The sequence below is a fragment of the Shewanella sp. 492 genome (assembly GCF_059338445.1).
The window spans coordinates 3,402,620-3,517,962 of record NZ_CM181702.1 but is presented as its reverse complement, the minus strand read 5'-3'; the positions used below and the strand labels follow the sequence as shown (position 1 = coordinate 3,517,962).

General features: G+C 48.0%; 107 protein-coding genes and 1 pseudogene (1 of these 108 cut by a window edge). 58 read left to right on the top strand and 50 right to left on the bottom strand.

Annotated features, from left to right (window positions below):
* Both purD and purH read right to left on the bottom strand, forming a co-directional pair.
* A protein-coding gene (gene purD, locus AC5YBX_RS15505) for a phosphoribosylamine--glycine ligase (RefSeq protein ID WP_494520770.1) crosses the window boundary here: on the bottom strand, positions 1-1,022 show its 5' portion. It extends 271 nt beyond the left edge of the window; 1,022 of the gene's 1,293 nt are visible here — the first part of the coding sequence; it begins with the start codon at positions 1,020-1,022; the stop codon falls past the left edge of the window.
* 188 nt (positions 1,023-1,210) lie between these two features.
* Positions 1,211-2,800 carry a bifunctional phosphoribosylaminoimidazolecarboxamide formyltransferase/IMP cyclohydrolase gene (gene purH / locus AC5YBX_RS15500; protein WP_494520771.1) on the bottom strand — a complete coding sequence of 530 codons (1,590 nt, stop codon included), beginning with the start codon at positions 2,798-2,800 and terminating at the stop codon, positions 1,211-1,213.
* 299 nt (positions 2,801-3,099) lie between these two features.
* Here purH and zntR point away from each other — a divergent pair, with 299 nt between their 5' ends.
* Positions 3,100-3,579 carry a Zn(2+)-responsive transcriptional regulator gene (zntR, locus tag AC5YBX_RS15495; protein ID WP_475515017.1) on the top strand — a complete coding sequence of 160 codons (480 nt, stop codon included), beginning with the start codon at positions 3,100-3,102 and terminating at the stop codon, positions 3,577-3,579.
* 2 nt (positions 3,580-3,581) lie between these two features.
* Positions 3,582-4,937 (top strand): SO_0444 family Cu/Zn efflux transporter, encoded by a 1,356-nt coding sequence (locus AC5YBX_RS15490; protein WP_494523992.1) that lies wholly within the window; start codon positions 3,582-3,584, stop codon positions 4,935-4,937.
* A gap of 98 nt (positions 4,938-5,035) precedes the next feature.
* Here the strand turns inward: AC5YBX_RS15490 and AC5YBX_RS15485 are convergent, their stop codons facing one another.
* Positions 5,036-6,073: a DUF4382 domain-containing protein gene (locus AC5YBX_RS15485; RefSeq protein ID WP_475515015.1), complete on the bottom strand. Its 1,038-nt coding sequence runs from the start codon at positions 6,071-6,073 to the stop codon at positions 5,036-5,038.
* A 317-nt stretch (positions 6,074-6,390) separates the two neighbouring features.
* Positions 6,391-7,116, bottom strand: a complete 726-nt coding sequence (locus tag AC5YBX_RS15480) for a YebC/PmpR family DNA-binding transcriptional regulator (protein ID WP_494520773.1) — start codon at positions 7,114-7,116, stop codon at positions 6,391-6,393.
* 300 nt (positions 7,117-7,416) lie between these two features.
* On the opposite strand from AC5YBX_RS15480, the gene AC5YBX_RS15475 reads away from it, so the two are divergent.
* Positions 7,417-7,866, top strand: a complete 450-nt coding sequence (locus tag AC5YBX_RS15475; RefSeq protein WP_494524836.1) for a GNAT family N-acetyltransferase — start codon at positions 7,417-7,419, stop codon at positions 7,864-7,866.
* Between the two features lie 102 nt (positions 7,867-7,968).
* Here AC5YBX_RS15475 and AC5YBX_RS15470 read toward each other — a convergent pair whose 3' ends face one another.
* Positions 7,969-8,214 carry a hypothetical protein gene (locus AC5YBX_RS15470; RefSeq protein WP_110457033.1) on the bottom strand — a complete coding sequence of 82 codons (246 nt, stop codon included), beginning with the start codon at positions 8,212-8,214 and terminating at the stop codon, positions 7,969-7,971.
* Between the two features lie 222 nt (positions 8,215-8,436).
* On the opposite strand from AC5YBX_RS15470, the gene AC5YBX_RS15465 reads away from it, so the two are divergent.
* Positions 8,437-9,315 (top strand): radical SAM protein, encoded by an 879-nt coding sequence (locus AC5YBX_RS15465; protein WP_494523991.1) that lies wholly within the window; start codon positions 8,437-8,439, stop codon positions 9,313-9,315.
* Positions 9,316-9,353: 38 nt separating this feature from the next.
* Here AC5YBX_RS15465 and AC5YBX_RS15460 read toward each other — a convergent pair whose 3' ends face one another.
* On the bottom strand, positions 9,354-10,187 hold the full coding sequence (locus AC5YBX_RS15460; protein ID WP_494523990.1) for a mechanosensitive ion channel family protein: 834 nt from the start codon (positions 10,185-10,187) through the stop codon (positions 9,354-9,356).
* A 205-nt stretch (positions 10,188-10,392) separates the two neighbouring features.
* Between AC5YBX_RS15460 and AC5YBX_RS15455 the strand changes: the two genes are divergently transcribed.
* Positions 10,393-10,851, top strand: coding sequence for a hypothetical protein (locus AC5YBX_RS15455; RefSeq protein ID WP_494520776.1), 459 nt, complete (start codon positions 10,393-10,395; stop codon positions 10,849-10,851).
* Here AC5YBX_RS15455 and AC5YBX_RS15450 read toward each other — a convergent pair.
* Complete coding sequence (locus AC5YBX_RS15450) at positions 10,831-11,019, bottom strand: hypothetical protein (RefSeq protein WP_494523989.1); 189 nt, start codon at positions 11,017-11,019, stop codon at positions 10,831-10,833. The two genes, AC5YBX_RS15455 and AC5YBX_RS15450, sit on opposite strands and share 21 nt — an antisense overlap.
* A gap of 121 nt (positions 11,020-11,140) precedes the next feature.
* Between AC5YBX_RS15450 and AC5YBX_RS15445 the strand changes: the two genes are divergently transcribed.
* Both AC5YBX_RS15445 and udp read left to right on the top strand, forming a co-directional pair.
* Complete coding sequence (locus AC5YBX_RS15445) at positions 11,141-12,316, top strand: type III PLP-dependent enzyme (protein ID WP_494520778.1); 1,176 nt, start codon at positions 11,141-11,143, stop codon at positions 12,314-12,316.
* A gap of 554 nt (positions 12,317-12,870) precedes the next feature.
* Positions 12,871-13,629 carry a uridine phosphorylase gene (gene udp / locus AC5YBX_RS15440; RefSeq protein WP_475515006.1) on the top strand — a complete coding sequence of 253 codons (759 nt, stop codon included), beginning with the start codon at positions 12,871-12,873 and terminating at the stop codon, positions 13,627-13,629.
* 162 nt (positions 13,630-13,791) lie between these two features.
* Here the strand turns inward: udp and AC5YBX_RS15435 are convergent, their stop codons facing one another.
* Positions 13,792-14,544 carry an outer membrane protein OmpK gene (locus AC5YBX_RS15435; RefSeq protein ID WP_475515005.1) on the bottom strand — a complete coding sequence of 251 codons (753 nt, stop codon included), beginning with the start codon at positions 14,542-14,544 and terminating at the stop codon, positions 13,792-13,794.
* A 282-nt stretch (positions 14,545-14,826) separates the two neighbouring features.
* Here AC5YBX_RS15435 and AC5YBX_RS15430 point away from each other — a divergent pair, with 282 nt between their 5' ends.
* The 6 genes from AC5YBX_RS15430 (at position 14,827) to AC5YBX_RS15405 (ending at position 21,317) form a co-directional block, all read left to right on the top strand.
* Positions 14,827-15,282 (top strand): NfeD family protein, encoded by a 456-nt coding sequence (locus AC5YBX_RS15430; RefSeq protein WP_494520779.1) that lies wholly within the window; start codon positions 14,827-14,829, stop codon positions 15,280-15,282.
* A gap of 31 nt (positions 15,283-15,313) precedes the next feature.
* A complete protein-coding gene (locus AC5YBX_RS15425; protein WP_110457040.1) occupies positions 15,314-16,240 on the top strand; it encodes an SPFH domain-containing protein in 927 nt (308 codons plus the stop codon).
* Entirely contained in the window at positions 16,237-17,172 is a 936-nt protein-coding gene (locus tag AC5YBX_RS15420) for an SPFH domain-containing protein (protein ID WP_110457041.1), read from the top strand. Before AC5YBX_RS15425 ends, AC5YBX_RS15420 begins: the two co-directional genes overlap by 4 nt.
* A gap of 138 nt (positions 17,173-17,310) precedes the next feature.
* A complete protein-coding gene (uvrD, locus tag AC5YBX_RS15415) occupies positions 17,311-19,512 on the top strand; it encodes a DNA helicase II (protein ID WP_494520780.1) in 2,202 nt (733 codons plus the stop codon).
* A gap of 105 nt (positions 19,513-19,617) precedes the next feature.
* The gene (ubiA, locus tag AC5YBX_RS15410; RefSeq protein WP_494520781.1) at positions 19,618-20,478 is read left to right on the top strand and encodes a 4-hydroxybenzoate octaprenyltransferase; all 861 of its coding nucleotides are present in this window, start codon (positions 19,618-19,620) and stop codon (positions 20,476-20,478) included.
* Positions 20,479-20,762: 284 nt separating this feature from the next.
* Positions 20,763-21,317 carry a hypothetical protein gene (locus AC5YBX_RS15405; RefSeq protein ID WP_494523988.1) on the top strand — a complete coding sequence of 185 codons (555 nt, stop codon included), beginning with the start codon at positions 20,763-20,765 and terminating at the stop codon, positions 21,315-21,317.
* A 119-nt stretch (positions 21,318-21,436) separates the two neighbouring features.
* Here the strand turns inward: AC5YBX_RS15405 and hemB are convergent, their stop codons facing one another.
* The 12 genes from hemB to AC5YBX_RS15345 form a co-directional block, all read right to left on the bottom strand.
* The gene (gene hemB, locus AC5YBX_RS15400; protein WP_494520783.1) at positions 21,437-22,453 is read right to left on the bottom strand and encodes a porphobilinogen synthase; all 1,017 of its coding nucleotides are present in this window, start codon (positions 22,451-22,453) and stop codon (positions 21,437-21,439) included.
* Positions 22,454-22,547: 94 nt separating this feature from the next.
* The gene (locus tag AC5YBX_RS15395) at positions 22,548-24,419 is read right to left on the bottom strand and encodes a sensor domain-containing diguanylate cyclase (protein ID WP_494523987.1); all 1,872 of its coding nucleotides are present in this window, start codon (positions 24,417-24,419) and stop codon (positions 22,548-22,550) included.
* On the bottom strand, positions 24,406-25,215 hold the full coding sequence (locus AC5YBX_RS15390; protein WP_494523986.1) for a TatD family hydrolase: 810 nt from the start codon (positions 25,213-25,215) through the stop codon (positions 24,406-24,408). The genes AC5YBX_RS15395 and AC5YBX_RS15390 overlap by 14 nt, the downstream gene beginning before the upstream one ends.
* Positions 25,215-25,751 (bottom strand): hypothetical protein, encoded by a 537-nt coding sequence (locus tag AC5YBX_RS15385; protein WP_494523985.1) that lies wholly within the window; start codon positions 25,749-25,751, stop codon positions 25,215-25,217. Before AC5YBX_RS15385 ends, AC5YBX_RS15390 begins: the two co-directional genes overlap by 1 nt.
* Positions 25,752-25,862: 111 nt before the next feature.
* Positions 25,863-26,612: a twin-arginine translocase subunit TatC gene (gene tatC / locus AC5YBX_RS15380; protein WP_494520787.1), complete on the bottom strand. Its 750-nt coding sequence runs from the start codon at positions 26,610-26,612 to the stop codon at positions 25,863-25,865.
* Between the two features lie 3 nt (positions 26,613-26,615).
* Positions 26,616-27,014 carry a Sec-independent protein translocase protein TatB gene (tatB, locus tag AC5YBX_RS15375; protein WP_494520788.1) on the bottom strand — a complete coding sequence of 133 codons (399 nt, stop codon included), beginning with the start codon at positions 27,012-27,014 and terminating at the stop codon, positions 26,616-26,618.
* A gap of 6 nt (positions 27,015-27,020) precedes the next feature.
* Positions 27,021-27,254, bottom strand: coding sequence for a Sec-independent protein translocase subunit TatA (tatA, locus tag AC5YBX_RS15370; protein ID WP_494520789.1), 234 nt, complete (start codon positions 27,252-27,254; stop codon positions 27,021-27,023).
* Positions 27,255-27,326: 72 nt separating this feature from the next.
* A complete protein-coding gene (gene ubiB / locus AC5YBX_RS15365) occupies positions 27,327-28,976 on the bottom strand; it encodes a ubiquinone biosynthesis regulatory protein kinase UbiB (RefSeq protein ID WP_494520790.1) in 1,650 nt (549 codons plus the stop codon).
* Positions 28,973-29,596: a ubiquinone biosynthesis accessory factor UbiJ gene (locus AC5YBX_RS15360; protein ID WP_494520791.1), complete on the bottom strand. Its 624-nt coding sequence runs from the start codon at positions 29,594-29,596 to the stop codon at positions 28,973-28,975. Before AC5YBX_RS15360 ends, ubiB begins: the two co-directional genes overlap by 4 nt.
* 35 nt (positions 29,597-29,631) lie before the next feature.
* Complete coding sequence (gene ubiE, locus AC5YBX_RS15355) at positions 29,632-30,387, bottom strand: bifunctional demethylmenaquinone methyltransferase/2-methoxy-6-polyprenyl-1,4-benzoquinol methylase UbiE (protein ID WP_494523984.1); 756 nt, start codon at positions 30,385-30,387, stop codon at positions 29,632-29,634.
* Positions 30,388-30,590: 203 nt separating this feature from the next.
* Entirely contained in the window at positions 30,591-31,634 is a 1,044-nt protein-coding gene (locus AC5YBX_RS15350) for a formimidoylglutamase (protein WP_475514989.1), read from the bottom strand.
* 175 nt (positions 31,635-31,809) lie between these two features.
* Positions 31,810-32,427 (bottom strand): response regulator transcription factor, encoded by a 618-nt coding sequence (locus tag AC5YBX_RS15345; protein WP_494523983.1) that lies wholly within the window; start codon positions 32,425-32,427, stop codon positions 31,810-31,812.
* 169 nt (positions 32,428-32,596) lie between these two features.
* Between AC5YBX_RS15345 and AC5YBX_RS15340 the strand changes: the two genes are divergently transcribed.
* From AC5YBX_RS15340 to nrfD, 4 genes are all read left to right on the top strand, one after another.
* Positions 32,597-34,408, top strand: coding sequence for a sensor histidine kinase (locus AC5YBX_RS15340; protein ID WP_494523982.1), 1,812 nt, complete (start codon positions 32,597-32,599; stop codon positions 34,406-34,408).
* 338 nt (positions 34,409-34,746) lie between these two features.
* Complete coding sequence (gene phsA / locus AC5YBX_RS15335) at positions 34,747-37,023, top strand: thiosulfate reductase PhsA (protein WP_494523981.1); 2,277 nt, start codon at positions 34,747-34,749, stop codon at positions 37,021-37,023.
* A gap of 12 nt (positions 37,024-37,035) precedes the next feature.
* Positions 37,036-37,608, top strand: a complete 573-nt coding sequence (locus tag AC5YBX_RS15330) for a 4Fe-4S dicluster domain-containing protein (protein ID WP_110457057.1) — start codon at positions 37,036-37,038, stop codon at positions 37,606-37,608.
* Positions 37,605-38,552: an NrfD/PsrC family molybdoenzyme membrane anchor subunit gene (nrfD, locus tag AC5YBX_RS15325; RefSeq protein WP_475514985.1), complete on the top strand. Its 948-nt coding sequence runs from the start codon at positions 37,605-37,607 to the stop codon at positions 38,550-38,552. Before AC5YBX_RS15330 ends, nrfD begins: the two co-directional genes overlap by 4 nt.
* A gap of 210 nt (positions 38,553-38,762) precedes the next feature.
* Here nrfD and rraA read toward each other — a convergent pair whose 3' ends face one another.
* Positions 38,763-39,248, bottom strand: a complete 486-nt coding sequence (gene rraA / locus AC5YBX_RS15320; RefSeq protein ID WP_110457059.1) for a ribonuclease E activity regulator RraA — start codon at positions 39,246-39,248, stop codon at positions 38,763-38,765.
* A gap of 335 nt (positions 39,249-39,583) precedes the next feature.
* Here rraA and AC5YBX_RS15315 point away from each other — a divergent pair, with 335 nt between their 5' ends.
* Both AC5YBX_RS15315 and AC5YBX_RS15310 read left to right on the top strand, forming a co-directional pair.
* On the top strand, positions 39,584-39,838 hold the full coding sequence (locus AC5YBX_RS15315; protein WP_494523980.1) for a YgjV family protein: 255 nt from the start codon (positions 39,584-39,586) through the stop codon (positions 39,836-39,838).
* A gap of 366 nt (positions 39,839-40,204) precedes the next feature.
* Positions 40,205-43,387, top strand: a complete 3,183-nt coding sequence (locus AC5YBX_RS15310) for an HD domain-containing phosphohydrolase (RefSeq protein WP_494523979.1) — start codon at positions 40,205-40,207, stop codon at positions 43,385-43,387.
* A gap of 32 nt (positions 43,388-43,419) precedes the next feature.
* Here AC5YBX_RS15310 and accC read toward each other — a convergent pair whose 3' ends face one another.
* The 5 genes from accC to nikR form a co-directional block, all read right to left on the bottom strand.
* On the bottom strand, positions 43,420-44,802 hold the full coding sequence (gene accC, locus AC5YBX_RS15305) for an acetyl-CoA carboxylase biotin carboxylase subunit (RefSeq protein ID WP_494523978.1): 1,383 nt from the start codon (positions 44,800-44,802) through the stop codon (positions 43,420-43,422).
* Positions 44,803-44,810: 8 nt separating this feature from the next.
* Positions 44,811-45,254 carry an acetyl-CoA carboxylase biotin carboxyl carrier protein gene (gene accB / locus AC5YBX_RS15300; RefSeq protein ID WP_494523977.1) on the bottom strand — a complete coding sequence of 148 codons (444 nt, stop codon included), beginning with the start codon at positions 45,252-45,254 and terminating at the stop codon, positions 44,811-44,813.
* Positions 45,255-45,272: 18 nt separating this feature from the next.
* Positions 45,273-45,719: a type II 3-dehydroquinate dehydratase gene (gene aroQ, locus AC5YBX_RS15295; protein ID WP_475514979.1), complete on the bottom strand. Its 447-nt coding sequence runs from the start codon at positions 45,717-45,719 to the stop codon at positions 45,273-45,275.
* 358 nt (positions 45,720-46,077) lie between these two features.
* Positions 46,078-47,994 carry a TonB-dependent receptor plug domain-containing protein gene (locus AC5YBX_RS15290; protein ID WP_494523976.1) on the bottom strand — a complete coding sequence of 639 codons (1,917 nt, stop codon included), beginning with the start codon at positions 47,992-47,994 and terminating at the stop codon, positions 46,078-46,080.
* Positions 47,995-48,373: 379 nt separating this feature from the next.
* A complete protein-coding gene (nikR, locus tag AC5YBX_RS15285) occupies positions 48,374-48,784 on the bottom strand; it encodes a nickel-responsive transcriptional regulator NikR (protein WP_475514977.1) in 411 nt (136 codons plus the stop codon).
* A 182-nt stretch (positions 48,785-48,966) separates the two neighbouring features.
* On the opposite strand from nikR, the gene AC5YBX_RS15280 reads away from it, so the two are divergent.
* The 5 genes from AC5YBX_RS15280 to AC5YBX_RS15260 are packed head-to-tail and all read left to right on the top strand — an operon-like array spanning position 48,967 to position 53,589.
* Positions 48,967-50,517, top strand: a complete 1,551-nt coding sequence (locus AC5YBX_RS15280) for an ABC transporter substrate-binding protein (RefSeq protein WP_494523975.1) — start codon at positions 48,967-48,969, stop codon at positions 50,515-50,517.
* Positions 50,505-51,494, top strand: coding sequence for an ABC transporter permease (locus AC5YBX_RS15275; RefSeq protein ID WP_475514975.1), 990 nt, complete (start codon positions 50,505-50,507; stop codon positions 51,492-51,494). Before AC5YBX_RS15280 ends, AC5YBX_RS15275 begins: the two co-directional genes overlap by 13 nt.
* Positions 51,487-52,317 (top strand): ABC transporter permease, encoded by an 831-nt coding sequence (locus tag AC5YBX_RS15270; RefSeq protein ID WP_494523974.1) that lies wholly within the window; start codon positions 51,487-51,489, stop codon positions 52,315-52,317. Before AC5YBX_RS15275 ends, AC5YBX_RS15270 begins: the two co-directional genes overlap by 8 nt.
* Positions 52,311-53,021 (top strand): ATP-binding cassette domain-containing protein, encoded by a 711-nt coding sequence (locus AC5YBX_RS15265; protein WP_494523973.1) that lies wholly within the window; start codon positions 52,311-52,313, stop codon positions 53,019-53,021. The genes AC5YBX_RS15270 and AC5YBX_RS15265 overlap by 7 nt, the downstream gene beginning before the upstream one ends.
* On the top strand, positions 53,005-53,589 hold the full coding sequence (locus tag AC5YBX_RS15260) for an ATP-binding cassette domain-containing protein (protein ID WP_475514972.1): 585 nt from the start codon (positions 53,005-53,007) through the stop codon (positions 53,587-53,589). Before AC5YBX_RS15265 ends, AC5YBX_RS15260 begins: the two co-directional genes overlap by 17 nt.
* A 25-nt stretch (positions 53,590-53,614) precedes the next feature.
* Here the strand turns inward: AC5YBX_RS15260 and arfB are convergent, their stop codons facing one another.
* A complete protein-coding gene (gene arfB / locus AC5YBX_RS15255; protein WP_494523972.1) occupies positions 53,615-54,031 on the bottom strand; it encodes an alternative ribosome rescue aminoacyl-tRNA hydrolase ArfB in 417 nt (138 codons plus the stop codon).
* Positions 54,032-54,134: 103 nt separating this feature from the next.
* On the opposite strand from arfB, the gene AC5YBX_RS15250 reads away from it, so the two are divergent.
* The 6 genes from AC5YBX_RS15250 (at position 54,135) to AC5YBX_RS15225 (ending at position 61,419) form a co-directional block, all read left to right on the top strand.
* Positions 54,135-54,512, top strand: coding sequence for a SpoIIAA family protein (locus tag AC5YBX_RS15250; RefSeq protein ID WP_110457071.1), 378 nt, complete (start codon positions 54,135-54,137; stop codon positions 54,510-54,512).
* A gap of 77 nt (positions 54,513-54,589) precedes the next feature.
* Positions 54,590-54,775: a DUF3012 domain-containing protein gene (locus tag AC5YBX_RS15245; RefSeq protein ID WP_475514970.1), complete on the top strand. Its 186-nt coding sequence runs from the start codon at positions 54,590-54,592 to the stop codon at positions 54,773-54,775.
* Positions 54,776-54,965: 190 nt separating this feature from the next.
* The gene (locus tag AC5YBX_RS15240) at positions 54,966-55,361 is read left to right on the top strand and encodes a hypothetical protein (protein WP_494521573.1); all 396 of its coding nucleotides are present in this window, start codon (positions 54,966-54,968) and stop codon (positions 55,359-55,361) included.
* Between the two features lie 218 nt (positions 55,362-55,579).
* Positions 55,580-56,884, top strand: a complete 1,305-nt coding sequence (locus AC5YBX_RS15235; protein ID WP_494523971.1) for a TolC family protein — start codon at positions 55,580-55,582, stop codon at positions 56,882-56,884.
* A 17-nt stretch (positions 56,885-56,901) separates the two neighbouring features.
* Positions 56,902-58,161: an efflux RND transporter periplasmic adaptor subunit gene (locus AC5YBX_RS15230; RefSeq protein WP_494523970.1), complete on the top strand. Its 1,260-nt coding sequence runs from the start codon at positions 56,902-56,904 to the stop codon at positions 58,159-58,161.
* 12 nt (positions 58,162-58,173) lie between these two features.
* A complete protein-coding gene (locus AC5YBX_RS15225) occupies positions 58,174-61,419 on the top strand; it encodes an efflux RND transporter permease subunit (RefSeq protein WP_494523969.1) in 3,246 nt (1,081 codons plus the stop codon).
* 93 nt (positions 61,420-61,512) lie between these two features.
* Here AC5YBX_RS15225 and AC5YBX_RS15220 read toward each other — a convergent pair whose 3' ends face one another.
* The gene (locus tag AC5YBX_RS15220; RefSeq protein ID WP_494523968.1) at positions 61,513-63,519 is read right to left on the bottom strand and encodes an amidohydrolase; all 2,007 of its coding nucleotides are present in this window, start codon (positions 63,517-63,519) and stop codon (positions 61,513-61,515) included.
* A 138-nt stretch (positions 63,520-63,657) separates the two neighbouring features.
* On the opposite strand from AC5YBX_RS15220, the gene AC5YBX_RS15215 reads away from it, so the two are divergent.
* The gene (locus tag AC5YBX_RS15215) at positions 63,658-64,290 is read left to right on the top strand and encodes a TetR/AcrR family transcriptional regulator (RefSeq protein WP_494523967.1); all 633 of its coding nucleotides are present in this window, start codon (positions 63,658-63,660) and stop codon (positions 64,288-64,290) included.
* A gap of 97 nt (positions 64,291-64,387) precedes the next feature.
* Here AC5YBX_RS15215 and AC5YBX_RS15210 read toward each other — a convergent pair whose 3' ends face one another.
* The 3 genes from AC5YBX_RS15210 to AC5YBX_RS15200 form a co-directional block, all read right to left on the bottom strand.
* Complete coding sequence (locus AC5YBX_RS15210; protein ID WP_494523966.1) at positions 64,388-65,320, bottom strand: LysR family transcriptional regulator; 933 nt, start codon at positions 65,318-65,320, stop codon at positions 64,388-64,390.
* A gap of 181 nt (positions 65,321-65,501) precedes the next feature.
* Entirely contained in the window at positions 65,502-66,701 is a 1,200-nt protein-coding gene (locus AC5YBX_RS15205; RefSeq protein ID WP_494520809.1) for a hypothetical protein, read from the bottom strand.
* 42 nt (positions 66,702-66,743) lie between these two features.
* Positions 66,744-67,769, bottom strand: coding sequence for an FAD:protein FMN transferase (locus AC5YBX_RS15200; protein WP_494520810.1), 1,026 nt, complete (start codon positions 67,767-67,769; stop codon positions 66,744-66,746).
* A gap of 727 nt (positions 67,770-68,496) precedes the next feature.
* On the opposite strand from AC5YBX_RS15200, the gene AC5YBX_RS15195 reads away from it, so the two are divergent.
* On the top strand, positions 68,497-69,618 hold the full coding sequence (locus AC5YBX_RS15195; RefSeq protein ID WP_096035922.1) for an ISAs1 family transposase: 1,122 nt from the start codon (positions 68,497-68,499) through the stop codon (positions 69,616-69,618).
* 320 nt (positions 69,619-69,938) lie between these two features.
* The gene (locus AC5YBX_RS15190; protein ID WP_475514966.1) at positions 69,939-70,856 is read left to right on the top strand and encodes an aspartyl protease family protein; all 918 of its coding nucleotides are present in this window, start codon (positions 69,939-69,941) and stop codon (positions 70,854-70,856) included.
* Positions 70,857-70,975: 119 nt separating this feature from the next.
* Here the strand turns inward: AC5YBX_RS15190 and AC5YBX_RS15185 are convergent, their stop codons facing one another.
* Positions 70,976-71,437, bottom strand: coding sequence for a NanQ anomerase/TabA/YiaL family protein (locus tag AC5YBX_RS15185; RefSeq protein ID WP_494520811.1), 462 nt, complete (start codon positions 71,435-71,437; stop codon positions 70,976-70,978).
* 51 nt (positions 71,438-71,488) lie between these two features.
* Positions 71,489-72,649, bottom strand: a complete 1,161-nt coding sequence (locus AC5YBX_RS15180; protein WP_494523965.1) for a DUF3080 family protein — start codon at positions 72,647-72,649, stop codon at positions 71,489-71,491.
* A 244-nt stretch (positions 72,650-72,893) separates the two neighbouring features.
* Here AC5YBX_RS15180 and AC5YBX_RS15175 point away from each other — a divergent pair, with 244 nt between their 5' ends.
* From AC5YBX_RS15175 to AC5YBX_RS15165, 3 genes are all read left to right on the top strand, one after another.
* Positions 72,894-73,949: a patatin-like phospholipase family protein gene (locus AC5YBX_RS15175; RefSeq protein WP_494524835.1), complete on the top strand. Its 1,056-nt coding sequence runs from the start codon at positions 72,894-72,896 to the stop codon at positions 73,947-73,949.
* 220 nt (positions 73,950-74,169) lie between these two features.
* A complete protein-coding gene (locus AC5YBX_RS15170) occupies positions 74,170-74,754 on the top strand; it encodes an LON peptidase substrate-binding domain-containing protein (protein ID WP_494523964.1) in 585 nt (194 codons plus the stop codon).
* Positions 74,755-74,832: 78 nt separating this feature from the next.
* Complete coding sequence (locus tag AC5YBX_RS15165) at positions 74,833-75,762, top strand: pseudouridine synthase (RefSeq protein WP_494523963.1); 930 nt, start codon at positions 74,833-74,835, stop codon at positions 75,760-75,762.
* Between the two features lie 42 nt (positions 75,763-75,804).
* Here the strand turns inward: AC5YBX_RS15165 and AC5YBX_RS15160 are convergent, their stop codons facing one another.
* On the bottom strand, positions 75,805-77,685 hold the full coding sequence (locus AC5YBX_RS15160) for an alkaline phosphatase D family protein (protein ID WP_494523962.1): 1,881 nt from the start codon (positions 77,683-77,685) through the stop codon (positions 75,805-75,807).
* Between the two features lie 85 nt (positions 77,686-77,770).
* Positions 77,771-78,454: an MliC family protein gene (locus AC5YBX_RS15155; RefSeq protein ID WP_494523961.1), complete on the bottom strand. Its 684-nt coding sequence runs from the start codon at positions 78,452-78,454 to the stop codon at positions 77,771-77,773.
* Between the two features lie 187 nt (positions 78,455-78,641).
* Between AC5YBX_RS15155 and yegS the strand changes: the two genes are divergently transcribed.
* The 3 genes from yegS to AC5YBX_RS15140 all read left to right on the top strand — a co-directional run bounded on the left by yegS (position 78,642) and on the right by AC5YBX_RS15140 (position 81,521).
* Positions 78,642-79,550, top strand: a complete 909-nt coding sequence (gene yegS / locus AC5YBX_RS15150) for a lipid kinase YegS (RefSeq protein ID WP_494523960.1) — start codon at positions 78,642-78,644, stop codon at positions 79,548-79,550.
* Positions 79,551-79,746: 196 nt separating this feature from the next.
* The gene (locus AC5YBX_RS15145; protein ID WP_475514958.1) at positions 79,747-80,994 is read left to right on the top strand and encodes a sensor histidine kinase; all 1,248 of its coding nucleotides are present in this window, start codon (positions 79,747-79,749) and stop codon (positions 80,992-80,994) included.
* Positions 80,991-81,521, top strand: a complete 531-nt coding sequence (locus tag AC5YBX_RS15140; protein WP_475514957.1) for a response regulator transcription factor — start codon at positions 80,991-80,993, stop codon at positions 81,519-81,521. The genes AC5YBX_RS15145 and AC5YBX_RS15140 overlap by 4 nt, the downstream gene beginning before the upstream one ends.
* A 188-nt stretch (positions 81,522-81,709) precedes the next feature.
* Here the strand turns inward: AC5YBX_RS15140 and AC5YBX_RS15135 are convergent, their stop codons facing one another.
* Positions 81,710-83,764 (bottom strand): TonB-dependent receptor, encoded by a 2,055-nt coding sequence (locus AC5YBX_RS15135; RefSeq protein WP_475514956.1) that lies wholly within the window; start codon positions 83,762-83,764, stop codon positions 81,710-81,712.
* Between the two features lie 545 nt (positions 83,765-84,309).
* Here AC5YBX_RS15135 and AC5YBX_RS15130 point away from each other — a divergent pair.
* Positions 84,310-84,459, top strand: a complete 150-nt coding sequence (locus AC5YBX_RS15130) for a hypothetical protein (RefSeq protein WP_475514955.1) — start codon at positions 84,310-84,312, stop codon at positions 84,457-84,459.
* A 170-nt stretch (positions 84,460-84,629) separates the two neighbouring features.
* On the opposite strand, the gene AC5YBX_RS15125 is transcribed toward AC5YBX_RS15130, so the two are convergent.
* Positions 84,630-84,839, bottom strand: a complete 210-nt coding sequence (locus AC5YBX_RS15125) for a TOBE domain-containing protein (RefSeq protein ID WP_475514954.1) — start codon at positions 84,837-84,839, stop codon at positions 84,630-84,632.
* A gap of 95 nt (positions 84,840-84,934) precedes the next feature.
* Positions 84,935-85,828: a DMT family transporter gene (locus AC5YBX_RS15120; RefSeq protein ID WP_494524834.1), complete on the bottom strand. Its 894-nt coding sequence runs from the start codon at positions 85,826-85,828 to the stop codon at positions 84,935-84,937.
* Between the two features lie 203 nt (positions 85,829-86,031).
* Here AC5YBX_RS15120 and AC5YBX_RS15115 point away from each other — a divergent pair, with 203 nt between their 5' ends.
* From AC5YBX_RS15115 to AC5YBX_RS15105, 3 genes are all read left to right on the top strand, one after another.
* On the top strand, positions 86,032-86,532 hold the full coding sequence (locus AC5YBX_RS15115) for a MarR family winged helix-turn-helix transcriptional regulator (RefSeq protein WP_475514953.1): 501 nt from the start codon (positions 86,032-86,034) through the stop codon (positions 86,530-86,532).
* Between the two features lie 235 nt (positions 86,533-86,767).
* Positions 86,768-88,207 (top strand): MBL fold metallo-hydrolase RNA specificity domain-containing protein, encoded by a 1,440-nt coding sequence (locus AC5YBX_RS15110; RefSeq protein WP_494523959.1) that lies wholly within the window; start codon positions 86,768-86,770, stop codon positions 88,205-88,207.
* Positions 88,208-88,339: 132 nt separating this feature from the next.
* Positions 88,340-88,633, top strand: coding sequence for a hypothetical protein (locus tag AC5YBX_RS15105; RefSeq protein WP_494520829.1), 294 nt, complete (start codon positions 88,340-88,342; stop codon positions 88,631-88,633).
* 97 nt (positions 88,634-88,730) lie between these two features.
* Here AC5YBX_RS15105 and AC5YBX_RS15100 read toward each other — a convergent pair whose 3' ends face one another.
* From AC5YBX_RS15100 to AC5YBX_RS15075, 6 genes and pseudogenes are all read right to left on the bottom strand, one after another.
* Positions 88,731-89,078, bottom strand: a complete 348-nt coding sequence (locus AC5YBX_RS15100) for a hypothetical protein (RefSeq protein WP_475514950.1) — start codon at positions 89,076-89,078, stop codon at positions 88,731-88,733.
* A gap of 46 nt (positions 89,079-89,124) precedes the next feature.
* Positions 89,125-89,460, bottom strand: a complete 336-nt coding sequence (locus AC5YBX_RS15095) for a hypothetical protein (protein ID WP_494520830.1) — start codon at positions 89,458-89,460, stop codon at positions 89,125-89,127.
* A 134-nt stretch (positions 89,461-89,594) separates the two neighbouring features.
* Complete coding sequence (locus AC5YBX_RS15090; protein ID WP_475514948.1) at positions 89,595-90,002, bottom strand: c-type cytochrome domain-containing protein; 408 nt, start codon at positions 90,000-90,002, stop codon at positions 89,595-89,597.
* Positions 90,003-90,173: 171 nt separating this feature from the next.
* Positions 90,174-90,395: pseudogene (locus AC5YBX_RS15085) on the bottom strand (efflux RND transporter permease subunit); the annotation flags it as partial.
* A gap of 244 nt (positions 90,396-90,639) precedes the next feature.
* The gene (locus AC5YBX_RS15080; RefSeq protein WP_494520831.1) at positions 90,640-91,299 is read right to left on the bottom strand and encodes a Qnr family pentapeptide repeat protein; all 660 of its coding nucleotides are present in this window, start codon (positions 91,297-91,299) and stop codon (positions 90,640-90,642) included.
* Between the two features lie 31 nt (positions 91,300-91,330).
* The gene (locus AC5YBX_RS15075) at positions 91,331-92,698 is read right to left on the bottom strand and encodes an MATE family efflux transporter (RefSeq protein ID WP_494520832.1); all 1,368 of its coding nucleotides are present in this window, start codon (positions 92,696-92,698) and stop codon (positions 91,331-91,333) included.
* Positions 92,699-92,923: 225 nt separating this feature from the next.
* Between AC5YBX_RS15075 and AC5YBX_RS15070 the strand changes: the two genes are divergently transcribed.
* From AC5YBX_RS15070 to AC5YBX_RS15060, 3 genes are all read left to right on the top strand, one after another.
* Positions 92,924-93,214 carry a co-chaperone GroES gene (locus AC5YBX_RS15070; protein ID WP_110457094.1) on the top strand — a complete coding sequence of 97 codons (291 nt, stop codon included), beginning with the start codon at positions 92,924-92,926 and terminating at the stop codon, positions 93,212-93,214.
* 56 nt (positions 93,215-93,270) lie between these two features.
* Positions 93,271-94,908, top strand: a complete 1,638-nt coding sequence (gene groL, locus AC5YBX_RS15065; protein WP_494523958.1) for a chaperonin GroEL — start codon at positions 93,271-93,273, stop codon at positions 94,906-94,908.
* A gap of 483 nt (positions 94,909-95,391) precedes the next feature.
* Positions 95,392-95,904 (top strand): Sbal_3080 family lipoprotein, encoded by a 513-nt coding sequence (locus AC5YBX_RS15060; protein WP_494520834.1) that lies wholly within the window; start codon positions 95,392-95,394, stop codon positions 95,902-95,904.
* A gap of 86 nt (positions 95,905-95,990) precedes the next feature.
* On the opposite strand, the gene AC5YBX_RS15055 is transcribed toward AC5YBX_RS15060, so the two are convergent.
* Positions 95,991-96,569 carry an excalibur calcium-binding domain-containing protein gene (locus AC5YBX_RS15055; RefSeq protein ID WP_494520835.1) on the bottom strand — a complete coding sequence of 193 codons (579 nt, stop codon included), beginning with the start codon at positions 96,567-96,569 and terminating at the stop codon, positions 95,991-95,993.
* Between the two features lie 617 nt (positions 96,570-97,186).
* Between AC5YBX_RS15055 and AC5YBX_RS15050 the strand changes: the two genes are divergently transcribed.
* The 5 genes from AC5YBX_RS15050 (at position 97,187) to AC5YBX_RS15030 (ending at position 104,570) form a co-directional block, all read left to right on the top strand.
* On the top strand, positions 97,187-98,806 hold the full coding sequence (locus AC5YBX_RS15050) for a BCCT family transporter (RefSeq protein ID WP_494523957.1): 1,620 nt from the start codon (positions 97,187-97,189) through the stop codon (positions 98,804-98,806).
* A gap of 182 nt (positions 98,807-98,988) precedes the next feature.
* Complete coding sequence (locus AC5YBX_RS15045; RefSeq protein WP_494523956.1) at positions 98,989-99,393, top strand: hypothetical protein; 405 nt, start codon at positions 98,989-98,991, stop codon at positions 99,391-99,393.
* Positions 99,394-99,634: 241 nt separating this feature from the next.
* Positions 99,635-100,978, top strand: a complete 1,344-nt coding sequence (gene gdhA / locus AC5YBX_RS15040) for an NADP-specific glutamate dehydrogenase (RefSeq protein ID WP_494520838.1) — start codon at positions 99,635-99,637, stop codon at positions 100,976-100,978.
* Positions 100,979-101,159: 181 nt separating this feature from the next.
* The gene (locus tag AC5YBX_RS15035; RefSeq protein ID WP_494520839.1) at positions 101,160-102,248 is read left to right on the top strand and encodes a linear amide C-N hydrolase; all 1,089 of its coding nucleotides are present in this window, start codon (positions 101,160-101,162) and stop codon (positions 102,246-102,248) included.
* Between the two features lie 294 nt (positions 102,249-102,542).
* Complete coding sequence (locus AC5YBX_RS15030) at positions 102,543-104,570, top strand: S9 family peptidase (RefSeq protein WP_494523955.1); 2,028 nt, start codon at positions 102,543-102,545, stop codon at positions 104,568-104,570.
* Positions 104,571-104,705: 135 nt separating this feature from the next.
* On the opposite strand, the gene AC5YBX_RS15025 is transcribed toward AC5YBX_RS15030, so the two are convergent.
* The gene (locus tag AC5YBX_RS15025) at positions 104,706-104,957 is read right to left on the bottom strand and encodes a DUF2999 family protein (RefSeq protein ID WP_494520841.1); all 252 of its coding nucleotides are present in this window, start codon (positions 104,955-104,957) and stop codon (positions 104,706-104,708) included.
* A gap of 171 nt (positions 104,958-105,128) precedes the next feature.
* Here AC5YBX_RS15025 and AC5YBX_RS15020 point away from each other — a divergent pair, with 171 nt between their 5' ends.
* The gene (locus AC5YBX_RS15020) at positions 105,129-105,569 is read left to right on the top strand and encodes a hypothetical protein (protein WP_494520842.1); all 441 of its coding nucleotides are present in this window, start codon (positions 105,129-105,131) and stop codon (positions 105,567-105,569) included.
* Positions 105,570-105,634: 65 nt separating this feature from the next.
* Here AC5YBX_RS15020 and AC5YBX_RS15015 read toward each other — a convergent pair whose 3' ends face one another.
* The 4 genes from AC5YBX_RS15015 to serA all read right to left on the bottom strand — a co-directional run bounded on the left by AC5YBX_RS15015 (position 105,635) and on the right by serA (position 109,960).
* A complete protein-coding gene (locus AC5YBX_RS15015) occupies positions 105,635-106,372 on the bottom strand; it encodes a sulfite exporter TauE/SafE family protein (RefSeq protein WP_494520843.1) in 738 nt (245 codons plus the stop codon).
* Between the two features lie 149 nt (positions 106,373-106,521).
* Positions 106,522-107,355: a substrate-binding periplasmic protein gene (locus tag AC5YBX_RS15010; protein WP_494523954.1), complete on the bottom strand. Its 834-nt coding sequence runs from the start codon at positions 107,353-107,355 to the stop codon at positions 106,522-106,524.
* A gap of 254 nt (positions 107,356-107,609) precedes the next feature.
* Positions 107,610-108,578 (bottom strand): tRNA-modifying protein YgfZ, encoded by a 969-nt coding sequence (gene ygfZ, locus AC5YBX_RS15005; protein WP_494523953.1) that lies wholly within the window; start codon positions 108,576-108,578, stop codon positions 107,610-107,612.
* A gap of 152 nt (positions 108,579-108,730) precedes the next feature.
* Positions 108,731-109,960 carry a phosphoglycerate dehydrogenase gene (gene serA, locus AC5YBX_RS15000; RefSeq protein WP_475514929.1) on the bottom strand — a complete coding sequence of 410 codons (1,230 nt, stop codon included), beginning with the start codon at positions 109,958-109,960 and terminating at the stop codon, positions 108,731-108,733.
* Between the two features lie 166 nt (positions 109,961-110,126).
* Here serA and AC5YBX_RS14995 point away from each other — a divergent pair, with 166 nt between their 5' ends.
* The 6 genes from AC5YBX_RS14995 (at position 110,127) to AC5YBX_RS14970 (ending at position 115,002) form a co-directional block, all read left to right on the top strand.
* Complete coding sequence (locus AC5YBX_RS14995; RefSeq protein ID WP_494523952.1) at positions 110,127-110,735, top strand: DUF2238 domain-containing protein; 609 nt, start codon at positions 110,127-110,129, stop codon at positions 110,733-110,735.
* Between the two features lie 150 nt (positions 110,736-110,885).
* Positions 110,886-111,548 carry a helix-turn-helix transcriptional regulator gene (locus tag AC5YBX_RS14990; protein ID WP_494520847.1) on the top strand — a complete coding sequence of 221 codons (663 nt, stop codon included), beginning with the start codon at positions 110,886-110,888 and terminating at the stop codon, positions 111,546-111,548.
* A gap of 395 nt (positions 111,549-111,943) precedes the next feature.
* Entirely contained in the window at positions 111,944-113,170 is a 1,227-nt protein-coding gene (locus AC5YBX_RS14985; RefSeq protein ID WP_494520848.1) for a NupC/NupG family nucleoside CNT transporter, read from the top strand.
* A 54-nt stretch (positions 113,171-113,224) separates the two neighbouring features.
* Positions 113,225-113,935 carry a purine-nucleoside phosphorylase gene (gene deoD / locus AC5YBX_RS14980; RefSeq protein ID WP_494520849.1) on the top strand — a complete coding sequence of 237 codons (711 nt, stop codon included), beginning with the start codon at positions 113,225-113,227 and terminating at the stop codon, positions 113,933-113,935.
* 232 nt (positions 113,936-114,167) lie between these two features.
* On the top strand, positions 114,168-114,605 hold the full coding sequence (locus tag AC5YBX_RS14975; protein ID WP_494520850.1) for a PaaI family thioesterase: 438 nt from the start codon (positions 114,168-114,170) through the stop codon (positions 114,603-114,605).
* A gap of 148 nt (positions 114,606-114,753) precedes the next feature.
* On the top strand, positions 114,754-115,002 hold the full coding sequence (locus AC5YBX_RS14970; protein ID WP_494520851.1) for a YgjV family protein: 249 nt from the start codon (positions 114,754-114,756) through the stop codon (positions 115,000-115,002).
* Positions 115,003-115,343 lie beyond the last annotated feature (341 nt).

Here is a 115,343-nt window from a genome sequence, read left to right as displayed (position 1 = left end):
GCCATGACTACGCCAACGGCGGCGCGCGCATCAAACTCGGCAGTCACTTGGTTTAGTTCACCACGGGTAGCGGCTAAGCAAAGCTCAACTAAATCTGATTTAAGGCGCATCATGATAGGTTGAGTTTCTGGATCGCCAAAACGGCAGTTGTATTCAAGCACCTTAGCGCTGCCATCGGGTGAGATCATTAGGCCTGCATAAAGGAAACCTGTGTAGACATTGCCTTCAGCGGCCATGCCATCGACGGTTGGACGGATAACATTAGCGATGGTCCAGTCGTGCACCGCTTGGGTCACCACCGGCGCGGGAGAATAGGCACCCATACCGCCAGTGTTCGGGCCATAATCGCCATTGTCACGGGCCTTATGATCTTGGCTGGTGGCCATAGCCAGAATGTTTTGCCCATCGACCATCACGATAAAGCTGGCTTCTTCCCCCTTTAAAAACTCTTCGATAACGACACGTGAGCCTGCTTCACCAAACATATTGCCTGCGAGCATATCTTCAATGGCGGCATCGGCTTCGTTTTGGTCTTGGGCGATAATCACCCCTTTACCTGCCGCTAAACCATCGGCCTTGATGACGATTGGGTAGCCAGTATTGGCGGTGACGTTAGCCACATACGCTTTGGCGGGTTCAATCTCGGTAAAGTTGGCATAGGCCGCAGTTGGAATGTTGTGGCGGGCTAAGAAATCTTTCGTGAAGGCTTTAGAGGATTCGAGCTGCGCTGCGCCTTTCGTGGGGCCAAAAATCGCTAAACCCGCTTCGTTAAAGGCATCGACAACCCCCAAAGACAAGGGGACTTCTGGGCCAACGATGGTGAGCTCAATGTTATTGGACTGAGCAAACTCGACTAGTGCGCTAATCTCTTCAACGTTAATGGCGACGTTTTCTAGTTTAGGCTCTAAAGCCGTGCCTGCGTTACCTGGTGCAACGAAGACGGTGTCAACGTGTGCTGATTGAGCGGCTTTCCACGCTAATGCATGTTCACGTCCGCCGCCACCAATAATCAATACTTTCATGTCTTTACCTTTTATAGCTGCGCCATTTCCTCTCTCTGTATCAAGCATGCCTGTGTATGGGTATATCCTTACCTATAACAGTGCGCCTGCTTGCTTTGACCTAGAGAAAATGGCTTGCGCTAAACGTTAAAAATGAATGTGGTTAATCCGCGAATTAAGTCGTTTTTAACTTAATTCGCGCCAACAAATTAATGACGGAAGTGACGCATACCTGTAAACACCATCGCCATGCCGTGCTCATCGGCAGCGTTGATGATCTCTTCATCACGAATCGACCCGCCTGGCTGGATGATACAGCTGATCCCTGCGGCTGCTGCGGCATCAATACCATCGCGGAAGGGGAAAAACGCATCCGATGCCATGACAGAGCCTACCACTTCGAGGTTTTCGTCGGCGGCTTTAATACCCGCCACTTTAGCGCTGTAGACGCGGCTCATTTGGCCGGCGCCTACACCAATGGTCATGCTGTTTTTGGCATAGACAATGGCGTTCGATTTAACAAACTTAGCCACTTTCCAGCAGAACATCAGATCTTTCATTTCCGCTTCGGTCGGCTGACGCTTCGAAACAACCTTAACATCGGCTTGGCTCACCATGCCTTGGTCACGGTCTTGCAGCAGCAAACCACCGTTGACACGCTTGTAGTCTAGGCTGGTGGTCTTAGTGTTCCACTGGCCGCACTCTAGCAGGCGCACATTGGCTTTAGCGGCAACCACCTCACGTGCGGCTTGGCTCACGCTTGGGGCGATGATCACTTCCACAAACTGACGTTCAACAATCGCGCTCGCGGTGGCGGCGTCGAGCTCGCCATTAAAGGCGATAATGCCACCAAAGGCTGAGGTTGGGTCGGTTTGATACGCGCGGTTATAAGCATCGAGCAGATCGCTACCAATCGCCACGCCGCATGGGTTAGCGTGCTTAACGATAACGCAGGCGGGTTCGTCAAACTCTTTAACGCACTCAAGAGCCGCGTCGGTGTCGGCGATATTGTTGTAGGACAGCGCCTTACCTTGTAGCTGTACTGCGCTAGCGACTGAAGCTTCGTCGATATTCAGATCCACATAGAACGCCGCGCTCTGATGGCTGTTCTCGCCATAGCGAAGATCTTGTTTCTTCACCAGTTGGGTGTTGTAAGTGCGCGGGAACTTAGAATCAGCGTGGCACTCATCGGTGCTGTGGGCTGGCACCATAGTACCGAAGTAGTTGGCAATCATGCCGTCATAGGCCGCGGTGTGCTCAAATGCGGCGATGGCTAAATCGAAACGGGTTTCAAGCGTGGTGCTACCGTTATTGACTTGCATCTCGGCAATCACGCGGTCGTAGTCGCACGCGTTGACAACAATCGTGGTGTCTTTGTGGTTTTTAGCGGTCGAGCGCACCATGGTGGGGCCGCCAATATCGATATTTTCTACCGCATCGGCTAGGGTGCAGCCTTCTTGGGCAACGGTATTGGCAAAGGGGTAGAGGTTAACGGCAACTAAGTCGATGGGCTTGATGGCATTTTGTTCCATGACCAGCTCATCGATACCACGGCGTGCTAAGATGCCGCCGTGCACTTTGGGGTGCAAGGTTTTTACGCGCCCGTCCATGATCTCTGCATGACCTGTGTAGTCAGAGACTTCAATGACAGGCACACCGTTGTCTGCAAGTAGGGCAGCGGTGCCGCCAGTAGAGAGCAGCTCAACACCTTGAGCATGCAAGGCTTTGGCAAACTCGAGGATTCCGGTTTTATCAGAAACGCTTAACAGCGCGCGACGAATAGGTCTGGCATTATTCATTTTGGGTACAGGGTCCAGTAGTTATTTTTAAGGATCTTTCGGAAAACAATACAAGGCTTTAGTTAGTGCCTTGCTCTGCTTTCCAAAAGTCCCTCAATCTATTGTTACTGTCCATCGCGGCGCGCGTATTTTATCGTAAAATGGTGTGCCATGCTGTTTTTTTCTGCACGATTTCACAATACGCGTAAGCGAACAAGCATCTTGATTGTAAATACGCATAATAACCCTTGACCTTAGATTTAACTCTAAGGTTTATACTCAGGGGTATTGACTATGATCCCAAGCGATTTGGATGAAGCATGTATCGAATAGGTGAACTAGCAAAGCAGTGTGAGGTGAAGGCCGACACCCTGCGGTTTTATGAAAAACATGGTTTGTTATCGCCTTCGATGCGAACCGAAGCGGGTTATCGCATGTACACCGAACAAGACGCTGAGCGGTTACGTTTTATCTTGCGGGCCAAAGCGGTGGGGTTCACGCTGGCGGAAATCGCTGAGCTGTTGTCGATTGACTTGGATAAGTCCAATTGGGCGTGCGCCGATGTCAAAGGGATGGTGGATATCAAGTTAGCTCAGGTGAGCGCAAAAATCGCCGAGCTTAATCATTTTCAGGTGTCGCTTAAGCGCTTGTCCGATGCCTGTTGTGGCGGCCCTGAAAGTGCCGAACATTGTTCAATATTAGAAGCGCTAGAATCAAACTCTGCTGAAGTAAAGCCTGAAAACCATACTCATCAGCATCAAGATAACCCAAATAAAGCAAGCTGTAAGCGTAAGGGCTAGTTATGTTATTAAGTCATTTTATCGATCTGTTTTTAGAGTCAGCCCCTTGGTTGCTACTGGGATTAGTGTTGGCGGGTATGTTAAAGATGTTTGTGCCCATGGCGTGGATGCAACAGCAGCTCGGTGGCCATGGCTTTAAAACCACCGTTAAGGCGGCGGTGCTGGGCGCGCCTTTACCCTTATGTTCTTGTGGCGTGATCCCTGCCGCAGTAGGGCTGCGTCGCTCTGGCGCGTCAAAAGCGGCGACCACCTCATTTTTAGTCTCGACCCCAGAAACGGGTATCGATTCTGTCAGCGTATCTTATGTCTTGCTTGGGCCATTTATGGCGATTGTCAGACCGATTGCCGCTATTGCCAGCGCCATTGTGGCAGGCTTGTTAGTTGGCCGCGATGATGACCAAGTAGCGCCTGCAACCTCAGTGTCAGACAAGGACGCGGCAACCGCGAGCTGCTGTAGCAGTAATAAAGCCGAGGTCGTGGTGGCGTCTTGTTGCAGTAGCAAAGCCGCAACGCCCGTAAAAAGTGGCGGTGGTGCTAGCCAAGGGGATAAGTCGCTCGTCATGCGCCCATTAGGTGAAAGTAGGCGCATGATGGCAATGTCGCCTCAAGGCACGACGCAAGTGGCTCGCCTTAAGCCAGTCGCTGCCAGCGCCAGCTGTTGTCGTGATAAGGCTACCGTTAAAGTCGAGTCTGCATCGAGCTGTTGCAGCACGGCAAACAAAGCCCCTGAAGCTGACAGTTGCTGCGAATCGACCCAAGATATGGCCAGTGACCTAAAAGGCACCTCGGTGATCGCCAGAATGGGCAAAGGGCTGCATTATGCCGCAACCGACTTAGTGCGTGATACCACCATCTGGCTGCTGGTTGGCTTGTTCTTTGCGGCCTTGGTACAAACTTATGTCCCTGGCGATTTTATGGCGAAATGGGGTGATGGCCTGCTTGCCATGCTGGTGATGGTACTGATCTCTGTGCCTATGTATATCTGCGCTACGGCATCGACGCCGATTGCTGCAGGACTATTACTTGCCGGGGTGTCACCCGGCGCGGTATTGGTGTTTATGCTCGCAGGCCCTGCGACGAATATCGCCACCTTGGGCGTGGTCACTAAAGAGCTGGGTAAGCGCGCCTTGTATGGTTATTTGGGCGGCGTACTCGGTGTCGCCTTAGTCTCTGGGGTGATAGTAAATTATCTTGTCGATACCTTTGGCTTTGAGGTGATGCCGCAAGTGGGTGAGCAGCACAGCCTGTTGCCAGCGCCTATTGTCTATACCTCTGGCGTTGTGCTAGCAATCTTAATGTTGAAGGTGTTGCTGGAAAAGTTGCCTAAAAATTGGTGGCGCCGTGATTGTTGCTCATAGAACTTAATTTAAAGCTTCACCTGAATCTTACTCGCAGGAGATAATTAAAAAGGCACTCAATGAGTGCCTTTTTTGTGGGGTAAAGCTGAGCGCTTAAATTAGTTGGCTGGGACAAAATCCATAGGGATATTGCGTTCGGTTACCGCAGCCTTGGTAACGCTGACATTCTGTTCATCGGCATGAATTACGAAAGGAGCTTGTGGGTCGTCTGCGTCGTTGCTTGATTCTGGATCATCATGTTGGGCTAAACAGGTGTAACCCAAGCTGTAAGTGTCTGCAGCGACAAAGCCAAACTCATATTGGTAACCGATAAGCGTTTCGGTGTCATCCAGTATTGGTTGCACTCGTGAGGAGGCAATTGGTGCCACTTGAGGTGGCGTGATATCGGCATCTGGGCGGAAATCGACCATGTCAGTCAGTGCAGTTTCTGCTGGGTATAGATAGACTGCTTGGCTAAACTCTGAGCCCCCAGCATCGGTTTCACATGCTGTCACAGTATCGAGACTAATTTGACCGCTAATGGCGCCCACCTCGGCATTATTAACCAGTTGCACCGAGGTAGGTTTGAGTGTCCAGTATGCCTTATTGCCATGAGGAGCTTGTATGCCTTTAGCTAAGTTAAACTCGGCAACAAACAGATTATTACCGGCGGCGATAGTAAAAGCCTTATTAAAAAACAGTCGGCCAGTATCGGGGTCATCGGCACCTACGCCACCGCAACTACCATTACTATTGGTGACTAGCCCTGCGTCAGTCCCGTCCATGGTTTTCACGTAGGAGCTATTGGTATCGGCGACTTGACTGTTTTTCATGTAAATACACATTTGGTATTCACCGACGGGAACCGATTGGCCACTGACTAATGTGGCCATCTCTTGGCCTTGAACGGTAAGTAAGTCGACCATTTTGAGGTCGCCGTTATCTGATACATCAAACGACAGTGACTGCCCATTACCTTTGAGCACGACCTGTTTAAAGGCGATATTGACAATTTGGGCATCGGCAGGATTATCCGATACCCCTAGACTGAAGCTGCCTGACAGGGGTGCATCAGGGGTGTCATTGCTATCGCTGCCGCCACAAGCGGTGAGGACGCTGGTCAGTGCGATGGCCATTAACGATGTAGAATACTTCATAGATCACCTGTTCATCATGTGTAGAGTGAGTGTAAAAGAGTTAATTCACGCCGCTAGGCGAAGTGAACGACGTATATAGATACATTATAGACACACTTCGTTGTCAGTCTTAAGTCTGAGACATTAACAATAGGGAGATATGAACCAGAATTAATTTAGTTAGGGGTAATATGGATAGATTATTTACCCATTAAGAGTGATGAGTCTTTGCTGAAAACAGCTTGTGGGTTAACTACTGTAGGTGGTGAAAAAATCAAGCGGCTTTGAATTGAGTTGCTCAAATTAAAGCCGCCGTCGCTATTTAATCAATCAACCAGTTAGTTTGCAAATTCCGCATTGTGGTAGACGTTTTGCACGTCGTCACAATCTTCTAGCGCCGCTAGAAACTTCTCGAATTGCGCGATCACTTCAGGATCGGTCACCTCGGTCATGGTTTGCGGCACGAAAGTGATCTCTTCCACTTCAAATTCGATATCGGGTAGTGCTTCGTTTAAGGCGGTTTTGGCCTTGAAAAATTCGGTATGCGGAGCAAAAACACTGACCATGCCGTCTTCGACTTCAATATCGCTCACATCCACATCTGCCATCATCAGCAGCTCTAAAATGGCTTCTTCATCGTCACCTTTAAAGACAAATACCGCTTGGTGATCAAACATATGACCAACCGTGCCAGGGCCGCCTAACTTGGCGTCATTTTTAACAAAGGCTTGTCTCACCTCGGTGAAGGTACGTTTGCCGTTATCGGTTAAACAGTCGACGATGACCATGGCACCACCCGGGCCGAAGCCTTCATAGCGAGCTGTTTCATAGTCCTCACCTCCGCCGCCACGGGCTTTTTCGATGGCACGATCTATCACGTGAGCCGGAACCTGATCTTTTTTAGCCTTAGCGATCATTTGACGCAGTGCTAAGTTGCCATCTGGATCGAAACCACCATTTTTTGCGCAAACATAGAGCTCTTTGCCGTAGCGAGAGTAGAGTCTAGTTTTTTGCCCAGCCGTTTTGGCCATAGATTCTTTGCGATTTTGGTATGCTCTTCCCATCTTGATCTATCTCTTTAAGCTAAAAAAATTGGCCCAATGTTAGCAGTTTTATTGGCATTTTTGCAGACTTGGATAATGAATTTATCAAAACAGCGCTAAGTATCACTATTGCTAGGTTGTTTGCTCTTGGCGGCATGATGAATGGTGGCTGGGGGTTGGCGATGATAACCCCCCTAAAAAAACCAAGTTGAGCCTTAGTAACGACTATCTTCGAGTCGATGACGCGATAAATATGATTGCTCCATTAGGTTGATAATGGGTAGACTGTCTAATCATTTAATCAAGTGGTTGGAGTCAGTGGTGCAGTGGCAAGATTATGGGTTTTCACAGCTCAATGTTACGCAGTTATATGAGCTAATTAAGCTCAGGGTCGATGTGTTTGTGGTAGAGCAGCATTGCCCTTATCCCGAGCTCGATGGCAAAGACACTCTGGCCCAGACTCGCCATCTGTTAGGGGTTGATGAACATGGTGCGCTGGTGGCTTATGCCCGTATTTTAGCGCCGGGCGTGAGTTATGCCGATAGCAGTATTGGTCGAGTGGTGGTCGCAAGTAGCGCGCGTGGAGCCGGGCTTGCAGAGCCACTAATGCACAGGGCGATAGCCATTGCTCAAGCGCAATGGCCACAGACCAATATCCAAATCGGTGCGCAGCAGTATCTGTGTGGTTTTTATCAACGCATGGGCTTCACCCCTGTCTCGGATGTGTATCTCGAAGACGGTATACCCCATATCGATATGCTATTAAGCTAAGCCGCCAGCATAATGGCCAGCCATAAAAAAGGAGCACCTTGATGGTGCTCCTTTTTTTGAGATAAACGCCACAGGCGCTAAAGGCATATTGAATAATAAGCCTTAGTCTCGAAGTCGGATCCTTGGATTGTCGTCAACTTCACCGCGGCTATCTATGGTCGATAGTTGGTGCTGCTGCGCGATAATCGCTAACGGACCCGAAGGCAAATGGCGAACAAACAACAGTCGATAACCAAACCGAAGCAGGTTATAAAGGGCCATTTTTTGCTCTGCGCTCATAGAGTTCCAATGCTCATCATGATGCAGGCTAGTCCTTCGCCTGTCTTGCAGTTGTTGTGCTATTTGCATGTTATTATCTTTACGTATGAAGGCTGATGCAGCCAATTAATTCATCCAGTGCAGCCCCTTCTGATGGCGGTTGTCACTATCGACCAATGGGTCGATTTGAGCAGTCTAAAGTGAATTGGTTGTGTAAAAATTGCACGAGATCAAAGTCGGTGCAAGATCATGCGACTAGATTGAGTAATTATGAAATTGCTCACGTTTTATCCCGTTTTTTGAGGCCGTAAGATGCTCCATTATATCGAACCAGTGTTTCGACCACCGTCAGAGTGGAAATCATTAATTTTACAAGTGACCAATGGCTGTAGTTGGAACCGGTGCAGTTTTTGCGACATGTATACTGCACCGCAAAAGCAGTTTAAGGCGCAAAAACTCGAGCTGATTGAAGCTGATATCCTTAAAGTAAAGCAAAGTGGTGTCGCGGTATCACGGGTTTTTCTTGCCGATGGTGATGCAATGGCACTGCCCTTTAAACGTTTAGAGGCGATCTGTTTGTTGATCCGTGAACACTTACCTCAAGTCACTAGGATAAGCAGTTATTGTCTGCCGCGTAACCTTACTAATAAGACCGATGAGCAACTCGCTCGGCTTAAGTCGTTGGGGTTGAGCCTATTGTATGTGGGCTGTGAAAGTGGCGATGACCAAGTGTTAGCGCATATTGAAAAAGGCGAAACCTTCGAATCATCACTGATGGCATTGAGCAAAATACGTCGCGCCGGTATGAAATCGTCAGTCATGATATTAAATGGTTTGGGCGGGGTGACGCTTTCTCAACAGCATGCGGTTAACTCGGCTAAATTGATGAATGTGGCGCAGCCAGACTATTTGTCCACCTTAGTGGTGACCTTACCTTTGGGGACGCAGAGAATGGACAGTCGATTTGACGGGCATTTTGAGCTGCCCGATCAGTTGGGGCTACTGCGTGAAATGCATACCTTGTTGAGCCATCTTGAGTTAGACAAAACCATTTTTCGCTCTGATCATGCCTCAAACTATTTGGTGCTCAAAGGGGTATTAGGCAAAGATAAAGCCATGTTACTCGCTCTGGTCGAACAGGCATTACAGGGGATGATCCCTCTGCGGCATGAATGGCAGCGAGGCCTGTAAGGCCAACTCTTGGCGTACAGGCAATGCTAGTTTTTGGGTTACTTTTCTATATGGATCTCGCGTATCGGGCAGGGTATTTCAATACCCGCCTGCTGCAGAGCATGAATTAAAGCCAGATTTACTTGGTATTTCTTTTGGTGGTAATGGGCAGTTGGAACCCAATAACGCACACCGATCTCTAGCCCTATGCTATTAAAACCATTGATGCCAATTTGTGGTGCAGCCTGCTGGCTAACATGTTCGCTGCGCTCTAACACCTGACGTATGATGGCAATGACTTGGTCTACGTCACTGTTGTAGTTAATATTAAAGTGGTTATTAACCAATTTGTTTTCAAACGAGTTATGCAGTATTTCGCCGACAATATGTTTGTTGGGAATACTGATCACCTCACCCTCTTCATTGGTCAGCAGGGTTAAGCCAAGATGGATACTCTTGACGACACCACTGACCCCTTTAATTTCAATCGTATTGCCGACCACAAAAGGGCGAGTCACAATAATCGTGACGCCAGCCGCGTAGTTGGCGAGCATGCCTTGCAAGGCTAGCCCTGCGCCTAAGGATGCCGCGCCGATGGCCGCGACCATGGGGGTGATACTGATCCCTAGCTTGCCCAGCGCAATGATCCCCACCATCACTACTATGATGATCCGCACTAAGTTAGAGACAAAGTTGCTGAGGGTGATATCGATATGATGTTTTTCAAATTGCTTAGCAACTAAGTTAGACACCTTGTTAGCCACCCACAGTCCAAGCAGAAAGACCAGCAGTGCGCCAACGAGCTGAAAACTGTATTTCACCAAAAATTCGGTCAACATGTTGTAGACATTTTGCAGCTGAGCAAGCTCCTGCTCTAAACCATTCTCATTCATAAAGTTGTTCCTGACACTGAGGCAACGAATTGTCGTTAAGGTTACTTAATTTTCAAGAGTTTGATAATCACTATCTGCTTAAATCACTCAATCGGCTTAATGCGTGATTGAGCTCAAGCTATGGGCATCATTTTCTAAGTTGGGGATTGGGTTAAGTTATAGTTCAACGAGGACAAATTGATAAATAGTTTAATTAAGGAGTGATATGAAAGCGTTGCTATTAGCGTTAACCTTGCTGGCATCGATGAGTGCCCAAGCGGTGACTCTTGTGGTGGGAGACAACCTTAAGGCGGTGGAGCTACAAGATCAGCACGAGCAAACCTTGGTGGTAGATCAAAGCACTCGCATCGTGCTGTTTAGCCGAGGCATGAAGGGGGGTGACATCATTAAGGCGGCGCTAGAGTCGCTACCACAGGCGGAGCAACCAGAAGGCTTAGTTTATGTCGCCGATATTAGTGGCATGCCATCACTTATCGCCAAGTTTGTCGCCATACCACAAATGCAGGAGCTGCCTTTTCAAATCGCCTTAGACCGAGAGGGGCAAGTCACGCAGCAATGGCTGGGTAATAAAGACACTGCCACGGTTATGCATCTGCAACAGCTCAAGATTGTTGCCATGACTCAGGTGGATACGCCTGAAGCGCTAGTGGCTGCGATAAAATAGTTCATCACATCTTGCCTCGGTTATCTTGATGTTGCGCGCAGCGTTGGATAAGACTAACGCTGCGCCGCTCATATCGCCATCATGGCCTGTTTGGCGCTGCTGCTCGTTTGCCCATGGCGTTATTAGCCTGAGTTTTATCTCCTCATTTATTACCATCTCTTGCTGCATAAAAAGTTATCTTTTTGGCATTAAAACTCATTGCTATTACGGGTAAAATAGCGTTTACTGCGGATGATTTTTAATCAGATTAACTCACACTATTTTATGCTGCTATGGAGATACTGGCGCCATGAGCCAATTTCAATCTATTGATGTTAATGATTATTATGACTCTGAGACATTTGAGCGTATTAAATCGTTTGCCCAAGATAAGCCCACACCATTTGTGGTCATTGATACTCAGATTGTTGCCAAGCAATATCAGGCGATGGTGGATAACTTTCCCTACGCCAGTATTTACTATGCCGTTAAGGCCAATCCCGCGCCGCAAGTGTTAACCCTGCTGCGTGACCAAGGAGCCAATTTTGATATTGCCTCAATTTACGAGCTCGATATGGTCACTGAGCTTGGTGTGGGCTGCGATAGAGTCAGCTATGGCAATACCATCAAGAAGCGCGCCGATGTGCGGGCGTTTTTTGCTCGTGGTGTACGTATGTTTGCCTCAGACTCAGAAGCCGATCTACGGATGTTAGCCGAAGAGGCGCCGGGGGCGCGCGTTTATGTGCGAATTTTAACTGAGGGCACTCATACCGCCGACTGGCCTTTATCACGTAAATTTGGTTGTCAAAATGAGATGGCCTATGATCTGCTCGTGCTGGCTAAGGCATTGGGGCTTGACCCCTACGGGATCTCGTTTCATGTGGGGTCGCAGCAACGTGACATTGGCGCATGGGATTCGGCGATTGGTAAAGTCAAAAGCATCTTCGATCGCCTCAGTGAGGAGCACGGTATTATCCTCAAGATGATTAATCTTGGTGGTGGCTTCCCGGCTAACTATATCGATAAGACCAATCCGTTGGAAACTTATGCCGAGCAGATAACCCACTTTCTGCAGGAAGATTTTGGCAATAACTTGCCTGAAATCATCTTAGAGCCCGGCCGCTCTCTGTTGTCTAATGCAGGGGTATTAGTGTCGGAGGTGGTGTTGATCAGTAAGAAGTCGCATACCGCATTAGAGCGTTGGGTCTTTACCGATGTTGGCAAATTTTCTGGCTTGATTGAAACCATGGATGAGGCGATAAAATTTCCTATCTATTGTGAGCGTCAGGGCGAACTGGATAAGTGTGTGATTGCAGGGCCAACCTGTGACAGTGCCGATATCATGTATGAGCATTACCATTATGGCTTGTCCAGTGATTTAGCCATTGGCGATCGTCTCTATTGGCTCAGCGCTGGCGCCTATACTACCACCTATTCGGCGGTGTGTTTTAACGGTTTCCCCCCGCTAAAAGACTATTATTTATAGGTGTTGCGATTGATAATCCCTCAATGTTAGCGATACAGAAACAGTGGCGAGCCTTACGTGTTAATGCTCGCCAAACCATTAGCAACTAAGGCATTGATTGGCCTAATCAGTAAACCGTCACGGTTCTTTAGCGTCCTTGGTAGTGTATGCTGAATCAATCACTTTGCCTTGTTATGTACAAGCCACTGCCTCCTACCGTTAGCCACTGCTCCCCATCTTATTACCGCAAGCGGCACTATCATCCTTGACTGATATTTATCGGTACTGTTTTTTATTGGTACATTTTTTATTTTAAATTAATAGCTTAGTTGTTGTATTTGTCGTTTTTCAACCCATTCAATCACTGGTGGTTAAATCTGCAAGAATGCTGGAAAGGTGGCTGCCAACTGCTATATTTGCTGTTGCTCCAAGGTAAGTTGTTTGGTAAATCGCTTACAGCAAAACATCTACTGCTGGCAAGCAAAGTGTGATCAAGTTAACCTTACTGGCTTGCATACTAGGTTAAAGTCCGATTTAGCAGAATTTTATAATCAAAACTGAAAGAGGTTTTCATAATGTCAGATGTATTTCATTTAGGCCTGACCAAAGAGATGTTGCAAGGTGCAACACTTGCCATCGTCCCGGGCGATCCTGAGCGTGTTAAGCGAATTGCTGAGCTAATGGACCAACCTACATTTCTTGCTAGCCACCGTGAATATACCAGTTATCTCGCTTATATCGATGGTAAGCCAGTCGTTATTTGTTCAACGGGTATTGGTGGCCCATCAACCTCTATTGCGGTAGAAGAGTTGGCGCAACTCGGCGTTGATACCTTCCTACGTGTAGGTACTACTGGTGCTATCCAGTCCCATGTTAATGTTGGTGATGTGATTGTTACCCAAGCTTCGGTTCGTCTTGACGGCGCGAGCTTACACTTTGCCCCCATGGAGTTTCCTGCGGTAGCCGATTTCGAATGCACTACTGCGTTGGTTGCAGCTACGCGTGAAGCGGGCATCGAGCCACACATAGGTATAACGGCTTCTTCCGATACTTTCTATCCAGGTCAAGAGCGTTATGACACTGTCAGTGGCCGCGTTACCAGTCGTTTTGCGGGCTCAATGAAAGAGTGGCAAGCGATGGGCGTACTCAACTATGAGATGGAGTCGGCGACATTATTTACCATGTGCGCCAGCCAAGGGTGGCGAGCAGGCTGTATTGCGGGTGTTATTGTTAACCGCACTCAGCAAGAGATCCCTGATGAAATCACTATGAAGAGGACTGAAACCAGTGCAGTGTCGATTGTGGTTGCTACAGCGAAGAAGTTGTTGGCATAACGTCTGATATTAGCTGTGGCGTGATAGCTGGCATGCATTTTTACTAGCGATTCATGGTTTCACAGGTATATAAAAGGCGCTGAGTAGCGCCTTTTTGCTATGTACTGTTTGGTCAGCTCGTTAGCGGTAGGTTAACCGCACAAGGCTTACCTCATCTTAGGCTTAGAAGTGATATTTGGCGATCACTGAATAGGTATTTTGATCTACGCCTTTAACGCCATATTTATTTTGCCAGTAGTCATACTCAACACCGACAAATAGTTGGTTTTTCTTGTGTTCGCCGAAGATCGCGGCGCCAAGGTCGTATTTAACCTGTGGGTTAAAGTGGAAGTTCTCTTCATAACCTTGGTTATCGGCAGAAAAGACCCAATCGATATAACCGTCGAATACGATGTTGCTGTTACCTACTGGGAAATCCATTCTAAAGGTGGGAGTCACTTGCCAACCATCGCTTAGGTTACCGCTGCTGATCGCGTCACGACGGTAGGTGTTAATGTTGAAATAACTAAAGTAAGGCACATTAAGGTCCATACCGATACCATACAAGAAACTGGTAACTGGGCCTTTACCTTCTTCAAGCATAAATGCCCAAGATAGATCGGTTATTGGACCAAAGCCAATTGCTTGACCGCTGATCTTACTTGCACTTAAACGTGTTGAAATTTCACCATACGTGGTGTCGTCTTCAGACAGGTTTGAGCCGTGAAAGTAGGTGATATCTTGGAATGCAAACCAATCACCATAGATCCAAGCGCCTGCGGTTTCGACAGTCACGGTTGTTTGTTTGTCCGATGCAGCAAGATCATAGTCATTACCGTGCAATGCCGTTACACTCAGATCCCACCACTGTACTAGCTCATCAGCCATAGCGGGTTGTGCTACTAAGAGAGCAAGGGCAAGCCAATTCTTTTTCATCAATCTTCACCTTATTTTGAGTTTTTATTCGGACGTAATTTAAAACAGTCGTTATATTATTTGAGTTGTGGTGGTTAGGTTAAATGGTCACAACCCCACAGCGGCGGCAAGTATAAATGATTTATCGATGCGGCCAAAACACTAAACAATGCGCAAGGCTAATAATTATGGACTCTGTGGTTAAGGCCACGATTTACAGACCGGATGCGTGACATAATATGTCGCGCGCGGTGATAAGAGCTGTTATAGTCAATATTTAATGCGCTTATTTCAGGGGGAAATATGGTGTTGTCAAATCCGATAATGGTATGGCTAATGATTGGCATAGTGCTGATGTTAGCTGAGATTGTATTGCCCGGTGGCATTGTTATTTTACTGGGGGCAGCCTGTGTAGTGGTGGCCGGAGCGTTAGCCATTGGCTGGGTAGAAGGGCTAGTGCAAGCGCTGACCTTGTGGTTTATTGCCTCCATGGTGTTGCTGTTAGGCTTTCGCCACGTCACACAAAAGTTGGTCGGCGGTGATTCACATATTGATAATACCGATGAGGAGATGGATTTATATAATCAAACCGCGGTAGTTAAAACGGTGATTGGCCCGGCACAGAACCGCGGGAGAGTTGTATTTCAGGGGAGTGAATGGCCAGCGCTAGGCGATGGTAGCGAGATCCCTGTCGGCGCAAAAGTGAGAGTGATATGTCGTGATAATATCGCCTTGGTAGTTGAACCAATATCAGAATAATAGCGATACGCTATGTAAAAGGATGGAATCTATGTTTGTATTTACCTTAGTGGTGTTATTTGTTTTTTTTATTTTATACAAATTACTGTTGATCGTGCCGATGCGTGAAGTCAATGTGATTGAACGTTTGGGCAAATTTAGGGTGGTGTTGCAACCCGGCTTTCATTTTCTAATTCCTTTCTTCGATCGAGTCGCATACAAGCATGACACCCGCGAACAAGTGCTCGATGTACCACCGCAAAGCTGTATTTCAAAAGATAATACCCAGCTAGAAGTCGATGGGCTGGTGTATCTCAAGGTGATGGACGGGAAACTGGCCAGTTATGGCATCGAAGATTATCGCCGCGCCGCAGTTAACTTAGCCCAGACCACCATGCGTTCAGAGATCGGTAAGTTAAGTTTAAGTCAGACTTTTTCTGAGCGTGACAGCCTCAATGAATCAATCGTGCGAGAGATAGATAAGGCGTCCGATCCTTGGGGGATCAAGGTGCTGCGTTATGAAATTAAAAATATCACCCCCTCCTTTAAAGTGATCCACACCCTCGAAAAACAGATGGAAGCCGAGCGCCGTAAGCGCGCCGAGATAACCTTAGCCAATGCCGAAAAAGCCGCGATGATTAATCTGTCTCAAGGTGAGCGTCAAGAAGCGATTAATATTTCTGAAGGTCAAAAACAGAAACGCATCAATGAAGCCCAAGGCACGGCGCAAGAGATCGCCATTATTGCCAGAGCCAAAGCCGAGGCCATGACCCAGGTGTCTCAAGCCCTTGCGTTAGAGGGAGGCAACGAAGCGATGAATATGCAGCTTAAAGAGCAATTTATTGTGCAGGTTGGCAAAATACTTAATAAAGCCGATATCTCAGTGGTGCCCGCCGAGCTGGCGAAACTGGAAGGTTTCTTCGAAGGGATGGAGCAAGTGACCCAAGCAGTTGGGCAAGCAAAAGGAGAACGCTCATGATTGCAGGTATCGATACAGACTTAATTGTCATGGGGATTTGGGGATTAATTTTTGCGATTTTCGTGATCAAGTTATTTCAATCTATTCGCTTGGTGCCGACAAAGTCGGCATGTGTGGTTGAACGCTTAGGTAAGTATCACTCGACGCTGGATGCCGGCTTTCATGCCTTAGTGCCCTTTGTCGATAAGGTGGCGTATGTCCATGATCTTAAGGAGGAGACCATAGATGTACCGCCGCAAGAGTGTTTCTCTAGCGATGAAGTCAATGTGGAAGTCGATGGGGTTATCTATATCTCGGTAATCGATCCGGTAAAGGCCAGTTATGGGGTGACAGATTATCGCTACGCCGCCATTCAGCTTGCGCAAACCACCACGCGTTCAGTGATAGGTACCTTAGATTTAGACCGCACTTTTGAAGAGCGTGATGTGATTAGCGCTAAAGTGGTCGAGGTGTTAGATCAAGCGGGCGCTACATGGGGAATTCGGGTGCACCGCTATGAGATCAAAAATATTACCCCGCCAGAAACCGTGAAGAATGCCATGGAGATGCAGGTCAACGCCGAGCGTGAGCGCCGTGCCCTGTTGGCAAAAAGTGAAGGTGATAAACAGAGTAAAATTAATCGCTCTGAGGGGATTAAAGCGGAAACCATTAACCATTCAGAAGGTGAAATGCAGCGCCGCATAAATGAAGCCGAGGGTAAAGCAGAAGAGATCTTAGCCATCGCCAAGGCAACTGCCGAGTCGATTGAGCGTATCGCCCAGGTGATCTCAGCGCCCGGGGGGAAAAACGTGGTGCGTATGCAGCTTGGTGCTCAGTATCTGCAGCAGTTTGATGGTTTAAGCCAGAATGCTAGCAAGATAGTGCTGCCGGGCAATATGATGGACTTTGAGCATTGGATGGACAGCATGGGGTTGGAAGAGAGTAAAGATTAAGTAGCCCATTGAACGGCAAAACCGGTGCCATTGCGCCGGTTTTTTTATGTCCACACTAGGGTGCGTTAAAAGCCACGCAGCGTATGACCTAGGCGCTGGCTCCTGTTATACTGCCTGCTTGATTTTTTGGAGGCAAGAATGGACGTATCTTCTTTACTTGACGGCTTAAACGATAAGCAGCGCGAAGCCGTTAGCGCACCACAATCTAGCATGTTGGTGTTAGCGGGCGCGGGCAGTGGTAAAACACGCGTATTGACCCACCGCATCGCTTGGTTGATGCATCATGAGCAGCAGAGCCCCTATTCTATTCTTGCGGTCACCTTTACCAACAAAGCCGCCGCCGAGATGCGTGAGCGGGTAGAGAAGGTGAGTGGCAGTAATATGGGCCGCATGTGGATAGGCACCTTCCACGGCCTAGCGCATCGTTTGCTGCGCACCCATTATCAAGACGCTAACTTGCCTCAAAGCTTCCAAATTCTTGATTCTGACGATCAGTTGCGCTTGATTAAACGTATTTTGAAAAGCCTTAACCTTGATGAAAAACAGTACCCTCCGCGTCAAGCCCAGGGCTATATCAATGGTAAAAAAGATCAAGGTTTACGCCCTAAGCATATCGATACCACAGGTTTTCCTATCGAGCAAAATCTGCTGAAGATCTATCAGGTATACCAAGAGTCTTGCGACCGCGCTGGGCTGGTGGATTTTGCCGAGATCTTGCTGCGAGCTCATGAGCTGTGGCTCAATAAACCGCATATTTTAGAGCACTATCAAGCGCGTTTTAAAAATATTCTTGTGGACGAATTCCAAGATACCAACGCTATCCAATATGCGTGGATCCGCGTGCTGGCGGGTAACAGCGCCAATGTGATGATTGTTGGTGATGATGATCAGTCCATTTATGGCTGGCGCGGCGCGCAGGTCGAAAATCTGCATAAGTTCTTAGACGATTTTCCCGACGCGAAAACCATACGCCTAGAGCAGAACTACCGCTCCAGCGCCAATATTTTGAACGCCTCGAACGAGCTGATCGCCAACAACCCCGATAGACTCGGTAAAAAGCTGTGGACCGAAGATAAAGCCGGTGAGCAAATTGGGCTTTACTGCGCCTTTAACGAAATGGATGAGGCGCGTTTTATTGTGGGCCGTATCATGGACTGGCAAGATATGGGCGGCAATTTAAGCGATTGCGCGATCCTTTATCGCTCTAACGCCCAATCACGGGTGCTTGAGGAAGCCTTGCTGCATAAAGGCATGGCTTACCGTATTTATGGCGGTTTGCGCTTCTTCGAACGCCAAGAGATTAAAGATGCCATGGGGTATCTGCGCCTCATCAGTAACAAAAATGATGATGCCGCTTTTGAACGTGTCATTAACACGCCCACTCGTGGCATTGGCGGGCGCACTCTGGATATTTTACGCTCAACGGCGCGCCAGCAAGAGTTAACCCTATGGCAGACCTGCTTGTCGGTGCTCGACGAAAAGTTGCTCAGTGGCCGAGCGGCGAATGCGGTGCGTGGCTTTATGGATCTTATCGTTAACTTGCAACAAGATACCGAGTCGCAATCTTTGCACCGTATGACTGATCATGTGATCCAAGCGTCTGGCCTCAAAGCCATGTATGAAGCCGAAAAGGGTGAGAAGGCCCGCGCTCGAGTGGAAAACTTGGATGAGTTGGTAACTGCGGCGCGCACCTTTGTGATGCCAGAAGATCTGGAAGATATGGGCGAACTCAACGCCTTCTTGTCCCATGCGGCGCTCGAAGCGGGCGAAGGCCAAGCCGATGCCTTTACCGATGCGGTGCAATTAATGACGCTGCATTCGGCCAAAGGGCTTGAGTTTCCACTGGTGTTTATGGCGGGCGTTGAAGAGGGGATTTTCCCTAGCCAAATGGCGATGGATGAGGGTGACAGGCTCGATGAAGAGCGCCGCCTCTGTTATGTGGGCATGACCCGCGCCATGAAGCAGCTCTATATTACCTATGCCGAATCGCGGCGCATCTATGGCCGAGAAAACTTTGCCAGACCATCACGGTTTATCAAAGAGATCCCCAGTGAATATGTGCAAGAAATTCGCTTAAAGGCACAGGTAACTGCGCCGACTAATCGGTTTAGTAACCGGATTAATAATGCCATTAGCGAGAGTCGCAACCGCCCTGTAAGAGCCGTTGCTGGCCATGAATCTGGTTTTAGTATTGGTCAACGGGTGGTGCATTTTAAGTTTGGTGAAGGAAAGGTTATTGATCTTGAGGGCAACGGCGAGCAAGCGGTTATTGAAGTGAACTTTGACGATGTCGGCCGTAAACGGCTTAAAATTGCCTTTGCTCGCTTAGAAAAGGTATAGCCATGGGTGGTACAAATGGCTTGAAAGTGGTCGTATGTCAGTCATAATGTCAGCCATATTGACCTCAGATCACAGGCCAAGCGGTGTTTAAGGGAGCCTCATCAGATGAACTTACGGGATAAAATTAACGCCTATTTGCGTCTTGCACGCATGGATCGGCCCATCGGTACCTTGTTGCTGCTATGGCCTTGTTTAATGGCCCTTGTACTGGCGGCTGGTGGTATGCCAGATACTAAAGTACTGATTATTTTTATTATTGGCGTGGTAGTGATGCGTGCGTGTGGCTGCATCATCAATGATTATGCTGATCGTCATGTCGACTCTTATGTCGAGCGCACTAAATCACGACCTTTAGTCAGTGGTGAGGTGTCGGTAAAAGAAGCGCTGTGGCTATTTGTGGCATCAGGCTTGTTGGCGTTTGGGCTAGTGCTGATGCTTAATCCATTAGTGGTGCAACTGTCGGTGGTAGGGATTATTTTGACCATCATCTACCCCTTTACCAAGCGCTTTACCAACATGCCGCAGATGTTCCTTGGTATTGTGTGGAGTTGGTCAATTCCCATGGCCTATGCGGCGCAAACCGGCGAGGTGCCAGCAGAAGCCTGGTGGTTATTTGCGGCCAATTGGTGTTGGACCGTTGCCTACGACACCATGTATGCCATGGTCGATCGTGATGATGATTTGAAAGTCGGTATTAAATCGACGGCGATTTTATTTGGCCGTTTCGATCGTCAGATGATTGGTTTATTTCAATTAGCCGCCCTTGGTTGTTTTATTATGGCGGGCTTAAGTGCCCAGCGTGGTTTGGTTTTTGGCTTAGGCATCATCACCTTTGTTGGCTTTAGTCTGTACCAGCAAAAGTTAATTTATGGTCGCGAGCGCGCCCCCTGTTTTAAAGCCTTTTTAAATAACAATTGGGCTGGGTTAAGCCTGTTTATGGCATTGGGTGTCGATTATTTGATTTAAATACATGGTGCTGACGACCGCCGACATAACTGAATGAGTCATTATAGGGATACCTGTAATGGCTTTTTTTTATGGGGCGGTATTTGATTGGTATAAGAAGTAGTTATGCGTGTAATGATTCATTTTAAGAGTGGTTCGCAGAAAAAAAATAGCATGTGCAGCGGCAGTCGCAACGGGGTGGTCTAAGCTTAGGTGAAGAGATATTTGTTGAAATCATCAGCTACACATGAGTATAAATTGTTGTTGGATGTGATAGTGACGATGAGGTTATGCAGGAGATTTTCATGCTTAACACCGACGTTGCATTTGAGGTGGGGCAGTGGCAAACCTATGAGCTAGCGTTGCTCCTTTCGGCTGTAGGGCTAGTGCTGTTTTGGTTGGGGATCTCTTTATTTAAACGCCGCGGAGTGGGGTCTTGGGTTGTGGTGCTATCTCTTAGCAGTGGCTTGATCACACTATGCTATTTTAGCCGCTCAGATGCGATGGCGTTACAACAGCTTTTGCTGCAAGGGCAGCAAATTGAAGTGGTCAATGGAGAGCTAAATTACGGCGAGTATCATTTTCCATATTTGGCGAAACATGAAATAGATTACCGCGAAATTCATCTCGATAAACGTACCATCAAACTGTATCACTCAGGCCATCTACCTAGCACTCGTTGCTATCGTGGCTTATATAGCCATAATCGCCTCAACACCCACAGTAATGTGCGTCTCTATATTCATTGGTTTGATACCCCATACAAGTACCGTCAGCAAGATTACACTCTCAGGGCACCCTGCATCTTGAAAGTCGAGCAGTTACATGATGAGGCTCGGCTGACTGTGGCGAGCAATTAACACTGCAGCCGATATTTCCCGCCATAGATCAATCCACTAAAATAATCTGAATTCGAGCAGGCACAAAAAAGCCAGTTGGTATAAGCAACTGGCTTTTTACATTATCGACACTGAGCTTATCAGCTGTTATCGCCTTCTTTTAGCCACTGAGCGGCACGTTTAGCGAAATAAGTTAAAATGCCATCGGCGCCTGCGCGTTTAAAGCAAAGTAGTGATTCCATCACGATGGCTTTTTCGGCTAACCAACCATTTTCAATGGCTGCCATATGCATGGCATATTCACCACTCACTTGGTAAGCGAAGGTCGGCACTGCGAGCTCACGCTTAACGCGAGTGACGATATCAAGGTATGGCATGCCAGGTTTAACCATCACCATATCGGCACCTTCTTGAATATCGAGGGCGACTTCATGAAGCGCTTCATCACTGTTAGCGGGATCCATCTGGTAGCTGTGTTTGTTGCCACCCTTTAGGTTGCCTGCCGAGCCAACGGCGTCACGGAATGGGCCATAGTAGTTTGATGAGTATTTAGCCGAGTAGGCCATGATTTGGGTATTAACGTGACCGGCTTCTTCAAGTGCCTTACGGATAGCGCCAATGCGGCCATCCATCATATCCGATGGCGCAACGATATCTGCACCAGCTTCGGCATGTGAAAGTGCCTGCTTAACTAAGATCTCGGTGGTGATATCGTTAAGAATATAACCTTCATCATCTATGATGCCGTCTTGTCCGTGGGTGGTAAATGGGTCGAGGGCAACGTCGGTCATCACACCCAATTGTGGAAACGCTTCTTTTAGTGCACGTACGGCGCGTTGGGCTAGCGCATCGGCGTTATAGGCTTCTTCCGCCATTAAGGTTTTTTTCTCAGCGGGTGTCACAGGGAACAGCGCCACAAGTGGAATGCCTAGCTTAACCAGTTCTTCAGCTTCTTTAAGTAGCAAATCAATGGAGTAGCGCTCAACACCTGGCATGGATTCTACTTTTTCGGTGCGGTTATTGCCCTCGAGTACGAACATTGGGTAGATTAAGTCGTTAACCGAAAGTTGGTTTTCGGCCATTAAACGGCGACTAAAATCATGTTTACGCATGCGGCGCATTCTGCGCTGAGGAAAAGCACTGGTAATGATGTTCACATTCGACTCCTAATTTAGGGTTACAGACTTAAATGAATTGTAGGATTTGAGTTGGCGATTGTGCCAAGTCGTCACCGATAAAGCTAAGTATTTTCTACTGTTCGATATCTACCGTATAGACACAGACGCGATTACGGCCGCTATTTTTAGCATGGTAAAGCGCCTTATCGGCTCGTTCGACCAAGGTGTTGATCTGTTGGTCATCGACAATCACCTCGGCATAAACACCAATACTAATGGTCAGCGGAATTGCATTGGGCCCCCAACTCAGTGGCAGTTGAAATACGGTTTCTCTTATTGATTCAGCGACTTTTTCGGCGCCTTCAATAGAGGTGTTGGGCAGTATCATAGCAAACTCTTCACCGCCAAAACGTGATACCAGATCACTTGGACGCCTTAATTTTTGCTTTAACGCTTGGGCTATTTGCTTCAGCGCTTGGTCGCCAGCAAGGTGGCCATAAGTGTCGTTAATGGCTTTAAAGCGGTCGATATCGATCATTAAGATGGTGAGCGGCGTTTGCTGGCGACGACTCAGGCGCCCCTCAGCTTGTAAACGCTTTTCAAATGCGGCGCGATTCTTCACCCCAGTGAGGCTGTCGACGGTGTTTTGCTCGGTCAACTTTTGATTAGCTTCATTAAGCTCGCGTAGGGCAATTTCCAGCTCTAAGGTGCGCTCTTGTACCATCTGCTCGAGTTTTTCATGGCTATTAGCCTCCATTTGAATGGCTTCTTCCCTAGCTTGGCGAATGCGCTTGGATTGTTGTAATGCTTGTTGTTGTATTTTGAGCTTAGTCTTTCGCTCATCATTGTAGCGCAGCGCTAGGATCGCGGTCATAAAGAGGATTTCAAAGTTAAGCCCTATCATCATTGGCGTTTGCGGCAAGACAGGCAGATTCACCAATCCTAAATACATCATGGCAGTAACGAATGATCCGATTAAGGTGCCCGACCACGCAAAGGTGTAGAGCTTGGCCAATTTATGGCCTTGCAGACTGAGCTTAACGGCTATCACCATTAGTAACAGGCTTATGGTAAGCACAGCGATAATATCCAGTGTTAAGGCGAACGGGTAACTGATAAAGGGCACCAGTAACGTCAGTAGCACTGCGCCAGTGGCACTGTAGCGACATAGCTTTAGCATTAATAAATTATTGTTTTTCAGTTGCAGCACTCTTTCTGAAAAAAGCAAAATAAAGGTCAGGCCGATAGGGATTAGTAGCGGGATGAGCTCCTCTTGTATCGTTGGCCAGTCGGGCCACATATAACGTGCAGGCAGACCATGCAGCGTTGCAACCAGGAGTGTCGCTGTCAATACATAACCCGCATAGAGGCTGTAACTGGGCGAGCGTGATATAACGGCAATAAATAGGCTAAGCAGGCCAATGGCAAGCAAGGCGCCAAGCTGTAACCCCTGATACAAGGACTGGCTTTCGGTGGTTCTGATCATGCCGTTGGGGGATTTAAGAGCGAGCGGGATACTCGCGCTGCCTTGAGTCTCGATGCGTAGGTAAAAGGTATGCACTTGGTTGGGGAGCAAATCAAACGGATAAATAAACTGGTTATGCACCATAGGGCGTAAAGAAAAGGGGTAAGCATCACCCATTTCTAGTAGGAGCATCTGCTCGCCGTGAGGCTGATGATACAGACGAATCTTATCTAAATGCGGATTACCTAGGGTTAAGTAACGCTGGATTTTTTCACCTGTGGCATTGTATAAACTGAACTTAATCCAAAAAGGTTTGTTGGTGAGTGCCTGATTTAAAAGTGGAGCTCTTCTCCCCCAGGATGTTGAGTTTAGCTCTTTGATGTCATCGATTTTAGTGTGATTGTCCTCTTGCATGTAATAGATGCATGGCGATAGGTCGATGACATCGTCATTCTCGACGGGCAGCAGTTGGTGGGCGAAGCTGCTACTTGAGAGGCTGGATAAAATGAAGATGATGAACAACGAACTAAAATGCTTCATAGTTCGCCTGTAAAGCAAAAAATGCACAACTATTAGCGTAGGCTTGGGCCGCGAACTCATTGGCGGTTTGGCCTCTAAGTTGAGCAATATATTGACTAATATAGGGCAGATACTGCGGCTTATTTTTACTCGACTTAGGTTTGGGGCGCATACTGCGTGGCAGCAGGTAAGGGCTGTCGGTTTCGACCATGATACGATCTGCTGGAATATCGCCAACCAAGGAGGCCAACTCTGCGCCGCGTCGTTCATCACAAACCCAACCCGTGATACCAAGATGCAGGTCGAGTTCAATATAGCGTTCTAGGCTGTGCCTATCACCCGTAAAGCAGTGCAATAAGGCGCCTTTGAGCTGAGGACGATACTCTTTAAGGATGGTGACAAAATCTTGGTGGGCATCGCGTTCATGCATTAATACTGGCATATTGAGATCAACTGCCATCGCCAATTGCTGGGCAAAGGCGCTGCGTTGCATTGGGCGCGGCGAGAAATCGCGATTATAGTCTAAACCACACTCACCGATGGCCACGACGGCCGGATGTTGCGCAAGCTGGCCTAAGCGAGCAGAGCTGTTAGCGTCCCACTCGCTAGCATGGTGTGGATGCACCCCAGCCGTAGCAAATAGCGCCTCAGGGTAGCACTGCGCGCAATCAATGGCTTGCTGGCTTTCATCTAGACTACTGCCAATGACAATGAGCGGCGACACCCCTTGGGCGGCCGCTGCGTGTATCACGTTATCGATATCATTTTTTAATGCACTGCCAACTAAGTTAACAGCGATATCTATATGACTTGGCATTAGTTAATACGTTTAACCCTAATAGTGGTATTGCTGCCCTCTTTGCCAAGCAAAAAGGATCCCAGTGCCGCGCGTTCAATTTGTACTTTATCGCCGCTAGATACTCGAAAGCGCCTGCTGTCGATCTGCTTCCATTGTTGGCCATTTTCGAAGCTCAGTCTCAAGGCGCCATAGGGGTCTTTATCGACCTGTGTGACCGTAAGCCACATGGCATCTATCTGCTTTTGTTTGACGATTTTACCAAAGTTTTCTTGGGCTGACTCTTTAGCTTGTGCCGATTCCGTGGTAGACGAAGCAACCAGAGGGGCTGGCGCTACAATAGGGAGAGTGGCTGCGCTTACATCCGTGATGACTTGTTGTGCATTGCGATTCATCGCTGTTGCAGCAAGAGCGTCATAACACATGAGTCGCTCAAGTTTATCGGTTTTGACAGCGCATTGAGCGAGCTGTTGTTCGATACCGGCAACGGCGTGAAGAGAAAGCAGTAGGCTTGAAAGCGTTATCCAGCGTAAACCTTTAGTAAAGCAAGAGGTCATGAAAAACTCCTTTTTATTATTGGTGTTAAGTAAACGAGTCTCTCAAAAACGAACAGCTACCCGAATTGGATAGCTGTTCGTGTAAGCCATTAACTAAGGGCTATGGCTAGATTAATCCGTTTGTGTTTGCTCATCGTCTTCTTCAGTGTCCTTTTTACTGTAGAAACGGGCCGCAAGCAATCCCCCTTCAAACAATATTAACATCGGAATCGCTAACATGGTTTGCGAAATAATGTCGGGTGGTGTCAGTAACATACCTATGATAAAGGCACCCACCACAATGTAGGGACGTTTGGTTTTGAGCTCTTCTGGTGTGGTCACCCCAGCCCAACAGAGTAAGATCACCGCAATAGGAATTTCAAATGCTAAACCAAAGGCAAAAAATAGCTTAAGTACAAAACTCAGATAGCTACTGATATCGGTAGCGACTTGTACACCCTCAGGGGCAACGCTGGTAAAGAAACCAAATACCACTGGGAATACAACGTAATAGGTAAATGCTATGCCTAAATAAAACAATAATGTACTGCTGGTGAGCAGCGGCACCATTAGCCGTTTTTCGTGCTTGTACAAGCCTGGGGCAATAAATGACCAGATCTGAAATAGCACATAGGGAATGGCGATAAAGAATGCCAACACTAAAGTTAGTTTAAAAGGGGCGAAGAAGGGCGCGGCCACATCTGTTGCGATCATGCTACTGGTGTCTGGTAGCACATCCATCAGCGGGGTTGCCATATAATGATAAATATCGTTTGCCCAGTAGACTAGGCAAATAAACACAAAAAGCACACTACCAATGGCTTTAAGTAACTTGTTACGTAACTCAAGCAAGTGGCTAATTAACGGCTGCTGTTGCGACATGGACTACCCGTCAGATTTATCTGTTGAAGTGCTGCCTTTGGCTGTACCTGTCGTCTTCGGGGTTGAGTCACTGTTAGCACTGTCGGTGCTGCTCGGTGTCTCTTCTACCTTATAAGGACGATTAACAGATTGGGCTGCTTCTTTTAATTGATCGATTGAATCCTGTAATTCAGGCGAAAGATTTTTTAGCCCTTGGCTTTCAGCCTTTTTCAAGTCTGAATGCAATTGCTCTATTTTAAGCTCTTGCTCAAGCTCATCTTTTACTGAATTGGCCATGCGTTTCATGGCACGGATCCAGCCACTAATTGAACGTACTGCAACCGGGAGTCTTTCAGGGCCAAGAACCACTAGCCCCAAAATACCGATCAACAGTAACTCCATAAAGCCGATACCGTCGAACATAAGGAATTACGCCTGTTCTTTGTCCTTGGACTCAGTCTTTTTTTCGTCAGCCTGAGCGGTTTTTTCTGCAGTTGCTTTGTCTTCGAGTGCTTTCTTTTCTTCTTCAGAAGACATGGCGTTCTTGAAGCCTTTCACTGCGCCACCTAAGTCACCACCTAGTGAGCGTAATTTCTTAGTGCCGAACAGCAAAACTACGATTAAAGCAATGATAAGGAGTTGCCAAATACTAATGCCACCCATGTAACTTTCCTCTTTAATTTAACGCTTTTGTAAGACGGGTTCTATTATGAACCTTTGGTTATTTAGTGCTAGCTAAAATTTGCGATTCTTTGGTCTAGATCGCCATCCGAATAACCATAGTATGGCACCGATCCCGACAGACCCATAAGAGGCCCATAGTGTAGCGTTTTGTGCAAACAAAATAGTGCCGCAGATCACTAAAATTGCCGATGTCACTAAAAGGTAGTTACTTTTATGGACTTTTTGCTGCTGTTTTAAATAGCGTTCTAGCAGTAAATTTTGGCTGTTAACGAAGTTTTTACCCATTTTTAGGTTGTCGTAAATCAGCTCAGGCAGCTCAGGTAATTTATCAGCCCAGTAGGGGAACTCTTTCTTGATTTTTTTCGCCATGCCAATGGGACCAATCTGCTCGGCCATCCAGCCTTCAAGAAACGGCTTAGCGGTTTTCCATAAATCCAATTGCGGATAGAGTTGGCGCCCAAGCCCTTCAATATACAGTAAAGTTTTTTCAAGCAGTACTAGTTGTGGCTGTACCACCATGTCGAAGCGACGGGCGGTTCTAAATAGCTCCAGCAGCACATGGCCAAAGGAGATCTCATCCAGTGGCTTATTAAACATCGGCTCACACACCACTTTAATCGCTTGCTCAAAGGCGACGATATCTGTGTCGGCTGATACCCAGCCTGATTCGATATAGAGTTGGGCAATCCGGGTGTAATCGCGGTTAAAGAAGGCGAGAAAGTTCTCGGCTAAATAACGTTTATCTTGCTCGGTCAGGGTGCCCATGATGCCGCAGTCAAGCCCGATATAGAAAGGATCTTCCGGGTGCTCTGTGCTGATAAATATATTGCCAGGATGCATATCGGCGTGGAAAAAGTTATCGCGAAACACTTGGGTAAAAAACAGCTCAACGCCGCGTTCGGCCAGTAACTTAAGGTTGGTGCCTTGGGCTTCTAATGCGGCCTTGTCTGATACCGGAATACCATAGATGCGTTCCATCACGATTAAGCGGGTAAAGCAAAACTCTTCATACATAAAGGGCACATACAGTGAACCAGAATTGAGAAAGTTATTGCGTAGCTTTATGGCGTTAAGTGCTTCAAGTTTTAGATTTAATTCGCCTTCAATTGTGGTGCGATAATCCTCTACTACTTCGGCCGGCCGTAAGCGATTACCTTGGCCTAACAGGGCTTCTAAAAACTGAGCGCACTGGCTCATTAATTGAAGATCCGCATGCACTTGCGTTTCCACATTGGGCCTGAGTACCTTGAGTACCACTTCGGCGCCGCTGGATTTTAATTTGGCGGTGTGTACCTGAGAAATCGACGCCGATGCCAAAGGCACATCGTCAAAATCGTCAAAGTAGGTGTCAATGGGAACGCCCAGTTCTGTCTCTATTTGGGCTTTAGCGATAGCTGAGTCAAACGGCGGCACGCGATCTTGCAGCATCGCCAGCTCTTCGGCCCACTCGTCGCTAAGCAGATCGCGTCGAGTTGACAGCATCTGGCCAAACTTAATGTAAACCGGTCCCAGCTCTTGCATGGCCAATTTAAGGCGTTCACCACCGACCTTGTCTTTATGTTTGTTGCGTAACCAGAAAAAGCTGCCGCGCAGCAGTCTAAAATACCAAGGCTTTAGCTTTGATGGGATAAGCTCATCTAGGCCGTAATTGAGTGCAATGTTAATGACTTGGTATGCGCGCCGAATGCTTTTGACTGTCATTTTGTCTTGTGAGTCCTGGTTATGATTCGTTCGATCCTTTGACTTAAGGCGTCTGTATCGTCTTTAAGTTCATCGATTCTATCACTAAAATGGATAAATTCGATTTTGTGTGGACTGAGGCGATACTCTTCGACAACGAGTTGACCGACATGGTCGCGGCTCTTATTAAATACCTCCGCTAACCCTTGTTTGAGTTGTTTGGCGCCTTGTTGCAGCATATGGGTGGGCGCATCGCCAATCCATTTTGATAGGGGCTCAGCAAAATCAAACTCCACTTGTTGCATAAAGTGGCTAAAGCTCTGCAATAGATTGAGATCGCCTTCGAGTTTGAGCTTATCTTGTTTAATCAACTCGGTGAGATTGGCCCCTTCGGTGAGGCGATACAGGGTGGTGATGTCAACTTCAACCTGAGTGGTGATCTCACCATCATATTGACTAAAGACTTGGATCTCTTTGGCAAATAGTAGGTAAATGGGCCAGCTCAGTTGGGTCAACTGTATGCACAGCACCTTGCCATGCAGCGTATGCTGTTTGGCATACGCTTGCGGGGACTGTTTAACGGTTTGCTGTAGTGCGGTTTCAATTGCCGCGCTAAGCAGCAATACAATATCACGTTTCATGCGTTACCTAGTCGGCTGAAGCCAAAGGGGAAAGATTAAAACTTATAGCCTTTGTGCAGCGCCACAATACCGTCGGTCATGTTGGTGTATTCAACCTGTTCGAAACCGGCGTCGATCATCATGGCCTTTAGGGTTTCTTGATCTGGGTGCATACGGATTGACTCGGCTAAGTACTCATAGCTACCCGCATCTTTAGTGATAAAATCGCCCATCTTAGGTAAAATTTTAAAGCTATACAGGTCATATATCTTACGCATAACATCATGTTTAGGTTTAGAAAACTCAAGAACTAATAGTTTTCCACCTGGTTTTAATACCCGCAGCATAGAACGGATGGCCGCATCTTTATCGGTTACATTACGTAGGCCAAAAGCGATGGTAATAATATCAAAATGGTTGTCAGGAAACGGTAATGCTTCGGCATTGGCCTGCACATAGTTCACGTTACCCACCACGCCACGATTACGTAGCTTGTCACGGCCGACCTTGAGCATTGACTCGTTAATATCGGCAAGGATAACCTGGCCTTTATTACCCACAATGTGGGAGAACTTGGCGGTAAGATCGCCCGTGCCCCCAGCAAGATCCAACACTTTCATACCCGGACGTGCACCCGCACTCTCTATGGTTAAACGTTTCCAAAGACGATGAATACCAAAGGACATGACATCATTCATAATGTCGTATTTGGCTGCAACTGAGTGAAAAACATCGGCCACTAAATCCGCTTTTTTCTCTGCTTCTACCGTCTTATAACCGAAATGGGTATTGTTGGGTGAGCCCTCTGACATTTATTGTATTCCTGTGCTTCGCTACTGTTATGGCGAGTGTAAGTGAATGATGCTCATTGCAGAATCATTCATCTGCGACTCTGTGATCGAGGTTAATAATCCATGTGCCGATTTAATAAAAATGCGCGTTGGCGCAGAGTTTGAAAAATTGGACGCCGCATTACATCATAATATTAGCGATAAGCCAAATTCCCCTGAGCCAATTACCCTATGGGTTGTCTAGCTATACGTCCTTGCATGTAGGCATAGATCAGTTCGCTAATACTCTGACCTGTTTCTCTGCGTCCCGCATCGCTGCCCGCGCTATGACAACTAGGGGCGGCTTCGGCCAAATGCAAGTAACAGGCGTTGGTGCGCAGCCCTATTTGATTAACGTAATAGAGGGCGTCCAGTAACGGAATTCCCGCCGCGGTTGAGGCGCTGCTGGGCATATTAATGATGGCATCCATATCTAACTCAACCGCCACCGGTGAACCACTGTCGTTAAGTTGAGTGACTATCTCATCGATGGCCTGTTTGAGGCTCAGCTCTTGTCGCACCCAGATGGCTTGCAGGGTATGCCACTTGCCGCCAAAGGCGCTGAGTTGGTCTAAGGTTTGTTGGCTATTTTTGAGCTCATGCATGCCCAGTACATGGTAGTAACCCAGCGCACCACTGGCTGCGGCGTAACTGAAACCATTACCGCTGTGGCGGCCTTCTCTGGGGCGAAAGTCAGCATGAGGGTCGAGGTTGACGGCGGCGATAGGGCGCTTCATCACTTGTTTGCTTGCCATTAAAAGCCCGTAGGCGTTGTTATGGCCGCCACCAATCACGATAGGCTCTAATCCGGCGGCAATGATGCTGCTGACGATATGGATAACCCGTTCATCGAGGCGCTCGACATGGGCTCTTAATGTTTGGGTGGTTGCGCTCGCGGGCAGTTGCAAATCGTGAGTATTAACTTGCCCAAGCACCATGCACTGCTTAGCGTCGAAAAATTGATTTGATTGCAGATTACACCATTGGCTCATGGTTGCTTCAAACGCATCAACCGCACCGCCACGACCAAGGTTGGCCCGCGGGCCAATATCTTCACCTATCCCTAAGATGACAAATCGCACGCCTTGTTGTTTAGCATCGGCTAATGCGGTGTTTAATGGTGTGTTGCCATCGTAGCAATGTAAGGCTTGTCCCAGCTTGGTTTCGCCTTCACGAACATGGGTGAAGACGCTGCATATTTGGTGGGTAAAGGGGAGCAGTGTTGGCATGGGCCTATCTCATTATTAATGACTCAATTGGCCTATTGTGGCCCACAAACCTAGCGGCTGGCAATTGTGCATAAATGCAGGAGAAAACCCCAGAGTGGCTGTAGACCTTGGCGTCATCGTTTATTGGCGGTGTCATGGTTTATTGTCGTGAGGCTAGTGGCTTGGAGCGTTGGACTTAGTCGTTGTCGCTAGGGCTATTGAGGAGCGGCGCCAATTTGAGCAGCTCGGCAACATTATTGGCCCCCAATTTGCTCATCATTTTTGCTCGGTGCACTTCGATGGTTCGCAGTGCGACGCACAGCTGGTTGGCCATCTGTTTATTGGTGTGGCCGGCGATAACTAATTTGAAAATTTGGGTTTCTCGCTCAGACAAAGTGTCGATAAGCTTTTGGTGGCGAAGCTTCCAATGTTGGCGCTCACTGTAGTGTAACCCTTTAGCGATAGACTCGGATAACGCTGCGCCTTGGACGGGCTTTTGGAAAAAGTCAAACGCCCCATTTTTAAAAGCATCGACCGCCATCGGCACATCACCATGGCCGGTGAGAAAGATCACTGCCAGTGGGCTTTTAGCTTGGTGCAATAAACGCTGCACCTGTGGCCCGCTCATTGAGGGCATTTTGGCATCTAAAATCACGCAGCCGGGCTGGGTCAGATCGACACTGGACAGAAAGTCATCGCCAGCGTTAAAGCTGGTTATCTCATAGCCATAACCCACCATTAAAAAGCTGATCGCATCGATGACCGCCTCATCATCGTCGACAAGATACACTGGATTCAAGGGAGATGTTGGCACGGCGGTTCCTTTATTGAGCTTTGATAACTATTTGGCGGCGATGACTATGATTGATATCGCAGATGCGGCCATTTAGCCAACTATTTTAGGTAAAGCATGAGGCGCATCACGTGGCGATCCGTTATCGATACCGTAAGCTGTGCTAAGCGTATCGATTGAGGAGCATTGTGTGTATAAACACCTACTGCATGCATTGGCTGTGTGTTGTTTATTGAGTGGTTTATTGTGTTATTCAGCTCGTGTTGTTGCCCAGCCACAACAGCTATATGTCGGCGTGTTGGCTAACTGGGGGCATCAACAAGCCATGGAGCGCTGGACGCCCATGATGACCTATTTAAATCAACAGGTACCCGGCACGCAATTTCATGTATTTCCGGGTAATTTTGAAGCCTTAAATCTTGCTATGGAGCTAGGGCAGATCCAGTTTATTATCACCAACCCAGGGCAATATCTGTATCTGTCGAACCAGTATCCGCTGTCTTGGTTAGCCACCATGCGTTCTCGGCGGCATAACGGTAGCACCACGGCTATCGGCTCGGCCATCGTGGTGAAAGCCGAAAGTGATTACCGCACCTTGTATGATTTAAAAGATAAAATCATTGCAGCCAGCGATCCCCATGCATTAGGCGGTTATCAGGCGACCGCGGGATTAATGCATAAATTGGGCATGGATGCTGACCACTATTTTGGCCAAGTTAAGTTTGTTGGCTTTCCGCTCGATCCCTTGCTGTATCAAGTGAGAGACGGTCATGTCGATGCCGCCATTACCCCCTTGTGTACGCTTGAGGATATGGTGGCGCGCGGCTTGTTAAATCCTGCCGATTTTAGAGTGCTTAACCCGAGTCGCCCCGAAGGGTATGACTGCCAGTGCAGCACTAAGCTTTATCCTAACTGGTCGTTTGCGGCCAATGAAAGTGTCGACATTAATCTTAGCCAACAAATTAGTCAGGCATTAATGGCATTGCCTGCCGATCATCCAGCCGCCGTTAGCGGCCAACTCATGGGCTGGACGTCGCCCATTAGTCAGCTAACCGTTATCCAACTGTATGGTGACTTACATGTGATCTCGCAGGAAAAAAGCCGTTTAAACGCCCTGCAAACTTGGCTCAATGAAAATCGCCATTGGGGCATCTTAGCTGTGGTCATTTTTTTAGTGGCAACGGTATATCACTTGTGGATCGAGTACCGCTTTCACCAAAAAAGTGAGTCATTGGTCAGCACCGAGCGGCAGTTAAAGCAGCAAGCTATTGCGTTAGAGCGGCTGCAAAGCGCCTCGATGATTGGCGAAATTGGCGCGGGGCTGGCCCATGAGATCAACCAACCTATTGCCGCCATCACCAGTTATAGCGAGGGCGGCATCATGCGCATGCAAGGCGGGCAATTGACGGAGGCGGAAGCCACCATAGACTTGCTGCAAAAAATTCATAAGCAGTCCACTCGTGCAGGGGAAGTGGTGCACAGGATCCGGGGTCTACTCAAACGCAAAGAGGCGGTAATGGATGATGTGAATATTCTCACTCTGGTGGATGAGAGCCTGTCTCTGCTGCGTTTAGAGTTGATGCGCCGCGATATCGAGGTGGTCAAAGAGACCAGCGGTGAGCCGTTTTTTATTAGCGCCGATCGCGTCGGTCTGCTGCAAGTATTGATTAACCTGATTAAAAACAGTATCGATGCCATTGCCGAGCGCCCAGATCAGACTGAGCGGGGCCACATCATGATTAAGCTGCAATTTCATGAACATCAAGTGGATGTGCTAGTGACCGACAATGGCCCTGGACTGGCGCAAAATGCCGCCACCGTGATGGCAACGTTCTTTACCACCAAAACCGAAGGATTAGGCTTGGGGTTAGCCATCTGCAGTGAGGTGATAAAAGAGCATAACGGTGGCTTTACATTAGAAAATCGCGACGACGGCCATAGCGGCTGCGTGGCTAAAATTGTACTAAAGCGTAGAGGGTGCCAACAAGCGGTGCAGATTTAACGGTTAGTGACTCATCTGCTTTAGATAAAAAGAAAACATAGTAATTAATTGTTTTATATTACTTTTATATGTATGAGTTGCACGAGTGCGATTCGATATGTGGTTTACCACACTATACAAAATCAGTGCTGTGTGTTGGTGAAATTATCGACCATGAAGTCGATCACAAACTGACCTGTCAGTGGATCGATATGTGGTATACCACAATGTGCAACCACTCCTCCCTTGGTAACAATGGTGAAAACCGAGTGACATTTGATGGTGTTGTCCCACGTAATTAATCGGGATGAGCTACCAGCTCAGGTCTGTCGGTATCATTGTTAATTGGGAGAAAAATCATGAAACTTGATCGGCGTACCTTTATTAAAGGGGCTGGTGCTGGGACCGCAGGTTGCGTATTTGCGACGTTGCCGGGCTCATTAGCAGCGCTAGGGCAAACGGGGTTAAGCGGCAGTGCAGAATCGGTCGCCAGTATCTGTGAGATGTGCTCGACAAGATGCCCCATTTCGGCGCGAGTCGTGAATGGTAAAAACGTCTCCATATTGGGCAACAAGAAAGCCAAATCCTTTGGTGGCGCAGTCTGTGCTCGTGGCGGCGCAGGCCATAGTCAGCTGTACGACAAGCAACGTATCGTTAAACCGCTCAAGCGGGTAGGTGAGCGCGGCGAAGGCAAATGGGCCGAAATCGAATGGGATGAAGCTTATGCCATCATTGCCGAAAATCTCAATAAGATAAAAGCCCAGCACGGCGCCGAATCGGTGGCATTTTCCTCTAAATCTGGCTCACTTTCGGGTCACCTTTTCCATCTGGCTAAGGCTTTCGGTAGCCCAAACACCTTTACTCACGCCTCTACGTGTCCGGCCGGTTATGTGGTGGCTGCCAAGGCGATTTTTGGTGGCAAAGTCAAACGTGATTTAAGTAACTCTAAATACATCATTAACTTTGGTCATAACCTGTATGAAGGCATCAATATGTCTGAAACGCGGGGCATGATGAATGCACAAATGGAGAAGGGCGCTAAGCTGGTGGTGTTTGAGCCTCGCTTCTCGATAGTGGCCGATAAAGCCGATGAGTGGTACGCCATTAAACCTGGCACCGACGTTGCGGTAGCGTTGGCGATTTGCCACACCCTTATCGAAGATGAGCTGTATGATAAGGCTTTTGTCGCCCAGTACGTTGCTGGTTTCGACGCGTTTGCGCAAGAAGTTAAAGCCTACACGCCTGAGTGGGCCGAATCGGTCAGTGATGTGCCCGCTGAAGATATTCGCCGTATCACTCACGAATACGCCGCCGCAGCCCCTCATGCCGTGGTGGACTTTGGCCACCGCTCTTCATTTACCACCGAAGAGTTTGAGATGCGCCGCGCCCTTTATGCCGCCAACGTGTTAATCGGTAATATCGAGCGTAAAGGGGGGCTTTATTTTGGGAAGAAAGCCTCTAAGTACAATAAGTTTGCCGGTGAAAAAGTGGCGCCGACCTTAGCGAAACCTGGGGTAGAGGGTATGCCCTCAATCGATGCCAAGCGTATCGATATGGTCGATGAACAATATGCCTTGTTGTGGTCATCGGGGGGGATCTACCAAACGATTTTAGATGCAACATTAGAGGCCAAGCCTTATCAGTTGCATGGCTGGGTGATGAGCCGTACCAATCCGATGCAGACCATGACAGACAGAGCACGCATTGTTGAGACCATGCAAAAGCTCGATTTTATCGTCGCCTGCGATATCTATATCAGTGAAAGCGCCGCTTATGCCGATATCTTCCTGCCTGAATCGACCTACCTTGAGCGTGATGAGGAGATTGTCGATAAGTCGGGTAAAAACCCTGCTTACTATGTGCGTCAACGTGTGGTCGACACCATAGGCGACACTAAACCCAGCTGGATGATTTGGAAGGAGTTAGCCAATCAACTCGGGCAAGGGCAGTACTTCCCTTGGGATAACATGGAAACCTTGCAGCTGTTTCAAGTCGATAAAGATGCGGCGCTGCTCAACACCATTAAACGTGATGGCTGGGTCAGCTATGGTAAGCCGTTGATGCTGCGTGAGCGGGAGATGATCAAGACCTTTACCGATACCTACCCCAATGCTAAAGCGGTCGATGATGATGGCACTTATGCCAGCCAGCTAAGCTTTAAAACCCCGTCTGGCAAGATTGAATTGAGCTCAGATAAAGTGGAGCAAATGGCGCCAGGGAGGGGGGTTATCCGCTACCGCGAAGTGACCATGAAGAAGGCCGACGAGCTGTTTTTCATCCAAGGAAAAGTCGCGGTGCACACCAATGCGGGCACGCAAAATGTCCCTATGCTGGCTAATCTAATGTCGGATAATGCGGTATGGATCCATCCCATCACGGCGGGCTTATTGAACATTGCCAATGGTGACGCGATTCGCATCTATAACGCGACCGGTAGCGAAGAGGGGCATGCCTTGGTCACGCCGGGTATTCGTCCCGATACCGTGTTTGCCTATATGGGTTGTGGTTCTAAAAACAAAGAACTGGCCCGCGCCACAGGTAAAGGTGTGCATTGTGGCAACCTACTTCCTCACGTTACTTCTCCGGTTACAGGTATGAATTTGCATACCACCGGGGTCAAAATTGCCAAGCTGTAATCGGAGTTCATTATGACTAAACGTTATGTTCTTGTGCACGATGAAAATAAGTGCATTGGCTGCCAAGCCTGTAATGTGGCCTGCCGCAGTGAAAATAATGTGCCTGAGTCGGTGACCCGGCTTCAGGTGCGCATCGAGGGGCCTTACGGTAACTTTCCTCACCTGCATTTTAAATACAATCGCGTCTCTTGTGAGCAGTGTGAAAACGCGCCATGCGTCAAGGTGTGTCCTACGGGCGCGGCCTACGTTAACGCCGATGGCATTGTCTCGATAAATGAAAACAAGTGTGTCGGCTGCCTCTATTGTGTTGCCGCTTGCCCCTACAAGGTGCGCTTTATTAATCCGGAAACTCGGGTGCCAGACAAGTGTGATTTTTGTAAGGAGACGCGCCTTGCTCGTGGTGAAGACCCTGCCTGTGTCAGTGTTTGCCCAACCCAAGCCTTAGTGTTTGGCGATGCCAATGATCTGAACTCAGAGGTTCGCAAGGTGTTAGACACTAAGCCGCATTATCAGCAAAAGGTGAATCTTGGCACAGAGCCAAGGGTCTATCGCATTCCTAGCCGTAAAGGGGGGATTAAAGCATGAACAATATTTGGGGCTCCATGGAGCAATATGATCCAGTCGTCTGGAACTGGATAATCGCGGTCTACCTGTTTATGGCAGGCTTATCGGCAGGTTCTATGTTGGTGGCGATAGGGCTTAAATGGTACAAGCAGAGCCGAGGGCTCCCCACTGATGGCTTGCCTGTGATCAAGGCCGCGGCGGTGATAGGGCCAGTGGCTATCTGTTTGGGCATGGCGTTATTGGTGCTGGATTTGACGAAACCGTTTGAATTTTATCATATCTTACTCAATTACAACTTAACGTCTGTGATGGCATGGGGGGTTATCGCCCTGCTGATTTACATTCCTTTGGTGTTTGTGTTTGCCGCGTTAGTGTTTGAAAAGCAGGTGCTGCATTACGCTCCTTGGTTAGCGGGCATCTTGTCGGTCTGCCGTCAGGTTGAAGGCAGTTTGAATAAGCTGATTTTTGCGCTGGCACTCGGTGTCGGGGTCTACACCGGATTTTTACTGTCGGCGATGATCAGCTATCCGATCCTCAACACCGCCGTGTTACCAGCGCTGTTCTTAGCTTCGGCGCTCTCGGTCGGTTCGGCTGGTAATATCTTGGTGGCCACGCTGTTTTTCAGTAAGAAAGAGTCTGACTGTATCGAGCAGGTGCACCGTATCGAGTATCCCGTGGCGTTTAATGAGGCACTTTGTTTAGTGCTACTGTTTGTCGGGCTTAACTTTTCCGGTCCTGCCGCGCAGGCGGCGACGGCGGCAATCACCACTGGGACTTGGGCAAGCGTTTTTTGGGTTGGGGTAGTCGGTTTAGGGCTGGGTGTGCCCGTGCTTGCCAGCACCTTCGCCCCTAAGGCGTGGCGACACAGCAAGGCATTTTTAATTACCGTATCTTGTAGCACGATTCTGGGGGTGTTGGCCTTACGGCATTTCGTGGTCTACGCGGGGCAAAGCTACATTAGTTAATGGTCATGTTATATGGGTTAACCTATCGCGTTAACCCATATGGTGGTTGTGACTAAGTATATTAATAATTAAATCAAAAAAGGATGATGGCCTAGTCGGTCATCATCCTTTTTTATTGTTAGCATCAGTGCGGTTACTGGCTATTTTGCTTGCGCTGATCTTAAGTATATCGCCATTGCGAATGGGGCATTGAATTTGTCTGTAAGAGCGTTAATCGATATCTAATGGCTCTGGCGACAAAATAATCCCCGTGTTGTCAGCATACAGGTGATCGGCTGGTAAGAAGGTCACGCCACCAAAGTTAACCGGCACTTCGAGCTCGCCCACACCATGACCATCGGCGCCAACGGGTATTGAGGCGATAGCTTGGATGCCGATATCGAGATCTTCCAGCGCATCAACATCACGCACCGAACCGTAAATAACAATACCTTCCCAGTTATTGGCGACCGCAATTTCTGCAATTGAAGCATCGAGCAGTGCGCGGCGTAATGAACCACCACCATCAACCAGCAGCACTTTACCTTCCCCATCTTGCTGCAATACTTCTGCAATCAAACCATTGTCTTCGAAGCATTTGATGGTGCTAATTGAACCACCAAAAGAGCTACAACCACCGTAGTTGCTGAACATGGGTTCGACGACATCGACCATATCAATGTAAGTGTCACAAAGTTCTGAGGTGTTGTATTCCATAAGTCATACTCCTGTAGGAAGGCATTTTGCTAGGATAAATCAGCAAGATATTAGTACCAGCCAGTATATAAGGGATTCTTAAAAAGAAAAGCGTTATCAATCACGCAATTGCCGATAAAACCAGCTTTCATGTCAGTTGGTGTAATGTTTCTATCATTGGTGGCAAAATATACTGAAAACATGACCCACCTCATTAAATAACGTATTTTTATTACACATTGCGAATGGTTTTGCTAATATAGCTGCAGTAATTGATAACGTTAATTTAACTTGCTTTAGGGGCATGGATCCCCCAGTTCGCTTACGGATGGTATAGGGCCTTAAGAAGGTGCCTTATGGAAGTATCAAACACAATTGAATTAATTGGCTATTCTGCATCATTAATGGTGGCAATATCCTTAATGATGAAAGACATTGTTTGGCTAAGAACGCTTAATTTTGCTGGCTGTTCGCTGTTTGTGATCTACGGCACTTACATATCGGCATGGCCGGTTGCAGGTATGAATGCCTTTGTTGCCTGCATTAATATCTATCATTTAATTAAAATTGCCCGTAGTAAATCGCAGTTAAACGACATAAAAAGCGCCTGACTGCGGTGTGTGCCAACCTGAGTCTGCTCTCGGGTTGGTGGCTCTGCCTGACTCCTCGTCCTCCCCATCGAATGTGTGCCTGAGCTGATGCCTTACTGAGGTCAGTCGATGTTTCGCCTATACCCACGGCAATCTGCTGGCGCAGACTTTTACTTATAGTTTGTCACCGAGTTATCAGCGTTTATGCTGATAACAGCTATGTGCTATAGCCCCAGTTATTACTGTTATTTTTGCTGTATTTCTTCGTGAGGCACGGGGTTAAATTGCATGTGCGCAGTACAGATAACAAATTGACTTGTTACTGGTTTGTTATACTATCCTAAATGCATTCGACGTTTAGCCTCCCCGAAGAAAAAGGATTCGCTCATGGCAGCGCAGGGCACAAAACCTTATCGATTTACTATACGTGTAACCGTCGTCGGCATTTTTGTATTAGCGACCCTATTTACTGCCGTGATTGCGATTGGATTGCAGTACTATTTTAGTGAGCGTCTGGCTACTGAGTCGGCGCTTAAACTCTACAATAGCAGTGCGAGTAGCACCAGTGACCACTTGGCGTATTTAGACCGCAGGATGGTCAATACGACTAAGCTCTTGTCAAATTTCTCGCCGTTGCAGGCAGACGATGGCTTGTCTGCCGAGGCACTCAACGTATTTTCTCAAGTGATGCAAACCTCGTCCTTTATCTGTGCTATCTACATTGGATTAGAAAACGGTAATTTATACGAGCTTATCAATCTTAATGCGCATCCTATTGTTGGCAAACAGTTAAACGCGGGTCACTCCGATCGTTGGGCTTTAATCAAGATTGAAGCTGGTGATGATGGCACGCGCGTGCGTGAAATCGCTTATTTCGATGCCGAGTTTAACCTTAGAGTCAGCCATAGGGATGTGAGTGATTATGATGCGACCAATCGCCCTTGGTATATCAACGCCGACCATAAGCAGGTATATAAAACTGAGCCGTACTTATTTCAAAATTTGCAAGCTCCAGGGGTGAGTTATTCCATTAAGTTAGCGGGGAGTGATGCTGTCTTAGGGGTGGATATTGCGTTATCTAGCCTAGAAGATCATCTTGTCCTTCAAGGGCAGAGCCATGGGCTAGACAAAAAACAAGAGGTGTTTGTTTATCAAGGCAGTGGCGAGCTTATCGCCTCTAACCAAACTTCTGTAGCCGAATTTAAACTCCCAGCAGCGCCGCCATTAGTCCTCTCTGAGGAGCAAAAAGCCTTTATTGCGCGCTCGCCAGTATTGAGAGCATCGAATGAAACTGATTGGCCGCCAATCGATTTTGCACTTGCGGGTGAGCCGCGAGGATACAGCATAGATATGCTCAACTTAGTGGCACAAATGACTGGGCTGCGAATTGAGTACACTAATGGATTTAGCTGGGCTGAGTTTGCTGAAAAATTCAAACAGGGTGAACTCGATCTATTGCACTCGGTATTAAATACTCCAGAAAATCATGATTTAGGGTTATTTAGTCAATCGTTTTTGCCCTTACCTTTTGCCGTCGTGACTCGTCCCGAATCCAAGGTGATTCATCACATTAGTCAACTCGAAGGGCGTAAGGTCGCGATTCCCCGTGGTTGGTCAATTATCCCTATTATAACGCGTCATTTTCCTCAACTTGAGGTGGTTGAGTATGACTCAACTCGGGCGGTCTTGCAGGCCGTAGCCCAAGGGGAGGTGTTTGCCGCATTAGATAACAGCATAGTACTGCATTATACCGCTAAGCTTTTCTTTATTGATGGCATCCAATTTCATGAGCAACTCGATTTTTCGCCGGCGAGGGTTGATACCGGCTTAAGTATTGTGGTGCACCCAGGTAAAGAGATGTTGCTGGGTATAATCAACTTAGCATTGGCAAATATTACGCCTGAGCAGGTAAACGCGTTACGGCAAAAATGGTTCGGTGAAGGGCCACGGCTTTCACCCTTATTATCTCAGGGGGTTGTTCCTTATAAGGTTTTGATAGATATTGCTAATAATCCAGACGCACATCGGCAGTTAACCCAGTATTCGCTCAATGGCGAAAACAAGTATGTTTATGTAACCCCAATGAATAACCACGGCGCAGCAACGGAATATTTTGCTATCGTGGTGCCTAAACCCGTGTTGCTATCGACGAGTCATGAACGGGTGAAAAAGTCTATTCTGATCACCGGCATATGCATGCTGTTAGTGCTGCCATTATCATGGCTCTTTGCTTCTCCCATTATCAATCCCATTAAACAGTTAGAACTTGAAAACCTCAAAGTGAAAAACCGCCAATACAGTGAGGTCACTAAGGTTAATAGTTATATTGTTGAAATTGATGAGTTGGCCAGCTCTATGGTGGATATGTCTGAGTCGATTAAGTTGCATGAATATAATCAAAAGCACTTAATGGAATCATTTATTAAGCTTATCGCGCAGGCTATTGATGATAAATCTCCCTATACCGCCGGGCATTGTAATCGAGTACCTGAACTTGGGTTAATGCTGGCAGAGCAGGCTTCTGCCTCGACACTGCCGCCTTTTAAGACGTTTGGGTTTAAGAATGAAGATGAGCACATTGAGTTTAGAATAGCGGCTTGGTTACATGATTGCGGCAAGATCACCACACCAGAGCATATTGTCGATAAGGGCAGTAAGTTAGAGGTGATCTATAACCGTATTCACGAGGTGCGCATGCGCTTTGAGGTATTGTGGCGTGATGCTCAAATCAGTTACCACCAACAGCTAGCGCAGCAACCTGAGCACAAAGAGCACCTGCAGGCAGAATTAGATAGCAAGTGGCAAACACTCAGCCAAGATTTTGAGTTTATCGCCAATGCCAATGTAGGGGGCGAATTCATGGACCAAGCTCATATCGATAGATTACTGCAACTGGCCAAAATTACTTGGGTACGCCATTTCGACGACAGGCTGGGGCTGTCCCCCATAGAAGAGCTTAACTATCCCGACTTGCCAGCCTCTCTGCCTGCAACTGAGCAACTATTAAGTGATAAACCGCAGCATATTATTCGCCGCGATTTTCCGGTGCACTTCGATGAAAAATTTGGCATAAAGATGACGATCCCTGAGCATCTGTATAACCAAGGTGAGTTACACAATTTAGCCATTTCACGAGGTACCTTAACTGCTGAAGATCGCTTCAAGATTAATGAGCACATTACCAGTACCATTAAGATGTTAGAGAACTTACCTTTTCCTCCTGAACTGGCGCGGGTGCCGCGCTATGCCTCGACTCACCACGAAACACTTAAAGGCACTGGCTATCCGCGCAAGTTGACGGCTGAGCAGCTATCCACCCCTGAGCGCATTTTAGTGTTAGCCGATATTTTTGAAGCCTTAACGGCCGCCGATAGACCCTATAAAAAGGCTAAACCCCTCAGTGTGGCCATCGATATTTTGCATAAAATGGTGTTGGATGATCATGTCGACAGAGACCTATTTGAGCTGTTTTTAACCAGTGGTGTTTACCTTGACTACGCGAATAAATTTCTCGACCCGAGTCAAATCGATACGGTGGATATTGAGCAGTACCTTAATCGAACGGCGTAAATATGGTCGGGGAAAAGAGCTACATATCGCCCCTAGCGGTCGGCTTTATTGGTCGGCAGAGTCGCCAGCAGTGAGTGCTCTAAATAATCGATGGGCTGCGCGCCTTGGATAAAACCATCGTCGGCCAGTATCCGCTTGAGCAAGGGGATATTCGTGTTAATCCCTTGGATAACCAGTTCATTTAAGGCAACACGCATACGGGCAACGGCGCAGTTGCGTGAGCTCCCCCAAGTGATGAGCTTACCTATCATGGCATCGTAATAGGGTGGCACTTGATAGCCTTGATAAAGGTGCGAGTCCCAACGAACCCCAAGGCCGCCAGGAAGGGTCAGTGCTGTGATGGTGCCGGGTGATGGGATAAAGTTAACAGGATCTTCGGCGTTAATACGACACTCAATAGCATGACCATGGCATTGTATTTGTGCTTGGCGCATGCCAAGAGGCTGATCTGCGGCGATACGCAGCTGCTCGGCGACCAAGTCGAGATGAGTCACCATCTCTGTTACCGTATGTTCTACCTGCAAGCGGGTATTCATCTCCATAAAGAAAAACTCACCCTCTTGGTAAAGAAACTCTATGGTGCCAACGCCCTCATAGCCTATGGCTTGGCAAGCCTTAATACAGCGTTGACCGATAATATCGCGCTGCTCATCGGTTAACCCTAATGCCGGCGCTTCCTCTATCACCTTTTGCTGGGCACGTTGCATCGAGCAGTCACGTTCGCCTAAAGACAGCGCATTGCCCTGCTTATCGCATATGACTTGCACCTCGATATGGCGCGGCTGGCTTAAGTATTTCTCTAGGTAGACGCCGGCATTGCCAAACGTGGCTTCGGCCTCACCTTGAGTTAAGGCTATGGTGCTTAGCAGCGCGCTGGCATCGTTAACGATGCGCATCCCTTTTCCGCCACCACCGGCGGTGGCTTTGACCATAACCGGATAGCCAATAGCGTCGGCCAGAGCCAAATTGGCGGACGCATCATCGCCCAACAGGCCATCAGAGCCGGGAATCGTCGGTAATCCTGCCGCTTTCATGGCGGCAATGGCACTGACCTTATCCCCCATTAGGCGGATAGTGTCACTGCGTGGGCCGATAAACACAAAGCCACTGGCGGTCACTTGCTCGGCAAAGATGGCGCTTTCGGATAAGAAGCCATAACCAGGATGGATAGCATCGGCATGGGTGAGTGCGGCAGCGACCAGTATTGCTTGGCTGCTTAGATAACTTTGGCTCGATGGTGCGGCGCCAATACACAGGCTTTCATCGGCAAGGGTGACATTCAAGGCGTCTTTGTCGGCGCGTGAGTGAACGCTCACTGTGGCGATACCCAATTGCTGGCAGGCGCGGATGATCCTTACGGCGATTTCACCGCGATTGGCTATAAGCACTTTGTTAAACGGGCGCGATGCTGCCATGGCAGAGCTTACTCGATAACCATTAAGGGTTGATCAAACTCAACGGCGTCACCGCTGTTGCATAAAATTGCCTTCACTACGCCAGCATGTTGGGCTTGTATTTGGTTCATCATTTTCATTGCCTCAATAATGCAGACGGCGTCACCTTGCTCGACCCTTTGTCCCACTTTGACTAAAGGCTTGGCGTCTGGCGAAGGCGATAAATAGAAGGTGCCTACCATAGGGGACACCAGCAGATCTTCCTCGGCATAGTCGAGTGACTTAGTCGACTCTGGGTTGGTTATATCTTCAGAGTCATCGGCGGTTTGGCCAAATGCTTTGGCCGCTACGGTATTGGTGTAGCTCAGGTCGCGGCAAATACGAATTGACTCTTCGGCATTTTTAATTTCCAGCTCCGAGATATCAGAGGCTTGCACCAAGGCGATCAGTTTTTTAATTTTACGAATATCCATACGCTTGTCTCTTGAGCATTAGTGAGCTGCTTTGATACGGCTGATGGCCGAGCGCAGTGCAAATTGATAACCCATTTCACCTAAGCCACAGATCACCCCAACGGCTTTATCTGAAAAGTAGGAGTGATGTCGAAACGGTTCGCGGGCATGCACATTCGACAGGTGCACCTCGATAAAGGGGATAGCCACTCCCAGTAGTGCGTCTCTAAGCGCGACACTGGTGTGGGTAAAAGCCGCCGGATTGATAATAATGAACTGGGCATCGCTGGCATGAATTGCATCGATCAGTTCATGTTCGGCATTGGATTGAATATGTTGCAGTTGCACCGCTTCCGCTTGGGCCATTTGGGTTAACTGTTCGACAATCTGGCTTAAAGTGTGATGACCATAATGGCCGGGTTCTCGACGACCTAACAGGTTTAGATTAGGGCCATTGACTAACAATATTTTCGCCTGACTACTCATGCAACATACCTTTAGGAGTGAGCTGCAGCGCGGCGCGCAGATGCTCATTTTTAATAGATAACTGCAAGTTAGCATAATTTAGCGCTATTTTGTCGCCGCAATTTAAATTTCATCATCAGCCTGGGTAGAGGCCGATGTTTGCATCAAGCATTATCGCCTATGCTGCGACAAAGAGTAGCGGTTACTGCTATTGGTTGTGGAGGGGTAACCCTTATCTCCCCCTTATTTAGTCGAGGCGAACAACGAGGCTGGCAATGACTCGTGATTAACTGATAAGACAGAGAAATAAGACAGAGAAACGATGGGCTTCTCTGTCTTAGGTATTTGGTGCGTCGGCTAAATATAGCGCCGCGCTATGTTAAAAAAAGTATTTATATTGCAGCTGCAATGTGCGCGGTGCGCCGATGGTTTCAATGGGGTATTCTGCTCGGTGGCCGTGTTTAAAAATACTCTGCGGCACTTCGCTATCAAATAGGTTGTCAATGGTGAGCTGCAATTGCTGGTTTTGTTTGGCTGATAACCAGGTTTGCAGGCCAATATTGGTAAGCATATAGTCACCGGCAGTGAGGCCATAATCTAAGAACTCTCCGACATATTGGCCGCTCACCCAGAGTGTCACATCATCGTTCATCTCGTAGTTTAGCTTGGCAAACCCGGTGTATTTAGGCACGCGTTCAATTTGCTGGCCATTATCTTTGCGCTCGGCATGGGCATAGCCACCGCTGAGTTCCATTAACCATTTCGCTGAAAAGGCTTTGACCAAGTGAATATCTATCCCATAGCTTTCGACACGGCCATTAAGGTTGCTGTAGGTAAACTGGGTGTCACTGAGCGCGCGTTGCTCTATGAGGTTATCAATATTGCGCCAAAAACTATCGACGGTTAATGAGATATCACCTTGATAATTAACCCCAATATTAATACTTTCACTGGTTTCTGCTACTAAGTCAGGATTCCCCAAGGTACCCAGCTGTTGATAGAGTTCTGAAGCGGTTGGCTGGCGATAACCATTGCCAAGATTGGCCTTCAGTTGTAATTGTGACGTTATATCGTGAGTTAATGCGATACTGCCAACCCAGATAGATTCGTCATTGACCAGTTTATTGACTCGTGCTCCCAGTGATAGTTGGGTATCGGGCAGGCTGCTTAACTTAGGTTGGTATTGGCCAAATAGTGCATAGGTACGGTCAGTTGGCGTGGTGAAGTGCATAACCTCGTCAGCGCCTTCAAATTGTTCATACTGACCTCCCATAATCCACTGACTCCCATCTTGGGTGTGATAGTTAGCGGAGACGATCGCGCCGTAATCTTTAAAGCCCCAATATTGATCCCAGTAGGGAACATCGACCTTGCCGTCAGCCTCTTTGGTGATTTCACTATAGTGAGAGTCCCAGTGTTGGTAGCTTAACTTGGTTTGTAATAGCAATTGGTCTGACACTTGGAGTTGCCAATCGGCATAGGCGAGCGTCTGTTTGCGATCATTTTCACTCAAAATAGCGTTGTAAGCTAAAGGACGTTCGAGTAAGCCGTCATTATATTGAGCAAAAATAGTCAGTTGCTGGGCATCGCTGATAGACCATTTAATTTTTGCATTGAGGTTATTCATACGATAACCCCGCTCTTTGTCTAAGGCCGCCGTTGGTGAGTATTCCTCATCGGGCCAAAGTGCATAGCCTTCTGACTGGCTTGAACTGGCGGCTAAGCTAATTTGGAGATTATTGATTTCGCTGCTGACGAACGCTGATAGATCATAACTGGGCAGCGTATCAGCCACTAAGCTAACTTCACCGCGATCATCATGTTGATAGCTTTTGGTGATGATATTGATGATCCCCGCAATGGCTTCCGAGCCGTGGATCACGCTTTGGGCCCCCTTAATCACTTCGATGCGCTCAATCATCATGGGGTTAATACTGTCGGTATAGGTTGAGCCATAAAGCCGATTATTGAGTCGATTACCGTCAAGTAACCAGAGGATGTCTTGCGGGCGACTGCCTTGCAATGCATAGTCGGTATCGGTATGGCGACCCGCTCGGCCGTTAGCGAATAAACCCGGTACAAACTGGCTGAGGACCTTGTTGATATCGACCGCCCCAGCGGCTTGGATCATCTCACTACTGATAATGGTGACATCGCTACCCAGGGTAACATTTTGGTAGGTGCCGTCATCTTGATATTGCACACCGTGAACGGTGATTTTTTCGATATCATCAGCGAAAGCGGCGTTGTTTACAGCTAATAACGTTAAAGCTAATCCCCATGTTTTCAAATACATTACTCATTCCTTTTGGGTACGCGGTTATGTTTTTGTGACCTAAGTTAACGGTGTGTATTATATGTTTGAGTGGGGATAATTTTGCGAGCTAGATCAATTATATCGGCGATAGTGTGAAAAATATTATAAAAGTATTACTCGTGCGGTGTGAATATCGCTGGCAATATAATGCGCTTAATTAAATGGCTGAATCATTTATTAATGGGTGAAAAGGGATTGATATTAGGCTTGAATATGCTTGATGAATTATAGTGGTTACCACTGGCTAAGCTTGGTCGATGGGCATTAAAGGTGGGTTGTATTAGTCATACTTAGCCATTTTAGGATGGCTAAAGTATTAATGGGGAAATGTAATACTTTAGGCTTAATATAAGGCGGGTTAAACGATACCCGTGCGGCTTAAGCGTGCCACCTTGACGCCTTTAAGCACAGCGATTCGATTCACTATGCTATTGAGTTCACTGGCTTGCCCTTTGATAATAATGGTTTCTAGGCAGTTATGGTGGTCAATATGAACATGAGTACTACATAAAACATGAATTAAATTATTGTGCTGTATCTCAAGCAGTTTTTCAGTTAGTCCTCTTTGGTGATGATCAAATACGAGGGTGAGCACGCCCACGACATCTTCTTTGCTATTATTCCACTGTTTATCAACCAGCCTATCGCGAAATAGATCTCTTATATATTCAGAACGAGAAAGATATCCGCGCTCTAATTGATCTTCTTCAATCTCTTCAAATTGAGATTTTGGCATGGAAACAGTAAAACGGATCGTGTCGTTAGGCATAAGTTAAATTCTATAAAGCTTAATTACTGTGAGTATCCTACAGATATAAAAAGGATGCAAAAATATAAAATTGATCTAAGTCAACGATAGTATTAAAGATCTGTTTTTAGGCTGATTTTTAGGCAAACACCCGCTAGTATGACGAATATTTCAATAGTGTTACGCGCTTGGGCTGAATGTTTATGAGACGGTTAATCTTGCTGCTGTTGTGTGGTTGCTTCGCTTGCCTCTCAGTGGCAGCGACGGATAGGGAAGTGGCTGCCACTGAGAGGGTATTGACACTCGCCTTAGGGGCCGAGCCCGACGCGGGGTTCGATCCTATCTTAGGCTGGGGTAAATATAACCGGCCGCTGTTTCAGTCGACACTGTTGCGGCGCAATAAACAACTTGAGCTGGTGGGCGACTTAGCGACATCGTGGACCTTATCAGCCGATCGCTTAACCTGGCAAGTCTCGCTACGCAAAGGGGTTAACTTTAGCGATGGCACAAAGCTTACGGCTGAAGATATTAAATTTACCTTCGATATTGCCAAGCAAATTGCCTCAATACACGATCTCACTAATCTAGAGAAGGTTGAGGTGGTAGCAGATGGAGAGCTCAGGTTTCACCTGCAGCAGGCCGACATCACTTTTATCGATAACTTTGTCAGTTTAGCGATTGTGCCTAAAGCAAATTATGGTCCGCGATATGGCTTAGCACCTGTTGGCTCTGGGCCGCTTAAGTTTGTTCGCTGGGATCGCAATCAACAGCTCATCATGGTCCCCAATCCATATTATTACGGCCAAAAGCTGCAATTTAAAAAAGTGGTGGTCATTTTTAGTGATGAAGATAGCCGCTACTCTCGGCTGCGCGTCGGTCAGTTAGACCTTAGCGCGATAGCACCGCGCTATGCGCAGTTACTCCCGCCGACATATCGGCTATGGCGTATCGACAGTGTCGATAACCGCGGCATTGCTTGGCCTATGCTGCCTAAGCAGGGCAATAACATAGGTAATGATGTTAGCTCAGATCTGGCGATCCGCACCGCTATCGACTTAGTCATTGATCGTCAGGTGTTAGTTGAACAACTGCTAGAGGGCCATGCAACACCGGCTTATTCGATTGCCGATGGATTGCCTTGGGGGCCAGTTGATCAAGCCCATGAACCTCAAGTTGATCGCGAGGCAGCCATTGCACTGCTTGATAAAAGTGGATGGCAATTACAAGGTGGTATACGTCAGCGCGATGGCGTTAAGGCGTCGATGACGCTTTATTATTTGGCAGGCGACACCGTGCGCCAACAATTAGCCTTGGCGGTAGCGCAAATGGTCAAACCGCTAGGCATCCAAATCACTCCCGTCGGTAAAAGTTGGGAGGCCATCTATAAACAGATGCATCAACAGCCGGTGTTATTTGGTTTTGGAAGCCACTCGGCAACCGAAGTGAGGGGCGTGCATCACAGTCAATATCGAGGCCAAGGCTATTTTAATTCAGGCTATTACAGTAATCCTGAAGTGGATAACGCATTAGATGAGGCCCAGCATGCCCCTTCGTGGCAAGCCTCATTGCCGTATTGGCAAAGCGCGCAGCAATTCATTGCCCAAGATAAACCTTGGACTTGGCTGGTTAATCTTAAACATCTTTATGCGGCCAATGTCTGTCTTGATCTGGATTCGCCCGGTATTGAGGCCCATGGTCACGGCTGGCCATTAGCCAATAATATCGAGCATTGGCGCTGGCAATGTCCCAACTGATGCCCACCCATAGTTATGCCATCTTAAGCGCTGGTTTACGGCTGGTATTACTGCTGATTTTGGTGGTGTTACTGGCCTATTTTCTGCTGAGTTGGACACCGATAGATCCGCTGAACGCCTATTTAGGTGGCAATGTCTTTGGTATTTCTGAGCCACAAAAGGCCTTGCTCGCCCAGCAGTTGTCACTGGATCAAAGTGTGGGGCAGCGTCTACTGCATTGGTTATCTGGGTTAGCGCGAGGCGATCTCGGCTTTTCTACCCTTTATCAGCAGCCCGTTTCAAGCGTTATCGCCACCCATTTACCCCTATCGCTACTGCTCATTGGTCTTAGCTGGGTAGGATCATTGGTGCTCGGTTATCTGCTGGGGTTACTGGCGGGTATTTATCAAGACAGTTGGCTCGATAAGGCGGTGCAGCGGTTTTCATGGTTGATGGTATGCATGCCCTCTTTTTGGTTAGCCATGCTGTTTATCAGCCTATTTTCAATTGCCTTACAGCTCACCCCCGTGTGCTGTGCTGCGCCAATTGGTATGACTTTTTCTGAGCAATCTGTGCTCAGTATGTTGCATCATCTGCTATTGCCTGTCGCTACCCTGACGGTGGTGAGCATGGCGCCAATAGTGTTGCACACCCGAGAGAAGGTGATTGACGTGCTGCAGTCTGATTATGTGCAGTATTCTCTGGCGCATGGGGATAGCCTGTTTAAGGTGGTGCGCTTTCATGTGATCCGTAACAGTCTATTACCGGCAATCGTGTTGCAATTTGCGACCTTTGCAGAGCTGTTTGGTGGCTCGCTGATCGCCGAAACTGTGTTTAGTTTTCCCGGATTAGGCGCCAGTATTGTGAAGGCAGGTTTAGCCAGTGACACCGACTTACTCATGGGCTGCACCTTAATTTCGGCATTGATGGTCTTTAGCGGTAACCTTATTGCCACTGTGTTATCACGCTACTTTATTCAGGAGGCTGGGGATGCGTGATCTACTGCGTCAGCCCAGTTTTATGGCTGCGCTTGTCTTACTATGTGGGTTAGTTGGGCTGGCCTTACTCTGGCCTTGGCAGGGGGCAGAGCTCGATTTACTCAATAAATATCAAGCGCCTTCACTACAACATCTGTTTGGCACCGACTGGCTCGGCAGAGATCTGTTTAGTCGCAGTCAACAGGCGCTGGCGCAGAGCCTGTATGTGGGCGGGCTTGCGGTATTGCTAAGCAGTGTGTTGTCGTTGATGATGGCGATGCTTGCCATGTTACATCGCTCCGCCGCGTGGATGGTCGATCTGCTGGTGGATCTGTTTATGTCACTCCCCCACCTCTTGCTGTTAATTCTCTTATCGTTAGCCTTTGGCGGTGCAGAGTTCGGCTTAGTGGTGGCGGTTGCATTAAGTCACTGGCCTAAACTCACGCGATTACTGCGTTTTGAAATGAAACAGGTGCAGTCTGCCCCCTATTATCAGTTAGCGAAACAGTTTGGTACTTCACCTTGGCAAAGATTACGGCGTCACATGTTGCCGCATATCTTGCCTCAGTGGTGGATAGGCGGCTTGCTGCTGTTTCCTCATGCGCTTACCCATATGGCGGCGTTGACCTTTTTAGGTTTTGGTCTTAATCCTGACTCTCCATCCATGGGCGCCTTGTTAGCTCAGGCATCGCAATATACGTTAACCGGACATTGGTGGTTTGCCCTGTGCCCTGGTTTACTCTTACTCAGTTGCTTGCTGCTCTTGTCTTATGTTGCGCAGCGTCTGCTGCTCGGTCTACGTCAGGGGCCGCAAACTCACCTTGAAGGAGTGGTTAAATGTTAACTGTCGAAGGGCTTAGTATTCAATCCGATGCTGTCTCTCTATTGTCGCCGTTAAGCTTTTCGCTCAAACAAGGTGAGGTGCTTGGCGTGATAGGCGCGAGCGGTAGCGGTAAAAGTTTATTGGCACAGGCGTTGATGGGGCAGGTTCCGCCCGGCTTTAAATTAGGTGGCAAGGTTACCAGTCAGCAAGGCTTTCGGCGCGCATTGGCGGCGCAGTCGGCCTCTGTGTTAGATCCGTTGCGATTAATCGGGTCACAATTGCGTTATGCATCGCAGCGATTAGGCAAGCGTGCCTCGACGCGTCGACACTATTTTAAGCTTGGCGGCAATATTACTGAGCGTTATCGGCACCAGCTCTCTGGCGGTATGGCAAAGCGCGCCTTAATGGCGCAGGCTTGCTGGCAATCGAGCGAGATTATGATTGCCGATGAGCCCTGCTGCGGACTCGACGTCGAAGCGGCAAAGGCGATATATCAACATTTAGCGATGCTTGCTCGCGATGAACAACTGGGCGTCATGGTGATTAGTCATAATTTGAGGCAATTATTGCCTATTGCCGACAGAGTGTTAGTGCTGCGCGATGGGTGCGCCGTGGAAATGACCACACCAGCGCATATTCGTGCAGGGGCGTGTGATGAGTATACGCACCGCTTTTGGACGGCACTGCCAGAACATTGGGAGTCAGAACGTGTTGCGGTTGCATAAAGGCTATGTGCGCCGAGGCGAGCAGTTAATCACATTTCCAGACATCGAGCTTAAGCGCGGCGAAATAGTGGGGGTATCAGGCCCCAGTGGTGTGGGCAAATCCACTTTAGCGAGCATGCTTGCGGGGATAATACCTATGCAAGCTGAGCTGCACTCATTGCCAAGGCGCGCGCGGGGTAAACCTAATCCGGTGCAGTGGCTTATCCAGCAGGGGGAGTTTGCGTTTAATCCCAGATTAACCCTTAAAACCGCGTTAGATGAGAGCTGGCAATGTGACGATTACCTGCCACTGCTTAAGGATTATGGTCTGGAGCCCTCTTGGTTAACAAGACGGCCAAATCAGTTATCCGGTGGTCAGCTACAACGTTTTAATTTGATCCGGGCATTAGTGCCCACCACGCAGTTTATTATCTGTGATGAGGTAACGGCACATCTGGATACCATCACCCAAGCTGAGTTTTGGCAGCACTTATTAGCTACGGCAAATAAGCGCAACTTAGGCGTGTTGGTGATCTCCCACGATCCCTACCTACTCGAAGCGATTTGCGATCACATTGTGACTTGGTAAAGCGCCGTCAACGGCAAGCGTACGCTTAATCGCGAGGCTTCTCTTGGCGCAGGGCCTTGGTGGCGCCGCGCTGTTTTTTGGCCTCGATACGCCGTTTCTGGCTGCCTTTGGTGGGCTTGGTGGCGATACGCTTTTTAGCGGTATGTCCAACGCTGGCGACCAAGCTGATAAATTGTTCCAGTGCGGTTTGACGATTAGCATCTTGGCTGCGGCTAGCTTGACACTTAATGATGATTTTGCCGCTTTTGGTAATACGATGATCAGCTTTAGCCAGTAAGCGTTGCTGATACAGTTCGGGGAGCGAGGATTGGCGAATATCGAAAATAAGCTGGGCAGCGGTAGAGACTTTATTGAGATGTTGGCCTCCAGCGCCACTGGAGCGGATAAATTGCCACTCAAGTTCATGGTCTTGTAGTTCAATTCGATTGCTGATTTTTATCATGCAGGCTCTTTAATGGTGATTATTTGATATAGACAGGTATCATTGCACTGACCAAATAAGGCAAAATGGTCAACTCATTCTTGCACCGTCGCGGAGTCCCAATATGTTATGTCAAATCGCTGATATCACCAATGGGGTGATCAGTTTATTTGCTAGCGGTCGGTTATCGACAAAAGATTATTGCCAGTTAATCGCCCCCATCATTGAAAAATACCAAGCCGAGTCAGGTAAAGTCTGTTTGTATATAGAAGCCGACGTACTGCTCGAAGGCTGGGAGAGCCAGTCATTATCAGGTGTCGGTGAGGTTCAACTACCTAGGTTCGATGCGCTAGTTTTAGTGGGCGGCCCTGATTGGTTTGGTAATGCCGTGCGTCTAATGGGGCCATTTATGCAAGGCGAGGTCGCGTGGTATCCGCTCGAGCAAAAGCCATTGGCTATTGAATGGATAACAGCCAAATTAAGTTGCCCATTAACCCAATAAACAATTTAGGCTACACTGGCTGTTGGAAATAAGCCCGAGCGCAACACAGCGTTATAGCGAATATTGAAGGAAATCCTATGTTAGCCATTAAATCTCCAGTCCTTAAGTGCGCAACATTAGCGCTGTTTACTCTGACACTATTGTCAGGCTGCGCGCCAGAAGTGGGTAGCGAAAAATGGTGTAAGCAGATGGAAGATAAGCCCAAAGGCGATTGGACCGCTAATGAAGCTGCCGATTACGCCAAGCACTGCGTCTTTAAATAATCGCTTAATACCGCGTTATCCATAGCAAATGTGACGCCGACAATACTTTAGTTATGTGAGGTATTGTCAGCGTTGAACAAATCATTACAATGCCTGTCAAATAGCTATTCATTTGATTTTTTAGCTTTATTTTTTAAGGGTGTCTGTGAGTCGTTTCTTCCACCTCGTTATCCAAAAGATCGCATTAATGATGATCGCTATCGTGGCGCTGCAGTTTGCAGTGGCTAACTTTGGCGTGCATCAGTTGCACTTAGGGGATCATCAGGAGGAGAGTGAAAACCACCCCCATCTGCAGTTTACTGCCCAGGTGATCAGCCTATCCCAATGTGTCGATTGCCAATGTGCGTTCGATTCACCTGAGCTAGACAAGCATCAATCCACGGCCCACCATCAACATCAGATCAGCAAAACCGAGACCCAAACTTTCGACCTCTGCCTAGATTGCCAGTGCCACGGTGGTCATGCGACCCTATTGTCGCAAGTGATTATTGTGCCATCGCTGCCTGTGTCTGATGCGCCAAAGAACTTAGCTCACCATTACTTCCCACCCGAGCAACAAGCCGCTTACCGCCCCCCCATAGTGTAATTCTGTTAGCCCATATTCTTCTGTAGCTCATGGCCGTCTTAGCAATAAGGCCGCGGCTTATGCTATGGCGTTTTATCGGATCATATTCAACTCATTAACGCTGTGACGCTTAATGTGATGGAGATTGACACCCTATTTAGCTGCCCCGCTTTGACCTTGCGTGGATGGACGCCATATGGCGCGGTGGCTGGATCGAATGTTCAATACTAGGAATTGCGATGCAAAAAAGTATTATCGCGGCGCTACTTTTGGCCAGCTGTAGTGGCCCAGTCGTGCATGCTCTGCCCAGTGGGGCACCAAGTTTTGCGCCCGCGTTGGCGCAAATCAATAGCAGTACACCCCCTTTTCAGGCTTGGTTACCAGAGTTGTTACAACAATTTAATCAACTGCCACAGATCAAGGCGCAGCAAGCCAAGCTTAAGCAGGCTGAGTTAATGATGTTGGCGGCCGACAACGCTGTTTATAACCCCGCGTTAGATGTCAGCTATGAAGACGGCGTAGATCAGACCTATGGCATAGGGGTAAGCCAAACCTTAGATTGGGGCGATAAACGCGGCGCCGCAACGCGCACCGCCATGTTGCAAGCTGAAATATTGCGCTCTGACGTTGCACTAAGTCGCAGTCAGATGTTAGCCGAACTGCTCTTGGCGATTGTGGAGCAAAGACGGCAGAGCAAGATCTTGCACTTTCAACTGCAGCAGCTCGATGCGGCTAAGCGGCAACTCACTATTGCCAAGCAGCAGTTGCAGGCAGGCTTGTTGTCACAAGCTGAACATCAACTTATTCAGCTTGAACTGGCGAGCCGCGCCGCAGAGCATGCCATGGTAGAGCAAGATGCCATAGCGGCCGACGCTAAGGTGTTGATGCTCGTGGGCACCACCTCAGTTGCCTTTAATGACTTTATTACTGCGCTCAGCGTCGATGACACGCCTTATGTCATCCGCTCAGAGGTCACGCCCGAGCTGCCAGCACTCAAGGGGGCATATCAACAAGTGATGCTCGCCAAATGGGCGGCAGAGCAAGTGAAGGCCGATACCGCCGCCGATCCCACCATCAGCTTTGGCGCCGAACGCGAAGGTGACGACAATAAGTTTACTTTGGGCCTGTCGGTGCCATTGCGCCTGCGCAATAACTACCGCGACACCCATGCTGTTTCCAGCAGTGAGGTCGTTGTGGCGGAGCAAAATTACCTGGCTAAAGTGCGTGTCATTAGCCAACAGCAGCAGCTATTTCAACTCAGCTTTGCGCGATTACAACAACGTTATCAGCAGTGGCGCCAATTGGTGCTGAGCTCCAGTGCCGGTATTGCCGATGCGTTAGGTCAGCAATGGCAGGCCGGTGACATTAGCACCAGTGATTACCTGCAGAGCCAGCGTCAACTGGCCAGTAGTTATCTGGCTGGTTTGTCATTGGAGTCGGCCTTGTATCAATCTTGGCTAGATTGGATGGGGGCTAGCGGCCAGTTAGAGCACTATTTAACTGCGCAGTTGAGTCTGCCCGCGCACGCCCAAGCATCTAAGTGAATTTAGGACGACATAACATGAATAAGCAAATCAATACGATCCAAGGCGTGACGCTAAGCGCAAGGCTAATAAAGGCCGCACAGTTACTATCAATTACCACACTATTAGGCTTGTCAGCCAGCGGGTTTGCCAGTGACAGCCATGATCACGGCGCAGCCAGCGACCTCGAGCGCCCACATGACGCCCGCGAAGTGGGGCACGACCACCAAAGCGAGCTGCCAGAGCATCGCGAGGCCGATAACGCCCATGGTCATGATGAGGATGAAGCCGAGCATAGCGATGGGATTGTGCTTAGCGCCGCCCAGCGAGAGCTTGCCGGCATTAAGGTGGTATCGCTCTCTAAACAAAGTTTTAGTTTAGAGGCGGTGGCAACGGCCACCTTAGTGGTGGACCGTAATCGCACTATCACCTTGGCGCCACAACTTGAGGTGCGGGTGCTTAAGCGGCATGTAGTGCCAGGGCAAGAAGTGCAGCAAGGGCAGCCCATTTTGACCCTAGGCGGCGCCGCCGTGGCCAAGGCGCAGGCGGAGTATATCAATGCCGCCGCTGAGTGGAGCCGGGTACAGCGCATGAGCCCAAGCGCCGTCAGTGCCAGCCGTCGCTTGCAGGCGCAGGTGGACGCCGAGCTTAAGCGGGCGACCCTTGAAGCGTTAAAAATGACGGATGGTCAAATTAAGGCGCTTGCATCTCGTCCAGACACCATTGGCCGCTACCAACTGTTAGCGCCAATAGCGGGGCGAGTACAGCAAGATGTGGCCATGTTAGGTCAAGTTTTTGCTGGCGGCACCGCCTTGATGCAGCTTACCGATGAGTCACACCTCTGGGTTGAGGCTCAAGTGACACCGACTCAGGCTGAAAAAGTGACGGTGGGCAGCAGTGTGCTGGTGAAAGTGGGCCCCCATAGCATAGAGGCGCAGATCATCGGCCGCTCCCATGAGCTCAATAGCGTCACGCGCACCGAGCAAATTTTGGTGGCGTTCGATAATCCTGGTCATGTACTGCATGCCGGGCAATTTGCCGAAATTTATCTGGCCGACAATAGCGTTACCGGCGTGGTGCTGCCCGATGCAGCGTTGACCCGGGGCGGTGATGGTGACTGGCAAGTGTTTGTCGCCACTGATGAGGGGTTCGAGGCGCGAGAAGTTGAGGTGGTTGAGCGTCAACGGGGCATGAACTTAGTGCGTGGCTTAAGTCCTGAGACTCAGGTGGTGATTTCGGGGGCCTTTTTCTTAGCGTCCGAACAGGCCAAGTCGGGCTTTGATATCCACAATCATTAAGGGATCCTCGCTATGCTACAAAAATTAATCGATACGGCGATAGCCAATCGTCTGCTGGTGGTGTTGGCCCTGCTAGGGACCATTGTCGCCAGTGTGGTGGTACTGCCTAAGCTCAATCTCGACGCCTTTCCCGATGTGACCAATGTGCAGGTGACGGTCAATACCGCAGCTGAAGGCTTAGCCGCCGAAGAGGTGGAAAAGCTAATAAGTTACCCCGTCGAGTCGGCGATGTACGCCTTGCCTGCGGTCACAGAGGTGCGCTCATTGTCGCGTACGGGCTTGTCTATTGTGACTGTGGTGTTTGATGAAGGCACGGATATCTATTTTGCTCGCCAGCAAGTGTTTGAGCAGTTGCAAGCGGCCAGAGAGATGATCCCTAGCGGAGTCGGAGTGCCCGAAATTGGCCCCAACACCTCGGGATTAGGGCAAATTTATCAATATATTTTACGCGCCGAACCCGGTTCTGGCATCGATGCCTATGAGCTGAGAAGCCTGAATGATTACTTAGTGAAGCTGCTGATGATGCCCGTGGCTGGGGTGACCGATGTGCTCTCCTTTGGCGGTGAAGTGCGGCAATATCAAGTGCAGATAGAGCCCAACAAACTGCGCAGTTACGGCCTTGATATGGCACAGGTAACCGCTGCGCTTGAGAGCAACAACCGCAATGCCGGTGGCTGGTTTATGGCACAAGGCCAAGAGCAACTGGTGGTGCGCGGTTACGGTATGTTGCCCGCGGGCGATGCGGGTCTCAAAGCCATTGCGCAAATCCCCCTGACCGAAGTGGCGGGAACCCCAGTTCGAGTAAGTGATATTGCCAAAGTGGATTACGGCAGTGAAATACGGGTGGGGGCGGTCACCATGACGCGCCGCGATGACGCTGGGCAAGCGCAACACTTAGGCGAAGTGGTGGCTGGCGTGGTGTTAAAACGCATGGGAGCCAATACCAAGGCGACCATAGATGATATTGCCTCGCGACGCGCGCTAATCGAGCAAGCTTTGCCCGATGGCGTGTCGTTTGAGGTGTTTTACGATCAGGCAGATTTAGTGGCGCAAGCGGTCACCACAGTGCGCGATGCCCTGCTAATGGCCTTCGTGTTTATTGTGGTGATTTTAGCGCTGTTTCTGGTCAATCTGCGCGCTACCTTGCTGGTGTTGTTGTCTATTCCTGTGTCGATTGGTCTGGCGCTGATGGTGATGGCTTACTTTGGCATGTCGGCCAATTTAATGTCGCTAGGCGGCCTCGCCGTGGCGATTGGTATGCTGGTCGATGGCTCGGTGGTGATGGTGGAAAACATCTTTAAACATCTTACCCAGCCAGATAGAGGTCATTTAGCTAAAGCACAGGCTAGAGCAGGAGGTGAGCGTGATCCGTACCATGCCAATCAAGACGATCTTAGTAAAGGCCGGGATAGTGAAGGCGCGGGTAGCGGTATTGCCATTAGAGTCATGTTGGCGGCAAAAGAGGTGTGTCGGCCTATCTTTTTTGCGACCGCCATTATTATTGTGGTGTTTGCGCCGCTGTTTGCCTTAGAAGGGGTTGAGGGCAAGCTGTTTCAGCCGATGGCGGTCAGCATCATCTTAGCGATGATATCGGCCTTGTTGGTGGCCTTGATTGTGGTGCCAGCACTGGCAGTAATCTTGTTTCAACCGGGAGTGTTCAAACGGGGGGTGAAACTGAGACAAAGCGTGTTGCTTAAACCGATTGAATCCCTCTATCGCAAGCTGCTCACCGTCACCATGGCGCGCCCTAAAGTGGTGGGATTAACCGCTATACTGATGTTTGCCTTAAGCATGGCGCTGCTGCCTAGGCTAGGCACAGAGTTTGTGCCCGAATTAGAGGAGGGCACCATCAATCTGCGCGTTACCTTAGCACCCACCGCCAGCCTTGGCACTTCGCTTGAGGTCGCGCCTAAGCTTGAAAAAATCTTAATGCAATTTCCTGAGGTGGAATATGCGCTAAGCCGCATTGGCGCGGCGGAGCTCGGCGGCGACCCTGAGCCTGTGAGTAATATTGAGATCTATATTGGTCTCAAGCCGCTGGAGGAGTGGCAATCGGCGAGCGATCGCTTTGCCCTACAGCGGCTAATGGAGCAAAAGTTGAGTGTCTATCCGGGTCTGCTGTTTACCTTCTCACAGCCTATTGCCACTCGCGTAGATGAGTTGTTGTCTGGGGTGAAGGCGCAACTTGCTATCAAGCTATTCGGCCCAGATTTAGCGGTATTGTCGCAAAAAGGGCAGCAACTGAGTGATTTGGTGATGCAGATCCCCGGCGCGGTCGATGTGTCGCTGGAGCAAGTCTCTGGTGAGGCGCAGTTGGTGGTGCGTCCTAAGCGTGACGTGTTAGCCCGTTATGGCATCAGTGTCGATGAGGTGATGAGCCTAGTGAGCCAAGGAGTGGGCGGCGCGAGTGCTGGGCAGGTGATCGATGGTAACGCCAGATATGATATCAATGTGCGTTTGGCCGCCGAGTACCGTAGTGCGCCTGATGCGCTGCGGGATCTGCTGCTTAATGGGGCGAATGGTGCGACCGTGCGACTTGGCGAAGTGGCCGATGTGTTGGTTGAGATGGCGCCGCCCAATATCCGCCGCGATGATGTGCAGCGCCGCGTCGTGGTACAAGCTAACGTATCGGGACGCGATATGGGGTCTGTGGTCGATGATATTTATGCCATCGTGCCCCAAGCCGAGTTGCCACCAGGCTACACCGTCGTGGTGGGTGGGCAGTATGAAAACCAGCAGCGCGCGCAGCAAAAGTTGATGCTGGTGGTGCCTATCTCTATTGGGTTGATCGCCTTGCTGCTCTACTTCTCATTTGGCTCTATTAAGCAGGTGGGGCTAATTATGGCTAACGTGCCACTGGCCTTGATCGGCGGTATCGTGGCGCTTTACTTAAGCGGCACTTATCTGTCGGTGCCAAGCTCGATTGGGTTTATTACCCTGTTTGGGGTGGCGGTGCTTAATGGTGTGGTATTGGTGGATGCGATTAATCAGCGCCGCGCAGCGGGTGAGCCGCTTTATGCCTGCGTGTACGAAGGCACTGTCGGGCGGCTTCGTCCGGTACTGATGACGGCGCTGACATCCGCGTTAGGCCTCATTCCTATTCTGCTCTCTAGCGGCGTAGGCAGCGAAATTCAACAGCCGCTGGCCGTAGTGATCATTGGCGGCCTATTTAGCTCGACCGCCCTGACACTGCTGGTGTTGCCGACCCTGTATCGCTGGTTGTATCAAAATAGCGCGCTAAAGGGCAATAGGAGTTAGAAGCCTTGGATTAAGCCTAAGTCAACGAGCAATGGAATCATGATGAAGGGGGAATATGATTCACCCTTCATCATGGTTATTCAGTTATTTTTATCAATCTTTGTGATAAACCATTGTTCCATCGATATATGTGGCAACCACTTCTGTACCACAAAACTCTTCATCATAGGCAATATCACAAATTAAATAAGCGGTTTCAGTATCCTCATTACCTTTTTCATCAAGGGTAATGGATTCTGCCATTGCTATAATATCTTGATTAATAATAATAAAATCAGCAAGCTTTCCAATTTCCAATGAGCCAACTAATTTATCCTGCTGTAATGCCTTGGCGCCATTAATGGTGTATGCATCAATTAAATCACGAATACTCATGCGCTCTTCTTTGTTCATGACGACCCATCGATAATCATCCTCGCCTAACATTTCTTCTGGCACATTTGCCGGATCGGGAATCCATTCTCCACGAAGCAAACCGTACATAATATTGGTAAACGGACGCGGGCCCTTAAAGTCGATAGGTGCATCACTACCAATTGAGATGATGCCACCGTTTTTACGAATGCTTTCCACAGGGTAAAACTTATTAATAAAAGCGCTGTCTTGGCGATAAAAATCCTCTAAATCATAGGTATTCTTGATTTTGTCCATGTAAGGTATGACAGAAACATCATAGGAGTGCCATGGCGCAAACCATGCCGGTGTAGGGGTGGCAAATACGCCAGATTGACCGAAGCGTGCAACATCTTCAGGACGGACTAACTGTAGGTGTGCAATATTGTGTGGAGCAGTTGATGTTGGGTTGGCTGCTCGGGCATTTTCAACTGCTGTTAGCGCAATATCTACCGCACGATCACCTATTGCGTGAAAATGTGCGTTATAACCGGCTTTATCAATCTCCATCACCAGACGATTGATTTCATCAGCCTCCATTTCTAGCAAGCCACGATTAATTTTATCATGGGCTGCATCGTAATAATGGGTATCACCGTTCTTCGCGATATCTACATTTAGGTACGGTTTAAATACTGCTGCCGTTTGTGTTGGGGCTTCAATTACGCCATCAACCATAAGCTTGACAGAGTCAACCTTGAGACGACTAGAACCTTTTGCTTTAGCTCTAGCATCGGCTACATCGCTCATTACCTTAGTAAGATCGACCTTGCCATCAGCCCCCTTATGTCTGCCTTTTTGTACTACCATACTCAAGCTAATACGTGGTAATAAAGTATTTTGTTGCGCCATCGCACTGTAAACCGTCACATCACGCTGATGTGCCCAAGCTTCCATGCCTGACGTAATACCATTAGCAACAAAATAATTATTAATTTCATCTTGTCGTTGCAGAAATTCTGCCGCTGTCGTGGTCTCGTAGGCGAATAAGTCCCATGCTGCCTGACTTTTTAACTGCCCAACAGGTTTGCCTTGTTCATTTAACGGAATAAGATTGGCGTAGTCTTTCAGGCTCGATGACAGTGTTTCTTCGGTGACAGCGTAGTGAACGCCGTCAAGTTCGGCTGCATTTTTTAAGGCGTAATGATTAACGGCGTAAGCGTGTCCATCAGCACCAATCAAAATCAGTTTATGTGAATTTGAAATACTGTCTAGACCTGTAGCTATATCTGGAAAACCACCTAAATAACTTGCCTTGTCAGCTCCGTAACCATTGAACTGGGTGACCGTTATCCATTCTCCTGCGGCTGGAGCATTATCCCCTAGGTTACTTAAGCAACTCTTTATATCGCTGATAACTTGTGCCAATTTATATTCATTTTTCTCTGGCAATGCGCATGTTTCTGCTTCTAAAGCTAATAGTGGGTGCAAGTGTGTATCATGCAGTCCAGGCAAAATCATCTGCCCTTCTAAGTTAACGGTATTCGTATTACCCGTGGCAACCCTTTTCGCCTCTTCGTACTCACCAACAAAAACAATTTCGTTTCCGCGTACGACCATGGCTTCGACGGTCTCTTGCTTAGCATTTGAGGTATAAATCGTACCGTTATGAAATAGTGTCGCTGGGCTCTGTTCTTGGAAAGAGCTACAAGCACTAACCATGCTTAACAACGCGCCTACTCCTAGGATTTTTCTACCTATGTACATATAAACTCCATTTTTTACAGTAATTACTGATATTTTAAGCTACAGTAATTACTGTAAAATAACAACGGCGGGTTTTATTCATTCTATTTTGTTCACGTGGTATTATTTTGTGAACTGTCATTGTCGAATTCTCAGCTTATGATGCCCATACCCGAGCCGTTCCAGCTCAAAAAAGAGCCCAAACAATTGCGCTCAAAGAAACTAGTACAAAAAATATGTGCGACGACACTGGCTGTTATCAATAAGAAAGGGATACGTCATCTCAACACCAATTTAATCGCTATTGAAGCTGGCATAGACGTATCGTCGATTTATCAGTTTTTTCCTAATAAAGAATCCATTTTGTACTATATTGCCCGAAATTGGATGGAGGAATATACCGCAGTTTATGAGCGGTTCGATTCAGAACCTGAATTATTAGCATTGCCTTGGCGTGATTTTTTTTCCCGTTTATTAACTGACTGGAATCTTCCCGATCAGAGCTCAAAATTATCTGCCTTACAAGCGGTTTGGCGGACTTATCCAGAATTTGAAGAGTTAGAGCATCATCAACTTGAATTTCATACTCTTTTCGTTCTGAAGCATTTTAAACGTTATAAGGCAAAAGGGAACCAACAAGAGTGGCGAGACATTGCGGCTTATATGTTTTATGTTGAAGACTCTATTAATGAAGTGATTGCAGACCCCCATTTGAACTTCAGCACTTCATTATTACGTTTATATAAAGAGTCATTATTTAGCTTGCTAGAAAAATACCTCAACAAATATTAGCTAGTGTTAATGTTTTTGATGTGTAAGTTTAATTAATCTCTTTGCTAGATATGGTTAAGGTGATTATAGCTGGCTAGGATTATGTCCTTGCTTTTAATTAAATATGGGTTCTCAAGTTATCGACCAATGCATTAGTAAAGGCGGGATCTGCATCCTTTTGGCTCTGCAGATAAATATTGTATTGAGGACGTTTGGCTGAGTGGTTGACTTTATCTTTCCAAAAATCGGTTAAATCGACATAGTCTATGGTGCCTCTTTTCTCTATTGCCTCCGTGACCATAAATGATGCCAGTAAACCGATGCATTCGGTTTTTTCAATATGCTCTAGTAACAGGTTAAGGCTTGTGGTTTTCATTGATACAGATAAGGGGAGCTTTAATTCGCTCGAGAGGGTTTCCAATTTATGGTTTTTAGGGCCATTCATGGAGTAATAAAATAGTGCAACAGGGTGGGAAAATAATATCTCAATGCTTAAAGGGTGCTCAAAGATGGGGTGACCTTTCTTAGCGACTAGGTAAAAGTTGTGTATTTGACCAATTTGATGAAGCTCTACTTTATCGTTATGAGTTGGGTTAATTGCAATCGAGTAATCTAGCTTAGATTGGTTAATCTGGTGTTGTACATCGCCAGTCCAAGGGTGAAGATTAAACGTCAGGTTTGCTTGAGTTGCGGCGCGGCTATGATGAAGGCAATCCATCACCATAGAGCTTAGGTGTTCCTGTACTGCGATATTAATTTCACGTTTACACAAGCGGTTATTCTGAGCCGTGCGAGCAAGAGTTTGATATTGTGAGACTACTGATTTCGCCAAGGGATAGATGGTTTCTGCAAGATGGTTTGGCTCCATGCCATAGCGTTGTCTGACAAACAGAGGATCGCCAAAAATTTCGCGCAAACAAGTTAACGAACGACTCACTTTAGATTGAGATACGTTTAGCCTGACCGCCGCAACAGTGACACTTTTATGGTCACATAACGCGACCAAAACGTTTAAAGTGAAGTAGTCTAACCGGCTTATCTCATTAATCATTATGTAATAAAAGCCATATAAGAAATCCTTAGCCAATTCTAATGTACCCTCAGTTTATTTCGAGGATGCAACTCACATAACGGTTGAAAATAAGTGCTGTTTAAAGGTGCGCGACTTAGGTTAGATGGTAAAAGGGCTTACCCAGTAGTAAGCCCCTTATTTGAGTGCTAAACGCTAATTTTTAGCCCAGAGGAATGATTTTTTCGACCTTGAATGTAATGTTACAAGCACCGACTTGGTTCCAATCTATATCTTTTGGATCAAAGGTTTCGCCGATACCGGCACCCGGAACAGGTGTAGCCCAATCGGCAGCAAATAAACCGGTACGAGTATAATCTGTTGTAACGATTAAGCGGGCGCCGCGATTACGGCTATCTTCGTCAAAGCCTGTTTTGGCAAATTGAGTCTCATCATATTGGTAGTAGGATAAGCGGGCATTACCATTCATGATGGCGTTGTAACAGGTGTTGTTTTTACCGATAAATACAGAGCTGAAATAATCGCCATTAATATTTTTCAATCCCCACCCAAATGTCGCCACATTAGGCGTTTCAATGGTTACACCATTTTCAACATATTTGTTTACCGTAGCAACGAGTTTAGAACCTAAGTAATTATCTGCAGTTTCAATTACATAAGCCTTACCGTCATTCGGGTACATCTCTTTCATATGTTCACGGTTTTCCATCACACAGGCTTGCGCTAATGTGGTTGCCCCGGTGTTCGCTTCTGTCGCCTCGGTCCAGCGGTAATTATGTATTTTGGTGTTCACCGCATCTTCTAACCATTTAGCGTTTAGGAAGGAACCAGTTGTGTAATATGAAAGGCCTGAAGCGCCGGTTTTGCCATCGATAGCGCCAGGTTTAAATATGGGCTGTGTGTAGGTGGGATCCGTTGGGTTGCCTACTAAGTCTGCTGGAGGGGCTGAATGTGGCGCGTGGCAGCCAGCACAATCGCCATAGTCGCTATGAGGCGGCGTGACCCCTGACTCACCAGTGCCGTCATAGGTATGGCAAGAAAGGCATTCATCACCTGCAACACCGACGTTGGCTTTTAGCACCAGTTCGGCTTCTTTAGTATTAGGGTCTATATAATCGAATGCTACGTCAATCTCTGCGCATTGAGTAGAAAAATCATAGGGTTGTAGCATATTATCTTTGAGTTCGCCTATCGCTAATTGTAGATCGGCTTTCTCTTTGGCTAGCTTGATTTGGGCATCGTTAAGCTGATCATTTTGAGTGGTTAATTCGCTATTCGTTGCTTCTAGTTGTGCTAATTTATCTAATACATCTTGGCTTGTTTTTTCGACAGTATCGTCATTACAACCCGTCATTAGAACCAAAGATGAACAGATTAATGTCGCTAATAGTTTCTTTTTCATTGTTACCACCTACTACATTGTTTTTATTTAAAATATTAAGTTTTAGTTGAGATATGCTTGGAACGCTTTACTGTGATGAAATGTGATTTCGCCAGCATGATTTTCAATTAACATCAGGGGAAGCCCGAACCTTTCTGCCATGGCTAATGCAGGCTTAACTCCCATGACAACCGTCGCAGTAGCAAGTGCATCAGCGGTGGCACAGTCGTCAGCGATGACGGTGGCCGATATTACTTGCCGTTGCACAGAACGACCTGTTTTGGGGTTAATAATGTGAGAAAATTGAATGTTGTTTTGTTCAAAAAAATTGCGATAGTCGCCAGAGGTCGCAATGGCTTTATCACTAATAGAAAGGGTGGCAACCTGATCACGACTGTTTAATTCAGGCTTATCCACTGCAACTTGCCACAATTGGCCATCGAAACGTTTTCCATTAGTCACCAGCTCACCGCCGATATCCACTAAAAAGTGCTCAATCCCCTCTTGGCGCAATAGTCTTGCTATTTCGTCGACGCCGTAACCTTTAGCTATCGAAGAGAGATCCAGTCGAGTGCGTGGATCGCGTTTTGTCAGCGTTGTGCTGGCTAATGTGATGTTATCCAGGCCTGTATATTGCAACACTTGCTTTATTTCGTTAGCGCTTGGTATTTGGCGAGGGTGGCTTGATGGTCCAAACCCCCAAAGTTCAACTAGAGGCGCGATGGTGATATCAAGCGCACCGTCAGTCATTTTTGCGATAGCAATAGCTTTTGCTAGTACTTCAGCTAGTGGTGGAGATATCTGTATTGCATCATTGCCTGAGTAGGCATTAATTTTGGATATTTCAGAATCTTGTCGCCACGTGGACATAGAAGCGTTAATTTCTTCTAGTCGTAACTCTATCTTTTTTCGCAGGAGATAGACTTGTTCTGGTGTGGTGTTATCGGAGTCCCAGGTTATCTGATAATTATTTCCCATGGTTTTGCCATATATGTTGTATGTCTTAAATCCTATATCGCTCGCTATTGCACTTGATGAAATAACCATCATTAAAAAATAGATCAATGAGCAGAAATTGAATTTATTCATAAGTCACGTTTGAAATATTCACCATGTGCTAATAACATAACCGTAAAATCATCGGGTTCAATACGAGCCGTTACACCGTGTGATATATTTCATAGTGTATTTATGAGAACTAAGACTCAACGCAAGATAGTTGATGATTGAATATCTAAGATCCATTTTTCGTAGATCTTAAGTCTACCTTCGTGAACCCAATTTGCAGCTTAAAGAACATGATCTAGTGAGGCATCTTTTAGTGCCTGCATTCCCCCCCAGATGGATACTATAAGTGATTGATATTTTGGGTTACATATTTAAGGGTTGCAGTGGAGGGATACATTAATGGTTGTTTGTATTTTTCTGTATTTTTAGTTTAACTTGATTTTAGTCTATTAGTTAGTCTGTGGCTTAGATGAACATTGGATTTGTTTGACGAGAAATAAGTGGGTTTTATATCGGTCATATTTACATTTTTATGTTATCACTATATTTGATATGGATTTTGGATTTTAATTTGTCTGCTTGAGATTTTTATTTTTATTTTTATTTTTATTTTTATTTTTATTAATAAGGTTTTTTAATTGGGTTTCTTTTTGGTAGTGCTGAATTGAATTGTGTCAGACCATTTTTGTCGTTATAAATACCAGGGCGAGATCGCGAACATAATTTGAGCTATTAGGGTGATATTCGCTCAAATAGCTGGACGGGCCATATTGGCTGTGATCTTATACTCTCTTTTGTGGAGAGCCCTATGAACTCCGGTGCATTTCAACAGTTCTTTAGTTCCTTAGAAGATCCTCGTCAGTCAGCCAAAGTCGAGCATCTATTTACTGATATTTTATTCCTCGTGGTTTGTGCCTCAATAGCTGGGGCACAAGGTTGGGAAGATATCGAAGATTTTGGCGATCTCCACTTTAACTGGTTTGCCAAAAAAGGACTTTTTAAGAATGGGTTACCTGTTCATGACACTATTGCTCGAGTCATATCGAGAATAGATAGCGAGCAGTTTCAGTATTGCTTTATCGACTGGATGAAGTCTGTTGCTGAGTTATCCGACGGTCAGCTTATTGCGATAGATGGTAAACGGCTATGTGGTTCATATAATCGCGAGAACAGACTGTCAGCCATCCACATGGTAAATGCCTTCGCAACAGAAAATAACGTCGTGCTTGGGCAAGTTAAAACCGAAAGTAAGTCGAATGAAATTACCGCCATTCCCGCATTACTGGCGCTGTTGGATATAAAAGGTTGTCTGATATCAATAGATGCCATGGGATGTCAGACAGATATCGCCGAACAAATTATTGAGCGGGGTGGAGATTATTTACTTGCCGTAAAAGGTAATCAAAAAACACTGCATAATGCCGTTCGTAAGGCGCTTGGCAGCGAGATTGACGAAGAAGTGCTTTGCTTAGAGAAGCAGCACGGACGTAACGAAGCTAGAGCCTATTGTGTAATGGACGCAGGCAGCTTAGCCGACGCTTTCCCTGAATGGAAAGGGCTTAAAAGTATTGGTGTTGCGTTAAGCTATCGTCGAACGAAAAGCGGCAATGAATCCCTTGAGTACCGTTATTACATCAGTTCAGCCAAACTGAGTAAGGCTCGTTTTGCCAATGCAGTACGCAGCCACTGGGCGGTTGAAAATAGCCTGCATTGGGTATTGGACGCGTCGATGAAGGAAGACCAATGTCAAATATATAGAGGCAATGCGGCGGAGGTATTGTCCGGAGCAAGGAAGATAGCGTTGAATATGCTCCGAGCGGAAACAACTCGAAAAATCAGTATCCCACGCAAACAGAAGCGTGCACACGGCAGCACTGATTATCTGGAGCAGGTACTAACAGCAGGCTTAAAGACGTTGGGTGATATTTAAGCATTCATGCTCTCACCCTGTTATAAATACGAATTCAGTTTATTTTAAAAAGGGTGACCTTTTGATTGTATCCGGTGTGATGTTAAAATTGATAAGTCTACTGAATTATTTGAATTTTCTGATAGCGGCTAATAAAATCTACTGTCTCCACTAAGGGGGGAATTTAGGCGTGAAGCTAAAGTGGTGAAGTTTAAGCCCGAATAATCTAGGAGTTTACAAAGCTAAGCAGAGGGATAGTCTCTATGAGTTATAGCATTGACATATCTAGTATTATTGAATAGGTTGTCTGGTTAATAACTATACTAAATTAAGGATGATTGATGTACGCCTCGCTTCGACAACTCGCTGGTATGCTCTGTTTGATTGCCTCTTTTAATACCTTTGCCGTCACCCAATGGGTTGATTTTGAACTTATCAATGGCCACATCAATTTGCCAGTGAGCATTAATGGCATAGAAGGTCGCGCCATTTTGGATAGTGGCGCTCAAGGCAATGCGATTAACACAAGCTTTATTAATCGCCATGGTTTTGAATTCGATAAAGGTGGCAAGATTAATATTCAAGGGGTGTTCAGCACTGAGAAACGCCAGCTCTATAATAATGTCCCTGTGACTTTGTTTGGGGCAACCATCGAGTTTGATCAGTTAGCGAGTCTGCGTATTGGCCATCATGAGGTGCAGTTGTTACTCGGTGCGGGTCTATTAGATAAGTTTATATTTCAGATTGATTACCCCAATAGCCGGATGAGATTATTCGAAAGAGGCAGTGTGGATTTAGCTAAACTCGAAAATATACCGATGCAGATAGACAGAGGAACGGGGCAACCAATTGTTCGAGTTGAGCTTAATGGTGATGGCGATGAAAACCCTTGGCTTGTCCTCGATACCGGTAATGCAGGCGGACTATTTTTAAAGCGCATGTTAGTAACGGACAATAACTGGCTTGAGCTTTACGGTTCTCAGTCGGGGGTCACAGGTGGTGCCAATAGCATTGCTCTGGTCGATAGCTTTCGGTTGCCTAAGATGAAGTTTGGGCCATACACAGTTGAAAATGTCTTAGTGACAGTACCAGGAGAGGGGCAAACAGCATCGGTCTCGGGTCGTAGTAACAGTGGAGGGTCTCGTATCAAGGGTAAGAATATCAAGGGGCTGGTGGGCTATGATGTACTGAAACACTTTGTGTTAACCATAGACTATAAGTCGGGCCATATGCATATAGGTTTACCCGAAGACTCATAATCAGCCTTGTGGGATCTCGATAATAAGGGCACAGGATCGCATCATCAGTGCCCTTTTTTGTGGCTTTATTTTATGCCTGCGGGCAATGCTTGCCCCTGTTTATGCCTGTCGTGGCGAGATTAAATACCGACTTTTATAACCACTTTCCTTACCGCTTTAGGTGTGGCTAGCGTGCCCGGCATATGAATATCTTGCGGAAAAAACAGCGCAAACATCCCCGCTTTTAAGGGGATAAAGGCAGCATTAGCTTTATTGGACTCATAATCAAACTGGGCGTAATCATGTTTGTCGAAGTAGGGTTTTGATGGAGTCTGATCCGCCAGTGGTAGATAGCCAAACTCCTCTTCACCACTGACCACATATTGCACGTCGATGTAACGGCGGTGCACCTCAAAAGATTCTTGTTCTCTAGGGGTAGTTTCATAGTCATTAACGATGACAAACAGATCTTTGCCATCGAGCTCATAGGTACCCACCTCGGCTTGAGTAAAGTCGGTCTCGACTAAGTGTTGCAGCGCTTTGGCCAATCTTGGGCTCAGTGAGGCGTACAGGGCAATGTTATTTAGGCTATCTACTATCATGACGGTTACGCAAACAAGTTAATTGAAGCGCTAGTTTAGCAAGCTTGGCTGTTAGTGGGATAGCGTTTGTTGTGGCTCGGGCGGTGGGATATCGCATGAGGCCCTAAAATCTTGCCACCACTGCACATGTCGGCGCATCTGCTGCTTGAGTTGTGCGGGCAGGGCATGGCGCTGTTCGGAGAAATGATGCTCGATGTAGTCTTGATAAACACTGCCATCAAACAGGCGTTGCATCGGCTGACTTAAGCGGTAATGCAGTTGGTTTAATTGGGATAGATAAGCCTGGGTTTGCCCTAGATAATATTTGTGAAACAAGTTTTGCAATATCTCTTGTTGCCGATTGGCGTGGCCAAGGCGGCAGGCGGCGAGCGTTTGATAGTTAAATAGGTAGTCATTGATTGCGGTTAGTTGAGATACGCTCAATGCAAGTGAGCGCAGATATTGGTTGAGCAGTGGTTGGCGATGAAAAATCGCAAGTGTTTGCTCTAAATTATCTATCTCGATCTGTTGCCACGAGTGAGCGATGATCTGCTCTTTGATGTTGTTGAGCTGGCTCAGTGCACTTTCAAACTCCACTCGTCCGCTATGCATCTCATTTAGGGTCAGTGAGTCGTAACCGATAAACAGCCTTTTCTTAACGCTGATATCGCGCGTTAGCATCTGCCTAAACACTGTGAGTGCCTGTTGCTGTTTTTGTTCAAGCCCTAATGTCAGTGTGTCGATGAGGTCAGCATCGTCTAATGTATCAATGCACTTGGGGGCAAGTTGGATAAAACGAATATGGTAGATCAGCCGCTGACTCGCCGGTGCCACTTTACCTAAAGCGCTATTGCGCTCGGCAATCAGTTGGCTAAGCGCGCAGTGATTAAGCTTAAGTGTTTGTAAAATAGAGAGGGTTTTGGTGTCTGCTTGATAAGCTGCAGTCTTGGGTAAGGCCATGGGATTCAATGGTGCGCTTGGATAGGGCTGATTGAGCACGGTCTCGAGCCGTTTGCTGTAATCTTGCCATACGGCATCGGCATCTTGCCTGGGCTGGCAGCCCAGAGTGAACAGACTAAGTAACGCCAGTAAGCCTGTGATTCTGGCGGGCATATTGACGCGCTGCGTTAAAAACAACATCTGTTTAGGCCGGCGGTGAATGAGGTTGTGGGCTCGTGCTTGGCTGTCACTTGGGTCGCTTCCTTTTTTGTTGCTGCGCTGATGGTTTATCATGCCATGGCAATACGTTGCCTTAGCACAAAGGGTTTACTCGTAACGATAATCTCTTGTTTTGCCAGTGGTTAGCATAAGGCTTAGCTTATGGGCTGTTAATAGTCGCCTATATTCTATCTCTTATTTACAGGCCATTTTAGACAAATGCTGGCTGCCCACTGCCGCTATATTTTATTATCATAGCCAACTTCATAGGCTCCTTAGGATAAGGAGTGAGTTGATGACATTAAACAAGGAAAATAACTTGTCTCAATTACGGTTTTTAGCCGGCCCCAGTGCCTATCGCACGATTGCCAAACATGGGCTTGATCCCGCGCTGTTTACTCGTGTGCTAGCGGCGTCTGGCGGCCCCAAATGGATTGGGATTGCTGGGCTAGACAAAACCCTGTTCACGCAATTTTTTAAGGCCAGACAGACTCCGCTATACACCCTAGGCGCTTCGTCAGGGGCGTGGCGTCTGGCCTGCATGGCACAGCACGACCCGCTCGCGGCCTATGCTCGGCTCGAACAACATTATATTGAGCAGCGTTATGATGTTAAGCCGACGCCTGTTGAGGTATCCCGCCAGATACAAACCATTATTAAGGCGATTTTAGGCGATAATGCTGGGCAAGATATTGTCGATAATCCGATGATTAAAAGCCATTTTATCGCCTGTAAGGCGCGGCATTTAAATCGCCTGCCCAGTCGATTGGCCCTAGGGGCTGGTCTTGCGACCACGGCGCTGAGTAATCTGGTCAGTCGCAAGACCTTAGGGCTGCATTTTCAGCGCATGGTATTTGGTAACGCGGCGGCGAAATCGCCCTTTTTACACTTAACCGATCTCCCCACAGAGCACCTAGCATTGACCGCGAACAACTTAGCGCAAGTGCTGCAGGCTACAGGATCGATTCCCTGGGTGTTAGCACCTGTGACTCAAATAGAGGGCGCGCCACAAGGGCATTATTACGATGGCGGTATTACAGATTATCATTTTGATTTGGCGATAGAAGATAGTGAGGGACTCACCTTGTATCCCCATTTTTACAGCCAGATATTACCTGGGTGGTTTGATAAATCTTTGCCCTGGCGCCGTGCTCGGCAAAACTACCATAATGCGCTGATCTTAGTGCCAAGTGAGGCCTATATCCGTCAACTGCCCTATGGCAAATTGCCCGACAGAAATGATTTTGCTCGCCTGCCGAGTGATGAGCGAATTCGTTATTGGCAACAGGTTTTAGCGGCCAGTGAGGTGTTAGCCGATGACTTTGATAAGATTTTGAAAAGTGGTGATATTATGCGGTTTATTGAGCCATTTTAATGATTAGTTTGAAGGGGCGTGAAACCAAATCTGTTCAAGTCAGGTCTAATCATTAACGGAAGAAATAGTGAGATTGGCATGGTCTAGCCAATGCAATAATGACGTATAAAGCAGTAATGGCAACAACTGCTACACTTTATTATTATTGCTCCTAGTCAATCGTTTGCAGCCTTCATTATGCTCGGTTTTGCAAACATCGACCAAGGGCGAGGAGGCTGCTATGTTAATGCAAGAAATGGCACTTATCATTCGTGATGAACTGTTATTACCCGCTGGCAGAGTCGAGATCCGAGTGGCAGGGCCATCTGGATTAAGCCTGATAGCTGAGGTACTTAAAGGGCATTATGCTTTAGCCTTTGGCATGGCAAAAATCGACAGCATCCCCCCTTGTTACACCATCGCGACTCAATGTGAGATTATCGACTTTAACCTACTCGATGACGGTTGTTTGGGCGTTGTACTCGAAGGCCAGCAAAGAGTAAAAATCTTATCGGCCAGCCAGCGTAAAGATGGCAACTGGATAGCGCGTACCTTAGGCTGTAATAATTGGCAACAGGAGCCAATTGAAGGCGAATTTGAGCTGATCAGTGCCGCATTAGCGCAATTTTATCAGGTCAATCCTGCCCTATTTGAACTCTACTCAGATCTGCACCTCGAAGATGCCAGCTGGGTGAGTCAGCGTTGGTTAGAGGTGCTGCCTCTGTATAACCGCGACAAGCAAGTGTTAGTTAATCAACCCGATTGTCACAAAACCATGGACTTTGTGCTTGAGCTGATTAAATCTCATGTCAATCACAACATTTAATCTGCAATTAGCTTAGATAGCGCCCCTTGGCGCTATCTTTGTTATTATGACGCCCATTTTGATTTATTGGCCAGCATCATGGTTCGCGCATCCCAAGCCTCATATATCGTACTCCCTGACCATCCTTTGCCGCCCGCCACTGTGGTGGCGTTTTTAATCGCGCGTTTTTCGCAAGTTTCGGCCCAAGAATGGCAATCACGGGTGCGTCAAGGGAAGGTGCATTGGCAAGATGGTCAACCTATCGAACTCGATAGCGCCTATCGGCCCAAGCAACGTGTGTATTATTATCGCGAGGTGGCCCAAGAGCCCTGCATCCCTTTTAGCGAGTCGATACTGTATCAAGATGAACGTATTATCATCGCCCATAAACCGCACTTTTTAGCGCTGCATCCCAGTGGGCAGTTTATCAATGAATGTTTAGTCAATCGGCTGCGAATCGCTACCCATGAGCCGCAGTTAGTCCCAGCTCACAGGCTCGATAGGGCTACGGCGGGCATAGTGCTATTGATTAAGCAGCCAGAGTATCGCGACGCCTACCATGGCCTATTTCGTGATGGCGCGATCACTAAAACCTACCAAGCCTTAGCGCCCTTAACCCCAGTATTGGCGCGCCAATATAGCGATGGTAAGTTAGCGAGCCCCTTGCGCTGGACGGTAAAAAATCGTCTGGTGAAAAGTGAGCCATCATTTATGATGCAGGTGACTGATGGAGAGGCCAATAGCCATTCAGAGGTGGCCTTGGTTGAGGTGCAAAAGGGGATGGGCCGATTTGAACTGTCGCCCATTACGGGTAAAACCCATCAGCTTAGAGTGCATATGCACAGCTTAGGCATGCCCATTTGTAATGACAGATGTTATCCCACTTTATTGCCAAAGGCGGCGGATAACTTTGCTCAGCCGTTAAAGTTGCTGGCTCAGCGGCTGCAATTTAGCGATCCTATTAGTGGCCGGCATATCGATATTCAATTGGCCGATTTACCCTTTAGCGAACCCATTATCAAAGGATGATAATAAGGTCACAGGGCTGTTAGCTGCGGCGCTGCAATCCGTTTATTTTGTCTGCTTTGGTGGTTTAAATTCGGTTTCGCTCATGTCGGCATGCAGCACGCTAATACGCTCTGGTGCGCCATTATCAGTAAATGTCACTAAGCCTATGCCGCTTTTATTCACCAGTCGTTGGCTATTAACGCCATTAGGGCGCCTACCGCGAATCGACATGCGTTTGCGTTTTGTCAGCCAGTTTAAAGGTGAAAAGTGGCCATACAACCAACCATTGAATTTATCAAACAGGGGCAATAGCTTCTCAGGAAACTGATTTTTAATGCCGCTGCAGGTGATTTGATAAATATTAGGGCTCATAGAGCGAAAGCGAATGCCAATATCGTAGGCAAAAGAGTAGTGCACATCGCCCGATAGGATCACAAACTGCTCGGGTGTTTTGCGGTGCAAAAAGATGCTCAGCAAGGTGTTGGCAGTGCCTGGGTGGGCCATCCAGTTTTCGGCATCGACCAGCAGCGACGCACCTATCCAGGTGGCGCTGCGTTGCACGGCTTCAATCAATTTAACCCCGAAGATCGGTGCCGCCGAGACGATAATCACCTTGTCTTGCCCCACCAGTTGCTGCTGCATCTCCATCAGGGCTTCCCAGTCCATTAAGCCTGAAGGCTTGGCTAGGTTTGACTCGCTGCGCCAGCGTTGGGTGCGGGTATCGAGTACCATGAGTTTAGGGCTGGTATTGAGGTGGTAATGCCATTGGTCAAAGTGCAGTAGTGTATCGATGAGCTCATCGTGTTGACTCTCTGTGGGAGAGGCTAAAAATGCACTCAGTTGAGGCACGATGTCGGCTTTAAATTTATCCGGTTGATTGCCTATCCCCTGAAACAGGGTGTAGCCAATTAAGCCGTTGCCGATGATCCGCTTAGAGAAAGGGTGGCCATAGGCTGCTTGCTCCCATTTGGCGGTGAGGTTCCAGTCGTCGGTGATGTCATGATCATCGAAGATCATATAAGTGGGCAGGTGTGCCAGCAGGCGCCTGACTTGGGTTAAGCCCGCTTTAAACTCGAGTAGGTGAAGCCATTCTCGTTGCCATCTAGCGCTATTGGCTGGTGACAAGCCGTTAACCTGCTTAGGAATATCCATTAACGCCCATAATTCGGGTGACCAAGACAGCAGATAGATAGCGATCACTTCGGCCAAGCTGGTGAGGTGATTTTCGGCGATCGACGAGGTAAAAATGGGGTGATTAATATACCAACGGCTGATGGCGGTCGCCGCAGGATATTCGGTGCGCGGCAATATGTTTTTGTGGCGTTGATACATAGACGCCGGCTGGTAGCTTATGTGCTTGCTGTCAGTCAGCGAAGCTTGCTGGAACTGCTCATCGCGCAGCCCCAGCAGCTCGATGGTCTTGCCGATGGCATATAACATGGGGCCTGCGACATCATCGAGGTAGACTTGATCGCCACTGAGCATTAACAGTGCGGGTCGCGAGGTCACGCTGTTGTCTGCTGCCATCAAAGTATCGGCAGCCACTAAGCTGTCACCACTATGGTGATGGGGGTTGCGACAAGAGCCGTGTAATAGCTTATCTATTGCAGGTTTTACCACAAATTGCGGCGCTTGCTGCTGCGGATAATATAGCTGCTCAACCGCACCAAATAGGTTGCCATCGGCAGGGGTGGAAACCCCATATTCAATCAGCTGTTCGCTGGGATTGAGCTCAGGTCTGCAGAGGTGGATAACATATTGATAGGCGTGTTCGCCCAACTTAAATTGAGTAACCTCGTCGGCCCCAAGTGGATATTCCACCTCAGCCAATGTCAGCGTCAGTGCGGATAAGGGCTTGCTGGCCACAAACAGTAAACAAACATTATCACTATCGCAGTGGCGCAGCATCGGACCGGCCAAGAGTAAGGGGAGCGTGACAGCCATGTTAAGCTGGCCTCAATCGATTATGACCTTTAGATGTGTGCATTTCACCTCTTATGGGGGTTAGGGTGTTGTTTCGTTAATCGCATTATTTTATCAGGGTGCACTGCATCGGTGTGGCTTTGTAGCCCCATGTGATGCTGGCTTGACCATGATGCTCCCAAAATTGTTCATTACGGCCTTGGTAGCGAGTTCCACTGCCGCTAGGCTGAATCGTCATCAAGGAGGTGCTGTCACCAAACTCGGCAATTAAACTATTGGGCTCGGTGTCAAAATAGGTGATCACCACCTCTTTGGCTGGGATATTATCACAGCGATAAAATACCGGTCCGGTAGACTCAACTAGGCGATATCTTGCCTGTAGTTCTACCATGCGAGTCTGGTAGTTGTCGATAACACATTGTTTTTTATCGGTGCCTTTCCAGCAATCATTACGACCTTTGATAAAGCCGCGTTGCTCGGCTTTGAGCACCGGAGGGTGTTGATTTTGCGCTTTAGCTAATGCCTGAGCGTAAATGCGGGCCAATTGTCTATCCATCGCTGCCAGCGTGGCATCGTGGCAGATCAGGTTCTCGATGCTGCTTAATGAAGGGCTGGTGCAATCGTAGCTGGGGCCAGTATTCTTGTTTTGGCTTAGCTCACTCGGTTCAATTGGCTCACTTGATGCGACTGGCCCGCTAGATTCAACTGGGACGGTGGCGCACCCGCTAAGTAAGGCTAATAATAGGGCGTAACTCAGCGGCTTAATATCGAATTGTGTCAGCACTTGCATTAGTGGCTCCTTATTTCAGGGCGGGCCTAATATCGGATAGAGGCTTGAGAATATCGCGTCAGTAGCAACCCAGCAAATGTTTAACATTAACCTTGTTTCACCGTACATGTTTAGCTGGCGTGTTTTATCTTTTCGTTAAATTGGGCATCATACTATGAGTGCTTATAGGTAAGTGGTGGAGGCCAAAGTGAAGATCCGTATCTTATTAAATGGTAAAAAAGCCCAGTTAGCGCCATTGCGATTGGCGATAGATAACTTACGCAAGCAGCATGATATTGAGGTGCGCGTGACTTATGAGGCCGGCGATATGGCACGCTTAGTCGATGACGCCATTGGTGATAATTGCCAGCGATTGGTGGCTGCCGGTGGTGATGGCACGGTCAATGAGGTGGTCGATGCGCTGTTAACCCACCCTAAAACCTCACGTCCAGCACTGGCGATTTTGCCTTTAGGCACCGCCAATGATTTTGCCGCCGCCTGCGCCATTCCTGATGAACCAGAGGCCGCGCTGCAACTGGCATTAAGCGCCGATGCCTTTTGGATCGATGCGATTAAAGCTAACGATACCCATTTGATCAATATCGCCAGTGGTGGTTTTGGTGCGCAGGTGACTTCGACGACGCCAGCGGCGTTAAAAAACTTTCTCGGTGGCGGAGCCTATACCTTATCTGGGCTGATCCAAGCGCTGAGTTTTAAACCCTATGAAGGTGAATTTATTATTGATGGTCAGAGCGCTTCACAGCAGTTGTTACTGGGCGCCGTGTGTAACGGCCGTCAGGCGGGCGGCGGGCAGGTGTTAGCGCCCAATGCCTATATTAACGATGGTTTACTCGATTTAGTCGCCCTGCATGATTTTCCGCTAGAGGCCTTATCACAGGTGATTGATGAGTTTCGTCAACCCAAAGACGATAATCAATATGCAATATATGCTCAAAACACGGCGGCCCGTTGGCGCGCAAAGTCACCTATGCCAATTAACCTCGATGGCGAGCCGATCACCACCACTGACATTCGTTTTGAGGTAGTGCCTAATGCCATCAAAATGGTGCTCGGCGCCGACTGCCCTATGCTTAAACCCGGTAGTGAGCCCGCTTAAGTTAGCTTTAACGGGTGAATGCCTAGCCCGCTTGATGCGGCTCGCTGATATGAGGTGTTTTTTGGCCGTGAAGGGGGCTGTTAAGCTCACATCTTTGAGGATAAACGGTGCGATAAGTGGCCTAAACGCGTTAAAATAGCCCTTACGGATTGATGCAATGTCGCCGCGCAGCGGCCACCTCAGCTAAGGAACTCAAGTGCCCTCTCTAGCCAGTTCACGATACCGCGCCGCCGATCAACTGGCGCTGCTGCGACTGATGGGTCTCGTACTCAAACTATGTTTAACCTTCGCTTTGGCCGACACCTTTGGATTATCGCTGCACAGTCCGGCGCTTAATTTGGCGTTGATCATTGAGGGGCTCTACCTCGGCTTTACCTTCTACCTAAGAAAACAATTGTTTAATAGTGATGCAGGGCTGTTTATCGCTTTACTTATCGACACCTTACTGTGGATCACTTGGCTCTATTTTTCCGGTGGTGCGACCAATGCCTTTATCTCGCTATTGCTGCTCCCCATCGCGATAGCCGCGGTCTTATTACCCAAATGGGCGCCTTGGGCGCTGGCCTTATTATCGACCTTAGCGTATAGCGCCATGTTATTCACTCTGCCTCAGGGGGAGATGCAGCACCATGGTATGGACATGAGCTCACACTACTTGGGGATGTGGTTTAATTTTGTGATCTCTTCACTGGTACTCACTACCAGTGTGGCATTTTTGGCTAAACGTTTGCGGCGCCAAGATGCCGAGCTGGCCTATATGCGAGAGGCGCAGCTGCGCCAAGAGCGGCTGCTGGCACTGGGTACCGCCTCGGCGCAAATGGCGCACCAGCTCGCCACACCTCTGGCGAGTCTGCGGCTGTTGGTCGACGAATTAGATGAAGAATCCACTGGCAGCCAGGTGACACTTGATGAGATGCAAGCGGCGCTTAATGTGTGTGATACCACCCTAGCCGAGCTTCGTTTGGCGACCGAGTCGATACGTGCTGGTGAATTTAACTACATCTCAATCAATACGTTAATTGAAAGCTTACAACAACAAGTGCGCTTACTGTTACCCAGTATCGAACTGAGCATCTCAACCTTAGATTGTCGCGGCGACGAGCAACTGCGCGCCGATGCCAGCTTGCTGCCAGCGCTGCTGGCATTAATAGAAAATGGCGCGCGAGCCAGCGAAGAGGTAGGTGGCCCAGCGCGCGTTGCGCTGTCACTGCAATACCAATGTGATGAACTTGTGGTGGCGGTACGTGACTTTGGCCCCGGGATCCCCAGCTCGTTGCTCACCCAATTAGGGCATAAGATTATCGATAAACCCAAAGGGATGGGCGTGGCTTTGCTGCTCAGTCATGCCAGTTTTGAGCGCCTCGGTGGCCGCTTGATTTTTGGCAGCCATCTTGATGGCGGGGCTGTCGCTCAGGTGTATCTTCCGCTACCGGAGGCGCAATGAAACGCTTATTAATTATCGAAGATGACCGCAGCTTGGCGGCCATTTTAGCGCGGCGCATGAGTAAGCATGAGTTTGAATGTCGCCAGTCTCATGATGCGACCGAAGCCCTGTTGTGTGCCCGTGAGTTTAAACCTAGTCATATCTTGCTCGATATGAAATTGGCCGAAGACAATGGTTTGGCCTTAATCTTGCCGTTAAGGCGCTCCTTACCCGATGTGGTGATGGTGTTGTTAACGGGGTACGCCAGTATCGCTACCGCAGTGGAAGCTATTCGCTTAGGCGCCGATAACTATTTAGCCAAGCCAACGGACACCCAAACCTTGCTGAATGTACTCAATAATTGCGCGTCATTGCTCACCGATGAGGGGGTCGATGAGGCGCCTTTGAGCACGAAACGGGTGGAGTGGGAACATATTCAGCAAGTGCTCACGGCCAACAAGGGCAATGTGTCGGCGACGGCGAGACAGCTAGGCATGCATCGACGTACCTTGCAACGTAAGTTACTCAAAAAGCCGGTGAACAGCTGATCCTCTCCCCGCTGGTGCGCGGCATCTTGTAAGGCTGGCTGAAGTTGGTGATTTGTCCTCATGCAAAAAAATCCCCGGCATCTTGCGATGTCGGGGAAGGGAAGTGCAGTGGAATGGTCCCTAAAATGATAATAACGATGGTAAAAAAGTGCAGGCTCTAGCGATTACTGGTCGCTAGCATTGGCCTCTTAGAAGCGATACTCACCTATCAGCCAAGCGTTGATCCCTGTGCCGGGCATGCGTTCACCCAGTGCCAACTGACTGTTGGCTACTCGGTTATAGCCACCAAGGTGTTCTTGGTACTCGGTGTCAAACAGGTTGTTTACGCCCGCTTTAACCAGCCAGAGATCGGCATCATAAGCCAGCGATAAGTTGACTAAACCATAACCAGAGGTTTGCAGCTCCTGCTGGGTGCTAGACACCTTATGTTGCGCGCTTACTCCTTGCGCCTCAACGCGAGCCAACCATGCTCCTCGTTGGTAGTTTAGGCCAACCGTGATGGTTGGCGGGGCGATGCGATACAGGTTATCGTCGATATCGCGGCGCTCTCCTCTAACATAGCTGGCTAACATATCGAGTTGAAGCTGGTCATTGAGCTGGTAGCGGGCGCTAATGTCCATACCGTAGAGCTGGGCATCGACGTTGGCAAATTGCAATGGGTGGCTGTCGCCCATCATCTGCGCGGCCATGATCACCGCCTTATCGGTGGCATTAACCCCTTGAATATAATCATCGATACGTTGCCAAAATAGCCTTGGACTCAGTTGCAGACGGTTGTCTTGATAGTCGGCGCCAAGCTCCAATTGATAGGCGGTTTCTAAGGATAAATCCATCTGGCCGACATAGGTGCGCCCATCGGCGAGTCCACCTGTTGATTGCATCGGCACCCATAAATAACGCTGTTGATAGCTGGCACTGTCTTGCTTACGCGCCGTTGCAACAATCCAGCTCAGCGACTCATCCACTTGATAGCGGCCATTAACCACTAGATCGACACCGGTTTGCGCGTGAGAGCGATCGGCTGCATTGTATCTGTCCATCAACACCTTGATGGCAGGCATATTCGCCGCCATAGAGTGATCAACCGCATCGGCATCGGTTTGGTAGTGCTTGACTCGTAATCCCAGTTGCCAGTTCCACTGCTCGATATCTTGCTGCCACTGGGCAAAGGCGCTGACGGTGTTATCGGTAACGCCATTGAAGTTATCGACCTTGAACATCGGCTTGGTGGGATCGGTGATCACCGAGTCATGCTGGCTCCATTGCGTATCGAGGCCGAATAGCCAAGCGGCTTTGGCCATCGACACTGAGCTGTCGATACTTTTGCTGTCGGCATTGTTATAGCGGGCACTGGCGGTGTCATTTTTCACCCGCTCGCTAAAGTTGTCCATGCCATGACGCGCATCGCTGTAAGCGAGATGCCAGTTGATGTGCCAATCCTTGATTAGGTGTTGCCCTTCCAGTTTGACCCTGTCGGTGCGGATAAAATCGATATCCATAGGCAAGGCTGGGGTTCCGGCATTGGTGGTTTCGAGATGTTGATAGCCGATGGCTATCGACTCATCGTCAAAGCCCTTATCGCTAAGGTTAAAGCGATATTGGCCGCCCACAATCGCCTTATCGTAGGTGGTTGGGGCGATATCGATACCCGCGCCGGTTTGTTGATTAGCATTGGCTTGCATAACATCGCCATACAGCAGTAGCGCCTGCTGCTCAGCGCCGAAGTTGGTTTTCGCCCCAAGGTGCGCTTGTTCACCATTATGTTGATATCTGGCGGCGACTTTACCGCTGAACTCATCGAAGCGCGCCTGTGATTCAATTACCTTAACGCTGCCCCCAAGGGTATTGGTACCAGCCGACACCGGGGCAATACCACGACTCATCTCCAGCCGTTCACTATTGACTAGGCTCGCATAGCTCAAAGGGGTATCCATGGCGTTAGGCCCAGCTCCTGCCAGTGTGACGCCGTTAACCTGGGTATTGACCCTATCGCCAAATAGGCCGCGATACTGGGCAATACCTGTCAATGGCCCGTTGCCATTGACGGCCGCGCCGGGCAGCTTGCTCAACAAACTACTAATGTCGGCAACTGGCACGTTAGCTTCACGGGAGATGGTGCTGTCATCTTGTAGGTGACGGCCACTGACTTCAATAATCTCAAACGCCGCTTGGTTTGCCGCTACCGGAGTTGCCAACAAACTGCTAATGGCGAGGGCTAAATAAGAGTGTCGTAAGGTGATCATATAATGTTGATATTCACTGGTTATTTATCGTTGTGGCGGCATTGTGTCAGTGGGCATAGAGGCTGACAAAGGGAAATGGCCAGAGTGCGACAAGGTGTCGCAGTTAGCGTGGATGCAGGGAAGGGTCCGCTTAATTATGTGCTGCACCAGTGCTTGTCTTATGGGGTATGCGCAGGTGATGAACTCAGCGATTCAAACGACTGTTTGTTTTATTGAGCGCCTGCTGTCGATGTTATTTAGCAGAAAGTGATATTAATTTTGACTTTTTTACGCCGGATTTATGGCTGTGGTTTATCGATTTTATGTCAGCATGCTTACGGTATATTGTTGTTAATCAGTATTTTGGGTTGGATTTTTGCTGGTGGGTAATTATTTGCGGTCTATTGATATGACCAATAAATAGGCTTGACAGTCGAACTGAACACGCCTTTAATCGACTTAAGGTGTTTGATAAATAAAACACCCTGTTGGTTTTATTGTGCTGCCAAATGCTTAATTAGCGTTAGGCATCTTCTAATTGAGTTATGACAATATTGGTATGCATCATGGAAAATGAACGTAATAACAGATTTTACCCGCTAGACACGCAAACAGAGGGCTTTAGTGCGCAGCAGTGTCAGTTTTTACCTGCGATGCCAGAAGGGCATGAGGGTGACAACGAAGAGGAGGTGTGTTTCGTCCTGGGTTACAATTAACCCGCGCTGCTATGCAGGTGCTGGCATATTTGTACTGCTATATCAGGAGCTTTGGCGACTTACGGTCAAAACAGTGGCATAACTTGAGTCTGCCGCTGTGGTTGATGTTAGTGAATAAGCTTAAGGTTTATTCACCAACATCACTGACTGAAGCGTGATCGACTAAAGCGTTAGTCAACAGCAACCATAACGTTGCTCGCCTTGATCACGGCATAAGCCTCACCGCCAACGATTAGGCCCAATTGCTCGCAAGATCGCTTAGTGACCACAGATGTGATCTCAACACCCGGTGCCAACTCGATCACCACTTCATTGTTAACAGAGCCTACATCGATCGATTTGATTTTGCCTGAGAGTGTGTTGCGTGCACTGATTTTCATTAATTATTATTCCTTTAACTCATACGAAAGAGGCAGATTCTAACGTGTTTAACGAGTGTTGTTAACCGCAAAACATACCTAAATATTGGTAAAATTTAACTTTTATCAGGCTTAGCCTTCACTCGACTACGCACCAAATAGATGATCTGCGGCATCAAAGAGGCCACAATCATCCCCAGCATCAATAGATATTGGTACGGGGTAAAGCGCTCGCCCAGCAAAAACATACCCGCCACAATCCCCGCTATCGGATTGGCAATGCCGCCAAAGGTAAAATCGACTACGCTCATGCGTTGCAGCAACCAGACATACATGCTGTAACCCAGTACGGTATTGAGTAACACTATCCAAACGAGTCCCAGCACATTATTGCTGGTCAGTTGGCTCAGCGCTAAGACATAGCTTTGGGGCACCATAAACGCATGCACCGCGGTGATCAAAGAGAGTATTACGCCGCCCAATAGTAGTTGCCAGGTTAAAATGGTCCACCAATGAATGCGTCCGCCCAGCGCCTTAGTGATGGTGCTCCCCACCACAATACAGCTAATTGCCGCGAGCATAGCCCCAAGGCCGATAGGGTTTAAGTTAATGGCGTTAGGGTCAAATAGCAGCCAGGCTAAGCCAATTAAGATTGAGCCAAACAAGGCCTGTATTTTACTGGGACGGTGTTTATTGACCACCCAGTGAAACAGCATGGCAAATACCGGAACACTGACCATGCCCACCCCTGAAATGGCCGAAGGCAAAGTGAGTGCCATCACGAAGATTAAGCTGAAAAACAGCGCAATATTGATCAGACCCAGCTTGAACAAAATAATCCAATCTTGCCTTTGCGGTAGGCTAGGTTTTATCGCCAGTAAGATAAGCCCCGCTGGCAATGCACGTATCGCACCCAATAATAGCGGCGGCCAATCTGGCAGGCTAAATTGGGTAACCGCATAAGTGGTGCCCCAGAAAAACGCTGGGATCATCGCAAGCAGCACATTCATCATTATCTCCAGTTAAAGTATCTTTACGTTAAGATATTAGTGTGCGACTAAACGGTTCGCTTGTAAAGTACCTTACCGTTAAATATCTTTGCGTTAAGTTAGTTTTGTGGTTATCTTGGCAACAATCGCTATCGTTACGGCTGATTTTGCCTCCACTGCTGCCGTGCGAACCCTGATAATAAGCAATACCTTGGGAGCCAAAGATGAATAATATTGTTACCGACGGCGTCGACAAAGTCGTAGCACAATGGGCCTGTGAAAAACCGCAGTTAGAGACCATGCCCATGGCCATTATAGGGCGTATGATGCGCTTATATAAACACCTAGAGGCACAGATAACCGCCTGTCACAAAGGCTTTGGCTTAACCCAAGGCGAGTTTGATGTGCTGGCTACCTTGCGTCGCAGCGGGGCACCTTTTAGCCTCACGCCGTCGGCATTATTAGACTCCATGATGCTCACCTCTGGTGCCATGACAAATCGACTCGATAAGCTTGAGCGCAAAGGGCTGATCAGCCGAGTTCATAGCCAGCAAGATCGCCGCAGTGTGACGGTGGCGCTTACCGATGCGGGGCTCAATCTCATCGATATTGCCATAGAGGCCCATGTGGCACTGCAGCAGCAATTGATGCAAGGTTTATCTCCCCAAGAACGTACCGCATTGAACCTGCTTTTTAAGCAGTGGTTGACTCAGTTTGAGCCTTAGTGACTCACTTGCGATCTCTTATGTTCGAGCCGTATATGCAATTCAGGGCTTTGTCTTGGCTGACTGCTCCTTAAAACCGGTATGGGCCCAGCTATGCCAAAGCCTGTTATTTTAACTATGCTGCATACATTATTGTGCCGCTTGCCAGCTATACTTTAAGCATATCAATAAGGGCGGCAACATAGCGTGTCACCGCCTCACTTCTTCCTAAGTACTCGCTATTTAAGGGATTGTTATGCAGATGACACTAGAGTTTTTAGGTGCGACCCAAGAGGTAACCGGCTCTTGCCACCTACTCACCATCGATGGACGCCAAGTGTTACTCGATTGCGGTATGATCCAAGGGGGCAAGCAAGATTCGCTGCGTAACCATGACCCCTTTGCCTTCGATGCCAGCCAGATCCACGCCGTCGTATTAAGCCACGCCCATATTGACCATTCTGGTCGCCTGCCTTTATTAGTAAAGTCCGGCTTCAAAGGCCCTATCTTTACCCACAAGGCCACGGTAGAGCTGTGTGACATCATGTTAAGAGATGCGGCTATGCTGCAATTTCGCGATGCCGAGCGCATTAATAAACGCCGTGCTAAAAATCAACTCGATCCCATTGAGCCCTTGTTTACCGAGGAGGATGTCGCCTTGGTGATGCAGCAATTTGTGGCGCTAGATTATGGCGAGCCTTGTGAGGTGGCACCCCATGTGCGCATCAGTTTAGCTGATGCAGGCCATATTTTAGGCTCGGCCATTGTCGAGCTGTGGGTAGGGCAGGCAGCTGAGGAAAAAAAACTGGTATTCAGTGGCGATTTAGGTCGCGCCGGCATGCCTATTTTGCATGATCCCAGCTTTATCGACAGCGCCGATTTAGTCTTAATGGAAAGCACCTATGGTGATCGCCTACACCGGAGTTGGCCTGATACTCTAGAGGAACTCAAGGCGATATTTGCCAGCACCATTAGGCGTAGTCGTGGCAATATTTTACTGCCTGCATTTTCGGTGGGGCGTGCGCAAGAGTTGCTATATCTGTTCCATTTGTACGCTAAAGAATGGGATCTATCACGCTGGCGTATCTGCTTAGACAGCCCGATGGCGATAAAGGCGACTCGAGTCTATGTCGAAAACTACAACTTAATGGATGAGGACTTTAAACGTTTTACTCGCCTCTCGCCGGGGCAGCATCCCCTGTTGTCTAATGTCGATTTTATCGACAGCACCGAGGAGTCGATGGAGCTAAATGAGATCCACGAAGGCTTAATTATTATTGCCGGCAGTGGCATGTGTAATGGTGGGCGTATTCGCTGTCATCTAGCCCATAATTTAGCTAACAGCCTGTGTGATGTGATCATCTGTGGTTATCAAGCCATGGGTACGCCAGGGCGTTTGTTGGTCGATGGTGCCGATAGCCTGACGATACACGGCAATCCCGTGCCCGTTAAAGCCAAGTTACATACCATCGGCGGCTTATCGGCCCATGCGGATCAAGCCGAACTGCTTAACTGGTATCGCCACTTTTCGGGGTCGCCATCTGTGGTGCTGGTACACGGTGAATCAGAGGCGCAAAAAGTGTTGCTCGCTACCCTGCAACAGCTGGGTGAGTCGGCGCCTATCGAGTCGGCCATTGCCGCGTATGCGAATTGCCTCGATCTGAGCGCCTTGCCCAAGTTAGTCTGGATACCTTGATACTCATCGCCTTGGCGTGACGGTGGTTAAGTGGACAGATTTTGCTGATTTGTTGATTATTTGTTTGTTTTTGGGTTTGCTGGTAGCATGTTGACTTCATTTACTTTTTGTTAATCAAAAATGGAGCGTGTCATGCGATTACCACTGGCTAAAGGACTTGTCATTGCGGCGTCGTTATTCTCTTGTTGTGCGTTAGCGCAGCGCCCCGAATTTGCAACCACAGCGGCAAAGCCTGATTATGACTTTGCTAAAAATTCGCCGGCAAAGGTTAGCTTTTCTCTTAAGCGCACCAGTCGGCATGATTTTTCGAAGACCACCGCCGCGTACGCCGATTATGACTTTGCCGATAACCAGCCCTGTAAAGATTGCGATGCGCCGAGTATCTCAACCCCTCATGATTTTTCTAAGACTGAAGCGACCAAATAAACCACTATTCACATAATGTGTTGGGTGATCACCTCATCTAAAGAGGGGCACCCAACGAGTGTTGGTGATTGAATGCTATTACTTGCTCGTTAGCGACTTATTTAGCTTGGGGCAGGTTTTTTCCGATGCGATATGCGTCAATCACGCCTATAAACCAGCTTATGACAAAGGCGAGGGTCGCCAAGGTAATAGCTATATCGTCACCATGGGCACCGGCTTGATTTATCTCTTGAAAAATCACCCCAAAATCCAGCGGTAGTTCTCCCGATAAAATGCGATCACTTATGGCTTGTGCCCGCTCAACGGCGCGGTAAAGCAGATACACCAGCCCAGATAAGCTCACAACGGACAGCAGTGTGCCTGTGTTATAGCGCTTTAAATAAAAGTGGCCACTGCCAGGGCAGACAAAGGCTGACATTAGGGCGGCAATAACAGCGTTATTCATGTTGTTCTCTTTTTTGGGGGGATTAACTAACCCGAGCTCAGGTTAACTATTCTAAGTCGATACGTCTAAGGCTGATTTTTAAGTGTTTGGCTTTGTTCACTAGCATAGGATCGGCATTGTCACCCTGCGCCGCCAGTTGGCTTTCTACACCCGTTAGCTCTTGTACTATCCAGCCGCGGATCATCACATAATAGCGCGAATCTGTACCATAGCGAACAAGGGTTTCAACCGATGTCAAAGAGGGCGAGTCTATTGCGTTCGCAATCGATTGCACCATGATCCCAAGCTGTTGTTGTGTCTGTTGTTGGTGCTGCAAGCTACCTTCACACCCCCACGCCACATTAATGCTTAAGGTTAATATCAGGAGTAATACAGATTTCATCATGATTCCTTATTGGCGCGGACATGCCGAATCTACCCTAAAGCAAGAGCTGAAGATAGTGCAGTATTGTCGAGCGAAGATAGGCCACTTGATACGAATAGGTATTAGGTGTTATCAGTGGCCTAGATTTGAAGTTAGTTGTTATTGGCTCCTTGATCTATCCAATTTTTAATAACCTCAATTTGCTCCGTTGTTAATGCTCTACCTTCTCCTTGGGCCAACTTGTTGTCATGGTGGGGTGGCATCTGGATTTTAGTATCGACAAGGTGGTTAATGACTAAATAGAGCGAACTGGATACGGCACTTCCAGGCACGACAACAGGGCCAAGCTTTGTGCCTTGCATGACTGATTCATAGTTGTCTAGTGCCAGCTTAGTTTGGGTTACGCCTTCACCTGAGCCTGAGTGGCAGCTAATACAAGCGTTGTTCAAAATAGGTTGAACCTGAGATGAAAAACTGACAGGACGTTCACAGCCTAATACGAACACAGATACGACAGCGGTGAGTGCTAGGCGAAATTTGAGGGGGCGATCACTACACATAACATCCTCCAGTAGCCTTGGTAACGATACGTTTTAAGTATAGCTCTCTGAAGCTGGAGTGGGGTTAATGAATGACACTCGTGAGTTGTGTATCGTCATCGTAAATTTTGCTTGCCGTTATAGGAAGCCCAGCTCCTATCGAACTGGGCGCGCTGGGAAGGGTTGTTAGGATTAATTTTGTGTTAGCGACCTCCCGTTATTTTCTGGGTAGACGATGCCAAATAACAAGGTGTAGGTCACTGGTAATACGATTAGTGTTAACACAGACGCAAAGCCAAGACCAAAGATAATGGTGATCGCCATCGAACCGAAGAAGGCGTGCGATAATAGAGGTATCATCCCCAGCATCGTAGTGATAGCCGCCATCAATACGGGTCTGACACGACTGATCGCCAGAAGAGTTACCCAAGCACAATTCAATTCTGTTTCGCTACCCCAATGGTCGCATTTTTAACGAGGTGCCGTTTAGTAAAGAGAAAACCCTATCGGTGACCGGCAACTTGTGTGTGAACAGTTTGGACACCTGTTTAGAGGCGGCGTTAGAAGCGTGTATTCAAATGGTGCCTGCGATCGCGAAGCCAAAACCAAAGGTGCCATCAAGCCTCTGATCTAAAACATGATCTTGGATATAGCATTGTTAATCAGCCGTCACGATCAGGCCAAAGGGCGCAAGCAACTGTTCTTGCTGGCATGGGTTGATGATCACCCCTTCTAGCGGCACTATTCTGGGGTCGAGGCCATCCAGCTCCACGCGGGTAAGATTAGCGCCGCGCAGATCAAAGCTGCCCCATTGCTCGGCAGAAAACTCACCACCGCTCAAATCGGCGCCGCGCATCGAGGCGCCGTTTAAATTCGCGCCGCGCCAGCGGTTATCAAATAGCTCACACTCTTCGAGCAGTACACCATCAAAATTGCTATAGGCCAGATTGCAGCCCGTGATATAGCCACTGCAGAAGTAGCTTTTCTGGGTGATGTAATTGGTAAAACTGGCGCGATGAAAGTCGGCTCCCTGCAGGTTACTGTCACGATACTCAGCGCCAAAACAGCGGCTGCCTCTAAACAGACTCATGCTTAAGTTGCATTGTTTAAAATTGGCATTGGTCAGGGTGGCGTAACTAAAATCACAGCCAAGTAGGTCGCCACTTTCCACAAACTGACAGCGCTCAAGCAGGCAATCGCTAAGATCAGCATGGTTAAAGCGGCAGCGATAGAAGTGGCAATCTTGATAGTGCTGTGCTTGTAAATCTTCGCCGCTAAAATCGTGCTCGATAAACCATTGCTCGCAGATTGTCGTCATTGTATCTCCTAGCCAGTAGGCTGACTGAGCATTAATTTGGGGTGGGAATATTTTTCGCCTGACTTTTAACGGGTTCGGTGATCTGGCGCGCCAAAATATAACAGGCGATCCCCATGATGGCATTGGTAATGGGTAATGCCAGCAATAACCCTTTTACGCCACCTAAATAAGAGCCTACTGCCGCAAAGGGTAGCAGCAACACAAATAGGCGGCACAGGTTAAGCAACAGCGAGCTCATCGGTCTGTGGTAGGCATTGAGCGTGGTGGCGGTTAAAATGACCATTCCCAGCGGGCCATAGGCGGCGGGCAGGGCGATAATATAAAAAGTCAGCCATTCAATAACTTGTGGGTCGCTGCTAAACAACTGCGCAATGGGAGTGGCCAAAAACAGCAGCGGTAAATAGAGTAAGGTTTGAAACACCAGCACAAATTTAAGCGATAACAGTAGCGCTTCACGTGCCCGCTCCCGTTGGCCAGCGCCTAAGTTTTGCGCCACAAACGGTACTAGGCTCGATGACAGTGCCATTACCGCAATTAACAGTACCGACTCTAATCGCGTGCCCGCGCCAAAGGCGGCCACGGCGCTATGGTCGATACGCGCTAGCATCGCCATAATCAGCGCATTGGCGACCGGGTTAAGCAGGTTCATCAGCGCCGCTGGCTGAGCAATATGCGCCAGTTGTTTCCAGTTTAGGCGCATGCGAGCTATGTTTAACTCGGCAAATTCAACCAAATTACGTTTGATGATAAGTAGATAGCCCGATAGCGACAGCGCCACTATCCACGACACTAAGGTCGCAATCGCCGCGCCTTGTATTTCTAAGCGTGGAAATGGCCCTAGGCCGAAGATCAGCAGCGGATCGAGGATCAGGTTGATTAATGCCGCCAGCGCCATTATTTTAGCCGGAGATTTGGTATCACCTGTGGCGCGCAGTCCTTGATTGCCCACCATTAATAGCACTAGCAGTGGTGCGCCTAAGTACCACAAAAACATATAGTCGCGAATAAGCGGTAGGCTGGAGTCATTAGCGCCAAGCAAGGTAAACAGCGGCCCGATACACAGGCTGCCCACTAAGGATACCGCGGCGATTAACCAGAAAGTAAGCATTAAGGCATCGTGCAAAAACACCTTGGCTTTATGGCTGTTACCGCTGCCAATTAGGCGGCCTAAATTGGTCGACACCCCAGCACCAATGCCGATGGCGATACTGGAAATGACTAAGGTGACCGGAAAGGTAAAACTGATCGCCGCTAGGGCTTCTGTGCCTAACTGGCTGATAAAAAAGGTGTCCACCAGACTAAACCCCAGAATGGTTAAGATACCAATCAGGTTCGGGAGGCTCATATTTAGCAGTACACGACCGATAGGCTGGCTGAGCAGCCCGTGTCTGTCTCTCATTACGATGGATTGCCTAGATTACAGAAGGAGGGCAATTCTAGCAGGATTGACCGATTTTTAATAAAACCCAGTTAAAAAAATCAGATTTTTTTTTGTAAAGCCCTTGGATCTTGTCACACCTACCCCCATATAACCAATCATCACTCGGCATAACTACTTTGTGTCGTCTTTATTTGTAAACCGCCAACGTTTGTTGGGCAAGAAAATCATTAGGAGAGTCCATAGATGAATATTCGTCCATTACATGACCGTGTCATCGTTAAGCGTTCAGAAGTTGAAGCAAAATCCGCCGGTGGCATCGTACTAACAGGTAGTGCAGCCGAGCAATCAACTCGCGGTGTTGTACTTGCAGTAGGCAATGGCCGAATTCTTGAAAACGGTACTGTTCAGCCACTTGACGTAAAAGTCGGCGACACAGTTATTTTCAACGAAGGTTATGGCGTGAAAAAAGAGAAGATCGACGGCGAAGAAGTCTTGATCCTATCTGAAGCAGATTTAATGGCTGTAGTGGAATAATCCACTAAGTTACTCACTATCCCAGTTAAACAAAAATTTTATTAAAGGATATTAACATGGCAGCTAAAGAAGTACTTTTTGGTAATGACGCACGCGTAAAAATGCTAGCCGGCGTAAACGTACTAGCTAACGCAGTTAAAGTGACCCTAGGCCCTAAAGGTCGTAACGTTGTTTTAGATAAGAGCTTCGGTTCACCACTTATCACTAAAGACGGTGTGTCAGTAGCAAAAGAGATCGAACTAGAAGACAAGTTCGAAAACATGGGCGCACAAATGGTGAAAGAAGTTGCTTCTAAAGCCAACGATGCTGCCGGTGACGGTACCACCACTGCAACAGTACTAGCGCAAGCGATTGTCACTGAAGGCCTAAAAGCCGTTGCAGCGGGCATGAACCCAATGGATCTTAAGCGTGGTATCGACAAAGCAGTTATCGCTGCCGTTGCCGAGCTTAAAAACCTATCTCAAGAGTGCAGCGACACTAAAGCGATTGCACAAGTAGGTACCATCTCTGCTAACTCTGACGAGTCAATCGGTGAAATCATCGCAACAGCGATGGAGCGCGTAGGTAAAGAAGGCGTTATCACTGTTGAAGAAGGTCAAGCACTCGAAAACGAACTTGACGTCGTTGAAGGTATGCAGTTCGACCGTGGCTACCTATCTCCATACTTCATCAACAAGCCAGAAACTGGCAGTGTAGAGCTAGAAAGCCCATACATCTTGTTGGTTGATAAGAAGATCTCTAACATCCGTGAATTGCTACCTATCCTTGAAGGTCTAGCTAAAACGGGTAAGCCTCTGCTTATCGTTGCAGAAGATGTTGAAGGCGAAGCACTAGCCACACTAGTTGTAAACAACATGCGCGGTATCGTTAAAGTGGCTGCGGTTAAAGCACCAGGCTTTGGCGACCGTCGTAAAGCAATGCTACAAGATATCGCTATCCTAACTGGCGGTACTGTGATTGCTGAAGAGATTGGCCTAGAGCTTGAAAAAGCCACCCTAGAAGACCTAGGTACAGCTAAGCGCGTTGTTATCACTAAAGATGACACCACCATTATCGACGGTAACGGTGAGCAAGAGCAGATCCAAGCTCGCGTAGCACAAATTAAAGTTCAAGCTGAAGAATCAACTTCTGACTACGACAAAGAGAAACTACAAGAGCGCATGGCTAAATTGGCCGGCGGTGTTGCAGTGATCAAAGTGGGCGCAGCCACTGAAGTTGAAATGAAAGAGAAAAAAGCCCGCGTAGAAGATGCCCTACACGCGACTCGCGCCGCTGTTGAAGAAGGCGTAGTTGCAGGTGGTGGTGTTGCACTAGTACGTGTTGCTAGCAAGATTGGCGACGTAGAAGTGGCTAACGAAGACCAAAAACACGGTGTGGTTATCGCCCTACGTGCTATGGAAGCGCCACTACGTCAAATCGCGACTAACGCAGGTGAAGAAGCGTCAGTTGTGGCTAACAACGTGAAAAACGGTACTGGTAACTACGGTTACAACGCAGGTAACGACACTTACGGTGACATGCTAGAGATGGGTATTCTTGACCCAACTAAAGTAACTCGTAGTGCGCTACAGTTTGCGTCATCTATCGCAGGCCTAATGATCACCACCGAAGCTATGGTTGGCGAATTGCCACAAGACGCTGGTGCTGACATGGGCGGCATGGGTGGAATGGGCGGTATGGGCGGCATGATGTGATCCTAGCTGGTTAAAATCGTCTATAGCGGCGTTATCTTGCCACTCGTTTAAGAGAACTAAACGTCGTGGCAAGAAGCCTTGCTCTAAAACGATTTTTCCTGCGCTAGAACATCTGTTCCATAGGCCTGAGTTCTTAGTTCGCTAAGAATTACACCTAAAAAGAAACCCCGATACTTTTAACCGTATCGGGGTTTTGTTTTATGTGCTTATTGCAAACTTCGTTTGATGAAAAGTTGTGGCGCTTCGCTCTCTATTGGTATAAAGGTGGGTTGACGCCCAATGAGCTAGAACCTTTGTTCTGGTTAAACTTTAAGGTGGTGGGCAATTTTAGTTGGCCACGACACACAGTTTGACCATACCTGTATGGGGATAGCTAATCGTTTGTATATTGTTGAAGTCAGGTTATCATTGTAACTACCTAAATAGATGAATAATTATATACTTGGTGGTGTAAACCCCCTCGTAACCTAAAGAGACATTCACATGAGAAAAATAATACTGGCTTTGGTTTTGATTGCTGTTACAGGGTGTTCAAGCAATGGTCTAACAACGCTGAAGCAAATGGATCCTAACTTTGACAAAGAAATCGTGATGACAAACGATCCTGATCAAACCGCAAAAGTTAGGAGCATTGTTACTAATTGGATGGTCGATAATGGTTACAATGTATCTAAGGTAACAGCAAGCCCAAATGCTCAGTTAGACGATGATCAAGTGATGTTTGAATTCAATGCTAACTGGTGGTGGGACATGGCAACTTACATGCGTTACGTAAACTTAGATGTTACTGATAGTAAAGGAAGGAAAGTGGCTGAACTTGATTTCGATTCAGTAAGGTATGGTGGTATTGATAAATTTGGAAATGCAGAAGCAAGATTAAATCTAATTATGGAAGTGTTTTTCCAAAAGATTTCAGTACAAGATGCTGAACGTCAATTAGAGCATGGTAAAGATAGAAGTACTAAATTAGCACCGACCTGTGCTTACGACTGCTAGCAAATGATGGTTAGGCAAATTGCTTTGCTACCATCGAGTCTGTAAAGCTTTCTGTGTAAAAAAATACGGGTGGTTTTTAACCACCACTAATTACACCATTGCCTTTCGCAGGGGACGCCATCATTGTTGCCGTCCATCTGGGTATTGGGGCAGTACTTGTTGTAAAACATCGCTTCATCACAGGATCGCATGTGGCTGCAATGGGTTTTGCCTGCTTCACAGCGGAAGTTCTGTACTGGGTTGAACTGCATCTGTTCGACATCTTGGTTGGTGAGTACTGGCGTTGCGGTCAGCTCTTCGTATTTTTTAAAGCCAAATATGCCAAGGCCGAGTACGACTAAAAGCGGGAGCAGCAATCCGCTTGATGATTTACGTTTGTGCTGGCTATTGTACTGGTCATTGTGGTGGCCATTACGTTTGTTATCGCGGAGGTTTGGACTGGCGGCGACAATTGCCACACCTTCAATATTGGCTTTTATTGCCTTGATCTTGCCGTCACTCTGCAACTCAGAGAAATAGTTGATTTGGTCGCCAACACCGGGCTTTCTCGCCATCTGCTTTAATGCCGAGATATGAATAAACACATCTTGAGCATTGGCTGTATCTGGCTTGATAAACCCGAAGCCTTTTTCACTGTTCCAGCGAACGAGAGTTCCTTTTTCCATGCTATTCAAGTTCTGTTCCTTAGATCATCTTCTGGCTGAAGCTGAATTCTTGGCCGTGTAATGTGTTGGTTTCTTGTCTTTTGTGCACTCGCGTATTCTTGCTGTTGGCCAGCAATCGCTTGGGGGGATTGCGCGTTTTGCCGTGATTTGGTTTTTAGAATCATTTATCAATAGCATCCATTCTCTGCTTAATTCTTTCGTTAGGTAAGAGCTAGCAGTCTGATAAAAATGAGCTTTATAATACATAGCCTTAGTATAAAAAAGCTACTGTAAATTAATCGGTTTCTCTCTCATCGAACATAAATCATCGTATCTAAAATAAGTGAGTCGCTCGATAACTGGGAGAAAGCCAAGGCGTTGTGCATTTTGATTTCATCTAACCGTTAACAAGGCTGTAACCCTTGCTGCACATGGAGTTGGGCTGTTGTCTTATTACTCACCTTGGTTTTATTTCACGCTGAAATGTGTTAGAATACCGCCCTTTTTTGCAGCCTCAGCCTTTACAACGTCATTAACTTGGCTTTGCAAAAGACGAGGAAAACACACCGGCTCAGCTCAAACTATGTGGCGCTTAACAGGCTCATTAAATAGCTGACGATGATAAAAGTGAACTCTTAATGTCAAATTTGACACAATCTGTTGCCCGTAAATCAACAGATGAAAACTACCTTGCGGCCCATCCCCCCGAACGAACTGATACACCAACTACGCTAAACGCCTTCTCCAGCCCTGTACTCTGGTTAAGTGGCGGCTTTCTTGTACTCTTCGTTCTGCTTGCTGTTTTCGATACTCCGACCCTGTCCAGCGTCGTTCAAACTGGCTTTTCAAAAGTCACTCAATGGTTTGGCCCCTTTTGGCAAGTGCTGTTGCTGGCTAACTTTATTATTGGTCTCTATTTAGCGTTTGCCCGAACTGGCGACGTTAAGCTGGGTAATCGCACGACGCCTGAAATGGATACCTTTAAATGGTTGTCGATTGTGCTATGCACCCTATTAGCCGGTGGTGGCGTTTTTTGGGCGGCCGCCGAGCCTATCGCTCATTTTGTTTCCGCGCCCCCTTTTTACGGTGAAGCGCAAGGGCGCAGACTGGCGATCAATGCCTTGTCGCAATCCTTCCTTCATTGGGGGTTCCTGGCTTGGGCGATCCTCGGTAGCTTAGGGGCTATCGTTTTGATGCACCTGCATTATGACAAGGGCTTGCCACTGCAACCGCGTACTTTGCTGTATCCCATTTTTGGCGATAAAGCCCTTAATGGTTGGATTGGCACCTTAACCGACACCTTTTGTATTATTGCGGTAGCAGCAGGCACCATTGGCCCTATTGGTTTTCTTGGCTTGCAAATTAGTTACGCCCTTAATGCGCTGTTTGGTGTGCAAGATACGCTCATCACTCAAAGTTTGGTGGTGCTGTTTGCCATTGCTATGTATACCTTGTCGGCGTTAAGTGGTCTTAGCCGCGGTATTCAACTGGTGAGTCGCTATAATATTTTACTGGCCGCCGCGCTTATTATTTTCATTCTATTATTTGGCCCTACCAGCTTTATTATTGATGGCTATATGCAGGGCGTGGCGCGAATGGTCAATAACTTTGTTCCTATGTCGCTTTATCGAGGTGATAGCAACTGGCTTAGTTGGTGGACGGTGTTTTTCTGGGGCTGGTTTATTGGTTATGGCCCTATGATGGCGATCTTCATTGCGCGTATTTCTCGTGGGCGTACCATTCGCCAAATGATCTTATCCATCTCGATTATTGCCCCGTTGATCACCTGCTTTTGGTTTAGCATTGTCGGGGGCTCGGGGCTGGCGTTTGAACTGGCTGAGCCCGGTATTATCTCTGCGGCATTTGAGGGCGGCAATTTACCCGGGGCCTTGCTGGCGATAACCTCACAACTGCCGATGCCATCAGTCACTGCGATACTGTTTTTGATCCTTACCACCACTTTTATCGTCACTACGGGTGATTCGATGACTTATACCATTAGTGTGGTAGTGACGGGCTCTACCGAGCCGAGTGGGGCCATGCGTGCGTTTTGGGGACTGTTAATGGGGCTGGTTGCTATCGCATTGATCTCAATGGGCTCAGGTGGGATCTCCGCCTTACAATCCTTTATCGTGATCACCGCTGTGCCAGTGTCATTCGTGTTGTTACCTTCACTATGGCAAGCGCCCAAGATGGCTAAAGCGATGGCGGAACAGCAATTTGGTAAAGCAGCTCTTGTTCCTGCAAAGGTAAGTTAAGCGAGTTAGTTGAGTTTCTAATCTTTTGTATAAAGCCCCGCAACTTCACGGTAGCGGGGCTTTATTGTTTTTAAGGGGGCGAGGTTGCCAGGCCTGCACACTTTTAATCTCCACCTCAGGTTGTGTGATTACACTTAATGGCTCAATTATCTATTTGACCGTTTACAGAGGACATGACCAGCATGGATACACAGAATTTACCATCGACTAGCCGTAAGCCTTGGGTTGTCATTGGGGTTATCGCCTCTATCGTGGCACTGCTTTGGCTGTTGTTAACTATTATGCCTAAAGGGTTTAAGACGACCCATGAGCAGATAGGCACAGGCAAGCCAGCATTGGTGTTTGTCTATGATCCCAATCTTGCATCGAGCAATAGCCAGACTGAGCAGATGAATGAAGCGCGTGCTCATCTTGGTGATAACGTATTGTTTCTTTTGGCTAGAACGGGAACCCCAGAGGGCGAGCAACTGATCGCCAAACATCGCGCAGGCCCGGCTGAGTTGTTGCTGTTTGATGCTTCGGGCAACTTGGTCAAAAGACAATTTGGGGTGGTTAGCGCGAACGAATTAATGCAGTGGATGCGATAATAAAGTGCTAATTAAGTAGAGGTGATTAGCGATTTATCATTTTTATCAGGAGTTAATTGAAGAATTATTAGTAAAGCGACAGAGCGTGCGACTTTTTTGAGGAAAGTCGCAGGATAAGTAGTGTGTTGTATTTATTAACCATCAATTCCTGTTATAAATATTAGCCACTACAATCTGTAGGTTTGGGTTGGTATTCCAAGCCGTTGCAATCTTAATTTTTTGTGTACCTTGGAGCACCAAAATGAGCGCTGACATCACTCTTGAACATTTTCTGTCAACCGTTGCCGAGCGTAACCCTAATCAACCTGAGTTTTTGCAGGCGGTAACAGAGGTGTTAACCTCCATCTGGCCTTTTTTGGCGGCGCACCCAGAATATTTAGATGCCGGAATTGTAGAGCGTTTGGTTGAGCCCGAGCGGGTGATCCAGTTTCGGGTTGCGTGGGTCGATGATCAAGGCAAGGTACAGATTAACCGTGCCTATAGGGTGCAGCACAGCTCGGCTATTGGCCCTTTTAAAGGCGGCATGCGTTTTCATCCCTCTGTCACTCCGTCAGTGCTTAAGTTTTTGGCTTTTGAGCAAACCTTCAAAAACGCCCTCACTACATTGCCCATGGGGGGGGGGAAGGGCGGTAGCGACTTTGACCCCAAAGGCAAGAGTGAAGCCGAAGTCATGCGTTTTTGTCAGGCATTAATGCTTGAGTTACATCGTTACTTGGGGGCAGACACAGATGTCCCCGCTGGTGATATTGGCGTCGGTGCACGTGAAGTGGGCTATATGAACGGCATGATGAAAAAGCTGACCAATAGTGCAGAGTGTGTGTTTACTGGCAAAGGGTTGTCTTTTGGTGGCAGCCTTATCCGTCCCGAGGCCACGGGTTACGGCCTACTTTACTTTGTCGAAGCCATGCTTAGAGTCAAAGGGACCACACTCGAAGGCAAAACCGTGTTGGTATCGGGCTCGGGTAACGTGGCGCAGTACGCCATTGAAAAGGCAATGGAGATGGGGGCTAAGGTGATCACTGCGTCTGACTCCGGTGGCGTAGTTGTCGATCCCGATGGTTTTACCCCAGAGAAACTCGCCAAGTTGATGGACGTTAAAAACCAGCGCCGTGGTCGGCTGGCAGATTACGCCCATGAGATGGAGCTAGAATATGTCACTGGCGGCAGCCCATGGAAGTTTGCTGCGGAGATCGCACTGCCTTGTGCAACGCAAAACGAACTCAACGCAGAGCATGCCCAACTGTTAATCGATAACGGTGTGCAACTGGTGGCCGAAGGAGCCAATATGCCGAGCACCGCTGAAGCCATCGCCTTGCTGCACGACGCCAAAGTGTTATTTGCTCCCGGCAAGGCGGCCAATGCGGGAGGGGTTGCCACCTCGGGCTTAGAGATGAGCCAAAACGCGCTGCGATTGAGTTGGACCCGTGAAGAGGTCGAAATGCGTCTGTGTGACATTATGTACGCTATTCACGATACCTGTGAGCGCTACGGTCGTGAAGATGACCATATTAACTATGAACTGGGCGCCAATGTTGCTGGTTTTGTTAAAGTGGCTGATGCCATGAAGGCACAAGGGGTTTATTGACCGAGTTCATTAGTCACCACGTGTAAATTAAAGAGCCTAGTGGCTCTTTTTTTGTCTTGGGCTATGCTAAGGCTGCATGAGCAGCGGCTTTGGCGCTTATTGGCATCGTCATAGGTGGGCTCGCGATGGGGCTTGATTGAGGGAATTTATCTTTGGCTTAACAAATTGACGGGATCACATTATGAACAAATCATTAGTTGCTTTAGTGCTAAGCGCCCTATGGAGTTATCAGGCGGGGGCGTGTACGGGCATCACCTTATCCACCGCAAACAATGAGCACATACAGGCTCGCACCATCGAATGGGGCGAAAGCGATCTCAATAGTAAGCTTATTGTATCGCCGCGCAATCACCTTTATACCTCGACGATGCCTAATCAAACAACGGGCTTAAGTTGGCAGAGCCAATATGGCTTTGCGGGCATATCGGTCAGTGATGACCGCTTTATCGCTGAAGGAGTTAATGAAAAAGGCTTAGCGGCCGGATTATTCTATTTTCCAAATTATGGCTCACTAGCCAAGTTCGATCCCAAGCAGACAGCAAACAACATCACCGACATGGATTTTGTGCGCTGGATGTTGAGTCAATTTGAGACCGTGGCCGAGGTCGAGGCGGCATTGGCTAATATAAAAATAGTGACCGTCTATTTTGATGAGCAAGGCAACCCATCTCCCACCGCGCATTGGCGAGTATCCGATAAGCAGGGCAATAGCATAGTGATTGAAATCATGGATCACGGCAAAATCAATATTCATAAAAACATCGCTAAGGTGCTGACGAACTCGCCCGATTATCCTTGGCAGGTGACTAATCTTAATAATTATATCAACCTTCATCCTGGTAGCAGCCCGGCGCAAAAAATTAATGATGTCACGGCGCAATCTTTTGGGGTGGGCTCCAATTTTGTGGGGTTACCTGGGGATGTCTCTCCACCATCGCGGTTTGTGCGTGCGGCGTTTTACGTTAATAGCGTGCCCAGATTAAACAGCGCCGAGCACGCGGTGTCGCAGGCTTTTCATATTTTGAATAACTTCGATATTCCAATTGGTAGCGAGTTTAACGATCCTGCACATATCCCAGACTTACCCAGTGCCACCCAGTGGACTTCGGTAATCGATCAAAGTAATGGCTTACTGTTTTATAAAACCATGCATGACAGCACGATTAAGCAGGTGGACTTAAACCAGCTGAATTTCTCTGCCAAGCAGGAGTTACAACTGCCACTAGATAACGGTCGTTTTAATTATCAACAGATGAGCGTCGGCCCATAGGGGGAAGGCCGCTTAGGTTATATCAGGGGCGGCGCGTTGTTGATCGCCTAATCGCATAACGCCTTAGCATGTTTGCTAGGGCGTTATTGTTTTTGGCGATTTCCTTGCCCTCGTTCTCGTGGCTGCCATGTTGCCGTTATCCCCTCTCAATGGCGACGTTGGTCGTTTAAGCTTGGCTTAAGCGTTAAGCCCGATCATGCAAGGTGATAAGCATAATGATAAAAGCTTGTGATTTTTGCTATCTTGTTATCGATCGCAAGCAATAAAATTAAAACAAATTGAAGGAGATAATGCGTGAAAAAAATCACCATGTTACTACTGTGCATCTTGATGCCGGTGGTAAGTGCGTTTGCTGAGCCCAGCAAACCCCTGTCGGTCGATGTGTTGTGGCAACTGAGCCGCATCGGTAACCCGACGATTTCACCAAATGGCCAATACATTATTGCGCCAGTGACCCAGTACGATGTGCCCGAAGATAAGGGCTCAACTCAGCTGTGGTTGTTTAATCAAGACGGTAAAAGTCAGCGTGCCATTACGGCTAAAGGGCTGCGCGTGAGTGAGCCGGTATTTTCGCCTGACAGCAGCACGCTCGCCTTCATCAGTCAGCGTGATAAAGATGAAGCAGGCCAAGTCTACTTGCTGCCACTCGATGGCCCAGGTGAAGCCCAGCGCTTGACCGAGGTGCCGACGGGAGTGTATGGCCTTAAATGGGTCGGCGAACACCTTTACTTTATTAGCTCAGTGTTTCCCGGTAAAAACTGGCAAGAGATGGCTGAGCAATTAACCGCAGATAAAGAGAATAAAGTCTCTGCACAGCAATGGAATGCGCTGCCCTATTCCAGCTTCGATCATTGGATTGATGAAGACCGCGAGGCACATGTTTTTCGGATAGCCGTCAAGGGCGGTAGCGTCGAGGCGGTGACTCAACCGTTAAATAAGCAACTACCACGCTCCTCACAAAGCGCGGCGAGTTACGATATTGACGTGAGTGAAGCTTGGATAGCCTTTAACGCCAATGGCTGGGACAACCAAGTTGATCCTAAAACCGATATTTTCCTCGCGAAAATTGGCAGTGGTAAAGCTGACAATATTACCGCTACTAATCAAGCGCCCGACACCAATCCAACCTTCAGCCCAGATGGCAAAACGCTCGCGTTTACTCGCCAGTCTATTAATGGGTTTTATGCCGATACTGCCAAGCTGATCTTGCTGGATCTTAAGCAGCGCAAGGAAAAAGTGTTAGCCGAGAACTGGGATCGCTCGGTGGCGCGCTTTGTCTGGACGCCAAACAGTAAAGGGTTTTATGCTGCCATCGATGATGCGGCGACGCGGCGCATTTTTTACATCAATGCCAGCAATGGCAAGGTTAACGCCATTACCGATGCCACCAATTTTAGCCAGCCTGCGATTGCCAATGACGGCACCTTAGTTGCGGCCAACGACAGCTTCCTGTTTCCGGCGCAGTTGGTCAGCATCAACCCTAAAAATGGTCACCGCACCCGACTGGATCATTTCAATGATGACATCTTAGCCGATGTCGATATGGGCACCTATGAGTCAGTGACTTATAAAGGCTATGATAATCAAGATATTCAGATGTGGGTGCATTACCCACCTGGGTTTGATCGCAGTAAAAAATATCCACTGATGATGTTAATTCATGGTGGGCCTCATAATGCGATTTCTGATGGCTTTCATTACCGCTGGAATGCGCAAACCTTCGCCTCTTGGGGCTATGTTACCGCGTGGCCTAACTTCCACGGCTCTAGCAGCTTTGGGCAAGACTTTGCCGACAGTATTAATCCCGATTGGAAAAACAAATCACTCGAAGATGTGCTCAAGGCAACCGAGTGGTTTAAGCAGCAGCCGTGGATAGATGATGAGCGGTTAGTGGCGGGTGGCGCCAGTTATGGCGGTTATTTAACGTCGATTATTTTGGGGCAAGAGCATCCATTTAAGGCCTTGTTAATCCACGCCGCGGTGTACAACATGTATTCGCAATTGGCGGCAGATTTTGCGGTACATAGTCCTCGTTTTGGCAATTACTGGGATAACCCAGAACTATACAAGGCGATTTCACCTCATTATGGCGCAGCCAACTTTAACACTCCCACCTTGGTTATCCATGGTCAGCTCGATTACCGCGTACCCGTGGGGCAAGGTTTCGAGTTGTTTAGAACGCTGCAGACCCGCGGCGTTGAGTCGCGGATGATCTATTTTCCCGATGAGAATCACTGGATCATGAAACCCAATAACTCCATCTATTGGTACAACCAAGTACAAGACTGGATGACTCGTTTTGCCGAGCCCGGGGCTAAGTAATAGGATAAATAGGCTTGCTTCGCTAGCGCGCTGCAAGTGATGTTACTTTGATTTATACAACAAAGGCTGCCTAACTAGGCAGCCTTTTGGCATCATTGGCGCTTAAGCTGAGTGTTAAGCGCAACCGATAATGACTTATTGTTGTAGCTGGGCTTTGGCCGCTTCAACTTTAGTGAAGTCGAGCCCTAGCTCGTCTACGGCTTCTTTGATCAAGGCGGGATTTTGCATCACCAGCGCCATCAACTGCTGTAGCTTTTCGGGGGCGATACCTAGCTGACCTATGGTGCCCATCGCCATGAGTGGGTTTTCGGTCAAGGTCTGAAACAGCTCATTGATCTTTTCGTCACTAACATTGTGTTCTTTTAAAATGGCAATAATTGGGTTCATGCTGCTGCCTTTGTGTAAGTGTAAAAATAAACAGGCGCTAATTTTATCACATATCGGCAGGCATAGTGGAATAGGGCAAGGAGCCTAAGGCTTAGGTTGCAATGCTGCGGCGTCGATTCTATGCTGGCAGTGGGTGATGTTTTCAATCTGTAGCATGAGTAAGGTGTAACCATGTCTGAGCAATTTATCTGTTGGCGATGCAAGCAGCCGTTAACGGCGGTGATTCTACCTATGTCGCGGCGTGAAGAGTGTTTGGCGTGTCATGCCGATCAGCACGTGTGTAAGATGTGCGTGTTCTTTCGCGATGCCGGCCGAGGCGAGTGCAGTGAGGAGCGCGCCGAGTGGTTGTCGGATCGTGAGCGGGCCAATTTTTGCGATTATTTTAAGCCGATAACGGCCTGCGCCGCTGAGCAAAGTGCAGCCCAGAGTGATAGTGATAACGCCAAGGCGCGGGCGCAGGCACAACTGGATGCGCTGTTAAATGATGAGTTGACCATCCCCACTAAGTCAGAAGATCGTCCTAAAGAGCAACTTAAAGATAAGCCTGAAGATAAGCCAATGAGCGCCGTTGAGCTTGCCGAGCAGCAACTGCGGGATCTATTGGGCGATTAACCTCTGCGTTAATGCGTGGGTTGGGCCGTTAACTTGCCTATGCTGATGTTCACCGTGGGTTAGCCCTACAAGGTGCTCCACAGCAGGCGCACACCGACTAACACCATCAAGGTTAAAATGATCTGTTTAAATAGGTGTTCACTGATCTTGTGTTGCAGGCGTAATCCCAATTTCACCCCTAGCCAAGCAATAGGAGCTAGCAGCATAGACACCCACAAATTCGTTAAGTTGATTTGTCCAAGCAGGCTATAAGGGATTAACTTGACCCCATTGACCACGGCAAAAAACATTACCGCCGTGGCGAGGTATTGGTTTTTCACTAAGCGCTGCGGCAGCAGATAGGCGTTTAACGGTGGCCCGCCAGCGTGGGCGACAAAGCTGGTAAAGCCGGCGATGGTGCCACAGATTCGACCAATAAAGGCAGACGGTTTATGCGCAAAACGGCCGCTGAGCAGCAAGCCATACAGCCCAAACCCCAGCGATATACCGCCTAAAATACGGCGCAGGTATTGCTCGTTTAAATGGTCAAACAGCAGATAGCCAACGACAATGCCGACAATAGCCGCGGGCAGTAAAATGGATAGCTGCCGAGCATTATGTTTACCCCACCACGAACGAACGCTCAAAATATCCATATAGATTAACAGTGGCAGCATCACCGCCGTGGCCGCCACTGGGCTCACTACCAAGGCCATTAACGGCACCGTCAGTCCGCCCGCGCCGCCGGCAAAGCCAGATTTTGAGATGCCGGTCATTAATACGGCGGGTATCGCAACGAGCCAAAATAATGGGTCTGTTAACACGTTCGCTCCTTGATATGCCATCGGCCGTCTATAGTGCCATTGAATGAAGCTTTCACAACGGATTTTTTACTCTGGCGTCAATTGAGTCATTGGCTTGAGAGCGAGCATTGAATGGCGCATCTAATGGGCGATGCGAGGTGCTGATGGGGTTAGCGCGCTGGGGCAGTTATGATATAGCTATCGATGATCCGCTGGTACTGGTCTTCTTGTTTGAGTTGACGCAGCTGCTCAGTAAATTGCAATTGAATCGCCAATGGCACTCTGCCTTTGGCAAAGGCGAGATAGGTTGGTACCACCTCTATTGGCACAGGCAGTATCTTCACCTGCTGCTGTAATCCCAACACATTAAGCTCATGCAATATCGACAGCCGCGGCCCGATGATAATATCGATGCGATGATGGGTGAGTTTTAAGATATTTTGCCGCTGATCGGACACCCGCTCGACCTTGGTAATCACACCGCTGTGTAGGGCTTGTTGCCAGCGTTTGCCATAGTGCGCAGCGCGCAGTACGCCAAAACGGTAGTGAGTGAGGCTGCTGAGGTCGCCATTAAACTCAATGTCGGCATCATGCCTCACAAATAAGCTCGTCACATCGTCGATAAGACTTTCGCCACTAAAGGTCAGCAGGGTTTGTCGTTGCGGTGTACTGACGATAGAAAAAATGGCATCGACTTTTTGCTGCTCGACCATTTTCATGGCGCGTGCAAACGGGTAGAGCTGGGTGTCGGTGGTGATCCCCATGCGGGCAAAGACTGTGTTAACTATGTCGCTAGCGATCCCTTTAACCACACCGTCCTCTTGGTATTCAAGCGGCGGCATACTCAAGGTGGCTAATGATAGCGGCGTATCGGCAGAGACTGATGCTGTCCATAAGCTAAGTGCTGCGGCAACGGCCTTAATATCACTGATACGCATGATGTACAGACTCCACTCACTGAGGTTAAATGAGAGTGAGTCGTCAAGGGCTGTCACTGTCATCATGGCCGCGGATTGTAGTAGAGGCGTATTACTCTCGCCCAACTTTTTGCACCGAATGTGACAGAGCTAACACTAAGGCGGCGCTTTATCATTTGGGCGTTGATATTCACTATGTTGTGTTATGGGCTAATGCCCATGGCTCCACAGTGGCGAGAGTGGGAGCTTTAAGGCCAGCGGCAGAGAGCGCTTGGATTTAACCGATACAAAAAAGGCGCTTAATGCGCCTTTTTGATCTTTATACTGAGTGACATTCGCAATTATTCGGCTTCTTCTAGCGAATAAGGAAGTGCTTGCAAGATCAGTTGTGAGGCTTCATCGCCTGCGATACGTAACTTGGCATCGAGCTGGGTATCGTTAGCCAATACCGCCGTCATTAGCACCTCTTGGCCGCGTTGTACCCACTCAATAATGGTGCCGGCGCGGCGATAAAGCGCATCTTCAAGGGCGATTTCAAGCTGGCTATCGGCCGTTAATGGGCTAGATACCGTGCCACTGACAATATACAAGGCACGCTTATTACCGCCACGGTATTTCATGCGGGCGATGGTTTCTTGCCCCATGTAACAGCCTTTATTAAAGCTGATGCCGTCGATGGCCTGCAGATTACACATTTGTGGCACAAATTGCCCTTGATGTGCGGCGCCAAGGTTGGGGTAACCCGCGGCGATTTCGAGCGCTTGCCATGCACTGGCATCATACACGGCTTGCGGCAACTGGCTTAGCAATGTGTCGGCTACGCTCTGCTTTAGCACGACAATATGACGGCCTGCATCATGTAAAATCACGCCATTATCGATTGGGGTCAGTTCGCTATTTAACGCGCCAAATTGCTGGCTTAACCAGTCAGTGGCTTGCTCGCCGCTGACACCAAGCAGTAGCCAGTCTGCACTAGCATCACTCAGCTCCGCCTTACTAAAAACCGCATATTTTTGCAGTTGCGGCAGATCCAATGCCAAGGTATCGCGAGGCATCATCATGATCAAGGTATCACCCATGGTGAAGGTTCTGAAGCTGGCCAGCATCTTACCTTTTGGATCGCAGTGAGCTCCCCAGCGCCATTGTTCAGCGCCCAGCGAGCTAATATCTGTGGTGACTTGGCCGTGGATAAAGCTGCGGCCTTGCTCACCCGTAACGGCAATTAAGCCTAGGTGATTAAGATGCGAAAAAAACAGCTCTGGGGATTGTCCGTTTAAAGGCCAGGTTGGCTGAGAAGTTGACACTGTCATGAGATAGTCCAAGAAATAAACGAATAAGAGCCACGATTGTACCGTTAATCATCGTTGGCGCAAAGGTGGTTAAGCGAAACTTACAGCAAACAATAAAGCCCCATGATGTTGATCATAGGGCTTTATTCATTTAAGTGCGTTACTCAAGGCTATCAGTGCAGTAAGCGTGCTCTGATGGTGCCTTCAATTGCCTTCATCTCTTCGAGGGCTTCGTCGGCTTGATCTGAGTTCACTTCCATTACCACGTAACCAATTTCAGCCGTGGTTTGCAGGTATTGGGCGGCGATGTTGATGCCTTTTTCTGCAAAAGCTTGGTTAATCTTGATTAAGATACCAGGACGGTTATGGTGAATGTGCAGCAGACGTGATGCATCTTTGTGCTGAGCCAGCGATACTTCAGGGAAGTTAACTGCGGTCATGGTTGAACCGTTATCAGAGTACTTGGCCAGTTTGCCAGCCACTTCGATGCCGATATTCTCTTGCGCTTCTTGGGTGCTACCGCCAACGTGTGGGGTTAACAACACATTGTCTAAACCGCGCAGTGGGCTGATAAACTCATCATCATTCGATTTAGGTTCAACCGGGAACACGTCGATAGCCGCTCCCGCAAGGCGCTCGCTACGAATTGCTTGAGCTAGGGCATCAATATCGACAACCGTGCCGCGCGAGGCGTTGATCAATATGCTGCCTTGGCGCATACAAGCAAGCTCTGCTTCGGCGATCATATCTTTGGTCTGTGGGGTTTCTGGCACATGCAGGCTCACTACATCGGCCAGCGCTAATAGCTGCTCAAGTGAGTGGATTTGCTGTGCATTACCCAGTGGCAATTTATCTTCGATATCGAAGAATACCACGCGCATACCTAAGGTCTCGGCCAAAATGCCCAGCTGAGTACCAATGTGGCCGTAGCCGATAACGCCTAAGGTTTTACCACGGGCTTCATAGCTGCCCGCGGCGCTTTTAAGCCAGCCGCCACGGTGGGCAATCGCATTACGCTGTGGAATGCCACGTAATAGCATGATGATCTCACCCAGTACCAACTCCGCGACGCTGCGCGTGTTAGAGAAAGGCGCGTTAAAAACCGGGATCCCCAGTTTTTCGGCCGTGGCGAGATCAACTTGATTGGTTCCGATACAGAAGCAACCAATGCTGACTAATTTATCAGCGTGCTTCAGTACGGTTTCGGTCAGTTGGGTACGGGAGCGAATACCGACGAAATGCGCATCTTTAATCGAGGCCAATAACTCCTCTTCTCCTAATGATGCCTTATGGTATTCAATGTTGCTGTAGCCGGCGCGTTTGAACACATCTACCGCAGATTGATGGACGCCTTCCAACAGTAGGATCTTAATTTTATCCTTGTCTAGCGAGTGTTTCGCCATGATTTGAGTACCCTCTTTATCGGTTGTTGCTATATATTTGGTAATTATTTGATTGTTGACAGCTAAAGCTCTCTCAAAATAGCACTATTTTTAATCAGTGTGGAGGGCTAGATGGCTAAAGTCATTATTTCGATATTAAAACAATATCATCTAAGGAGTTCCAATTTTGCATAAAAGTATTATCTGGCTCACGATTTTTTTCGCCGTCTTCATCTGGTCGGCGATTGAGCCCAAAGATACCTTTACCTGGTTTTTAGAAGTGTTGCCAGCACTGATCGCGCTGCCGGTATTGTATTTTACGCGTAAGCGCTTCCCATTAACATCATTGGCTTACTGTTTGATTCTGATCCATGCGGTGATTTTAATGGTGGGCGGCCATTACACTTATGCCGAAGTTCCGCTGTTCGACTGGGTTGCCGAGTTGATGGGAAGTGAACGCAATAATTATGACAAAGTCGGCCATTTTGCCCAAGGGTTTATTCCTGCCTTGTTGGCCAGAGAAGTGTTGCTGCGTAATCAAGTATTAAAGCCCGGGGCTTGGTGTGGCTTCTTAGTCTGCTGTTTTGCGTTGGCCTTATCGGCATTTTATGAGCTTATCGAATGGTGGGTGGCGGTCTTGTCGGGTGAAAACGCCGAAGCCTTCCTTGGAACTCAGGGTTATGTGTGGGATACCCAGTCAGATATGGCGATGGCGCTATTAGGCGCGATAGTCAGTGTGTTACTGTTGTCATCTTGGCATAATCGCCTGCTGCAACAGCTTAAAACCACAGGTTAAGCCGAAGTGAGCCATTAGGTCGGGGCTGCACTAAGGTAGCGAAAACGGTAGCGAAAACTGTGGTGGTTAACCGCTGTACTTCATCGATGCATGCAATAGATGATTGTTTGCTCGGTATGAATTGGCGCAATTTAAATCAAGGAGGATTTGATGAGCAACATTGACGAGCTAGTCTTTTGGCATCAGTTATCTAGCCCATGCGAGCTGGCCATTTGGGCACAGTCTCTGGGGTTAAGAGTACGTATTGCACGTCAGGTCGATGAGCTTGAACCGGATCCGCAATGCCAGAGTTTCTATTTTATTGCCCAGCAAGGTGCGGCGGTCGATAAGCAGGGCATCCCTCTTATCGTGCCGCGCTTACTGCCTTATGTGCCGCTGGCATTGTATCGGGTAAATCGTAACAGGATAAATACCGAAGCGGCCTTGTTACTAGGCGTACAAGGGCTACTGTTTAGCGACGATAGCCAAGAAGTGCAACTTAGCGGCCTACATGAATTACTGCAACATCAGTTGTGGTATGACAAGGGGCTACTGGCAAAAGTATTGCGGCGTTTTATTCCTCCTCAACATGGCCAACCATCTTTACAGCAAGAGGCGATTAGCGTTTTGCAACAACTCACTGGGCGTGAACGCACCATCATCGAACTGGTCTCCAGCGGAGCCCGCAATAAAGAGATCGCTACCCACCTATTTATCAGCGAACACACAGTGAAAGCCCATATTTCATCGATTTTTCGTAAGACCCAGTCGCGTAATCGGGTCGAATTATTGCGTTGGTTGCAGGTGAACGCCGCCTATTTTGAGTTGTGTTGATCAGTGATAATTGCTGCCTTGCTTATTACTCTGTTAAGCATGTTAGTCGTGTGTGGTCTAAAAAGCAGCTAAGTAACGTAATAAATTTACCAAAATGGAGTTTTTAGATCGTCATTTGACGCTAATTACTGAGGCGTAGAGCCGCGTTAACGTAGCGTAGCTTGCTGCGTAATTGTTTGTTTTTGAGTTTCACCTGATCTTTTTTTGTTTTCTTTGTGTTGGTTTGGTTTTCAGCTTGTTTTAAGTTTGCTGGTGAAAGGTCGCATTTTTCGCGGTCTTTAGTTATCAATGCCGCCTATTTTTGATAATGTTTTTTTCTATGGTGAAGGGTGCTTGTCACACTGAAATAGCTCGATACACTGCTACCACATAATAAAATTATTGGTAAAAAATGTATGGAAGTTTTCATCAGTTTGTTGGGGATGCTCGCCTTAATGGGCTTGGCGGTATTATTTTCAGAACACCGCCGTGCCATTAACCCTCGTACCGTACTGGGTGCGCTAGCGTTCCAAGTCGCTTTTGGCGCGTTTGTGATGTACGCCCCTATTGGTCAAAGCATACTCGATAGCGCCTCAAATGGCGTGATGCACGTGATTAACTATGGTAACGAAGGCTTAACCTTTGTGTTTGGCGATCTGGCCAAATTCGGTGTGGGCTTTATCTTCGTTATTAATGTGCTCTGCATTGTGGTGTTTATCAGCTCACTGATTGCCGTGCTCTACTATCTCGGCATCATGCAGTTGGTGATTGGCCTCATTGGTGGTGGTTTATCTAAGCTGCTGGGCAGCAGTCGCGCCGAGTCGTTGTCGGCTACCGCCAATATCTTCGTCGGCCCCATTGAAGCGCCTTCTATGGTGCGTCCATTTGTGAAGCGTATGACTCGCTCAGAGCTGTTTGCTGTGATGACCGGTGGCCTTGCTTCTGTCGCTGGTGGCACCATGATTGGTTATATCCAAATGGGGGTTGATGTCAAATATGTGCTCACTGCTGCCTTTATGACGGCGCCTGCTGGCCTATTGTTTGCCAAATTGATGTGGCCAGAAACAGAAACGCCCATCAACGACATCAAAAAAGTGATGGATGACCAGGAAGATAAGCCTGCAAACGTGCTTGATGCCGCTGCTGGTGGCGCGGCAATGGGGATGCAACAGGTACTTAACGTTGCAGCCTTATTGATGGCGTTTGTTGGATTAATTGCGCTGCTCAATGGCTTGATTGGCGGTATGGGCGGCTGGTTTGGTTATGATGATCTTACCATGCAAGCTATCTTGGGTTATGTGTTATCGCCTTTAGCCTGGATCATGGGGGTGCCTTGGAGCGAGGCGATCCAAGCAGCATCATTTATCGGCCAAAAAATGGTGATCAATGAGTTTGTTGCTTACATCGACTTCTTGAAAGTAGCCGATGACCTATCAGTTAAAACCCAAATTATTATCAGCTTTGCCCTATGTGGTTTCGCTAACATTGGCTCGCTAGCCATGGTGATTGGTGGCTTGGCAGCCTTATGCCCTGAGCGTCGTCACGATATCAGCGCTATGGGCATGAAGGCGCTTATCGCCGCGGCTCTTGCTAACCTAATGAGCGGCACGATTGCCGGTCTTCTGTATAGTCTAGCGGGTTAATAAAACAGAGTGCTTGCCGCTGCGCGGCAGGCCATTTTTTGATTGGAGAGACAAATGACCCCACATATTAACGCACCAGCAGGTGCTTTTGCGAAAACGGTATTAATGCCTGGCGATCCGCTACGTGCGAAATACATTGCCGATAACTTTCTCGAAAACCCTAAGCTTGTGACCGATGTACGCAACATGTTGGGTTATACCGGCGAGTATCAAGGCAAGCCAATTTCTGTGATGGGCTCAGGCATGGGCATTCCTTCTATCTCTATCTATGCCAAAGAGCTGATCACCGAATATGGTGTCGAAAATATCATTCGTATCGGCTCTTGTGGCGCTATCAGCGACAATATTAAGCTGATGGATGTGGTCATGGCGATGGGGGCGAGCACTGACTCGGCTGTCAATCGTAGCCGTTTTGCCAATACAGATTTTGCCATGATTGCCGATTTCAACTTGTTGAGCCTTGCCGTCGATGCCGCGAAAAAACAAGGCGCTAACTATCATGTTGGCAACTTATATTCGTCTGATCTGTTTTATAGCAGCGATGAGTCACGTTACGACTTGATGGAAAAATATGGCATCTTAGGTGTCGAGATGGAAGCGGCGGGTCTATACGGCGTTGCGACCGAATATGGCGCTAAAGCACTGGCGATGATGACAGTGACCGATCATATTCGCCAAGGGTTGCACCTGACCGCTGAAGAGCGTCAAGAAACCCTTAATGAGATGATTAAGCTGACGCTAGAAGCGGTTAGTCACTTAGACTGAGTTGCGAGTGACGTCTGCTAAGCACTTAAGCTTATCAAACATAAAAAGGCCTTATGACAAGGCCTTTTTTTGTGCCCAGAGATTACTGGCTTGCCGTTGGTGTTCATTATTTAATAGGCCAAAGTATTTGAGATAAGCGCAGTTTTTACATGATAAGCCGCTCGGTTAGCGGTTTAAACTTTAGCAATGACGCAGTAGACTAGCGTTTATTATCATTGAAATGGAATATCAGATGAGCATTTGGTTTAGACCCATTACCCTAGAAGATTGCGCCAAATTAGATGCCGGCATGCATGGCAAAGGCACCTTGATGCAGACTATGGGCATTAGCATTACTGAGATAGGCGATGACTACATGATTGCCACCATGGCTGCGACCCCCGCAATTCATAACCCGCTGGGGATAGTGCACGGCGGGGCCAATGTCGCCTTAGCCGAAACCGTCGCCAGTTACGCAGCCAATTTTGCCGTCGATTTTGAGCAGTATTACTGCGTCGGGCAAGAGATCAATGCCAACCACCTTAAGGCCTCTCGTAATGGGATTCTCACCGCGACCACTAAGCCAGTGCATTTGGGCAAACGCAGTTCGGTGTGGGAAATTCTGATCCATAACAGCGCCGGTGAACTCTGTTGTATTTCACGCATGACGGCGGCGGTGGTTAAACGTTAGCCCGATCTTGTTATGCTTAGGCGTAGTCGTTCCGTTGTGGGTTACACCAGCTTCGCCTAGGTGTTGCTAGGACAAGGGATCATGGCTGTCGCTTTACGCTTATGGTGTCCATAATAAGGATATTGACTGTTACCTCAATGGAGTGCGTATGGATAATGCAACGATATGGGAATGGGTTGGCTACTTAGCCTCTGTGGTGGTCGCCATCTCATTGATGATGGCGAACATTAAAAAGCTACGCTGGTGGAATCTCATTGGCGCCGCCTTATTTGTCGCCTACGGTGTGGCCATTGAGGCTTACCCCGTCGCCTTAGTGAACTTCTTTATTGTGCTGATTGACGCTTATTATCTGGTTAAGCTCTATCGTAAGCCACCGAGCCCTGTGCAGCGCCAGTGATCTCCCATCTTGTTTCTTTATTAGCTGTAACGTAGCGGCCTGTATTAGTCAGATAAATGGCTATCGCTAGCAACTTAACCGCTACGTATTTTACGCTTATTTTTCCTCTGATTTTTTAGTTTTTCCCCTTGGCGATAAACAGGCTGAGTTAGTCTCAATTAAGCCTGTTTAATCTGACTACCTCCTCTAGTTAATCTTAATACGGCCTTATTAATTCAATAAACAGATTGCAACTATCAATTTTAATCGCTTTATTTGAATTGGTCGTCAACCTATGATGACGACATCGTAATTGCAGTGGCAAATATATAGGAGCATTAGCTATGACAACTATTTTCGAT

Coding starts and splice junctions, on each gene's coding strand:
- purH (WP_494520771.1), bottom strand. CDS start 2,800: ATGAATAATGCCAGACCTATTCGTCGCGCGCTGTTAAGCGTTTCTGAT.
- zntR (WP_475515017.1), top strand. CDS start 3,100: ATGTATCGAATAGGTGAACTAGCAAAGCAGTGTGAGGTGAAGGCCGAC.
- AC5YBX_RS15490 (WP_494523992.1), top strand. CDS start 3,582: ATGTTATTAAGTCATTTTATCGATCTGTTTTTAGAGTCAGCCCCTTGG.
- AC5YBX_RS15485 (WP_475515015.1), bottom strand. CDS start 6,073: ATGAAGTATTCTACATCGTTAATGGCCATCGCACTGACCAGCGTCCTC.
- AC5YBX_RS15480 (WP_494520773.1), bottom strand. CDS start 7,116: ATGGGAAGAGCATACCAAAATCGCAAAGAATCTATGGCCAAAACGGCT.
- AC5YBX_RS15470 (WP_110457033.1), bottom strand. CDS start 8,214: ATGCAAATAGCACAACAACTGCAAGACAGGCGAAGGACTAGCCTGCAT.
- AC5YBX_RS15465 (WP_494523991.1), top strand. CDS start 8,437: ATGCTCCATTATATCGAACCAGTGTTTCGACCACCGTCAGAGTGGAAA.
- AC5YBX_RS15460 (WP_494523990.1), bottom strand. CDS start 10,187: ATGAATGAGAATGGTTTAGAGCAGGAGCTTGCTCAGCTGCAAAATGTC.
- AC5YBX_RS15455 (WP_494520776.1), top strand. CDS start 10,393: ATGAAAGCGTTGCTATTAGCGTTAACCTTGCTGGCATCGATGAGTGCC.
- AC5YBX_RS15450 (WP_494523989.1), bottom strand. CDS start 11,019: ATGCAGCAAGAGATGGTAATAAATGAGGAGATAAAACTCAGGCTAATA.
- AC5YBX_RS15445 (WP_494520778.1), top strand. CDS start 11,141: ATGAGCCAATTTCAATCTATTGATGTTAATGATTATTATGACTCTGAG.
- udp (WP_475515006.1), top strand. CDS start 12,871: ATGTCAGATGTATTTCATTTAGGCCTGACCAAAGAGATGTTGCAAGGT.
- AC5YBX_RS15435 (WP_475515005.1), bottom strand. CDS start 14,544: ATGAAAAAGAATTGGCTTGCCCTTGCTCTCTTAGTAGCACAACCCGCT.
- AC5YBX_RS15430 (WP_494520779.1), top strand. CDS start 14,827: ATGGTGTTGTCAAATCCGATAATGGTATGGCTAATGATTGGCATAGTG.
- AC5YBX_RS15425 (WP_110457040.1), top strand. CDS start 15,314: ATGTTTGTATTTACCTTAGTGGTGTTATTTGTTTTTTTTATTTTATAC.
- AC5YBX_RS15420 (WP_110457041.1), top strand. CDS start 16,237: ATGATTGCAGGTATCGATACAGACTTAATTGTCATGGGGATTTGGGGA.
- uvrD (WP_494520780.1), top strand. CDS start 17,311: ATGGACGTATCTTCTTTACTTGACGGCTTAAACGATAAGCAGCGCGAA.
- ubiA (WP_494520781.1), top strand. CDS start 19,618: ATGAACTTACGGGATAAAATTAACGCCTATTTGCGTCTTGCACGCATG.
- AC5YBX_RS15405 (WP_494523988.1), top strand. CDS start 20,763: ATGCTTAACACCGACGTTGCATTTGAGGTGGGGCAGTGGCAAACCTAT.
- AC5YBX_RS15395 (WP_494523987.1), bottom strand. CDS start 24,419: ATGAAGCATTTTAGTTCGTTGTTCATCATCTTCATTTTATCCAGCCTC.
- AC5YBX_RS15390 (WP_494523986.1), bottom strand. CDS start 25,215: ATGCCAAGTCATATAGATATCGCTGTTAACTTAGTTGGCAGTGCATTA.
- AC5YBX_RS15385 (WP_494523985.1), bottom strand. CDS start 25,751: ATGACCTCTTGCTTTACTAAAGGTTTACGCTGGATAACGCTTTCAAGC.
- tatC (WP_494520787.1), bottom strand. CDS start 26,612: ATGTCGCAACAGCAGCCGTTAATTAGCCACTTGCTTGAGTTACGTAAC.
- tatB (WP_494520788.1), bottom strand. CDS start 27,014: ATGTTCGACGGTATCGGCTTTATGGAGTTACTGTTGATCGGTATTTTG.
- tatA (WP_494520789.1), bottom strand. CDS start 27,254: ATGGGTGGCATTAGTATTTGGCAACTCCTTATCATTGCTTTAATCGTA.
- ubiB (WP_494520790.1), bottom strand. CDS start 28,976: ATGACAGTCAAAAGCATTCGGCGCGCATACCAAGTCATTAACATTGCA.
- AC5YBX_RS15360 (WP_494520791.1), bottom strand. CDS start 29,596: ATGAAACGTGATATTGTATTGCTGCTTAGCGCGGCAATTGAAACCGCA.
- ubiE (WP_494523984.1), bottom strand. CDS start 30,387: ATGTCAGAGGGCTCACCCAACAATACCCATTTCGGTTATAAGACGGTA.
- AC5YBX_RS15350 (WP_475514989.1), bottom strand. CDS start 31,634: ATGCCAACACTGCTCCCCTTTACCCACCAAATATGCAGCGTCTTCACC.
- phsA (WP_494523981.1), top strand. CDS start 34,747: ATGAAACTTGATCGGCGTACCTTTATTAAAGGGGCTGGTGCTGGGACC.
- AC5YBX_RS15330 (WP_110457057.1), top strand. CDS start 37,036: ATGACTAAACGTTATGTTCTTGTGCACGATGAAAATAAGTGCATTGGC.
- nrfD (WP_475514985.1), top strand. CDS start 37,605: ATGAACAATATTTGGGGCTCCATGGAGCAATATGATCCAGTCGTCTGG.
- rraA (WP_110457059.1), bottom strand. CDS start 39,248: ATGGAATACAACACCTCAGAACTTTGTGACACTTACATTGATATGGTC.
- AC5YBX_RS15315 (WP_494523980.1), top strand. CDS start 39,584: ATGGAAGTATCAAACACAATTGAATTAATTGGCTATTCTGCATCATTA.
- AC5YBX_RS15310 (WP_494523979.1), top strand. CDS start 40,205: ATGGCAGCGCAGGGCACAAAACCTTATCGATTTACTATACGTGTAACC.
- accC (WP_494523978.1), bottom strand. CDS start 44,802: ATGGCAGCATCGCGCCCGTTTAACAAAGTGCTTATAGCCAATCGCGGT.
- accB (WP_494523977.1), bottom strand. CDS start 45,254: ATGGATATTCGTAAAATTAAAAAACTGATCGCCTTGGTGCAAGCCTCT.
- aroQ (WP_475514979.1), bottom strand. CDS start 45,719: ATGAGTAGTCAGGCGAAAATATTGTTAGTCAATGGCCCTAATCTAAAC.
- AC5YBX_RS15290 (WP_494523976.1), bottom strand. CDS start 47,994: ATGTATTTGAAAACATGGGGATTAGCTTTAACGTTATTAGCTGTAAAC.
- nikR (WP_475514977.1), bottom strand. CDS start 48,784: ATGCCTAACGACACGATCCGTTTTACTGTTTCCATGCCAAAATCTCAA.
- AC5YBX_RS15280 (WP_494523975.1), top strand. CDS start 48,967: ATGAGACGGTTAATCTTGCTGCTGTTGTGTGGTTGCTTCGCTTGCCTC.
- AC5YBX_RS15275 (WP_475514975.1), top strand. CDS start 50,505: ATGTCCCAACTGATGCCCACCCATAGTTATGCCATCTTAAGCGCTGGT.
- AC5YBX_RS15270 (WP_494523974.1), top strand. CDS start 51,487: ATGCGTGATCTACTGCGTCAGCCCAGTTTTATGGCTGCGCTTGTCTTA.
- AC5YBX_RS15265 (WP_494523973.1), top strand. CDS start 52,311: ATGTTAACTGTCGAAGGGCTTAGTATTCAATCCGATGCTGTCTCTCTA.
- arfB (WP_494523972.1), bottom strand. CDS start 54,031: ATGATAAAAATCAGCAATCGAATTGAACTACAAGACCATGAACTTGAG.
- AC5YBX_RS15250 (WP_110457071.1), top strand. CDS start 54,135: ATGTTATGTCAAATCGCTGATATCACCAATGGGGTGATCAGTTTATTT.
- AC5YBX_RS15245 (WP_475514970.1), top strand. CDS start 54,590: ATGTTAGCCATTAAATCTCCAGTCCTTAAGTGCGCAACATTAGCGCTG.
- AC5YBX_RS15240 (WP_494521573.1), top strand. CDS start 54,966: ATGATCGCTATCGTGGCGCTGCAGTTTGCAGTGGCTAACTTTGGCGTG.
- AC5YBX_RS15235 (WP_494523971.1), top strand. CDS start 55,580: ATGCAAAAAAGTATTATCGCGGCGCTACTTTTGGCCAGCTGTAGTGGC.
- AC5YBX_RS15230 (WP_494523970.1), top strand. CDS start 56,902: ATGAATAAGCAAATCAATACGATCCAAGGCGTGACGCTAAGCGCAAGG.
- AC5YBX_RS15225 (WP_494523969.1), top strand. CDS start 58,174: ATGCTACAAAAATTAATCGATACGGCGATAGCCAATCGTCTGCTGGTG.
- AC5YBX_RS15220 (WP_494523968.1), bottom strand. CDS start 63,519: ATGTACATAGGTAGAAAAATCCTAGGAGTAGGCGCGTTGTTAAGCATG.
- AC5YBX_RS15215 (WP_494523967.1), top strand. CDS start 63,658: ATGATGCCCATACCCGAGCCGTTCCAGCTCAAAAAAGAGCCCAAACAA.
- AC5YBX_RS15210 (WP_494523966.1), bottom strand. CDS start 65,320: ATGATTAATGAGATAAGCCGGTTAGACTACTTCACTTTAAACGTTTTG.
- AC5YBX_RS15205 (WP_494520809.1), bottom strand. CDS start 66,701: ATGAAAAAGAAACTATTAGCGACATTAATCTGTTCATCTTTGGTTCTA.
- AC5YBX_RS15200 (WP_494520810.1), bottom strand. CDS start 67,769: ATGAATAAATTCAATTTCTGCTCATTGATCTATTTTTTAATGATGGTT.
- AC5YBX_RS15195 (WP_096035922.1), top strand. CDS start 68,497: ATGAACTCCGGTGCATTTCAACAGTTCTTTAGTTCCTTAGAAGATCCT.
- AC5YBX_RS15190 (WP_475514966.1), top strand. CDS start 69,939: ATGTACGCCTCGCTTCGACAACTCGCTGGTATGCTCTGTTTGATTGCC.
- AC5YBX_RS15185 (WP_494520811.1), bottom strand. CDS start 71,437: ATGATAGTAGATAGCCTAAATAACATTGCCCTGTACGCCTCACTGAGC.
- AC5YBX_RS15180 (WP_494523965.1), bottom strand. CDS start 72,649: ATGATAAACCATCAGCGCAGCAACAAAAAAGGAAGCGACCCAAGTGAC.
- AC5YBX_RS15170 (WP_494523964.1), top strand. CDS start 74,170: ATGTTAATGCAAGAAATGGCACTTATCATTCGTGATGAACTGTTATTA.
- AC5YBX_RS15165 (WP_494523963.1), top strand. CDS start 74,833: ATGGTTCGCGCATCCCAAGCCTCATATATCGTACTCCCTGACCATCCT.
- AC5YBX_RS15160 (WP_494523962.1), bottom strand. CDS start 77,685: ATGGCTGTCACGCTCCCCTTACTCTTGGCCGGTCCGATGCTGCGCCAC.
- AC5YBX_RS15155 (WP_494523961.1), bottom strand. CDS start 78,454: ATGCAAGTGCTGACACAATTCGATATTAAGCCGCTGAGTTACGCCCTA.
- AC5YBX_RS15140 (WP_475514957.1), top strand. CDS start 80,991: ATGAAACGCTTATTAATTATCGAAGATGACCGCAGCTTGGCGGCCATT.
- AC5YBX_RS15135 (WP_475514956.1), bottom strand. CDS start 83,764: ATGATCACCTTACGACACTCTTATTTAGCCCTCGCCATTAGCAGTTTG.
- AC5YBX_RS15130 (WP_475514955.1), top strand. CDS start 84,310: ATGGAAAATGAACGTAATAACAGATTTTACCCGCTAGACACGCAAACA.
- AC5YBX_RS15125 (WP_475514954.1), bottom strand. CDS start 84,839: ATGAAAATCAGTGCACGCAACACACTCTCAGGCAAAATCAAATCGATC.
- AC5YBX_RS15120 (WP_494524834.1), bottom strand. CDS start 85,828: ATGAATGTGCTGCTTGCGATGATCCCAGCGTTTTTCTGGGGCACCACT.
- AC5YBX_RS15115 (WP_475514953.1), top strand. CDS start 86,032: ATGAATAATATTGTTACCGACGGCGTCGACAAAGTCGTAGCACAATGG.
- AC5YBX_RS15110 (WP_494523959.1), top strand. CDS start 86,768: ATGCAGATGACACTAGAGTTTTTAGGTGCGACCCAAGAGGTAACCGGC.
- AC5YBX_RS15105 (WP_494520829.1), top strand. CDS start 88,340: ATGCGATTACCACTGGCTAAAGGACTTGTCATTGCGGCGTCGTTATTC.
- AC5YBX_RS15100 (WP_475514950.1), bottom strand. CDS start 89,078: ATGAATAACGCTGTTATTGCCGCCCTAATGTCAGCCTTTGTCTGCCCT.
- AC5YBX_RS15095 (WP_494520830.1), bottom strand. CDS start 89,460: ATGAAATCTGTATTACTCCTGATATTAACCTTAAGCATTAATGTGGCG.
- AC5YBX_RS15090 (WP_475514948.1), bottom strand. CDS start 90,002: ATGTGTAGTGATCGCCCCCTCAAATTTCGCCTAGCACTCACCGCTGTC.
- AC5YBX_RS15080 (WP_494520831.1), bottom strand. CDS start 91,299: ATGACGACAATCTGCGAGCAATGGTTTATCGAGCACGATTTTAGCGGC.
- AC5YBX_RS15075 (WP_494520832.1), bottom strand. CDS start 92,698: ATGAGAGACAGACACGGGCTGCTCAGCCAGCCTATCGGTCGTGTACTG.
- AC5YBX_RS15070 (WP_110457094.1), top strand. CDS start 92,924: ATGAATATTCGTCCATTACATGACCGTGTCATCGTTAAGCGTTCAGAA.
- groL (WP_494523958.1), top strand. CDS start 93,271: ATGGCAGCTAAAGAAGTACTTTTTGGTAATGACGCACGCGTAAAAATG.
- AC5YBX_RS15060 (WP_494520834.1), top strand. CDS start 95,392: ATGAGAAAAATAATACTGGCTTTGGTTTTGATTGCTGTTACAGGGTGT.
- AC5YBX_RS15055 (WP_494520835.1), bottom strand. CDS start 96,569: ATGGAAAAAGGAACTCTCGTTCGCTGGAACAGTGAAAAAGGCTTCGGG.
- AC5YBX_RS15050 (WP_494523957.1), top strand. CDS start 97,187: ATGTCAAATTTGACACAATCTGTTGCCCGTAAATCAACAGATGAAAAC.
- AC5YBX_RS15045 (WP_494523956.1), top strand. CDS start 98,989: ATGGATACACAGAATTTACCATCGACTAGCCGTAAGCCTTGGGTTGTC.
- gdhA (WP_494520838.1), top strand. CDS start 99,635: ATGAGCGCTGACATCACTCTTGAACATTTTCTGTCAACCGTTGCCGAG.
- AC5YBX_RS15035 (WP_494520839.1), top strand. CDS start 101,160: ATGAACAAATCATTAGTTGCTTTAGTGCTAAGCGCCCTATGGAGTTAT.
- AC5YBX_RS15025 (WP_494520841.1), bottom strand. CDS start 104,957: ATGAACCCAATTATTGCCATTTTAAAAGAACACAATGTTAGTGACGAA.
- AC5YBX_RS15020 (WP_494520842.1), top strand. CDS start 105,129: ATGTCTGAGCAATTTATCTGTTGGCGATGCAAGCAGCCGTTAACGGCG.
- AC5YBX_RS15010 (WP_494523954.1), bottom strand. CDS start 107,355: ATGATGACAGTGACAGCCCTTGACGACTCACTCTCATTTAACCTCAGT.
- ygfZ (WP_494523953.1), bottom strand. CDS start 108,578: ATGACAGTGTCAACTTCTCAGCCAACCTGGCCTTTAAACGGACAATCC.
- serA (WP_475514929.1), bottom strand. CDS start 109,960: ATGGCGAAACACTCGCTAGACAAGGATAAAATTAAGATCCTACTGTTG.
- AC5YBX_RS14990 (WP_494520847.1), top strand. CDS start 110,886: ATGAGCAACATTGACGAGCTAGTCTTTTGGCATCAGTTATCTAGCCCA.
- AC5YBX_RS14985 (WP_494520848.1), top strand. CDS start 111,944: ATGGAAGTTTTCATCAGTTTGTTGGGGATGCTCGCCTTAATGGGCTTG.
- deoD (WP_494520849.1), top strand. CDS start 113,225: ATGACCCCACATATTAACGCACCAGCAGGTGCTTTTGCGAAAACGGTA.
- AC5YBX_RS14975 (WP_494520850.1), top strand. CDS start 114,168: ATGAGCATTTGGTTTAGACCCATTACCCTAGAAGATTGCGCCAAATTA.
- AC5YBX_RS14970 (WP_494520851.1), top strand. CDS start 114,754: ATGGATAATGCAACGATATGGGAATGGGTTGGCTACTTAGCCTCTGTG.